Source organism: Comamonas granuli NBRC 101663, assembly GCF_000739995.1.
In the GTDB taxonomy this organism is placed as follows: domain Bacteria; phylum Pseudomonadota; class Gammaproteobacteria; order Burkholderiales; family Burkholderiaceae_C; genus Simplicispira; species Simplicispira granuli.
Map to the genome: position 1 here is coordinate 1 of NZ_BBJX01000014.1, position 110,775 is coordinate 110,775.

106 protein-coding genes, 2 tRNA genes and 1 riboswitch (1 of these 109 only partly in view) are annotated in these 110,775 nt (G+C 67.3%); of the genes, 63 read left to right on the plus strand and 45 right to left on the minus strand.

Annotated features, from left to right (window positions below; all coding sequences use genetic code 11):
• Together CGR01S_RS16865 and CGR01S_RS16760 are read left to right on the plus strand one after the other, a co-directional pair.
• Window positions 1-461: hypothetical protein (locus CGR01S_RS16865; RefSeq protein ID WP_084690712.1), on the plus strand; the 461-nt coding region annotated here is incomplete at its 5' end.
• A 72-nt stretch (window positions 462-533) separates the two neighbouring features.
• A complete protein-coding gene (locus CGR01S_RS16760; RefSeq protein ID WP_156967580.1) occupies window positions 534-1,361 on the plus strand; it encodes a hypothetical protein in 828 nt (275 codons plus the stop codon).
• Between the two features lie 349 nt (window positions 1,362-1,710).
• Here the strand turns inward: CGR01S_RS16760 and cobT are convergent, their stop codons facing one another.
• The 3 genes from cobT to CGR01S_RS13645 form a co-directional block, all read right to left on the minus strand.
• Window positions 1,711-2,772, minus strand: a complete 1,062-nt coding sequence (gene cobT / locus CGR01S_RS13640) for a nicotinate-nucleotide--dimethylbenzimidazole phosphoribosyltransferase (protein WP_042428279.1) — start codon at window positions 2,770-2,772, stop codon at window positions 1,711-1,713.
• 215 nt (window positions 2,773-2,987) lie between these two features.
• Window positions 2,988-3,125, minus strand: a complete 138-nt coding sequence (locus tag CGR01S_RS16765) for a hypothetical protein (protein ID WP_245616811.1) — start codon at window positions 3,123-3,125, stop codon at window positions 2,988-2,990.
• A 46-nt stretch (window positions 3,126-3,171) separates the two neighbouring features.
• A riboswitch (cobalamin riboswitch) is annotated at window positions 3,172-3,362 on the minus strand.
• Between the two features lie 21 nt (window positions 3,363-3,383).
• Entirely contained in the window at window positions 3,384-4,835 is a 1,452-nt protein-coding gene (locus CGR01S_RS13645; protein WP_156967586.1) for a cobyric acid synthase, read from the minus strand.
• Between the two features lie 180 nt (window positions 4,836-5,015).
• Here CGR01S_RS13645 and CGR01S_RS16215 point away from each other — a divergent pair, with 180 nt between their 5' ends.
• From CGR01S_RS16215 to CGR01S_RS13680, 7 genes are all read left to right on the plus strand, one after another.
• Window positions 5,016-6,188, plus strand: coding sequence for a GGDEF domain-containing protein (locus CGR01S_RS16215; protein ID WP_052382566.1), 1,173 nt, complete (start codon window positions 5,016-5,018; stop codon window positions 6,186-6,188).
• A 162-nt stretch (window positions 6,189-6,350) separates the two neighbouring features.
• On the plus strand, window positions 6,351-8,684 hold the full coding sequence (locus CGR01S_RS13655; RefSeq protein WP_042428285.1) for an ATP-binding protein: 2,334 nt from the start codon (window positions 6,351-6,353) through the stop codon (window positions 8,682-8,684).
• A gap of 22 nt (window positions 8,685-8,706) precedes the next feature.
• Window positions 8,707-9,414 carry a methyl-accepting chemotaxis protein gene (locus tag CGR01S_RS13660; protein ID WP_042428558.1) on the plus strand — a complete coding sequence of 236 codons (708 nt, stop codon included), beginning with the start codon at window positions 8,707-8,709 and terminating at the stop codon, window positions 9,412-9,414.
• Window positions 9,411-9,977, plus strand: coding sequence for a hypothetical protein (locus CGR01S_RS13665; protein ID WP_042428288.1), 567 nt, complete (start codon window positions 9,411-9,413; stop codon window positions 9,975-9,977). Before CGR01S_RS13660 ends, CGR01S_RS13665 begins: the two co-directional genes overlap by 4 nt.
• Before the next feature lie 67 nt (window positions 9,978-10,044).
• Window positions 10,045-10,413, plus strand: coding sequence for a response regulator (locus CGR01S_RS13670; protein ID WP_042428291.1), 369 nt, complete (start codon window positions 10,045-10,047; stop codon window positions 10,411-10,413).
• A 120-nt stretch (window positions 10,414-10,533) separates the two neighbouring features.
• Window positions 10,534-10,624 (plus strand) — tRNA-Ser (locus CGR01S_RS13675).
• Window positions 10,625-10,658: 34 nt separating this feature from the next.
• A complete protein-coding gene (locus CGR01S_RS13680; RefSeq protein ID WP_156967581.1) occupies window positions 10,659-12,440 on the plus strand; it encodes a DUF6538 domain-containing protein in 1,782 nt (593 codons plus the stop codon).
• A gap of 1,855 nt (window positions 12,441-14,295) precedes the next feature.
• Here the strand turns inward: CGR01S_RS13680 and CGR01S_RS16525 are convergent.
• From CGR01S_RS16525 to CGR01S_RS16220, 3 genes are all read right to left on the minus strand, one after another.
• Complete coding sequence (locus CGR01S_RS16525) at window positions 14,296-15,093, minus strand: AAA family ATPase (protein ID WP_169742459.1); 798 nt, start codon at window positions 15,091-15,093, stop codon at window positions 14,296-14,298.
• Window positions 15,086-15,337, minus strand: coding sequence for a helix-turn-helix transcriptional regulator (locus tag CGR01S_RS16530; protein WP_245616812.1), 252 nt, complete (start codon window positions 15,335-15,337; stop codon window positions 15,086-15,088). Before CGR01S_RS16530 ends, CGR01S_RS16525 begins: the two co-directional genes overlap by 8 nt.
• A gap of 129 nt (window positions 15,338-15,466) precedes the next feature.
• The gene (locus CGR01S_RS16220) at window positions 15,467-16,051 is read right to left on the minus strand and encodes a helix-turn-helix domain-containing protein (protein WP_217997538.1); all 585 of its coding nucleotides are present in this window, start codon (window positions 16,049-16,051) and stop codon (window positions 15,467-15,469) included.
• Between CGR01S_RS16220 and CGR01S_RS13705 the strand changes: the two genes are divergently transcribed.
• The 3 genes from CGR01S_RS13705 to CGR01S_RS13715 all read left to right on the plus strand — a co-directional run bounded on the left by CGR01S_RS13705 (window position 16,041) and on the right by CGR01S_RS13715 (window position 17,607).
• Window positions 16,041-16,463, plus strand: a complete 423-nt coding sequence (locus CGR01S_RS13705; RefSeq protein ID WP_174435708.1) for a hypothetical protein — start codon at window positions 16,041-16,043, stop codon at window positions 16,461-16,463. The two genes, CGR01S_RS16220 and CGR01S_RS13705, sit on opposite strands and share 11 nt — an antisense overlap.
• A gap of 76 nt (window positions 16,464-16,539) precedes the next feature.
• A complete protein-coding gene (locus CGR01S_RS13710; protein WP_042428303.1) occupies window positions 16,540-17,214 on the plus strand; it encodes a hypothetical protein in 675 nt (224 codons plus the stop codon).
• Between the two features lie 78 nt (window positions 17,215-17,292).
• Window positions 17,293-17,607, plus strand: coding sequence for a single-stranded DNA-binding protein (locus CGR01S_RS13715; protein WP_042428306.1), 315 nt, complete (start codon window positions 17,293-17,295; stop codon window positions 17,605-17,607).
• Between the two features lie 235 nt (window positions 17,608-17,842).
• Here CGR01S_RS13715 and CGR01S_RS13720 read toward each other — a convergent pair whose 3' ends face one another.
• The 4 genes from CGR01S_RS13720 to CGR01S_RS16225 all read right to left on the minus strand — a co-directional run bounded on the left by CGR01S_RS13720 (window position 17,843) and on the right by CGR01S_RS16225 (window position 24,528).
• Entirely contained in the window at window positions 17,843-18,175 is a 333-nt protein-coding gene (locus tag CGR01S_RS13720) for a helix-turn-helix domain-containing protein (protein WP_042428309.1), read from the minus strand.
• 13 nt (window positions 18,176-18,188) lie between these two features.
• Window positions 18,189-19,532 carry a type II toxin-antitoxin system HipA family toxin gene (locus CGR01S_RS13725; protein WP_042428312.1) on the minus strand — a complete coding sequence of 448 codons (1,344 nt, stop codon included), beginning with the start codon at window positions 19,530-19,532 and terminating at the stop codon, window positions 18,189-18,191.
• A gap of 527 nt (window positions 19,533-20,059) precedes the next feature.
• A complete protein-coding gene (locus CGR01S_RS16770; RefSeq protein ID WP_156967583.1) occupies window positions 20,060-20,854 on the minus strand; it encodes a hypothetical protein in 795 nt (264 codons plus the stop codon).
• A gap of 56 nt (window positions 20,855-20,910) precedes the next feature.
• A complete protein-coding gene (locus CGR01S_RS16225; protein ID WP_169742460.1) occupies window positions 20,911-24,528 on the minus strand; it encodes a choice-of-anchor U domain-containing protein in 3,618 nt (1,205 codons plus the stop codon).
• Window positions 24,529-24,744: 216 nt separating this feature from the next.
• Here CGR01S_RS16225 and CGR01S_RS13740 point away from each other — a divergent pair, with 216 nt between their 5' ends.
• From CGR01S_RS13740 to CGR01S_RS13780, 9 genes are all read left to right on the plus strand, one after another.
• Window positions 24,745-25,869, plus strand: coding sequence for a helix-turn-helix transcriptional regulator (locus CGR01S_RS13740; RefSeq protein WP_042428318.1), 1,125 nt, complete (start codon window positions 24,745-24,747; stop codon window positions 25,867-25,869).
• A gap of 282 nt (window positions 25,870-26,151) precedes the next feature.
• On the plus strand, window positions 26,152-27,753 hold the full coding sequence (locus CGR01S_RS13745; RefSeq protein WP_042428572.1) for an ABC transporter substrate-binding protein: 1,602 nt from the start codon (window positions 26,152-26,154) through the stop codon (window positions 27,751-27,753).
• 15 nt (window positions 27,754-27,768) lie between these two features.
• Window positions 27,769-28,746: an ABC transporter permease gene (locus CGR01S_RS13750; RefSeq protein WP_042428321.1), complete on the plus strand. Its 978-nt coding sequence runs from the start codon at window positions 27,769-27,771 to the stop codon at window positions 28,744-28,746.
• Window positions 28,743-29,609: an ABC transporter permease gene (locus CGR01S_RS13755; RefSeq protein ID WP_042428324.1), complete on the plus strand. Its 867-nt coding sequence runs from the start codon at window positions 28,743-28,745 to the stop codon at window positions 29,607-29,609. Before CGR01S_RS13750 ends, CGR01S_RS13755 begins: the two co-directional genes overlap by 4 nt.
• Window positions 29,609-30,613, plus strand: coding sequence for an ABC transporter ATP-binding protein (locus tag CGR01S_RS13760; RefSeq protein WP_042428327.1), 1,005 nt, complete (start codon window positions 29,609-29,611; stop codon window positions 30,611-30,613). The genes CGR01S_RS13755 and CGR01S_RS13760 overlap by 1 nt, the downstream gene beginning before the upstream one ends.
• Window positions 30,610-31,638: an ABC transporter ATP-binding protein gene (locus CGR01S_RS13765; protein ID WP_042428329.1), complete on the plus strand. Its 1,029-nt coding sequence runs from the start codon at window positions 30,610-30,612 to the stop codon at window positions 31,636-31,638. Before CGR01S_RS13760 ends, CGR01S_RS13765 begins: the two co-directional genes overlap by 4 nt.
• Before the next feature lie 3 nt (window positions 31,639-31,641).
• Entirely contained in the window at window positions 31,642-32,853 is a 1,212-nt protein-coding gene (locus CGR01S_RS13770; RefSeq protein ID WP_042428331.1) for an amidohydrolase, read from the plus strand.
• A gap of 45 nt (window positions 32,854-32,898) precedes the next feature.
• Window positions 32,899-34,554, plus strand: coding sequence for an amidohydrolase (locus tag CGR01S_RS13775; protein ID WP_042428336.1), 1,656 nt, complete (start codon window positions 32,899-32,901; stop codon window positions 34,552-34,554).
• 2 nt (window positions 34,555-34,556) lie between these two features.
• Window positions 34,557-35,480 (plus strand): CobW family GTP-binding protein, encoded by a 924-nt coding sequence (locus CGR01S_RS13780; protein WP_042428339.1) that lies wholly within the window; start codon window positions 34,557-34,559, stop codon window positions 35,478-35,480.
• A 56-nt stretch (window positions 35,481-35,536) separates the two neighbouring features.
• Here CGR01S_RS13780 and CGR01S_RS13785 read toward each other — a convergent pair whose 3' ends face one another.
• Window positions 35,537-36,727 (minus strand): YbfB/YjiJ family MFS transporter, encoded by a 1,191-nt coding sequence (locus tag CGR01S_RS13785; RefSeq protein WP_042428341.1) that lies wholly within the window; start codon window positions 36,725-36,727, stop codon window positions 35,537-35,539.
• Window positions 36,724-37,467, minus strand: coding sequence for a GntR family transcriptional regulator (locus CGR01S_RS13790; RefSeq protein WP_042428344.1), 744 nt, complete (start codon window positions 37,465-37,467; stop codon window positions 36,724-36,726). The genes CGR01S_RS13785 and CGR01S_RS13790 overlap by 4 nt, the downstream gene beginning before the upstream one ends.
• A gap of 117 nt (window positions 37,468-37,584) precedes the next feature.
• Between CGR01S_RS13790 and CGR01S_RS13795 the strand changes: the two genes are divergently transcribed.
• The gene (locus CGR01S_RS13795) at window positions 37,585-38,328 is read left to right on the plus strand and encodes an aspartate/glutamate racemase family protein (protein WP_042428347.1); all 744 of its coding nucleotides are present in this window, start codon (window positions 37,585-37,587) and stop codon (window positions 38,326-38,328) included.
• A 138-nt stretch (window positions 38,329-38,466) separates the two neighbouring features.
• Here CGR01S_RS13795 and CGR01S_RS13800 read toward each other — a convergent pair whose 3' ends face one another.
• The gene (locus CGR01S_RS13800; protein WP_042428350.1) at window positions 38,467-39,891 is read right to left on the minus strand and encodes an NAD(P)/FAD-dependent oxidoreductase; all 1,425 of its coding nucleotides are present in this window, start codon (window positions 39,889-39,891) and stop codon (window positions 38,467-38,469) included.
• A gap of 310 nt (window positions 39,892-40,201) precedes the next feature.
• Here CGR01S_RS13800 and CGR01S_RS13805 point away from each other — a divergent pair, with 310 nt between their 5' ends.
• The 4 genes from CGR01S_RS13805 (at window position 40,202) to CGR01S_RS13820 (ending at window position 43,649) form a co-directional block, all read left to right on the plus strand.
• Entirely contained in the window at window positions 40,202-40,600 is a 399-nt protein-coding gene (locus tag CGR01S_RS13805) for a nuclear transport factor 2 family protein (protein ID WP_042428352.1), read from the plus strand.
• A 29-nt stretch (window positions 40,601-40,629) separates the two neighbouring features.
• Window positions 40,630-41,622: a TRAP transporter substrate-binding protein gene (locus CGR01S_RS13810; RefSeq protein ID WP_042428356.1), complete on the plus strand. Its 993-nt coding sequence runs from the start codon at window positions 40,630-40,632 to the stop codon at window positions 41,620-41,622.
• Between the two features lie 120 nt (window positions 41,623-41,742).
• A complete protein-coding gene (locus CGR01S_RS13815; RefSeq protein ID WP_042428360.1) occupies window positions 41,743-42,291 on the plus strand; it encodes a TRAP transporter small permease in 549 nt (182 codons plus the stop codon).
• Between the two features lie 17 nt (window positions 42,292-42,308).
• Window positions 42,309-43,649, plus strand: a complete 1,341-nt coding sequence (locus CGR01S_RS13820; protein WP_042428362.1) for a TRAP transporter large permease — start codon at window positions 42,309-42,311, stop codon at window positions 43,647-43,649.
• On the opposite strand, the gene pdxR is transcribed toward CGR01S_RS13820, so the two are convergent.
• The 5 genes from pdxR to xsc all read right to left on the minus strand — a co-directional run bounded on the left by pdxR (window position 43,643) and on the right by xsc (window position 50,089).
• Window positions 43,643-45,148, minus strand: coding sequence for a MocR-like pyridoxine biosynthesis transcription factor PdxR (pdxR, locus tag CGR01S_RS13825; protein WP_042428365.1), 1,506 nt, complete (start codon window positions 45,146-45,148; stop codon window positions 43,643-43,645). The genes CGR01S_RS13820 and pdxR overlap by 7 nt on opposite strands.
• A gap of 159 nt (window positions 45,149-45,307) precedes the next feature.
• Window positions 45,308-46,081 (minus strand): sulfite exporter TauE/SafE family protein, encoded by a 774-nt coding sequence (locus CGR01S_RS13830; RefSeq protein WP_042428368.1) that lies wholly within the window; start codon window positions 46,079-46,081, stop codon window positions 45,308-45,310.
• 68 nt (window positions 46,082-46,149) lie between these two features.
• The gene (locus tag CGR01S_RS13835; protein ID WP_042428574.1) at window positions 46,150-47,196 is read right to left on the minus strand and encodes a YeiH family protein; all 1,047 of its coding nucleotides are present in this window, start codon (window positions 47,194-47,196) and stop codon (window positions 46,150-46,152) included.
• Window positions 47,197-47,213: 17 nt separating this feature from the next.
• Window positions 47,214-48,200 (minus strand): bifunctional enoyl-CoA hydratase/phosphate acetyltransferase, encoded by a 987-nt coding sequence (locus CGR01S_RS13840; protein ID WP_042428370.1) that lies wholly within the window; start codon window positions 48,198-48,200, stop codon window positions 47,214-47,216.
• A gap of 77 nt (window positions 48,201-48,277) precedes the next feature.
• Window positions 48,278-50,089 carry a sulfoacetaldehyde acetyltransferase gene (gene xsc, locus CGR01S_RS13845; protein ID WP_042428373.1) on the minus strand — a complete coding sequence of 604 codons (1,812 nt, stop codon included), beginning with the start codon at window positions 50,087-50,089 and terminating at the stop codon, window positions 48,278-48,280.
• Between the two features lie 134 nt (window positions 50,090-50,223).
• On the opposite strand from xsc, the gene CGR01S_RS13850 reads away from it, so the two are divergent.
• The 6 genes from CGR01S_RS13850 to CGR01S_RS13875 are packed head-to-tail and all read left to right on the plus strand — an operon-like array spanning window position 50,224 to window position 55,861.
• Window positions 50,224-51,051, plus strand: a complete 828-nt coding sequence (locus CGR01S_RS13850) for an IclR family transcriptional regulator (RefSeq protein WP_042428376.1) — start codon at window positions 50,224-50,226, stop codon at window positions 51,049-51,051.
• The gene (locus tag CGR01S_RS13855) at window positions 51,044-52,033 is read left to right on the plus strand and encodes an AAA family ATPase (protein WP_042428379.1); all 990 of its coding nucleotides are present in this window, start codon (window positions 51,044-51,046) and stop codon (window positions 52,031-52,033) included. The genes CGR01S_RS13850 and CGR01S_RS13855 overlap by 8 nt, the downstream gene beginning before the upstream one ends.
• On the plus strand, window positions 52,023-53,747 hold the full coding sequence (locus CGR01S_RS13860) for a cobaltochelatase CobT-related protein (RefSeq protein ID WP_042428382.1): 1,725 nt from the start codon (window positions 52,023-52,025) through the stop codon (window positions 53,745-53,747). The genes CGR01S_RS13855 and CGR01S_RS13860 overlap by 11 nt, the downstream gene beginning before the upstream one ends.
• Before the next feature lie 3 nt (window positions 53,748-53,750).
• Window positions 53,751-54,839, plus strand: a complete 1,089-nt coding sequence (locus tag CGR01S_RS13865) for an FAD-dependent oxidoreductase (protein WP_042428385.1) — start codon at window positions 53,751-53,753, stop codon at window positions 54,837-54,839.
• Window positions 54,829-55,059, plus strand: coding sequence for a sulfur carrier protein ThiS (gene thiS / locus CGR01S_RS13870; RefSeq protein ID WP_042428390.1), 231 nt, complete (start codon window positions 54,829-54,831; stop codon window positions 55,057-55,059). Before CGR01S_RS13865 ends, thiS begins: the two co-directional genes overlap by 11 nt.
• 4 nt (window positions 55,060-55,063) lie before the next feature.
• Window positions 55,064-55,861 carry a thiazole synthase gene (locus CGR01S_RS13875; RefSeq protein WP_042428393.1) on the plus strand — a complete coding sequence of 266 codons (798 nt, stop codon included), beginning with the start codon at window positions 55,064-55,066 and terminating at the stop codon, window positions 55,859-55,861.
• A gap of 42 nt (window positions 55,862-55,903) precedes the next feature.
• On the opposite strand, the gene CGR01S_RS13880 is transcribed toward CGR01S_RS13875, so the two are convergent.
• The 3 genes from CGR01S_RS13880 to cysM form a co-directional block, all read right to left on the minus strand.
• Entirely contained in the window at window positions 55,904-56,131 is a 228-nt protein-coding gene (locus CGR01S_RS13880) for a sulfurtransferase TusA family protein (protein WP_042428397.1), read from the minus strand.
• A gap of 20 nt (window positions 56,132-56,151) precedes the next feature.
• A complete protein-coding gene (locus tag CGR01S_RS13885) occupies window positions 56,152-56,703 on the minus strand; it encodes an NUDIX domain-containing protein (RefSeq protein ID WP_042428398.1) in 552 nt (183 codons plus the stop codon).
• A 79-nt stretch (window positions 56,704-56,782) separates the two neighbouring features.
• The gene (cysM, locus tag CGR01S_RS13890) at window positions 56,783-57,685 is read right to left on the minus strand and encodes a cysteine synthase CysM (protein WP_042428401.1); all 903 of its coding nucleotides are present in this window, start codon (window positions 57,683-57,685) and stop codon (window positions 56,783-56,785) included.
• 40 nt (window positions 57,686-57,725) lie between these two features.
• On the opposite strand from cysM, the gene CGR01S_RS13895 reads away from it, so the two are divergent.
• Both CGR01S_RS13895 and CGR01S_RS13900 read left to right on the plus strand, forming a co-directional pair.
• A tRNA-Leu gene (locus tag CGR01S_RS13895) sits at window positions 57,726-57,810 on the plus strand.
• A gap of 151 nt (window positions 57,811-57,961) precedes the next feature.
• Window positions 57,962-60,205, plus strand: coding sequence for a heavy metal translocating P-type ATPase (locus CGR01S_RS13900; RefSeq protein ID WP_042428404.1), 2,244 nt, complete (start codon window positions 57,962-57,964; stop codon window positions 60,203-60,205).
• A gap of 134 nt (window positions 60,206-60,339) precedes the next feature.
• Here the strand turns inward: CGR01S_RS13900 and CGR01S_RS13905 are convergent, their stop codons facing one another.
• Together CGR01S_RS13905 and CGR01S_RS13910 are read right to left on the minus strand one after the other, a co-directional pair.
• Window positions 60,340-60,558: a hypothetical protein gene (locus CGR01S_RS13905; protein WP_042428408.1), complete on the minus strand. Its 219-nt coding sequence runs from the start codon at window positions 60,556-60,558 to the stop codon at window positions 60,340-60,342.
• 134 nt (window positions 60,559-60,692) lie between these two features.
• Window positions 60,693-61,637: a LysR family transcriptional regulator gene (locus CGR01S_RS13910; RefSeq protein WP_042428411.1), complete on the minus strand. Its 945-nt coding sequence runs from the start codon at window positions 61,635-61,637 to the stop codon at window positions 60,693-60,695.
• A gap of 190 nt (window positions 61,638-61,827) precedes the next feature.
• Here CGR01S_RS13910 and CGR01S_RS13915 point away from each other — a divergent pair, with 190 nt between their 5' ends.
• The 9 genes from CGR01S_RS13915 to CGR01S_RS16780 all read left to right on the plus strand — a co-directional run bounded on the left by CGR01S_RS13915 (window position 61,828) and on the right by CGR01S_RS16780 (window position 69,294).
• Window positions 61,828-63,024 (plus strand): acyl-CoA dehydrogenase, encoded by a 1,197-nt coding sequence (locus CGR01S_RS13915; protein WP_042428414.1) that lies wholly within the window; start codon window positions 61,828-61,830, stop codon window positions 63,022-63,024.
• Window positions 63,025-63,148: 124 nt separating this feature from the next.
• Window positions 63,149-64,405, plus strand: coding sequence for a CaiB/BaiF CoA transferase family protein (locus CGR01S_RS13920; protein ID WP_042428417.1), 1,257 nt, complete (start codon window positions 63,149-63,151; stop codon window positions 64,403-64,405).
• A 126-nt stretch (window positions 64,406-64,531) separates the two neighbouring features.
• On the plus strand, window positions 64,532-64,960 hold the full coding sequence (locus CGR01S_RS13925; RefSeq protein WP_042428420.1) for a nuclear transport factor 2 family protein: 429 nt from the start codon (window positions 64,532-64,534) through the stop codon (window positions 64,958-64,960).
• An 11-nt stretch (window positions 64,961-64,971) separates the two neighbouring features.
• Entirely contained in the window at window positions 64,972-65,835 is an 864-nt protein-coding gene (locus tag CGR01S_RS13930; protein ID WP_042428422.1) for a LysR family transcriptional regulator, read from the plus strand.
• A 46-nt stretch (window positions 65,836-65,881) separates the two neighbouring features.
• The gene (locus CGR01S_RS13935) at window positions 65,882-66,592 is read left to right on the plus strand and encodes a glutathione S-transferase family protein (protein ID WP_042428577.1); all 711 of its coding nucleotides are present in this window, start codon (window positions 65,882-65,884) and stop codon (window positions 66,590-66,592) included.
• Window positions 66,593-66,620: 28 nt separating this feature from the next.
• The gene (locus CGR01S_RS13940) at window positions 66,621-67,244 is read left to right on the plus strand and encodes a glutathione S-transferase family protein (protein WP_042428425.1); all 624 of its coding nucleotides are present in this window, start codon (window positions 66,621-66,623) and stop codon (window positions 67,242-67,244) included.
• Between the two features lie 133 nt (window positions 67,245-67,377).
• The gene (locus CGR01S_RS13945) at window positions 67,378-68,340 is read left to right on the plus strand and encodes a chemotaxis protein (RefSeq protein ID WP_042428428.1); all 963 of its coding nucleotides are present in this window, start codon (window positions 67,378-67,380) and stop codon (window positions 68,338-68,340) included.
• Between the two features lie 73 nt (window positions 68,341-68,413).
• Window positions 68,414-68,887 (plus strand): YeeE/YedE family protein, encoded by a 474-nt coding sequence (locus CGR01S_RS16775; protein ID WP_042428430.1) that lies wholly within the window; start codon window positions 68,414-68,416, stop codon window positions 68,885-68,887.
• The gene (locus CGR01S_RS16780) at window positions 68,884-69,294 is read left to right on the plus strand and encodes a DUF6691 family protein (protein WP_042428432.1); all 411 of its coding nucleotides are present in this window, start codon (window positions 68,884-68,886) and stop codon (window positions 69,292-69,294) included. The genes CGR01S_RS16775 and CGR01S_RS16780 overlap by 4 nt, the downstream gene beginning before the upstream one ends.
• A 14-nt stretch (window positions 69,295-69,308) precedes the next feature.
• Here the strand turns inward: CGR01S_RS16780 and CGR01S_RS13960 are convergent, their stop codons facing one another.
• The 4 genes from CGR01S_RS13960 to CGR01S_RS16230 form a co-directional block, all read right to left on the minus strand.
• Entirely contained in the window at window positions 69,309-69,623 is a 315-nt protein-coding gene (locus CGR01S_RS13960) for a hypothetical protein (RefSeq protein WP_042428435.1), read from the minus strand.
• 9 nt (window positions 69,624-69,632) lie between these two features.
• Window positions 69,633-69,905, minus strand: coding sequence for a hypothetical protein (locus CGR01S_RS13965; RefSeq protein ID WP_042428438.1), 273 nt, complete (start codon window positions 69,903-69,905; stop codon window positions 69,633-69,635).
• 156 nt (window positions 69,906-70,061) lie between these two features.
• The gene (locus tag CGR01S_RS13970) at window positions 70,062-71,018 is read right to left on the minus strand and encodes a CBASS cGAMP-activated phospholipase (RefSeq protein WP_042428441.1); all 957 of its coding nucleotides are present in this window, start codon (window positions 71,016-71,018) and stop codon (window positions 70,062-70,064) included.
• Window positions 71,019-71,089: 71 nt separating this feature from the next.
• Window positions 71,090-75,019 (minus strand): EAL domain-containing protein, encoded by a 3,930-nt coding sequence (locus CGR01S_RS16230; protein ID WP_052382574.1) that lies wholly within the window; start codon window positions 75,017-75,019, stop codon window positions 71,090-71,092.
• A 136-nt stretch (window positions 75,020-75,155) separates the two neighbouring features.
• Here CGR01S_RS16230 and CGR01S_RS13980 point away from each other — a divergent pair, with 136 nt between their 5' ends.
• Entirely contained in the window at window positions 75,156-76,076 is a 921-nt protein-coding gene (locus CGR01S_RS13980; protein ID WP_042428583.1) for a ketopantoate reductase family protein, read from the plus strand.
• 57 nt (window positions 76,077-76,133) lie between these two features.
• On the opposite strand, the gene CGR01S_RS13985 is transcribed toward CGR01S_RS13980, so the two are convergent.
• From CGR01S_RS13985 to CGR01S_RS14005, 5 genes are all read right to left on the minus strand, one after another.
• Window positions 76,134-78,131 (minus strand): DUF3857 domain-containing protein, encoded by a 1,998-nt coding sequence (locus CGR01S_RS13985; protein WP_042428444.1) that lies wholly within the window; start codon window positions 78,129-78,131, stop codon window positions 76,134-76,136.
• 16 nt (window positions 78,132-78,147) lie between these two features.
• Window positions 78,148-78,780 carry a hypothetical protein gene (locus CGR01S_RS13990; RefSeq protein WP_042428446.1) on the minus strand — a complete coding sequence of 211 codons (633 nt, stop codon included), beginning with the start codon at window positions 78,778-78,780 and terminating at the stop codon, window positions 78,148-78,150.
• A gap of 72 nt (window positions 78,781-78,852) precedes the next feature.
• A complete protein-coding gene (gene rarD, locus CGR01S_RS13995) occupies window positions 78,853-79,743 on the minus strand; it encodes an EamA family transporter RarD (protein WP_042428449.1) in 891 nt (296 codons plus the stop codon).
• A gap of 63 nt (window positions 79,744-79,806) precedes the next feature.
• The gene (locus CGR01S_RS14000; RefSeq protein ID WP_042428452.1) at window positions 79,807-80,736 is read right to left on the minus strand and encodes a DHH family phosphoesterase; all 930 of its coding nucleotides are present in this window, start codon (window positions 80,734-80,736) and stop codon (window positions 79,807-79,809) included.
• Window positions 80,737-80,784: 48 nt separating this feature from the next.
• Entirely contained in the window at window positions 80,785-81,120 is a 336-nt protein-coding gene (locus CGR01S_RS14005) for an ankyrin repeat domain-containing protein (protein WP_042428455.1), read from the minus strand.
• Between the two features lie 87 nt (window positions 81,121-81,207).
• Here CGR01S_RS14005 and CGR01S_RS14010 point away from each other — a divergent pair, with 87 nt between their 5' ends.
• Window positions 81,208-81,996, plus strand: coding sequence for a pseudouridine synthase (locus CGR01S_RS14010; RefSeq protein WP_042428458.1), 789 nt, complete (start codon window positions 81,208-81,210; stop codon window positions 81,994-81,996).
• Between the two features lie 12 nt (window positions 81,997-82,008).
• Here the strand turns inward: CGR01S_RS14010 and ylqF are convergent, their stop codons facing one another.
• From ylqF to CGR01S_RS14030, 4 genes are all read right to left on the minus strand, one after another.
• The gene (gene ylqF / locus CGR01S_RS14015; RefSeq protein ID WP_042428461.1) at window positions 82,009-82,962 is read right to left on the minus strand and encodes a ribosome biogenesis GTPase YlqF; all 954 of its coding nucleotides are present in this window, start codon (window positions 82,960-82,962) and stop codon (window positions 82,009-82,011) included.
• Between the two features lie 63 nt (window positions 82,963-83,025).
• Entirely contained in the window at window positions 83,026-83,958 is a 933-nt protein-coding gene (locus CGR01S_RS14020; RefSeq protein WP_217997539.1) for a prenyltransferase, read from the minus strand.
• Window positions 83,959-83,963: 5 nt separating this feature from the next.
• Complete coding sequence (gene gshA / locus CGR01S_RS14025) at window positions 83,964-85,496, minus strand: glutamate--cysteine ligase (protein WP_042428465.1); 1,533 nt, start codon at window positions 85,494-85,496, stop codon at window positions 83,964-83,966.
• A 120-nt stretch (window positions 85,497-85,616) separates the two neighbouring features.
• Window positions 85,617-86,525, minus strand: coding sequence for an SDR family oxidoreductase (locus CGR01S_RS14030; protein WP_042428467.1), 909 nt, complete (start codon window positions 86,523-86,525; stop codon window positions 85,617-85,619).
• 142 nt (window positions 86,526-86,667) lie between these two features.
• Here CGR01S_RS14030 and CGR01S_RS14035 point away from each other — a divergent pair, with 142 nt between their 5' ends.
• Window positions 86,668-87,552, plus strand: a complete 885-nt coding sequence (locus CGR01S_RS14035) for an NUDIX hydrolase (protein ID WP_042428469.1) — start codon at window positions 86,668-86,670, stop codon at window positions 87,550-87,552.
• 206 nt (window positions 87,553-87,758) lie between these two features.
• On the opposite strand, the gene CGR01S_RS14040 is transcribed toward CGR01S_RS14035, so the two are convergent.
• Window positions 87,759-88,688, minus strand: a complete 930-nt coding sequence (locus tag CGR01S_RS14040) for an aminotransferase class IV (protein WP_042428471.1) — start codon at window positions 88,686-88,688, stop codon at window positions 87,759-87,761.
• 357 nt (window positions 88,689-89,045) lie between these two features.
• On the opposite strand from CGR01S_RS14040, the gene CGR01S_RS14045 reads away from it, so the two are divergent.
• The 10 genes from CGR01S_RS14045 to trhP all read left to right on the plus strand — a co-directional run bounded on the left by CGR01S_RS14045 (window position 89,046) and on the right by trhP (window position 96,897).
• Window positions 89,046-89,348 carry a 2Fe-2S iron-sulfur cluster-binding protein gene (locus CGR01S_RS14045; protein WP_042428474.1) on the plus strand — a complete coding sequence of 101 codons (303 nt, stop codon included), beginning with the start codon at window positions 89,046-89,048 and terminating at the stop codon, window positions 89,346-89,348.
• Between the two features lie 232 nt (window positions 89,349-89,580).
• The gene (gene ribBA, locus CGR01S_RS14050; RefSeq protein ID WP_042428477.1) at window positions 89,581-90,702 is read left to right on the plus strand and encodes a bifunctional 3,4-dihydroxy-2-butanone-4-phosphate synthase/GTP cyclohydrolase II; all 1,122 of its coding nucleotides are present in this window, start codon (window positions 89,581-89,583) and stop codon (window positions 90,700-90,702) included.
• 10 nt (window positions 90,703-90,712) lie between these two features.
• Entirely contained in the window at window positions 90,713-91,177 is a 465-nt protein-coding gene (gene ribH, locus CGR01S_RS14055) for a 6,7-dimethyl-8-ribityllumazine synthase (RefSeq protein ID WP_042428479.1), read from the plus strand.
• On the plus strand, window positions 91,174-91,701 hold the full coding sequence (nusB, locus tag CGR01S_RS14060; protein ID WP_042428482.1) for a transcription antitermination factor NusB: 528 nt from the start codon (window positions 91,174-91,176) through the stop codon (window positions 91,699-91,701). The genes ribH and nusB overlap by 4 nt, the downstream gene beginning before the upstream one ends.
• The gene (locus CGR01S_RS14065; protein WP_042428484.1) at window positions 91,698-92,882 is read left to right on the plus strand and encodes a pyridoxal phosphate-dependent aminotransferase; all 1,185 of its coding nucleotides are present in this window, start codon (window positions 91,698-91,700) and stop codon (window positions 92,880-92,882) included. Before nusB ends, CGR01S_RS14065 begins: the two co-directional genes overlap by 4 nt.
• Window position 92,883: 1 nt before the next feature.
• Window positions 92,884-93,300, plus strand: coding sequence for a tol-pal system-associated acyl-CoA thioesterase (gene ybgC, locus CGR01S_RS14070; protein ID WP_042428487.1), 417 nt, complete (start codon window positions 92,884-92,886; stop codon window positions 93,298-93,300).
• Window positions 93,297-94,001, plus strand: a complete 705-nt coding sequence (tolQ, locus tag CGR01S_RS14075) for a protein TolQ (protein ID WP_042428489.1) — start codon at window positions 93,297-93,299, stop codon at window positions 93,999-94,001. Before ybgC ends, tolQ begins: the two co-directional genes overlap by 4 nt.
• An 18-nt stretch (window positions 94,002-94,019) precedes the next feature.
• Entirely contained in the window at window positions 94,020-94,445 is a 426-nt protein-coding gene (locus CGR01S_RS14080; protein WP_042428491.1) for an ExbD/TolR family protein, read from the plus strand.
• A gap of 19 nt (window positions 94,446-94,464) precedes the next feature.
• Window positions 94,465-95,454: a cell envelope integrity protein TolA gene (gene tolA, locus CGR01S_RS14085; protein ID WP_042428494.1), complete on the plus strand. Its 990-nt coding sequence runs from the start codon at window positions 94,465-94,467 to the stop codon at window positions 95,452-95,454.
• A 78-nt stretch (window positions 95,455-95,532) separates the two neighbouring features.
• Window positions 95,533-96,897 carry a prephenate-dependent tRNA uridine(34) hydroxylase TrhP gene (gene trhP / locus CGR01S_RS14090; RefSeq protein ID WP_042428497.1) on the plus strand — a complete coding sequence of 455 codons (1,365 nt, stop codon included), beginning with the start codon at window positions 95,533-95,535 and terminating at the stop codon, window positions 96,895-96,897.
• Window positions 96,898-97,091: 194 nt separating this feature from the next.
• Here trhP and sorU read toward each other — a convergent pair whose 3' ends face one another.
• The 8 genes from sorU to CGR01S_RS14130 all read right to left on the minus strand — a co-directional run bounded on the left by sorU (window position 97,092) and on the right by CGR01S_RS14130 (window position 105,504).
• On the minus strand, window positions 97,092-97,418 hold the full coding sequence (sorU, locus tag CGR01S_RS14095; RefSeq protein ID WP_042428501.1) for a SorU family sulfite dehydrogenase c-type cytochrome subunit: 327 nt from the start codon (window positions 97,416-97,418) through the stop codon (window positions 97,092-97,094).
• A 97-nt stretch (window positions 97,419-97,515) separates the two neighbouring features.
• Window positions 97,516-98,730 carry a SorT family sulfite dehydrogenase catalytic subunit gene (sorT, locus tag CGR01S_RS14100; RefSeq protein ID WP_042428504.1) on the minus strand — a complete coding sequence of 405 codons (1,215 nt, stop codon included), beginning with the start codon at window positions 98,728-98,730 and terminating at the stop codon, window positions 97,516-97,518.
• Between the two features lie 64 nt (window positions 98,731-98,794).
• Window positions 98,795-99,379: a hypothetical protein gene (locus CGR01S_RS14105; RefSeq protein WP_042428506.1), complete on the minus strand. Its 585-nt coding sequence runs from the start codon at window positions 99,377-99,379 to the stop codon at window positions 98,795-98,797.
• A complete protein-coding gene (locus tag CGR01S_RS14110; RefSeq protein ID WP_042428509.1) occupies window positions 99,376-99,900 on the minus strand; it encodes an RNA polymerase sigma factor in 525 nt (174 codons plus the stop codon). Before CGR01S_RS14110 ends, CGR01S_RS14105 begins: the two co-directional genes overlap by 4 nt.
• Before the next feature lie 243 nt (window positions 99,901-100,143).
• A complete protein-coding gene (gene acnB / locus CGR01S_RS14115; protein ID WP_042428512.1) occupies window positions 100,144-102,735 on the minus strand; it encodes a bifunctional aconitate hydratase 2/2-methylisocitrate dehydratase in 2,592 nt (863 codons plus the stop codon).
• A gap of 67 nt (window positions 102,736-102,802) precedes the next feature.
• Window positions 102,803-103,411: a hypothetical protein gene (locus CGR01S_RS14120; RefSeq protein WP_042428590.1), complete on the minus strand. Its 609-nt coding sequence runs from the start codon at window positions 103,409-103,411 to the stop codon at window positions 102,803-102,805.
• A 35-nt stretch (window positions 103,412-103,446) separates the two neighbouring features.
• Window positions 103,447-104,469, minus strand: coding sequence for an HpcH/HpaI aldolase/citrate lyase family protein (locus tag CGR01S_RS14125; protein WP_042428593.1), 1,023 nt, complete (start codon window positions 104,467-104,469; stop codon window positions 103,447-103,449).
• 48 nt (window positions 104,470-104,517) lie between these two features.
• A complete protein-coding gene (locus tag CGR01S_RS14130) occupies window positions 104,518-105,504 on the minus strand; it encodes a malate dehydrogenase (protein WP_042428515.1) in 987 nt (328 codons plus the stop codon).
• Between the two features lie 184 nt (window positions 105,505-105,688).
• On the opposite strand from CGR01S_RS14130, the gene CGR01S_RS14135 reads away from it, so the two are divergent.
• The 7 genes from CGR01S_RS14135 to gltA all read left to right on the plus strand — a co-directional run.
• Window positions 105,689-106,483 carry a GntR family transcriptional regulator gene (locus tag CGR01S_RS14135; protein ID WP_042428596.1) on the plus strand — a complete coding sequence of 265 codons (795 nt, stop codon included), beginning with the start codon at window positions 105,689-105,691 and terminating at the stop codon, window positions 106,481-106,483.
• A 142-nt stretch (window positions 106,484-106,625) separates the two neighbouring features.
• Complete coding sequence (gene sdhC / locus CGR01S_RS14140) at window positions 106,626-107,060, plus strand: succinate dehydrogenase, cytochrome b556 subunit (RefSeq protein ID WP_042428519.1); 435 nt, start codon at window positions 106,626-106,628, stop codon at window positions 107,058-107,060.
• 28 nt (window positions 107,061-107,088) lie between these two features.
• On the plus strand, window positions 107,089-107,454 hold the full coding sequence (sdhD, locus tag CGR01S_RS14145; protein ID WP_042428523.1) for a succinate dehydrogenase, hydrophobic membrane anchor protein: 366 nt from the start codon (window positions 107,089-107,091) through the stop codon (window positions 107,452-107,454).
• Between the two features lie 49 nt (window positions 107,455-107,503).
• Complete coding sequence (gene sdhA / locus CGR01S_RS14150) at window positions 107,504-109,309, plus strand: succinate dehydrogenase flavoprotein subunit (protein WP_042428524.1); 1,806 nt, start codon at window positions 107,504-107,506, stop codon at window positions 109,307-109,309.
• Between the two features lie 30 nt (window positions 109,310-109,339).
• Window positions 109,340-110,044: a succinate dehydrogenase iron-sulfur subunit gene (locus CGR01S_RS14155; protein WP_042428527.1), complete on the plus strand. Its 705-nt coding sequence runs from the start codon at window positions 109,340-109,342 to the stop codon at window positions 110,042-110,044.
• Between the two features lie 7 nt (window positions 110,045-110,051).
• Window positions 110,052-110,324: an FAD assembly factor SdhE gene (locus CGR01S_RS14160; RefSeq protein WP_042428529.1), complete on the plus strand. Its 273-nt coding sequence runs from the start codon at window positions 110,052-110,054 to the stop codon at window positions 110,322-110,324.
• Between the two features lie 47 nt (window positions 110,325-110,371).
• Window positions 110,372-110,775, plus strand: partial view of a citrate synthase gene (gltA, locus tag CGR01S_RS14165; protein ID WP_042428534.1) — the start only. It continues 889 nt past the right edge of the window; 404 of the gene's 1,293 nt are visible here — the first part of the coding sequence; its start codon is at window positions 110,372-110,374; the stop codon falls past the right edge of the window.

Here is a 110,775-nt window from a genome sequence, read left to right on the forward strand (position 1 = left end):
CATTAGACGAAGCACAGCAGCGCACAGTTGATGCACTACAAACAAGTGCTGCAACAACGTTGGTGAAGACTCTTCAAATGGTGCAGCTACAAAAAGCGATTTCTGCTGTTGGCATGTTCTCGATGTTTGATGCCATCCTTCAGGATCAGCTGCAATGTAAAGACGGATTCAAAGAAGCCGGAAAAATCCTAGAGAACCAAGACGAGATCGAGCTTAAAGAAATTTTTTCCAATCTTCAACTTGCGGTTAATGTGCTAAAACATGGTAAGGGTCGAAGCTATGAAGAATTAGTCGAAAAAGCAGGAGCACTTCCATTCAGAGTCAAACTTCCAGATGAGTATTTTTTCAATGAAGGAGATGTCTCTGAAATATCAACGCTGGTGGAGGTCGATGATGCTTTCGTTGTGCTTTGCGCCGAGATTATTCATAAGGTTTCTGTTGCCGTCCGAATTAGCTCTTAACCCGGCGCTCAAGCCGACCCGTATTCTGCGGGTGGCTTACCTGGTTCGTTAGGCCTCTTTGCAAGGGAGAAAATGACACTCGTAGCAGCTTGGGTTCGACAACACAAAATGGGTGAAGAGTTATATGTAGCAAGTGACTCTCGACTCAACGGTGGCCGTACTTGGGACATTGGTACTAAGGTACTTGACCTCGGTCGGGGGGATGCAGTGATTGCATTTGCAGGAAACACAGCAAATGCATATCCACTGATGCTTCAATTGCAGACTGCGGTCAAGATGCACCCCAAAATCCGCAGCCGCGCTTACGATATAACTCACCTTAAAGGGCATGTTTTGCGCATCTTCAATGCCATGTGGAAGTCCATATCCGATCTGCCCAGAGGTCAGAAGGTGCCAGATCCTGCCGAAAGCAAATTCATTCTCGCCGGGTACTCATGGCAGTACAGCACATTCAAAATTTGGACGGTTTACTTTGACAATCCGACCAATGAATTTAAATTTCGCGAGGCTTCTACACATCGGAAGAAGGCTGGTGGCAACAAATACTTCGCATTCATCGGCGACGACGAAAATCTTGCCAACGAACGCGCTTGCGAAATCCTAAGAGTACGAGGTCGTGTGCGAGCGATCGGAATGGAAATGGAACCTTTCGAGGTTCTCCTTGAATTCATTCGAGACCCGCAAAAGCCGTACATTGGCGGATGTCCTCAAATATACAAAATATACACACATCTAAACACACTGCCATACAACATCTACTGGCCAGACCGTGCCTCGCGCACACTGGCATTCGGTGGTCGAACTTTGCTTCCATATGAGCGAAATGAGTTCTTGGCCATGGATCCCGAAACATTTGAAGTTGAAAAGCCAGAGTGGCCAGATGCTCAACAAGAAGCATAAGTACATATTCTCCTACGCTCCAGAGCGTAACTGGGCGGTAAAGCAGATGCCAACACTGGCCATGGCTTCGCCATTTTCATGGCCAGTTTTGGTGCCCTACGCCTTCGGCTCCGGCGCCGCTTACCTTGGGCGTTGAAAGTCTGCTTCTTGATCCCATCAGCGACAGCTCATGGCCGAAAGCTGCTCCACAACCGACGCCGTTTCGCGCCCACCCAGGCTCAAACACACCGCGCAAATCAACTGCCAAATCACCTTGTAGTGCTTACCCATAAAACGCCAACAGCTATTGATTCCATAGCTGACAGCGCATTCCGGTGCCTCCCACTGGCGACAACGCCAGGGCAGCCCCTCACGCTGCAGTTTGCTCCGACACCCCCGCCGCATCAAAGCTCGCCATCTCGCGCAGGATGGCGCAGGCCGATTGCAAGAGCGGCCAAGCCAGCGCTGCACCGGAGCCTTCGCCCAGGCGCAGGTCGAGTTGAAGCAGCGGCTCGGCCTGCATCTGCGCCAGCATGAGCTGGTGGCCGCGCTCGCCCGAGCGGTGGGCGAACACGCAGCGTTGCAGCACAGGGGGTTGCAGGCGGCTGGCGACGAGCACGGCGGCGCTGGTGATGAAGCCGTCCACCAGGATCACGCGGCGCTCCTGCGCGGCCTGCAGCACGGCGCCGACCATGGTGGCGACCTCGTAGCCGCCTAGCGCGGCCAGGGCATCGAGCGGCGCGGTGGCGGCGGCGTTGGCGTCCAGCGCCTGCTGCAGCACGGCGCGCTTGCGTGCTATGCCTGCGGCGCCCAGCCCGGTGCCCGCGCCGGTGCAATCCTGCAGCGAAAGGCCGCACAGGCGCGCCAACAGGAGCGAGGCCACCGAGGTGTTGGCGATGCCCATTTCGCCCAGCAGCAGCACGTTGCCGGGCAGCTCGCGCACCAGTTCGATGCCATGGTTCAGGGCCTGGGCGCACTGCGCGGCGCTCATGGCCGGGCCTTGGCTGGCGTCCTGCGTGCCGGGGGCCACCTTGCGCAGCAGCAGGCGCGGCTGGCCGGGGGCGGCTTCGCGCGGGGCGATGTCGCGCGCCACGCCGCAGTCCACCACGGTGAGCGCCAGGCCGTGCTGGCGCGCCAGCACGCTGACGGCGGCGCCGCCGGCGAGGAAGTTTTCCACCATCTGCCAGGTCACGTCGCTCGGGAAGGCCGAGACGCCGCGCGCGGCCAGGCCGTGGTCGCCCGCGAAGACGACCATCTGCGGCTGCTCCAGCCGGGGTGATGCCGTGCCCTGGATCTGGCCCAGGCGCAGCGCAAGCTGCTCCAGGCGGCCCAGCGAGCCCAGGGGTTTGGTCTTGTGGTCCAGTTGGTGCTGCAGGGCCTGGGTGAGCTGCGGATCGGCGATGTCGGCAATCAGGGGCAGGTGGGCATTCATGCGTGTTCAACTTTCAATGGGAGGTTTGGCGCGGCCCGCACACAGGGGTCGCGCATTGGCGGGCGGAGCGCGCTTGGCCGGCCTGGCCCGGTGCGGCAGGATCGGGCGAGGGCTTCACGCCCGCACTGGGCGGCAGCCTGGTTACACGAGGTCTTCCAGGGGCAGGCGCGGCAGCCAGCCAGCGGCTTCCAGCTCGGGCGTGGTGTGGAAGGGACTCAAGTGGTCCACGCCCCACCCTTCGACTGCCCGCGCACGTCGCGGCGTGAAAAGATGGCGTGGTCGATGGCGTCGCGCGCTTCTTGCGTGAAGGCGTGCGCGCTGGGCGTGGCTTGCGCCACTGCGCTGGTATTCATGGCAGTCCCCTGTGCGTGAATAGTGGCAGCGCTGCCCGGCCTTGCAGCGCCAAGAATGGCTCAGGCCGGTCTTCTGGCTTGGAGTCGTCTGCCTTGGCACACCTTCCCGGCTGGGCAGCCAGTGGTATTTGTGCGCGGCATCGTCCTTACAGCGTTGGGCACGCGGCGGACTTGCACCGCCTTCCCGATTCTCCCTTTGCCATCATGGCATTGGGCACCTGAGGGGCGGGATGATAGCAGCCGCCCACTGCGCAATGCTTACGCGATGAGCGCGTCCAGCACGCCCGGTGCGAAGTGCTGGGCCACGCCCTCTGCCAAGCCGTCGAACACCGTCTCCAGCGTCGGCGCCTGGGCGCCAAACAGGGCGTGCAGCACGGCGGCGTCCTCGAATAGACCGTGCAGGTACACGCCCAGCACATTGCCCTCCGGGTTCTGCCAGGCGATGCCCGGCATGACCTCGCGCGCCACGTCGCCCTTGGCGGCCATGGCGGGGTGCTGGGCGGTCTGGCCGTGGTGGATTTCGTAGCCGCAGGCAGCCACGCCCGAGAGCGGCGCCCAGGCACCCGCGAGCGACCCGAAGGCTGCGCTGGTGTGCCGCACGGTCTTGGCGGGCTCGAACACGGTGACCAGGGGCAGCAGGCCCAGGCCGGGGCCGTTGCCGTCGATGCCCTCGGGGTCGATCAGCGCCTCGCCCAGCATCTGCAGCCCGCCGCACACGCCCAGCACGGTGCCGCCCCGCCCCGCGTGCGCGGCGATGGACTGGTCCAGCCCCTGCGCGCGCAGCCAGGCCAGGTCGGCGGCAGTGGCCTTGGAGCCGGGCAGCACGATCCAGTCGCTGGGCCGCAGGCCCGCCACGTCGGCCGGGCTGCGCACCCACTGCAGGCGCAGGCCGGGCACGTTCTTGAGCGGCTGGAATTCGTCGAGGTTGCTGATGCGCGGATAGGCCACCACGGCCACCGTGGTGTGCACGGCGCCGGGGGTCAGCGTACGGTCGTCAAAAACACCGTCTTCCTCCGGCAGGCCGTGGTGCCACTGCATGGGGATGGTGGCCACGGTGGGCACGCCGGTGCGCTCCTGCAGGTGCTGCGGCGCGGGCGCGAGCAGGCTGGCGTCGCCCCGGAACTTGTTGAGCACGAAGCCGTGGATCAGCGCGCGCTCGTCCTCGGGCAGCAGGGCCCAGGTGCCGTAGAGGTGGGCGAAGGCGCCGCCCCGGTCGATGTCGGTGACCAGCAGGCAGCGCGCGCCGGCATGGCGCGCCACGCGCATGTTCACGATGTCGCTGGCGTGCAGGTTGGTCTCGGCGGGCGAGCCCGCGCCCTCGATCACCACCACGTCGTTCTCGGCGCGCAGGGCATCGAGCGCGGCGGCGATCTGCGGCCACACGAGCTGGCTGCGGCCGCGCCAGGGCAAGGCGGTCAGCTCGGCGCTCACCTGCCCCAGCAGCACCACCTGGCTGTGCGTGTCGGCCTCGGGCTTGAGCAAGAGCGGGTTCATGCGCACTTCAGGAACAGCGCGCGCGGCCAGGGCCTGGAAGTACTGCGCCGAGCCGATCTCACCCCACTGGCCGCCCTCGCCCTCAACCACGCGGGCGTTGTTGCTCATGTTCTGCGCCTTGAACGGCGCCACCTTCAGGCCCAGGTTGCTGTAGTAGCGGCACAGCGCGGTGGTAAGCCAGCTTTTGCCAGCGCCGCTGGTGGTGCCCAGCACCATGACGCATTGCGCCGCCCCCGGCCGGGTCTTGTGGATCGTGTGGTCTGCCATGGGCGCAACGATACCTGTTGCGCAGAGTCCGCCCGGCGGTGGGGCATTTGCGCGCCCCATGCGCGCAAGCCCGGGGGCGGCAACGCGCACCGGGCCCGGACTGTGAACGGGCTCTTATGATGCAGCGCCATGAACATTCTCCAGACGCTGCGCCGCTGGTCCGAGGAAGACCAGCGCGTGCAGGAAGCCGCCTACCGCCGCAATCTTCATGTGCTGGGCATCACCGCGTGGGGCATGGTGGCCCTGAACCTGCTGCACGTCGCCGTGTTCGCCCTGCTGGACTTCGGCGAGCCCGTGCGCGACGCCTGGGCCCGCCAGATCGCCCAGGCACATGGGGCCATGGCGCTGCTGATGCTGGCACTGGGCTGGTGGTCCCGCAGGCTGCAGGCCCGCACGTCGTCCCGCCCCTGGCAGCACGCACTGCCGGCGTTGACGGCCGTACTCGTTCTGGCATGGGCGGTGGCGCTGACGCTGCTGGACCAGGCGGTCAGCACCAGCATCAATGCCTTCGTCAACGCCGCCGTGGGCATCGCCATCGTGTTCCTGCTGCGCCCGCGGTCGGCACTGGCCATCCTGGTCGTGGCCTGGTGCGCGCTGGCCTGGACCTTGGGCTGGACCACCCAGGACCAGGCCCTGCTGACCACCAACCGCATGAATGCGGCATCGGCCTGCATCCTGGCGGCACTGGTCAGCAGCCTGCTGTGGCGGCGGTACGTCCAGACTGAACTGCTGCAGCGCGCCCTGGCCGACACCAACGAACAACTGGAGCGACAGCAGGTCGAGCTGCAGGCGCTTGCCACCCTGGACCCGCTCACCGGCCTGCTCAACCGCCGGGCCTTCGTGCGCGCAGCGGAGGCGGAACTGGCGCGCGCCCGCCGCCAGGGCAGCCCGCTGTCGCTGCTCATGCTCGATCTGGACCACTTCAAGTCCATCAACGACCACTTCGGCCATCCCAAGGGCGATGAAGTGCTGCGCGAGGTCGCCCGGCTGATGACGCACACCGTGCGCCACACCGACCGGATCGCCCGCTACGGCGGCGAAGAATTCGTCCTGCTGCTGCCCGACACCAGCGAAGCCGACGCGCTGCACCTGGCCGAGAAACTGCGGCAGGCGCTGGCGAACACACGCATCGCCCACCTGGCAACGCCGGTGACGGCCAGCATCGGCCTGGCATGCCTGCCCGCGCACAGCACCATGGACCTGGACACCCTGCTCCAGCATGTGGACTGCGCACTCTACGAGGCCAAGCACCAGGGGCGCAACCGCTGCGTGGCCGCGCCGATGCAGCCCCCCACGCCCTGACCGGCACCTGGGCATGCGGCCGGCCCGGGCGGCCCGCCGCGATGGCTCCGGCCCACCTCGCGTGCACAGGCGCGGGCCAGGCCGCGTCACCGTCATCAAGTTGCAACCAGCGCAACCCACAATTTGTATTCAATTGTGAGTTCCCGCAGGGGGCTGGCCTTCATGACCGTACGACAACGCATCATCTTTCTCATCGCACTCACCTTCGCGGCACTGGGCGGTGTCGGGGGGGTGGCCCTCTACCAGTCGCACCAGGGGGCGCGGGAGGTCAAGGCCGTCACCGAAGGCGTGGTGCCCAGCACCATCCAGTCCGTGGAGCTCATGGGGCAGCTCAAGGACATCCAGATCGCCACACTCGCCATGGTGGCAGCACCGGACAAGGAGGCGGCCCTGGGCCTGCATGGCGAACTCAGCGCCCGCAGGACGGGCCTGCAGCAAGCCCTCGATGCGCAGCAACGGCAGGCCGACAGCCAGGCGCAACGCGGCCTGATCGAAGAGGCGCGCCACAGCCTGGACAACTACTTCGCGGCCATAGACGACACCGTGCGCCTCAAGCTGGCCGGGCAGCAAGAGGCGGCCGAGGCGACCATGGCCGCCACCGTGGACCAGTACCTGCGCGAGCAAGGCCAGATGATCGACGCGGTGCAGGTGGAGAAGCGTCGGAGCAAGGACCAGGCCATCGAGGCGCTCAACCAGAACCTGCGCAACACCAGTGCGACGCTCGCCGCGGTCACCGTGGTGTCGGTGCTGGGCCTCGCGCTGATCGGCTACCTGCTCTACCGGCAGATCATCCAGCCGCTGGGCGACATGGAGCACAAGATGACCGCCATCGCCGCGAGCCAGGACTTCACGCACCGCGTGCCCGTCAAGCGCCAGGACGAGATCGGCCGCTCGATCGTGGCGTTCAACACCATGATCGAGAAGATCCAGCACAGCAGCGCACTCGTGCGGCAGAAAAGCGCCGACATCCAGGCGCTGCTGCACGCCATTCCGCAGGGCATTCTCACGCTGCAGGCGGGGGGCCGCATCCACCCGGAGTTCTCCGAGCACCTGGTGACGCTGCTCGGCACGCGCGACATCGCAGGGCGCCCCGTGGCGCAAGTGATCTTCGCGCACACCGACCTCGGGGCCGACGCCACGGCCCAGGCCCTGGCCGCCATCGATGCCTGCATGGGCGAAGAGGCCATGAACTTCGACTTCAATGCGCATCTGCTCCCGCGCGAAATCGGCCGCCCACAGCCCGACGGTACGCTGTGCATCTGGGAGCTGGGCTGGTCGCCCATCGCCAGCGAGGACGGCACGATAGCGCGGCTCATGCTCTGCATCCGCGATGTGACCGAATTGCGCCAGCTCGCGCGCGCCGCGCAGGCACAGCAGCAGGAGCTGGCGATCATCGGCGAGATCCTGGCGCTGGAGCGTTCCAAGTTCCACGCCTTCGCCGCCAGCGCCGGCGCCTTCATCGCGGCCAACCAGCAGTTGGTGCACACCGCCGACCAGGCGCCCGAGGAGCGCCCGGCGGCCATCGCTGCGCTGTTTCGCAACATGCACACCGTCAAGGGCAATGCGCGCACCTACGGCCTGCTCCAGCTCGCCGACGCGGCGCACGCGGCAGAGCAGCGCTATGACACGCTGCGGCACGACGCCAGCGCTTGGGACTCCGATGCCCTGCTCGCCGACCTGTCCGCCGTGCAGGCCATGCTCGACATCTACCAGAGCGTGGAGACCGTGAAGCTGCGCGACCGCAGCATAGCCGCGGACGAGGCTGGCGCCCCCAGCAGCGCACTGCCCCACCCGCAGGTGCAGGCCCTCGCCCGGCAACTGCACGAGGCCGCCGGCAGCGCGGACCTGCAGGCGCTCCAGGCCATCACGGCACACGCCGCGCGCACGCTGCAGCAGTGGGGCAGCCTGCGGCTGGCACAGGCGCTGGGCGGCACGATCGCCTCGCTGCCCGCACTCGCCGCGGAGCTGGCCAAGGAGCCCCCCGTGGTGCAGGTGAACGATGGCCACATCGCGGTACAGCGCGAGATCGCAGACATGCTGCGCGACGTGTTCACCCACCTGCTACGCAACGCCATGGACCACGGCATCGAGCCCGCCGCGGAGCGCCTGCGCGCCGGCAAGCCGGCCGCCGGGCGCATAGAGATCGACGCTGCCCTGCAAGGCCAGGCCCTGCAACTGCGCATGGCGGACGACGGCCGCGGTCTCGACCTCGGCCGCATCCAGGCACGGGCGATAGAGGCTGGCCTGCTCGCAGCGCACGAGCAGCCCAGCGAGGAAGCCCTGGCGCAGTTCATCTTCGCCCCCGGTTTTTCCACGGCCAGCGCCGTCACGGCAGTGTCGGGGCGCGGCGTCGGCATGGACGCGGTCAAGGCCTTCGTCACCGCCCACGGCGGCGACGTGGCGCTGCGGCTGCACACCGCCACGGCAAGCGCACACCGTGCGTTCGACATCCTGATCCACCTGCCCGCACGCTTTGCGCTGCATGCGCCAGGCTGAAGGGCCGCAGGAGCATCACCCCATGGACATGCTGATCTCGTTCACCAGCGGCGCCCTGGCATGCGCACTGGTATCCGGCTGGTGGCTGGTACGCCTGGCGCGGCGCCGTGCCCCGCAGGCCATCGTCATCGACCACGGCGCCGCCGACCATGACCGCGCGGCGCTGCTGCAGGCGCAGGTCGAGGACCTGCAGCAGCAATTGCGCCACACCCGGCTGGCGCTGGAGCAGACGCAGCAGCGCCTGCCCCAGGAGCTGCAGGCGCTGGAGTACAGCACCCAGGCCCGCACACGGGCGCTGGTCGACGGCGCCCTGACCCACACGAAGACCCTGTCCACCTCACTGGCGGAGCTGCAAGGCATCAGCAAGACCTTCGACCGCTGGCATGCCGACATGAGCCGCCTCGTCGCCCACAACAAGGACATGCACGTAAAGAACGACGAGTTCGCGCGCATCGTCTCGCAGATGATCATCGTGGCCCTCAACGCCTCCATCGAGGCGGCCCGCGCAGGCGCGGCCGGCCAGGGCTTCGCCGTGGTCGCCAACGAAATGCGCTCGCTCTCCGTGCGCGCCGAAGCGCTGTCCAAGCACTACCGGGACAACCTCTACCAAAACGACCTGATCGCCACCACCGTCTTCCAGGACATGCAGGCCGGCGGCAAGATGGTCATCAACGCCGCCATCGGCCTGGAACTGACGAACCAGAAGGTCCGGGCGGCCCTCTGCGCATGAGCCCGCCCCCCGCAATCACGCCCCGCACCCGGGACAGCCTGGACCGCATGATGGTGCTCGGCCTGCGCCATGGCGTCGCAGGCGGCGCGGCCGATGCCACCATCGCCGCCAGTGACCCTCCGGGCCGCAGCGGCTGCACGCACATGGTCGTGCTCTCCATCGCGTCCTACACCTTTCGCATCATCACCGCCCTGCACTTCGGCGCCTGCGCGTCCCTGAAGGCCCACATGGCCAGGCTAAGCCAGCGGCCCCTGCAGGCGATGAGCGATCAGGACTTCCGCGACGCCATTTGCGAAAGCGGCAACATGTGCTGCGGTGCCATCAACCGCGAACTGGGCACGGTCTACAACGGCCTGGGGCTGTCCACCCCCCAGATCCTGGACATCCGCAGCCTGCCGCACCTGCAGGGGCTCGGGGCACAACACCTGCGGCATTTCCGCATCGACCTGGCCCCGGACCTGCGCCTGTATGCCTCGTTGTGCGTACGCGCCTACGAGACCATGGATTTCGACTGGCACGCCGCACAGCAGCCCGAGAGCGCCGGGGAACTGGAGTTCTTCTGACGTTCCGGTCCACGCGCCACCGCCCCTTGCCTTCTGCAAGCCCGCCATCCCACCAGGAGACGCCACCATGGCCAACGTACTCATCGTCGATGACTCCAGCACCGTTCGCAACGAACTCAACGATTTCCTCTCCCGGAACGGTTTCCGGGTCGCCCTCGCCGTGGACGGCCAGGACGGCCTGAGCAAGCTGCGCCAGGATCCAGGCATCCGCCTGGTGGTCTGCGATGTCAACATGCCCCACATGGACGGGCTCACCATGGCCGAGAAAGTCCGCAGCGAGTTGCGCAACACCGCCGTGAACATCGTCATGCTGACGACGGAAAACTCGCCCACGATGAAGGAGCGCGGCAAGGCCGCCGGCATCCGCGGCTGGATCGTCAAGCCGTTCAACGGCCCGGCGGTCCTGAACTCGTTCAAATCCCTGGCGGGCGCGTAATGCAGGCCGTCCAACCCACGGCCCAGTACCACGCCCGCCCGCCGCGTTGGCAGAAATTTGTGCCGATTCCCAATCCGTATGTCCAAGCACCCACATCCTGTGGCTATAATGGCGGGCTTCGGAGAGGTGGATGAGCGGTTTAAGTCGCACGCCTGGAAAGCGTGTGTGGGTTAATAGCCCACCGCGGGTTCGAATCCCGCCCTCTCCGCCAAGATAAAATAAGTCCTTGATTTGCAAGGACTTTCATGAAAATCAACAGGTTACAGCAGCCTAGTCGTACGGAAACGTCATACGGCGAGGTAAAAATGAACCTGTTTGTCCCCCCAGGCGGCAAGACGAAGAATTGGTATGTTCGCGTCTATGTGCCCGCCGACCTTCTTGAGTTCTACCAAGAGGCGGAATTCAAAAAATCAACTCGGACCACTGACCGCGTACTTGCTGAAGCTCGCGCAGCTGCGTTCGTGCTTGAAAAGAGCCGCGAGTTTCTCTCCAAGCGGGACTTGCTGAAGGGGTTCACAAGCGGCCATCCCCAAACCGTCGTGCTCGACGCCTCCCTCATTCAGAAAATCGCGCACATTCGTCTTGCAAGCCTCGTGCGCTTCGACGACGAAGAACGGAGCTCGATGGATGAGCCCGAGCAGTGGGATGAGCATGACGAGCTCATCAAGCTCAGCCTAGACGACCTGAAGAAGCTCATTGCCCGCCGCAAATCGGCCCCCGGTTACGAGCGCTTCGTGAAAACGGTCATCGAATTCGCGCAAGTGATGGGCTACGACATCGACAAACAGGACCCCATGCTGGCGGAATTCATCGACGCCATGGTCAGGGTTGAGAAGCGCGCCTACGAACTGATGGAGCGGCGCAGTCAAGGCGAATTGGCAGACCTGGCTGAAGGTGAGTCCGGCCCCTGGCTTGGCGAACTGCTGCAAGGCTGGGAAAAAGAACACGCGCCAGCGGACCCAAAGACACGCAGCAGCTACACCAGCCGTATCAAGAACTTCATCGAATTTACCGACGATAAGCTCGTGGTAGCCGTGGAGAAGAAGGACGTGTGGGACTGGTTGAACAAGCTCCTGCGCGTGGACAAGCTCGCTGAAAAGACCATCACAGATGGCTACCTGCCAGCTCTGCGCTCCCTATTCGACTATGCCGTTCTGTCGGGTAAATTTGGCATCAAGCAGAGTCCGGCCATGGGCATTCAGGCGCCCAAGCTGGACAAAGTAGAGGCTGCTGCACGGAAGAAACCACGCGCAACCTTCAATTACATCTACATCAACCACATCTTTGCATCCGTCTGGTATAGCGGTCTCACCCAGCCCGTAGGCAAACTGAGGACCGAAACCGTCCTTGCAGGCAACGCCCGATATTGGGTACCGCTCATCGCCTGCTGCCAGGGGCTTCGCGCCGAGGAAGTATGTCAACTCACATTGGTCGATGTTGGTATGCAATCCGGTGTTTTTTCGATTCACATCACCGTCGAGTCCGGCCGTGTGAAAAACGAAGACAGCCAACGTTGGGTGCCTGTTCACAAAGTTCTGCTGGACCTCGGTTTCGCAGAGTATGTCGAGTCCCAGCGCAAAAAGCAGCAAGTGCCTGAAGCGGCGGACATGTTTGTGGAGCTTGGCCCTGGCAGCCGGTATGTTCGTCCCAAGAAGGCTGGCGCCCTCTTCCCCGAACTTCACACCAAATTCGAACGGAAGTCCAACACCCTCTTGCAGCGCTTCAACGACTTCCTGCGCGAAGACCTGGCGTTCGAGAATGGCTACACTTTTCACAGCTTCAGGCACTACTGGGAGGACTCGGTTCGAAAAACCGTGGCTTCCAATTCACTAAGTGGCCACCCCTGGCCGAAGGGCATGGTCGAAAGAATCAGCGGCCGCTCGCAGGCTCACCTCGAAAAAGTCGAAGGTTCATCGGCCGCTTACGGCGGCGAATTGCCCCCGAGTCTGATGAAGCCCTACTTAGACCAAATATCCTTTGCCAAGGTGGTCTGGCCCAAACCGTGGGCTGACTTTCAGCGCACCTAGCTTCTGGCAGTGTTAGGAACCACATCCCTGCCACTAATTTGCCACTAACGTCCAGCAAGTCGGTGGTCACCTCTATCTGACCTTTTGGGTTCGGCTTATGACGCATGATTTGGCCGCCATCCAATACATCGCCATTCGTGAGATGCTGACACGGCCATGACCGGTGTGCTGAGCGCTCGCAGCACTGCGCTCGCGGGTCCTCAAGAGCATGCCCTCAGCCGCAGTCCGTAAGGCTTTTGCCTCTGCGGTTGCGGACATGCGCGTAGGCCGCTGACTGGCAACGTTGGATGACGCCGTGATTCGCTTCGCAGCGTTCACTGTCGCCCGTTGTCGGTACTGCTGAACATTTCCGCTCCTGCGACACGCTTGGGCATGACCCGCACAGTGATTTCAAGCGGTCATGAACACTGGCTGTTCATTTTTGTAATACGATGTGTCCAGCGGTTTCCATTTGTGTGACTGCTCGTGTCGTTCTTTCAAAACCTGACCTTCAAACACACCAGCGATGTGAACTCGTTGGGGTGCCCTTGCTCGGTGGGCAACTGCTGGGCCGGTGTTTCCTTGTTAGTGCTTCGTGCCGCCTTCACGGGCGGCCGACCCGCGGCTGGGTCTGCCTCACTCCGAGGCTTCCAACCCCATTAACCAGGCATGTCGTGCATGACGGCAGGCCACGAAAGAAGGAATCTCAAATGTCAAACATCATTCTGAACACCGAAGGCACCCCCCTGAACCTGACCGCCGAGGGCCCCGCAGGGGGTTTCCAGGCACTGGGGATGGCCGGCAAGAAATTTGCCGTGTTCTCGCTGCTGAACAAGCAGGTGCTTTTGCTGAGCACTTCGGAGCTCAAAGAAATGCCCCTCAAAGCCATGTTCGGCGCGAAGTGGTGCGAACAGCACTACACCGAGTTTCACGAAAAGAAAGAAGAGTTTGTGTTCAACCACAAACGCATGGCCAGCGACATCCTCTCCGCCTGTCAGGCGGCCGGCTCTTACACGGGCTCGACAGAGCGCCGTGCAGGGGTCTGGAAAATGGCAGACGGCAGCCTTGTGGTCAATGGCCATGAGCTGTGGAAGGCGGACGGTACTGTGATGGAGCACGGCATCATCAATGGCCGGGTATACCCAGTCAGCGGTGATGTGGGCTTTGGTCCACAAACCCCGCCCGCCCAAGAGGATGAAGTGGCTCAGGTGTTGGCCAGCTTCAAAGCGCTGCACTGGGTAAACCCTTTAAGCGGCGAGTTGTTGCTGGGCTTTTTTGGCACTGCGATAACGGCGGCGGCCCTGCGCCGTCGCCCGCATGTGTTGATGACCGGCCCTCGTGGCTGTGGCAAGTCCTCCGTGCTTGAACAAGTGCGGTGGCTACTCGGCGACCTTGCGTTCGCGTGTACTGGCCGGCAAACCTTTGCAGGCCTGTTTCAGAGCGTGGGTGGAACCGCCAAAACAGTCATGTGCGATGAGTTCGAAGCCGACCCCAACAGCAAGTCATGCAAGGACATCCTCGAGGTGGCCCGCATGTCGTACAGCTTGGGTGAAGGTGACGAGGGCATCGTGCGCGGCTCCAACACGGGCAACTCGGTCAGCTATCGGTTTTTTTCGCCATTCATCGCTGCGGGCATCAGCCCCGGCAAGATGGAGCCGGCGGATGTGAGCCGCTGGTTGGTGCTGGAGTCGAGTGGGAAACCCAACGGCGCCCGCATGACCGAGGAGCAAGCCCGCGAGTTGGGGCCTAAGCTGGCCCGTCTTTTCATCAATCGCTGGAGTGTGTTCCAGGCATCCGAGGAAATGGTGCGCCAGCGCATCATGAACGTCGGGGGTGACGACCGTCTGGCTGACACCATCGGCACCTTGTTGGCCAGTTACTGGGCATTTGTGTCTGCCACTCCGGCAACGGAGCAGGATGCCGATGCAATGATTGGCAAGTTCAGGTTGATTTCCCAGCGGGAGTCGTCCTTCAATGCGGTGGAGCCGCGGCCTGCGTCTGCAGAGCCACCATAGCCTTGAAGGCTGGCAGCCCGGCTGGTGTGGTGAGCCACCAAGACGGCTGCACCGGTATCGTGCGCAATCTGCTTGAAGACCGACATCAGCGCGGACATCGGGGAGGATTGGTTTTCGTCTGCCAGGTGCAGCTGACGCAGGGGGTCCGCAATCAACAGTCGAACACCTTCACACAAGCGCCCCAGAGCCAGGGCTGTCTCGGACGGTTGCAAATCGTCTGTGAGCAAATTCACCCGCTTTGCTCCAGCAAGGGGAAACATCAACAGGTTGGCCCGCAGCAGGTCACGAAATTCAAGCCAGCTCATGCCTTCGGGCAGGACTTCACGCTGCTTGAGTGAATGCACGATGTGGTGCACCCGCTGCCACAGCACAACCAGGGGCTCCTCTGCAGCCAACAAAACAACTTTTTGGGGGGCGGTGGTCAGGGCGTCACAGGACTTGGGGCCAAAGAGGTGGTCGCGCTGGAGAAGCCCAGTTGCCGACAGGATGGCTATTTCGAGCTCAAGCATCGTCTTGCCCATGCCACCAGGGCCGATGAGCTTGCCCACAATGCCTGCGGGCAAGTCAGGCAGAACATAGTCCAGTTCAGGGGGCGGGTTTGCCAGTATGTACTCGATGTCGACCGGGAGACCAAAGAAGCTGGAAAACGAATCAGACATGACGTACTCCCTGCTCTGCATGACGAGCCAGCCAGGCGTCCACATCGCTGGCACGCCAGCGAAGCAAACGGGTGCCCGGCAACTGCAGCCTGGGCGGCACCGCATCGGGATTGCGGCGAATGTCTTTGCGGATGGTCTCAGGGCTGCGCTCCAGAATGGCCGCGAGCTCGTCGAGGGTGAGAAGTTGGAGGTTTTGCACAGGTGCTTTCGCGTCGGAAAGTGAGAGCACGACTGCGACCGACAACGCCCTTTCGTGCCCGTCATCGGTCGGTAGTGACCATGACGGGACATATAGAGCGAACGGTTTATACGGAGGGAAAAAAAAGAAAGGGCGAGCACAAAGGCTCGCCCGGAATGGTGAATTGGAGTGTCCTCAGGCGACGACGTGGGCCGCCAAATCGTTGCTCTCTGCCATCAGCAGCCTGTGGAGCTTGGCCTCCATCGCTTGCCCTTCATGCCCATCGTGGACGATGGCAGCACGCTGCAGCCAGTGCACGATGTCAGGCAGCTGCCGGGCACCGAAGATGTCCACGCCGGTGATGTCCGCGTACATCATGACCATGGCTCGCTTGGCTGGGACTGGCAGCTTGTGCGCATTGCGCGGCAGGGAGGGCCGAACATTCGGGTCGGACAGCATGCGCTGGAACGCGCGCTCGACCACCATGTCCTCATCCACGGCCGGCCAGGCGAAGTCGCTCAGTGAGATGCTCCCCGATACGAGCTTGACCACGACCGTGGGGACGCCGAGGTAGTTCGCGCAGGAGCGAGCAAATTCATTGCTGATGTGGGAGACCTTGCGGATGCCGTTGCGCAGCTGGTTGATGTAGCCGTAGGTCACCCCCAGAGCAGAGGCCATCTCGTTCAACAACTGACCGCGCAACTGGGCTTCGTCCATCAGCCAGCCCAACAGGGGGCCGCCAGCATCCCTGCGGGCCTTGGTACTGTCGATGGGAGCCAAGACCACCCTTGGACAACCGTTGCGTCGCGTGGTGGTGTTCAGCCGCACCAGTCGCATCCACCTGCGCGTACTGGCCACACTGGACGGTCTGGTCAAGGACAGCGCGGCGGTGGGACTGATGGAAGGCCGGCGTCAGCTCAAGCTGGTCGAGACCGGCTGCTACGAGGTGCATCAGAGCGTGGAGGTCAAGCTGCGCGATGGTCGCAGCCAGCTGCAGGACCGGCTCGCTGGCTACGTCATCGTGCAGGAGCTCCCCAATTGGCTCCCCCGGGTCAGGCTCGACGGTCGTGGTGATTGGTCCATGCGCGGGTGGTTTGATGACAACTACCTGCCCTACCGCAGACCAGCGGCCATGGCGCCGTGGCCGCGACCGAAGTCGCCTTTGTTGCAGCCGCACCGCGGGCACAACTGAAAAAACACACTGCCATGTGCGGCGCTGTCGCCCGGTGCCTATACGTCATGCGGAATCAACCGCATCAAGGACATTCATGCACACGATACACAGCAACATTCTGGACATCCAAAAGACCGGCTACGGCGCGCAATACACCGTGGGGCGGCTCATGTCACCCGACGAAGTTGACGAGGCCTCCGAAGGCTATGACCACCAGACCCGCCAACGCGTCAGAGGTCACTGGTTTCTTTGCGGCGATTGCAGCCAAGAAATGTTTGACGGTATTGCACGGCATGGTGAGGCAGCGCTTCGCTACTCGCTGGGGGTTTCCCAGCGCGGAGACGACATCAAGTTCCTGGTCGTCAACCATCAGCTGGGGAACGCTCAGCACCGCTTCTTGGTGCCGATGTGGGACCCCAGGGTGCCCAACCTGGTGGAAGCCTTGAGCCAAGGACAGACTTCCATCTCATTGGCGCGCAAGGGCGATACGCAGGCCGTGGTCTTGTCCCTCACCGCGGATGCTCCGTATGCCCTGGAGCTGCGAAAGCACCTGGACATGTTTATGCCCGACCCTCAGCGCTTGCAAGCGCTATTGCGAGCGATGCCGGAATGGATGGAGACAGCGGCCGAACCTGAGCAGTTTCCCAACCTGATAGAGGGTCTGGCCATCACCGACGTCAGTGTCTCCATCGTGTTCGACGCCATGCTTCCCAACCTCAGCCAATTGTTGGCAAAAAAACTTGGGGCCAATGGGGCCACCCTGCACTGAAAAACGCCAGCCAGTTGCTACACGTCTGTGAGAAGCATCGAAATCGTTCGCTGCGCTCACAGAATAAGGACACAAGCTATGATGGTCTACGGTAATTTGGCTACTCAACCACTGAAAAAAATCTCAAAATCGACTAATAAGGCTTACTTCGAATTTCGCATTGCGGAGTCGCAGCGCGGACAGGACTCCCAGCCCACCTGGTACACCTGCCGCGTGATGAAAGAGACCATGCCGGAGCTCACCAAAGGCGACTTTGTCAAAGTGACCGGCAAGCTGAAAGCAGATTTCTACCTGTCACGCGAGGGCAAACCCACGGGTACGCTGCTCATCATTGCTTTCGAGGCGGCCAAGATAGCAAAGCCGCAGACTCTTTCTGTCGCCGAAGAAGGGTAACGGCGGTAACGGGGTAACAAAGGTGCTACGACCTCCCCCATGACGCAAGGTAACAACCAGCATCAATGATTTCAGCCCCCACAGCCATGCTCAAGGCGTTGACTTAAAGTGCTGACGTCTGCCAACTCGGCACCTGATTCGCCCTCTGAGCCTTTCCGGTTCAGAGGGCTTTTTCCTACCGAAAATTTCTCCAGTACCTGAGAAGCTTGGCGGTTCGACGGCCTGCGCCCCGACCTCAGGCTTCCTGCGCGGACTCGGGGGCCGACGCGGCACGAAACTCGTCGTCGTGCGACACGCGGACTACGCCGAGCTTGAGTCCGAGCACACCAAAGACCCGGTTCATTGTCTGGACCGTTCCCTCGCTTTTCTCGCGCTCAATGTCTTGCAGCGTGCGAAACGATATTCCGGCCAACTGAGCCAGTTCTGCAGTGGTGAGATGCATCGTCTTCTTCAGATGGCGCACGGCCTGTGCCAGGCTCCATTGCGGATTCGCCAGCACATCGTTGATGGCCTTCTTGCGCAGTTCCAGCTGCTGAGGCAGGGTCAAGATTTCGTATCGCTTGTCCATGTCGGCGTCCAGTTCAGTTCAGCGCGGTCAATCGCTGGGCTTGCGCCTCGATTACGAGCCTGAGGTGAGCGTGCACCGCCGGTTCCAGGCCGAAGTCAGTGCCGTGCGCTGCAATCTTTTTCAGAGGCTCAGCCATCGAGCGCAAGCCTTCAACCAATGCCGGTCGGCACACCTCGCGCAACGCTTTTTTCTGCGCGGACGGCATCCGCTTCTCATCTCTCAGGGTCTGCGCCATCTCACACACCGTGTCGATGACCCTGTTCCAGTCCGGAGCGCCGCTGTCATTGCCCTCCCATCGGATGCGACGGGCGATTCCATCAGGGTGGAGGTACATCGGCGCAAAGTCGTAGAGAGGTGTCAGGCGGATACCGCCACTGAAGTCGCGCTGGACTGCGGTGTTTCGTGCGTGGTTGTCTTTATTCCCCAGAGCCAGGTTGGCCACATCCCGCTTGATGTACTCAAGCACTTCTGCAAGGGGGTGGGTGCATTGCCGCAGCAGCTGCCGGCACACTTCGTCGTGGCTGGGCACCGCATCGAAGCCAGGGTTGCCCGTCAACGTCGCGATACTCTCTTGCCCCAGGCGCAGAACACCCCCGCCCGTCACTTGGCGGTCGAACCGGGGAATGAAAAGCGCTCGCTTGAGCAGTACGAGGTCTGCATGCACGCGAAGCCCCAGCATTCGAGCCAACGCCATATAAGGGGCTTCATGCCGCAGGATGGACGCAAGAGCCTCGTTGCTGCCTCGTCCGAACTTGACGATGTAGTGCTCCCGCGCCCGCGCATCAGGAAGCGTGTGGTCCAGGTACAGCAGCCCATCCTCTGCTCTCGTGAGCAAAATCTTGGGCCACTCGCCCTGTACCCCAGAAGAGCCCGCCACGAACAGGCCGTGCGAAGCCAGGTACTCAGCGAAGTTGTCTCCCCGTTCGGCCACCTCATCGTCCGTGAAGCCCCGTAGCGGACCAGCATTCGCGGCTAGCCAGCTCGCGGCCTCCTTCACGCGCAGGTTTCCTACCGAGTTGCCCGCACCCGCGAGCAGCAGCCGCCAGTCCACGCTTTCCCCTGCCGTTGCAGATAGCCCCAGTCTGCGCAGAAGCTCTTCTCGCCCAAAGCCCTGCGGCAACATATCGATAAGGAAAACGGGCCAGTGCGGATGCTCGAACGCTTGGAGTCCCACTGGGAAGCGACAGGCAAAGGCATGAGCGTCTCGCGCTCCGCCGTGCTCGATGGCCCACTCCACCGAGTAGCCGGTATACGTCTTGCTGCGCCAGCCTTGTGCTTCAGGGCCCAGCAGGCTTACGCTGCCCACGTCGCACCAAGCGCCGTTGGCGAACAGTTGGAGGGTGCAGCTCGCATTCATTTGCACAGAATTTTATCACTATTAAAGCCGAAAGGCTTTCTATATGTGATAGATAACTGTGCAAGTAATCCAGAGTACTGTTGTGGCTTACAACCTACTTCATCAACAACTTAGGCCACCGCCTGGGCCTTCCGGGAAGGCCTTTTTTCTATTGCAGTTGGATTGACCTCTGAGGTTCACTAGGCGCGGTAAACTACCCGGAGCGCCTTCTCGGTCATACGAGAAGTCATACGACGAAGAAGCTGCGTAGTTTTGTAAGTCGTTGATTTTATTGAAAATTCTCTTCGGACTGGACGAATCCCGCCCTCTCCGCCAAACATGAACCCAAGTATATGATTTACTTGGGTTTTTTATTTCCGCAATCCAAGCCCGCACAACTGAGCGCGAGAATATGGAAGCTAGTGAGCTGCCCATCACTCGCCTGGATTTGGACGCGCACGTCGCATGCGTGTTCTTACGGAAAGTCGCTGCTGACAGCTCCAGACCGGCGCATTGCATGTGACGCATGCGTGGAGGACTGAGCTGCGCTACCTTCGCAGCGCTAACAGCAGCGCAGCGTCACCATCTTCCTGTACCAGCGCCAGTGTCATGCCGGAAACTGTGCCATCCATCGCCGGTCGCGGGCTGGCGATGCCCGCGAACTTCCGCGCTAGGTCTTGGCAGGTCTCTATGAGCGTAGTATCGAATAACGTGGCATGGCTGTTCTCTTGCAGCATGCCGCTGTAGGTACAGCCCGTGGTGCTGGAGCCGGAAAGGCGGCCGCTAGCGTCCACACTCCAGTGCAATACGACTGCACCTTCGCCCAACGTTGCGGACCAGGAGCCTCCAATATCCGCAAGGCGTGGCGGCTGATCGAGCGGGTCCACACGTGTAAATGCCAATGTACCTGCCTCAAATGTCATTGAGGCGCTGCCGGTGGTCAGCGCGGCGGTGCCCTGCCAGGCCACCGTCGAGGGCATCTGGCCTTCGCCGAGAACATGGCGCCAGCCCCTGAGTTCCACTTCATGGGCACCTGTCGCCTGCATTTGCAACCGCAGCAGGGCTTGGCCATCCGCTGTGATCGCCCAAACGGCAGCCGTGCCATCGGTCGCGGAAGGTAGCACCAGCAGCGTGTGCGCCGAGGTAGCGCCTGCGGGCGCGGTCCAGCGGCCCTGCAGGCTGGAGGTTTTCAGTGGCGCAGGCGGAGCTTCTTCTGCAGGCGCATCACGCTCTATGGCAGAGCCTCCGCCGCAACCCCACAGACTCCATCCCAACAAAACGGCGACAACCCAGCGAGCGCTGTGGAGGCGGGGAACATCAATGGGCATCGGGTATTGGTGCATGAAAATTGTTCGGACAAGCGGCGGGAGTCGGAGCGGGATCAGACGTTGCGGGCGCATCAGAACCACAGAAGCATGTGCTCTGTATCCGGTGCATAGCCCACCAGGGACAGCGGAAGCCGCCCTGCAGCGCCTTGATGCGTGATCACTCCGTTGAGCTGTCCGTCGGCGTCGAATTCGCCCCCGTCGGTGATCTGGAAATCCAGCCGCAGCCGGTCACCCTCGATCACCATCCGGCCGCCGAACGCGGCGCTGGCAAGGTGGGTCCACACACCGTCATGGTTTTGAGCCCAGTAGCCGTTGACTGGCTGTGCCGCATCCAGATAGAGGCTGAATCGATGAGTCCCTCCCGTCGCATCCATCTGCAGGCTGAAGGCGAGCATCCCGAGTGGCAGTTCCATAAGCCCAGGCAGGCCGGGTGGCGAATCGAGCTGGCGGAGTCCGGTAATCTGCGAGGCAGTGTCGACGGAACGCCCCTCGCCCGCAACCAAAGTCACGTAAGTACGTGGTGCGTCCCCAGGTGCGGAGCCGCCGTATGGCGACTGCGCAAAGGGGGCCGAGGCAACCTCCTTCTGGCGGCTATCGAGAATGCCATCGCCATTGCCGTCGCCCGGCAAGGCAGGGACACCTCCTGGGCCGGGTAGACCCGGCACCCCGCTCTCTTGTGCAGCCGTAATGCCGTCAGCATCGTCCTGGCTGCGGAACGTATAGCGCGCACTGACGGGCGCGGGGCTGCGGCCATCGCTCAGCCGGATTTCAATGGCCGCTTCACCTGGCGAATCTGCCGTGAAGGTCAACCCTGCCAGCAGCTTGTTCATCGCCAGCGCAGGTCCTTGCAGGACCCAGGCGTTTTGGGTCCATATGGCATCAATGCCAGTGGCGGATGCCGACTCCAGACCGCCAATGTGACCATTGACGGGAGTGAGAACAAGGATGAGCGGCTCATGAGGAGCATCGGGATCCACGACCCGCCAATCAGCCAACGCAGCCGCTATTCCTACTTCCACTTCCTGTATTTCACCAGGCAGGTCCAGCAGCAATGGTGCTTGGTTGGGTGGTACAACGGGCGGCTGTTCTTGCGCTGCTTCTACCCGGGCGGTGGTTGCCGACAGCACCTTCTCGGGGTATCCGGCTCCATCGGAGTAGCTCACGCACAGGCTGATTGCAAAGCCCACGTCGTCCTGGGCCAGCGTGTAGGTGTTGGCGGTGGCTCCGGCAATGGCCAAGCCATCGCGCAGCCACTGGTAGTTGAACGCACCCAGGCCGTCGGCATCCGCGAGGGTCGAGGTATCTGCCGTCAAGGTTTGGCCCTGCATGGCTGTGCCGGTGATGACAAGCAAGCCTGTCGGCGGATTGTTCGCTGGCGGTGGCAGGACGGCGCCTGTCGATGCCGAGGCCACCGTTTCCTGGGTACCCCTGCCATCGGAGTAGCTCACGCGCAGGCTGATCGCAAAGCCCACGTCGTCCTGGGCCAGCGTGTAGGTGTTGGCGGTGGCTCCGGCAATGGCCAAGCCATCGCGCAGCCACTGGTAGTTGAACGCACCCAGGCCGTCGGCATCCGCGAGGGTCGAGGTATCCGCCGCCAAGGTTTGGCCCTGCATGGCAGTGCCGGTGATTGTGATGGCACCAGTAGGCGGCTGGTTGGCGGGCGCAATGCTGACCGTGGTCCGGCCTGCGGCAGACAGTGCTCCGCCGCGGCCCTGGGCGTCGGCGGTATTGCCGTCGTTGAATGTCCACTCGATATCGACAGAGACGGGCGGATTGCCGCCGGTGTTGCGGTAGGTCAGCGATTGCAGCGCTTCATTGACGCGGCTCTGCGTGGCGCTGGCATTGAGCGTGAGTGTGAAGCTGCCATGGGCCTGGACATAACTGCCAATGTCCGTGCCGTGCAGCTTGGCCCGGCCGTTGCTCAAGCTCAGGTTGCCGCTGGCGCCGAATTCATCCTCCGCGACGGCCCCCCCCACCCGCGCCAAGGTGATGCTGGCGCCGCTGTAATGGCCTTGGGCGGCCAGCTCTGGATCAAATATGGCGGCATCGGCATCCAGTACCACGGGGGTACCGGTTTGATCGTAGCTGGCGGCGCTGCCGGCCAGCGTGTCCACCGGGGAGGCCGAGGGATTGAAGGTGGCATCCAATGTGCCATTGGGGTTGACGCGAATCAGACTGAATTGGGTCGTTCCGCCGTGGCTGCTGTACCCAGCCACCACAATTTTGCCGTCGGGCTGCAGGACAGCGCTGTAGCCCAGGTCCGCATCGTTGCCCACTCTCGCCAACAATTGGCCAGGAACCGGACCATTGGCGTTGAAACTGGTGTCCGGACTGCCATTGGGATTTAAACGCATCAGGGCGAAATCCAGGCTGTTGCTGCCATTGCGAGCCATCCCCGCCATGACGATCTTGCCGTCGGGCTGGAGAATCAGGCTGTGACTTTCCGCCTCACCGCCGCCAACGTAGAAGTACTGCTTGCCGCCAGCGCCGAAGCTGGCGTCCATGGAGCCATCGGCATTCAGGCGAGCAATGCCGAATTCGCCACCGCTGAGACCAGAGACAACGATTTTTCCATCGGCTTGCACCGCCACATTCCAGGCATCGTCGGACGTGCCGCCAAAGCTCACTTGCTGCTTGCCCGCGCCGTTGAAACTGGAGTCCAGGCTGCCGTCGGGATTCAAGCGGATGATGCCGAAATTCCATATGGCGCCGTTTACGGTTTGGGCAGTGCCCACCATGATGATTTTTCCATCCGGCTGCAGCGTTACTCCCAAGCCCAGATCACGGTAGCTGCCTACGGGCACCACTACGGTGCCGTCGGTGCCGAAGCTGGTGTCCAGCGAGCCATCGGCATTGAGGCGCGCCAGACTGAAGTCATAGTTGCCGTTGCGTACGCTGGTGCCTGCGGCCAGTATTTTTCCGTCAGGCTGAATGGCAACGGCATGACCGCCATCCTCGCCATTGCCGATATTGATGTAATGGGTGCCGGTGCCGTTGAAATCCGTGTCCACCGTCCCGTCAGCGCCGAGCCGCATGAGAAAGTACGTGCCGTCGGATTTGCCGCCGTTCGTATTGCCGATCAACACCATCTTGCCGTCTGGCTGAAGGCCCATGCCATAGATGCCGTTGCTCTTGCCGGCATCGGAGGGCAAGAGCAGTTTTCCATCTGCTGAAAAACTGCTATCCAAGGTGCCATCCGTATTCAGGCGAATCAGGCTAATGTAGTTCTGCGTACCGATATAGCTGTATCCCGCCAGTACGAGCTTGCCGTCGGGCAACAACGCAAGGCTGCGGCCATAATCCATGCTGCCGCTGATCGAAACAATCAGTTTCCCTGTGCCCGTCGGCGGCGCAAAACTGGGAGCCTGGTTGACGGGCTCAGTCACGGAGGTCAAGGCATAGATGCCTGTGCTCGCCTGCATGCTCTGAGGATTGCTGACAGTGAGCTGGATGTAAGCTTGGCCAGTGGCATGAGCGGTGAAGCTGGCCTGCGCCAGCAAGGCATTGATCTGTTCCGCCGTGCCGGTGAGCTCGAAGCTGCCATCGCTTTGGGCCGCCATGCCAGGCACTTGCAAGGTGCCGCCAATAACGCCTGGCACATTAGCGTCGGCGTCCTGCACCTTCAATGTCACAGTCAAAGGGAAACCAGTGACGTCGGACACCGTCAGGTCGGCCAGATCCTTAGCCAAGCCTGTGTGCACCCATTGGGGTTGAGCGGGAATACCGTGGAATACAGGAGGACTGGACATAGTGCGTGAGGAGGATTGCGGGTAGAGCCCCTGTGAACAAAGACCGTCAATCCTCTGGCGGCCGAGGGGTTTTGGGCATACCGCAATTGCGGTATGCGATGCTTCTGCAGACTCAGAAACAGGCCTGTGCCACCATCCACTGAATTGGTTATTCGCATGTCCTTCACCACGTCAGAAGAACGAACCCTTCAGACTATTGCAGGTCGTTTCTATGAAGGCATCCTGGAGCCCGAAGAATGGTTCGGCGCCCTGGATGACTTCCGACGGGCCATGCAGGGGGCGCTGTTCTACAACGTGGTGTTCGACAAGTTCTCTGGGCAGGTAGCGGGCAGTCTGCAAAATGACGACAGCACGGTCGAACAGATGCGCGAATACGAGCGACACCATGTGCACCAAGACGAATGCGTGCCCCTGGTTATGCGCCTGCCCGTAGGGCAGCCGATGTTCGGCTACCAGCACTTCTCACCGCGTGAGCTCTCGCGCAGTTTCATCCACGGCGAATGGTTGCCATCGCTGGGCTACAGGCATACCTTCTGCGTCCCCATCCATGAGTCAGGCTCCACACGGGAGCTGCTCAGCATCGTGCGCCCGGCAGACCATGTCGACTTTGCACAGCCAGAGAACATGCTGGTGCAGCGTCTACTGCCCGACTTGCTGCGTGCCGCCCGGCTGCGCGCCCGTGCCCGCGGCCTGGTGCATCAGGCAGGCTGGAGCGTTGCCGCGCTGGACGCCCTCCCCCAGGCCGTGGTGATACTGGATGCTCAGGCCAGGGTTCATTACCTCAATACGGCGGCCGAACGATTCCTGAAGGACACGCCGGGCCTAAGCCTGCGCCAAAACCGGTTGGGCGCAGAGGATGCCCGCCAGCAACAGGCCCTGCGTGCCGGCATAGCCGGGGCTTGCGGCCTGGATATGCCTTCTCGCGGCACCAGCCTGCAGGTCGGAGGACTGGCGGCGCCAGCAGTGTTCATCCATATCTTGCCGCTTCATGCACAGCACCCACTGACGGGACTGAGCGGACAGCGCCCCCTTGCGCTGCTGCTGTGGGGCGGGCCTCATGCGTTACCGCCAGTGACTCAGATCGGGATGGCCTTAGGACTGACGGAGACTGAGGCGCGCCTCGCGCTGGTGCTGGCCTCGGGCAAGTCGCTCAAGCATTTCGCCCAGGAACAGGGCTGCAGCTGGCATACGGCACGTACCCACGTCAAGAATGCGCTGGCCAAGACGGGCTGCCGCCGCCAGACTGATCTGGTGCTGCTGGTACGCGCGCTGAATGCCTGACGCGTTCAGGAGGGCGAGACACCCGTGGTGCCACGCAGAAAGCTATCAAAACAATAGCTTCCAGCGCTTTCTGCACAAGCGCCAAGGCCGTATTTCACTAATATATCTCCACCCCATCCCGTCCCACGCGCCACGGGTACGGCGGGTGCCTGCTGCTAGCGTGGACATTGGTCCTATCGAATGTCCGCGGGTGGCTCTATGTGTAGAGAGGAACATCTAAGCAGAATTTGCTCCTGATCAATCTTGCGCATCGAAGGTTGGCGCATTTCCAAGGAGACAAAAATGCAAATCCCTCACGGCGCTTCGCGCCGCCGCTTTGCCGTTGCTGCCATGCTCGCCGGTGCCCTCTGCTCCCCCTGGGCGGTGCAGGCACAACAAGAAGCCCCCAAGCGCGGCGGAACCCTGGTTGTCGGCTGGACGCAGACCCCCCGCCACCTCAACGGGGCCGTGCAGTCCGGCGTGGCCACCGCCCTGCCTTCGACGCAGTTGTTCGCCAGTCCGCTGCGCTTCGACGACAAATGGAATCCGCAGCCCTACCTGGCCGAGAAATGGTCCCTGGCAGAAGACGGCAAGTCCCTGACGCTGCACCTGCGCAAGGACGCCGTGTTCCACGACGGCAAGCCCATCACCTCGGCCGACGTCGCCTTCTCGATCATGGCCATCAAGGCCAACCACCCATTCACCACCATGATGGGTCCCGTGGAAAAGGTCGAAACGCCCGACGCCCACACCGCCATCATCCGCATGGCCACGCCGCATCCGGCCATCCTGCTGGCCCTGTCGCCGGCGCTGTGCCCCATCCTGCCCAAACACATTTACGGTGACGGCCAGGACCTGCGCAACCACCCGCGCAACGTGACCGATGTGGTGGGCTCCGGTCCGTTCAAATTCGTCGATTTCAAGCCTGGCCAGCGCATCACGCTGGAGCGCTTCGACAAGTTCTTCCTGCCGGGCAAGCCCTACCTGGACAAGGTCATCATCGACATCACGCCCGACTCGTCCAGCCTGATGCTGGGCTTCGAGCGCGGCAGCATCCAGATGCTGCCCATGGTGTCGATCTCGACCGACCTGCGGCGTCTCTCCACCAACCCGGCGGTCAACCTCTCGCCCAAGGGCTATGAGGCCGTGGGCGCGCTGAACTGGCTGGCATTCAACCTCACGCGCAAGCCCTTCTCGGACGTGCGGGTGCGCCAGGCGATTGCCTCGGTGATCGACAAGAAGTTCGTCACCAAGGCGCTGATGGGAGGCTTTGCCAAGCCGGCCGACGGCCCCATCATCGCCAGCAGCCCGTTCGCGGTCGATGACCTGGTGCGCTACCCCACCGACCTCAAGAAGGCCGGCGAACTGCTGGATGCCGCAGGCTACAAGGTGGGTGCGAACGGCGAGCGCTTCCGCATGACCATCGACTACACGCCGGGCAACGATGACCAGCAGAAGACGGTGGCGGAGTACATCCGTGCGCAGCTCAAGAAGATCGGCGTTGTCGCCGAGACGCGTGCCTCGGCCGACTTCCCGGCCTGGGCCAAGCGCGTGGCCACCAAGGACTTCGACGTCACCATGGACGCCGTGTTCAACTGGGGCGACCCCATCATCGGCGTGCACCGCACCTATCTGTCGACCAACATCAAGCCGACGGTCTGGACCAACACCCAGTCCTACGCCAACCCGAAGGTGGACGAGCTGCTGAACACCGCGGGCACGGTACTCGACCCCGTCAAGCGCAAGGCCTACTACGCGACCTTCCAGAAGATCGTGACGGAAGACCTGCCCATCATCTTCATCAACGAGGTGCCCTACCACACGGCCGCGCAGAAGAAGGTGGTCAATGTGCCCGCGACGATCTGGGGGCCCTTTGCACCGTACGACGAGGTCTCCCTCAAGTAAGCAGGGGCCCAGACCATGCGCGCACTCTCCCACGCGTTCACCCGCCTGTACCAGGGCGCCGCCCTGGTGCTCGCGGTGGTGGTACTCAACTTCGTGCTCCTGCATGCCGCCCCCGGCGATCTGGTGGAAACCATCGCCGGCGCCAGCGGGGGCATGAGCGAGGAACTCAAGGCCGAACTGCGCACGCAGTACGGCCTGGACAAGCCCCTGCACACGCAATTGGGCATCTACCTCAGCAAGGTGGTTCAGGGCGACCTGGGGCACTCGCACTTCTTCAACCTGCCGGTGTCCACCATGATCGGTGAACGGGTGCCCGCCACGCTGCTGCTGGTGGTGACTGCCGTGCTGGCGGCGTTTGTCTTTGGCACCCTGCTCGGCGTGCTCTCGTCGCGCAAGCCCAATGGGCTGTTGTCGCAGTTCATCAACACGGTGTCGCTGGTGGGCTTTGCGGCGCCCGTGTTCTGGACGGGCATCATGCTGGTGCTGCTGTTCTCCTCGGTGCTGCCGCTGTTCCCGGTCTCGGGCATGCGCGACATCGACTCGGCCGGTGCGACCGGGCTGGCCGATGCCCTGAGCGTGCTCCACCACCTGGTGCTGCCGGCCCTGACCCTGGGGCTGATCTACCTGGCGCAGTACAGCCGGCTGGCGCGCGCATCCATGCTCGATGTGCTGGGCTCGGACTACATCCGGACGGCGCGCGCCAAGGGCTTGTCGCAGCGGGTCGTTATGTACAAGCACGCTCTGCGCAACGCCATCCTGCCGGTGATCACCATCCTGGGGCTGCAGTTCGGCAACGTGATGGCAGGCGCCATCCTCGTCGAGACGGTCTTCAACTGGCCGGGCCTGGGACGCCTGGCGTTCGAGTCGGTGCTGCGGCGCGACTTCCCCACCATCCTGGGCGTGCTCTTGTTCTCCTCCATGGTGGTGGTCGTCATGAACCTGCTGACGGACTACTGCTACCGCCTCATCGACCCAAGGATCAAGACATCATGAAACCCGACCAAGTCATTGTGGTGGAGCACCCGTGGCGCGAGGCGGTGCGCATGTTCATGCGCAACCCGTCGGCCATCGGCGGCATGGTCCTGCTCGTGGCCATCCTGGCGCTGTCCCTCATCGGCCCGCTGCTCCTGCCGGTGGACCCGTTCGAAATCACGGCCGCGCCGCTGACGCCGCCATTGAGCCCCGAAGCCTGGCTGGGCACCGACTACCTCGGGCGTGACGTGCTGGCCACGCTGATCCACGGCGGCCGCACGACCCTGCTGGTGGGTGTCGTGGCCGCCTTGCTGTCCGTGAGCATCGGCATCACCCTGGGCGCCCTGGCGGGCTATTACGGCGGCCGCATCGACAGCATTCTGATGCGCGTCACCGAGTTCTTCCAGGTGCTGCCGGCGCTCCTGTTTGCGATGGTGGTGGTGACTCTGTTCTCCCCCAGCCTGCTGACCGTCACGCTGGCCATCGGCGTCGTGAGCTGGACCGGCACGGCCCGCCTCACGCGCGCCGAGTTCCTGAAAGCGCGCGGGCTGGAATACGTGCGCGCCGAGCGTGCCATCGGAGCGCGTGACTCGCGCATCATCTGGAAAGTCATTCTGCCCAACGCCTTCCCTCCCCTGGTGGTGTCGGCCACGCTGGCGGTGGGTGCCGCCATCCTGTTCGAGGCGGGCCTGTCCTTCCTGGGCCTGGGTGACCCGAACCAGATGAGCTGGGGCCTGATGATCGGCTCGAGCCGCCAGTACTTCCTCTCGAGCTGGTGGGCCGTGGCCATTCCCGGTTCGGCCATCTTCATCACCGTACTGGCCGTCAGCCTGATCGGCGACGGCCTGAACGACGCACTCAACCCCAAACTGCGGGAGCGCTGATGACCCAAGACAACTTGCTGCAGGTGCAGAACCTGCAGGTCGAATTCAAGACCCGGCGCGGCACCGCGCTGGTGCTCAATGGCGTCGATTTCGAGGTCAACCGCGGCGAAACGCTGTGTGTGGTCGGCGAATCGGGCTGTGGCAAGAGCATGACGGCATTGGCCCTGCTGGGGCTGATTCCCTCGCCTCCCGGCCGGGTGCGCGACGGCCGCGTGCTCTTCCAGGGCGAGGACCTGCTCAAGGCCAGCGAAGCGCGCATGCGCGAGGTGCGCGGCAACCGCATCTCGATGATCTTCCAGGAGCCCATGACCTCGCTCAACCCGGTCTACACCGTGGGCGACCAGATCGGCGAATCGCTGCGCCTGCATGCCGGCCTGGACGCACGCCAGGCACGCCTGCGCGCCATCGAGATGCTGCGCCAGGTCGGCATCCCGGCGCCGGAGCGGCGCGTCGACGAGTATCCGCACCAGATGTCGGGCGGCATGCGCCAGCGCGTGATGATCGCCATGGCCATCGCCTGCGAGCCGGACATCCTGATCGCCGACGAACCCACCACCGCGCTGGACGTGACCGTCCAGGCCCAGATCTTCGATCTGCTGCGCCAACTGCAGCGGGACAAGGGGACGGCCATCATCATGATCACCCACGACATGGGTGCCGTGGCCGAGATGGCCGACCGGGTGATGGTGATGTATGCAGGCCGGGTGATCGAGCAGGGCAGCACCGAGCAGGTGCTCTCGCGCCCGTCGCACCCCTACACCCGGGGCCTGATCGAATGCCTGCCCGAGCTGGGCAGCAGCCGCCTGGCCGAGCGCGTCGAGCTCACCGAAATCCCCGGTGTGGTTCCCTCGCTCTGGGAGATCGGCCGCGGCTGCGCGTTCCGTGAGCGCTGCCCCCAGGCCCTGGCGCGCTGCGCCCACGACCTGCCCCCCATGTTTGGTACCGATGCCGGCCACACCGCCGCGTGTTGGCTCGAAGCCCCCCCGTTGAGGAAAATCGCATGAACACCGCACCATCCCCCCTGCTGTCGGTCCGCGACCTCCAGGTGCACTTCCCGATCGCCGGCAGCGGCTGGCGCCGCTCGACGGAAGTCGTGAGGGCCGTCGATGGCGTCTCCTTTGACATCGCGCGGGGTACCACCCTGGCCGTGGTGGGCGAGTCCGGTTCGGGCAAGACCACCACGGCGCTGTCGGTCATGCGTCTGGCCCCCATCACCTCCGGGCAGGTTCGCCTGGGGGACACCCAGCTCGACGAAATCGAGGGCGAAGCGCTGCGCGATGCGCGCAAACGGGTACAGATCATTTTCCAGGACCCGTTTTCTTCGCTCAACCCGCGCCAGCGCGTCGGCGAAGCCGTGCGTGCGCCGCTGGACCTGATGAAGGTGGGCACGCCGGAGCAGCGGCGGGCACGCGTCGACGAGTTGTTCGCGCAGGTCGGATTGCGCCCTGAGCAGCAGCACCTGTTTCCCCACCAGTTCTCGGGCGGGCAGCGCCAGCGCATCAACATCGCCCGCGCACTCGCCACCCACCCCGAGCTGGTGGTCTGCGACGAGCCGGTGTCGGCACTGGACGTGGCCATCCGGGCCCAGATTCTCAATCTGCTGGTACGCCTGCAGAAAGAGATGGGGCTGACCTACCTCTTCATCTCGCACGACATGGCGGTGGTGGAGCACATCTGCGACGAAATCGCCGTGATGTATCTGGGCCAGATCGTCGAGCGCGCACCGCGCAAGGCCTTCTTCAGCAATCCGCTGCACCCCTACAGCGCGGCCCTGCTCTCGGCCGTGCCAACGGTCAAGGGCGGGCGCGAGCGGGCCGCGCGGCGGCTGCGCCTGGTCGGCGATCCGCCCAGCCCCATCGCTCCGCCCCCCGGCTGCCGTTTCGCGGGCCGCTGCCCGGCGGCCGAGCCGGAATGCTCGCGCGAGCTGCCGCCGCTGCGCGAGGTGACCCCCGGGCACTGGGTGCGCTGCCGCCGCATCGAGGTGGTGAACGGCCGTGCCCTGCCCCCCCTGCAACAAGAAGCCGCCTGAAACATGCCACAAGAAAGCATTCTGATCCGCGGCGCCCGGCCTTGGGGCCTGGCGCACGACGCCGATGTGCTGATCGACAACGGGCGCATCGCCGCCGTCGGGCCCGGCCTGCAGGCGCCGGGCGCCGGGCGCATCCTGGAGGCCCAGGGTTGCATGGTGCTGCCCGGTTATGTCGATGCCCACGCGCATGTGGACAAGACCCTCTGGGGCCTGCCCTGGCACCCCCACCAGGCCGGCCCCACGCTGATCGACCGCATCGAGAACGAGCAGCGCGTGATGAAGGAACTGCGCATCTCGTCCGAACTGCAGAGCGCGCGCCTGCTGCGCCACATGGTGGCGCGCGGCACCACCCATGTGCGCACGCACATCGATGTCGGCCTGGACATGGGCCTGAGCTACCTGCACGGTGTGCTGGCCATGTACGAGGCCCATCGCGACTACATCGACATGGAAATGGTGGCCTTTCCCCAGACCGGCGTGATGATGCGCCCCGGCACCCTGGACCTGCTGGACCAGGCCGTGCAGGCCGGCGCGCAGGTGCTGGGCGGACTGGACCCGATCGGCGTGGACCAGAACCCCGAAGGCCAGCTCGACGGCCTCTTTGCCATCGCCGAACGCCGGGGTTGCGCCCTCGACATCCACCTGCACGACCGCGGCGAGGTGGGTGCGCGCACACTGGAGATGGTGGCCGATCGCATCCGCGCGCTGGGCATGCGCGGCCGGGTCGCCATCAGCCATGCCTTCTGCCTGGGCGGCCTGGACGAGGCGCGGCTGGAGCAGATGGTGGAGCTGCTGCTGGAGCACGACATCGCCATCATGACGCACGGCCCGGTGGGCGGCATTCCCTTCCCCCCGGTACGCCTGCTGGCCGAACGCGGCGTGCGCCTGTTCACCGGGTCGGACGGCGTGCGCGACTGCTGGAGTCCGCTGAACACCGGCGACATGCTGGAGCGCGCCTTCCTGATCTCGTACCTCAACGGCTTTCGCGATGACCCGGGACTGGAGATCACGCTGCGCATGGCAACCTACGGCGGCGCCCAGCTGATGGGCGTGCAGGACTACGGCCTGACCCCTGGCTGCACCGCCGATCTGGTGGTCGTGCCCGCCAGCTGCGCGGCCGAAGCCGTGGCGGCGCACCCGCTGCCGCGCTATGTCCTCAAGCGCGGGCGCATCGTGGCACAGGATGGCCAGGCCCTGCTGCCGCCGCTCGCCTGACACCGCACCGCCGCCTCCTGCCATTTCCCACCCGTGACGCTTACCATGACAAAAACGACTGTCTACGCCGCCCGCAAGATCATCACCATGAACCCCATGCAGCCGACCGCCACCCATGTGGCTGTGCGCGACGGCCGCATTCTTGCCGTCGGCGACCTCGACCGCATGCGTGCCTGGGGCGATGTCGAGGTGGACACGCGCTTTGCCGACCAGGTGCTCATGCCCGGCCTGGTGGAGGGGCATTGCCACCTGAAGGAAGGCGGCATGTGGACCATGCCCTACCTGGGCTGGTTCGACCGCCGCGACCCCCAGGGCCGTGTATGGCCCGGGCTGCGCTCCATGCAGGCGGTGATCGAGCGGCTGACCGAGCTGGACCGGGAGATGCAGCAGACGGGCTGCGCGGCCGATGAGCCCCTGATCGCCTGGGGCTTCGACCCCATCTATTTCGACAACGAGCGCATGACCGTGCGCCATATCGACCGCGCCTGCGCCACCCGCCCGGTGGTCATCGCCCACGCCAACGGGCATTTGATGAACGTGAACACGGCCATGCTCCAGCTCGCCGGCATCACGCGCGAGACCGAGATCGAGGGCGTGATGAAGTTCGACGACGGCGAGCCCAATGGGGAGCTGCAGGAGCCCGCGGCCATGTTCCCGGTGGTGCGCCGCATCGGCAACGCCGGGCTGCTGGCCCCCATGGACGACGACGGCATGGCGGGCTTTGCCGCCATTGCCCGCATGCAGGGCGTGACCACCGCCACCGACCTGGTCAACCGCCTGGGCGAAGCCGACTGCGCCACGCTGGAGCGTGCCTGTTCCAACCCGGACTACAGCGTGCGCCTGCTGCCGGCCTTCCAGGCCTTCCATGGCACCCATGGTGCGCAGGACGGCGCCAACCACGTGCGCACGCTCATGGCCGGCAACACCGACCGCCTGCGTTACGGCCTGGTCAAGATGATGCTCGATGGCTCCATCCAGGGCTTCTCGGCCCGCTTGCGCTGGCCCGGCTACTTCAATGGCGCGGACAATGGCATCTGGGTCACTGCACCCACGCAGTTCGAGGCCGATTTCGAGACCTACCACCGCGCGGGTCTGACCATTCATACGCACACCAACGGCGACGAAGCAAGCCTGGTAGCCATCGATGCCATCGAACGCGTGCTGGCGCGCTACCCCCGTCCCAACCATCGCCACACCCTGCAGCACGGCCAGATGATCGACGCCGCGCTGTTCCGGCGCATGGCCGGCCTCGGCCTGGGCGTCAACCTGTTCAGCAACCACCTGTGGTACTGGGGCGACCAGCACGCCAGCCTGACGCTGGGACCGGACCGTGCCGAACGCATGAACGCCTGTGCCAGCGCGCTGCGCGCCGGGGTGCCGATGGCCATCCACTCCGATGCCCCCGTCACGCCCCTGGGGCCCTTGTTCACCGCCTGGTGTGCGGTCAACCGTGTCACCCCCTCCGGGCGCATCCTGGGTGCGAGCGAACGCATCAGCGTCGCCGAAGCCCTGCATGCCGTGACCCTGGGCGCCGCCTGGACGCTGAACCTGGACCACGAGATCGGCAGCATCGAATGCGGCAAGAAGGCCGATTTCTGCGTGCTCGACGAGGACCCCCTGTCCGTGGATCCCATGCGGCTCAAAGACATCGGCATCTGGGGCACCGTCTTGTCCGGCAAGCCCTTCGCAGCGCGGCGGTGATCATGGCGGCGCCGCGCATTCCGTTCACCGTGATTGGCGGTTTTCTGGGCGCTGGAAAAACCACCCTGCTCAACCGCCTGTTGCAGAACGCCAGCCCCCGGCGGCTGGCGGTGCTGGTGAACGATTTTGGCTCCATCAACCTCGACGCGGCAGCCATTGCGGCGGTGCATGGCGACACCATCGCGCTCACCAATGGCTGCGTCTGCTGCTCGATTGGCGACGACCTGAGCCGCGCCCTGATCAGGGTGATCGAGGCGCACCCCCCTTTTGACGGGATCATCATCGAGGCCAGCGGCGTATCCGACCCCTGGCGCATTGCCCAGCTGGGCATGGCCGCGCCAGAGCTGCGCCTGGATGCGGTGGTGGTGGTCGCAGACGCCGCCGCGCTGCGGGCGCAGGCGGCCGACCCGCTGCTCGCCGACGGGCTGCGCCAGCAACTGCGGCGCGCCGACTGGGTGCTGCTGAACAAGGCCGAGCTGCTGGATGCGCAAGCCTTGGAGGATCTCCAGTCCTGGGTGTCGCAGCTCAGCGAAGGCCGGCCTTGCGTGGCCGCCTCCTATGGCGCGGTGCCGCAGGACCTGCTCACGGGCACGGCCTGGCCCCCTTTCGAACGGCCCGCCCAGACAGACGGCGCCGGCTTCCTCGCCAGCCAGTTTGAAACCTGGTCGCACCGGCCCGGCGGCAGCTTCCCGTTGGCGGCCTGGCACGCCTGGCTGGCGCAGGTGCCTGCGGGCCTGCTCCGCCTCAAGGGTTGGGTACAGACCAGCGATGGCGGCTGGTACGAGCTCCAGGTGGCCGGCCTGCGCAGCAGTTGGCAGCCCCTGCACAGCGCCCCGGCACCATCGAGCACGCTGGTGGCGATCGGCTTGCGCGGACGCCTGCCCCGCCCCTGGCTGGTGCAGATGCCGGGCGGCCCCGGTCACTGATCTCCCTCCCCTGCCGGCGCTCTGCCGGGGCAGCCAGAGCAGCCCCCGCTCCTTCTTCAGCGCTGCCGGAGCGAGACCAGCGCCGCCAGCGCCAGCATCACCGGGCCCAGCCACAGACCGGCGGTCAACTGCCCCGTGGCATCGGCAACCAGCCCTGCCACGATGGGACCTACGGACTGCCCCAGCGAAAACGCCGCCGTCAGCAAACCCAGGCCGACCGCCAACTGCCGCTCGGGCAACAAGCGCTGGGCCACCAGGCTGATGGCCGCCGGCCCGGCCATGAAGCTGGCACCGAACACACACGCCGAGAGCGCAAGGGCGGGCAGCGCCGAAGACAGCAGAACGGGCATCACGCCCAGGGCCACGCAGACACTGACCAGGGCAAAGCCCCGTCCCACGCGCAGGCGGGCCAGGCCATGGCCCCACGCAGGAATGGCCAGCAGCGAGGCCAGTCCCAGCCCGCAGAAGAACAAGGACGTGGCCACACTGCCATGCCCTTGCTGGCGCAGCAGCGCGATGACAAAGGTGGTGTAGCCCACGTAGCCTGCACCAAAGAGGCTGTTGGCCGCCAGGCTCGGCCAGAGCCGGCCGAGCACCGAAGGGCCCGGCTGGGTCGGTGCGGCGGGCGCGGCGGCAGGGCGCAGGCGCCGCGCCGCTGCCGCGCTCACCATGGCGGCCAGCACGGAAGCCGCGCCCATGAGCAGCCAGGCGGTCTGCCAGCCTGCGGCACTGGTATCGAGCCACTGCGGCAGCAGGCTGCCGGCCAGCACCATGCCCATGCCGGAGCCGGCGAAATACACGGTGAGGGCGCCGGCAGGCTTGTGCGGCATGGCGCGCGTGGCCAGGCTGGTACCGAGCACAAAGGCGACTGCGGTACTGATGCCCCCGGCAAAGCGCACCAGCATGAACACATGCCAGCCCTGGAACAGCCCGCTGAGCAGCAAGGCTGCCGCGCTCAGCCACATGCCCAGGATGAAGCTGCGGACTGCACCCCAGCGGCGCGCCAACGGGGCCGCGGCGACGGCGCCGATCAGATAGCCCACGCCGTTGGCGGTATTCAGGGCGCCCGCCTGGGACAGGCTCCAGCCCAGGTTCACCTGCATGGCCGGCAGCAGCAGCGCATAGGCAAAGCGCGAAAAACCCAAGGCGACCAGCGGTGCCAGGGCCAGGGCCAGGACCTGGGGCAGGCCCTGCCAGTGCAGGTTGCGCCCCCCGTCGACAGCGGCACGGGTGGAGAAGGCACTCATTGTTGGGCTCCGAACAATTGCAATAGATCGACATCGACGCTGGGGGGATCCCGCCGCAGCTTGCGCTCGGCGCTCTGCAGGTGCTCGTCCATCAACTGGCAGGCGCGCTCGGTCTCCCCGGCAGCGATGGCATCGAGGATGGCGCCATGCTCCTCAAAGGAGCATGCGCTGCGGCCCGGCGCGTCGTACAGCGCTTTCATCAGCGTGGTCCGGGCGACCAGTGCGTTCATGATCTCCTGCAACTCATCGTTTCCCAGCGCGCGCGCGGCTGCCAGGTGGTACTCGCCCGAGAGCCTGATCCAGCGCGACCGATCGCCCTGGTGGTAAGCCTGGGCCTCGTCCTGCACCAGGCGGCGCAAGCCCGCGATATCGCCGGGCTTGGCACAGGCGCACAGGCGGCGCACCAAACCGCCCTCGACGAGGCGGCGCACCTCGAACACCTCGCGCATCTCGACCGGGCTGGGCTGGGCCACCGATGCGCCCCGGTTGTGCTGCAGCTCCACCACTTTTTCGTTGGCCAGGCGCACCAGCACCCGCCGCAGCAGCGAACGGTTGACGCCGAAGGCTTCGCACAGCGGCGTCTCTACCAGCCGCGTTCCGGGTGGTAGCTTTTGTGACAAAACAGCCTCCACAATGGCATCACGCACCCGGATTTCGTCCGCCAGCTCCTGCGAAGGAGCCGCATCATCCGGGGCTGCCTGAGGGGCAATGGAAGGGGTGTTCTGTTTGGGTCGTGCCATGGAATGCTCTCCTAACAGGCGGCATGGTGCCACGGAATTGTTGACCCATGCGGCGCTCGTCTATATTATGGCAAAGCAATCTATTTTTGTCACAATAAATCAATTGATTCACACAATATGAAGATCCAAATCATCAACCCCAACGCCTCGCTCGCCATGACCGAAGAAATCGGCCACGCTGCGCGCCGGGTGGCCGCCCAGGGAACGCACATCATGCTGACCGGCACGGCCAGCGGCCCGGCCAGCATAGAAAGCGCTTTCGACGAAGCCCTGGCATTGCCCGGACTCATGCAGGCCGTAGAACAGGGCCGCCGGGAAGGCGTGCACGCCCATGTCGTCGCGTGCTTCGGAGACCCGGGCCTGCAGGCCGCGCGCGAGGTGGCCGATGCGCCGGTGCTGGGGATTGCGCAGGCTGCCATGCATGCCGCCTGCCTGCTGGCGCCGCGCTTTTCCGTCATCACCACACTGCAGCGCACCGTCTCCACGGCGGAGCGCCTGGCGCGCCTTTATGGCTTCGAATACCAATGCCGCCGCGTGCACGCCACCGGCCTGCCCGTGCTGGCCCTGGAGGCAGCCGCTACGGACGACCGGGTATTTGCCCAGGTGCGCGCCTGCGCCGAACGCGCGATCGAGGAGGACGGCTGCGGAGCACTGGTGCTGGGCTGTGCCGGCATGGCACCGCTGTGCGCGCGCCTGTCCGGCGTCCTGGGCGTGCCCGTGATCGATGGCGTGAGTGTGGCAGTGAAGCTGGCCGAGGCGCTGAGCGGTGCAGGTCTGTCCGCCAGCAAGCGCGGCGACGGCGCGCGGCCCGAGGCCAAGCCCGTGACCGGGATCATGAGCGCCTTTGCCTTGAGCGATTGAGGCGCGGGTGCTGCGGCCCTGCGCGGGGCCGCAGCGATTGAGTGGCCGCGGCCGTCGGCGCGACGCGCCGGGCGGGCCCAGGCCCTGTGGGCCGCCACCCCGCAGTGCAAGGCTGCAAGCAGGGATGGCGCCGCCCGATCAAAGGGTTTCGTCGCGCAGGTAGTACCAGTGGTAGAGAAAGCGCTGGCCAAACCGGCGGAACGGTGCAAAGGCGCGCGAGCGCACCAGATTGAACACGTTCGGATATTCCAGTTCGGAGTTGTAGATGGGCAGTTCGAACGCCGGCAGGTTTTTGCCGGCGATGCGCTGCGCCATGCGGCGTCCGGCGTGGGCCGAGAAGGACACGCCGTTGCCGCCATAGCCGACTGCGTAGAACACCGATTCATCCGCATTGGGCTGCACGATGCGCGGCATCATGTCGTGGCTCACGTCCACCCAGCCCCACCACGAGTAGTCGATCTGGATGCCCTTGAGCGCCGGGAATTTGCGGTGCAGGCCGTCGATGAGCTTGGCCATGTGCACCGGGTTGGGTGCATCGGCTCCGGTGATGGAGCTACGGCTGCCGATCTGGACCCGGTTGTCGGGCAGCTTGCGGTAGTAAAAGCGCAGCGTGCGGGTATCGGTGATGACTTCGGTGGTCTTGAAGTTGGTCGCCGCCAGCTCCTGTTCCGTCAGCGGGCGCGTGACCAGCGAGTTGGACAGAATGGGCATGATCTTGGAATCCAGGCTCCGGTGCATGCCATTGCTGGTATAGCCACCGGTGGCAAAACCCACGGCACGCGCCTTGACCGTGCCTCCCGGAGTCTTCAGGTAATGCACACCGTTGCGCGTCTCCATGCCGATCACGGGGCTGGCCGGGTGCACTTTCACCCCCAGTTCCCGGGCCTTGCGCAGATAGCCGAAGGCCAGTTTCAGCGGATGCACGCCGATGCCGTCGGGCTCGTGCAGCGCGCCGAAGCTCTCGGCGTCGTTGACATACTCGTCGCGCACCTCGTCCGGGGTGAGCATGCGGGTGTTGTAACCGAAGACCTCGCGCATGACCTTGGACTCGTTGTGCAGGAAGGCCATCTTCTTCTCGCGGTGCGCGATGTACAGATGCCCGCCCGGCTGGGGCTCGCACTCGGGAAATTCGGCCACCAGGCTCTTGAAGGTGTCGAAGCCCTCGCGAATCTCGGCGTCGAGCTTCAGTGCGGTTTCCTTGCCCCAGCGCGCGATCCACTGCGAGCGATAGAGGCGGCCGCTGGCGTTCTGGCCTTGCCCGCCGTTGCGGCTGGTGCAGCCCCAGACGGCCTGGTTGGCTTCAAGCACCGTGGCGCGGATGCCATGCTCGCGCGCCAGAAACAGCGCCGTCGCCAGGCCCGTGAATCCCGAGCCCACGATCACCACATCGGCATCGACGTCGCCCGTGATCGGGCCATCGTCTTCCGGCGGCTCGCCGGCCGTTCCCACCCAGTAGGTGGGAGCGTAGTTGGCCCCATGGCCGGGCGATTTCGCCACCAATGGGTCGTACTGCGGATCGTAGGGGCTGCGCATGGAGGCGCGTGGTTGGGCGTGGGCTTTCATGCCGGTCTCCGGGTAGTTCAAATGGGCCTTTTTTGCGGCTGGGTGATGCATGCACTTCGGCACACCCAAAGGAATGCCGAGGAGTACGGCGAGGTTATCCAGGGCCATCGCCACATCGTTAGCGCCACTGCGCGGGTTTTGATAGAGCCAGCAAGCCGCTGCCTGTGTCTGGACCTATCGAATGCACTTTGCTGGTTCTACGAGCCCACGAAGTGCGTAACTACCATTCGTTCGACCATCACACCAATGGCGGCTTCGCCATCGCGACGGCGAAGCAGAGATTGACCGGAAGCGAATCAAAGGAGACGAAATGACTGAAAGAAGCGACAGCGTGAGCGTGCAGTTCCTCATGGACTTCGGCGCCGCCTGGAACCGCCACGACATCGAGGCCCTGATGTCGTTCATGGCCGACGACTGCGAGTTTCACGCCGTGGCCGGCCCGGACCTCATGGGCCGAAGCTACATCGGCCGTGAAGCCGTGCGCGAGGGCTTTCAACTCGCCTGGCAGACCTTCCCCGACGCCGCCTGGCTCGACGGCGTGCACTTCGTGCACGGCGACCGCGGGGTTTCCGAGACCACGTTCAAGGGCACCAAGCTCGACGGCTCGCGGGTCGAGGCCCGCATGGTCGATGTGTTCACTTTCCGGGACGGAAAAATCGCGGTCAAGAACGCCTACAGAAAAGACCGCCCCCCGATCAGCGCACGCTGACAACTGGATCAATTCAAAGGAGACAAGACATGACTTTCAAGAAAACCATGGTGATGCACCTGGTGGGCGCAGCCTCTCTGCTTGCCACCGGTGCCTGGGCAACGACGTTCAAGGTGGCCGTTGGCGACGCCCAGGGCGGAACCCAGTGGGAGCTGGCGACCAAGTTCAAGCAGTCCTTCGAACAGAAGACCGGCGGCAAGCACAAGCTCGACCTCTTTCCCAACGGCCAGTTGGGCAGCGAGGAAGACACCATCAACAATGCCGCCATGGGCACGCTGGACTTTTCCATTCTGGCGATCAACAACGTCACCCCTTTCTCGCCCACGGTCGGCGTGCTGACACTGCCCTACGTCATTCAGAGCGCCGAGGACGCCAAGAAGCTCACCTTGGGTGAGGTCGGCAAGGATCTGACGGCCAGCACCCTGCGCGATGCCAACGTGCGCATCGTCGGCTGGGCCTACTCGGGCTTTCGCGTGCTGACCAACTCCAAGAAGCCCGTGAAAACCGTGGCCGACCTGCAAGGCCTCAAGATCCGCGTGCCCAAGAACGAGATCATGATCGCCAGCTACCAGGCCTGGGGCATCAATCCCACGCCGATGTCCTGGGGCGAGACCTTCACCGCCCTGCAGCAGCGCGTGGTCGATGGCCAGGACAACCCGTACATCACCATCTCGGCGATGAAGTTCAACGAGGTGCAGAAGTACATTACCAACATCCGCTACGTGTTCTCGCTGGAACCCTTGATCGTGAGCGAGTCGGTGTTCAAGAAGCAGCCGGCCGACGTGCAGAAGGCCATCCTCGAAGCAGGCGCCGAAGCCTCCGAGCACAGCTACCGCTGGCTGCTGGAGACCGAAGACAAGATCAAGAAAGACCTGACCGCCAAGGGCATGCAGATCACGGATGCGGCCGATGGCGAGAAAGAGTTCATCAGCAAGGCCACGGCCACGGTGTGGCCGAAGTTCTACAACAGCATCGGCGGGAAAGACAAGCTCGACAAGGTGCTGAAGGCGCTGGGTCGCTGAGACGGGCCTGGACAGGACGGCGGCGCCATGGGGCGGCCGTCCTGCCGGTCAGTGTTAGCGTTGCGCAATTGCATGCCCCCAACCCGCGGGGCAGGCCCTGTTTTTCCCTGAGAGAACGCCATGTCCAGCCCTCGTTCCTTCCTCAAGTGGCTCAACCATCTGGAGACCATGCTGTGCGAGCTCCTGCTCGCCGCATTCGTCCTGCTGTTGTTCGCCCAGATCGTCGCCCGCCAACTGTTCCAGTACTCCATCGCCTGGAGTGAGGAGCTGTCCACCTACATGTTCGTGTGGTTCGCCTACCTGGGCGCCGTGGTGGCGGCCAAGATGTCGGCCCACAACCGCGTCACCTTCCATTTCCAGTTCATGCCCAAAGCCATGGCCAAGGCCATGCTCGTGCTGGCCGATCTGCTGTGGGTGGCCTTCAACAGCTATTTCGTCTACCTGAGCTACGACTTCGTCTTCCACCGCATGAACCTGTTCTGGAAGTCCCAGACCCTGGGCGTGCCGATGAAGTACCTGTACATGATCCTGCCGGTTGCGTTCACGCTCATGTCGATCCGCATTCTCTACAACGTGTATCTCACGGTGTTCAAGGGCGTGGAGCTGATCGACCCCGAGGCAGCGGAAATCGAAAAACTCAAACAACTAGCGGCACGGGGCAATGCCTGACGGCTGAGGAGACAAACATGGAAAACTATGTAGTCGAACTGCTGTTCGGCGGATTCTTCCTGTTCCTGATCATGGGTGCGCCGATTTCCGTGGCGCTCGGCGGCGCCGCCATGGGGGCCTACCTGGCCCTGGACAAGGACCCCATCACGCTGGTACAGATTGCGTTCACGTCGGTGGGCAGCTTCCCGCTGATGGCCCTGCCCGCCTTCGTGCTGGCTGGGGCCCTGATGGAGGCCGCAGGCATCTCGCGGCGTCTGGTGGACATTGCCGAGGCGCTGGCCGGTCCGATCACCGGCGGCCTGGGCGCCGCCACGGTGCTGGCCTGCCTGTTCTTTGGCGCCATTTCGGGCTCCGGGCCCGCCACCACCGCCGCCGTGGGCATGCTGATGATTCCGGCCATGGTCAGACGCCGCTACGACCGTGCCTACGCGTCGGCCGTGACGGCCGCCTCCGGCGGGCTGGGCATCATCATTCCGCCGTCCATTCCCATGGTGATCTTCGGTATTTCGGCGCTGGGCATGGCGCCGCCGCCGGAGGCCATCGAGAAGTTCGGCCAGTTCGACTCGCTGTCCATTCCCAAGCTGTTCATGGCAGGCTTCATCCCCGGCCTGGTGATGGCCACGGGCCTGCTGGTGATGAACTACGTGATCTCGCGCAAGAAGGGCTACCGGGGCCTGACCGACACCTGGTCGGGCGGCGACATCGGCACGGCGCTGCGCAAGGGCATCTGGGCCTTGTTCGCGCCGGTGATCATCCTGGGCGGCATCTACACCGGGATGTTCACGCCCACCGAGTCGGCGATCGTGGCAATCTTCTATACCCTGTTCGTGGGCATCTTCGTACACCATGAACTGCGGTTCAAGGCCTGCCTCAACGCACTGCGCACCACGACCTGGATCACCGGCCGCGTGCTGCTGATCCTGTTCACGGCCACGGCCTTCGGGCGCCTGCTGGTCGAGACGCGCATCCCGGCCCTGGTGGCCAGTTCCATGCTGGGCATGACGGACAACATCTATGTGGTCTGGACCCTGATCATCCTGTTCCTGCTCTTCGTGGGCATGTTCATGGAGACCCTGGCCGCCATCATGATCCTGGTGCCTGTGCTGCTGCCGGTGATGTACACCATGGGGGCAGACCCGACGCACGTGGGCATCGTGGTCATCTGCGCGCTGTCGATCGGCTTTCAGACCCCGCCCCTGGGCGAGAACCTGTTCGTCGCCTCGGGCATTGGCGGCGAGTCGGTCGAACGCATCGTGGTGCGCGTGCTGCCCTTCGTGCTGGTCTCCACGCTGACCGTGTTCATGATCGCCTTCTTCCCACAGCTCTCGCTGTGGCTGCCCAAGCTGCTGGGCTACTGAGTCCGTGAACGCATGCCATGCAATACATCGGCAAGGATGGCAATGCCTTGCTCGATGGCATGGCTGGGGATGGACTGGTAGCCCAGCCGGATGTAGTTGGCCGGCGGTGTCTGGGCCACGAAGAACACATCGCCCGGCTCGATGAGCACCCCCCGCTCAGCGGCCTGGCGGGCCAGTTCGCCGGCGCGCACGCCATCCGGAATGCGCACCCACAGAGACCCTCCCCCGCTCACCGGCACAGGGGTGCACTCGGGCAGGTGCTTGGCAAGTGCCGCCCACAGGAGATGGTGGCGTTCCTTCTGGGCCTGCGCCAGCCGGCGGAGCTGGGCGTCGTTGTGCCCCAGCGAGATGAAGAGCGCCAAAGTCCGCTGGATGAACGTGGACGGGTGGCGCAGCATCAGGCGGCGCAGTGCACGCAGGTGCTCGATGAGTTCCGGCGCGGCCACGATATAGCCTACGCGCAGCCCCGGCGCCAGACTCTTGGACAGGCTGCCGATGTAGATCACGCGGTCGCTGCGGTCCAGGCTCTTGAGCGCGGGGATGGGATCGCCCTCGAAGCTGTTCTCGCTCTCGAAGTCGTCTTCGATGATGACGAAGTCGTGCTGCTGCGCCTGCTCCAGCAAGGCCTCGCGGCGCTCGCGCGGCATGGTCACGCCCGTGGGGCACTGGTGGCTGGGGGTCGTGTAGACGTAGTCCATGGACCGCAGGCTCTCGCTCAGGGGGAGGCCGTGCTCGTCCACGGGCAGCGCGATGATCTGGGAAGTCCGGCTGTTGAAAATATTGCGCGCATCGGGGTAGCCCGGGTCTTCCACGGCCACGTGCGTACCTTCGCGCATGAGCAGGTCGGCCACCATGTAGAGCGCATGCTGGGCGCCGACGGTGATGATCAATTCGTCGCTGGACGCCCAGACACCGCGGCGCGGCAGGATCTTGGTCTGGATCTGCTGGATCAGGGACTCATCGTCGCGGGTGATCTGGTCGGGCGCCCACTCGCGGATGTCGAGCACGCTCAGGGCTTTCATGCAGCATTCGCGCCAGGCGGCGGTGGGGAACAAGTCCTTGTCGAACTGCCCGTAGAGGAACGGATAGGGGTAGGACTGCCAGTCCGGTGGCTTGACGATGCTGCGGTACGCATTGGGCTGCAGGCACAGCCGCCGCGACCAGTCTGTCTTGCTCTGCGGCGCAGCCTCGGTGCGCGGGCTGGCAGAGGGCACCAGCCCGCGCCGGAAATCGGGATTGACGAAGTGGCCCTTGCGCTGCAGGCTGACCAGGAAAGCCTCCTCGGAGAGCTGCTGGTAGGCCAGCACCACGGTGATGCGCCCGACCTGGAGCTGTTCAGCCAGCTCGCGGCTGGAGGGCACGGGCTCACCCGGCGGCAGCACGCCGCCGTGGATGGCATCGACCATCATGGCGCAGATCTGGCCTTGCAGGCTCAGGCCATCGCGCCGGGAACGCCGGAACAGTTCGTTCCACATGGCGCCAGTGAGTTTTTGGGACATCCGGGTTCAGTATCAGTCAGAAGAGAAGGCACGCCAGCATAAGCCCGTCGTCCCCGCACTGTTCGACGGGTGCCTGCGAAGCAAAGTTCCATGGTGTGTTCAAGTATTGAACACTACCACCCGCCACCCAACCGGGAAACCTCCAGGGCAGCCGGTGCTTCAGGAGCGCGCGAGGTAGTTGGAGTAGACCAGGCCGGTGCCAGCAAGAACCAGCAGCGCTGCCGCCACCCGGGTCGTGGTCCGCGGTGACAGGCCCAGAGGATAGCGCTGCTGGATGCGGTGCACCAGCAGCACCACAGGGAAGGACAGCGCGATGTACAGCAGCGAGCGCCAGGTGAAGCTGCCCGTGGCTGCAATAAAGGCCAGGCGCACCACCTGCCCAATGGAAAACACCAGGAAAAGGCACTGGTGTATCACCCGCTGCGGCAGGGGCTGGCGGTAGAACAGGTAGACCAGGGGCGGGCCGGCGGTGGAGAACAGCCCCCCCATGAGGCCGGACAGCAGGCCCGTGACCCGGAACACCCAGGGTGGGGACATCTGGCGCCAGGGAACCGGCTGGACCACCATGGACAGCGCCGTCAGCAGGATGAAGCCACCCAGCACGTACTTGAGCACATACAGCGCCTGGCCGCTGAGCCAGATCAGCAGGGCCGCCCCTCCCATCACCCCGACGATGCTGGGCAGGATGGCGGGCCGCACGGGGTGCCACTCCCGGCCCAGCGGATGCGCACGGAAGTAGGCGGCCGTCTGCACCAGGGTGATGACGCTGATGGCGTTGGTCGCCTCATCCAGCGGCACCAGATCGAACGTACCGATCAGCCCGATGAACAGCAGCGAGAAGGCAAAACCGGTCAGCGCCTGCACGTAGGTGGCCAGTGCCATGCACACGGTCACGTACCACCAGGTCAGCAAGGAGACACCAAAAAACGACATGGTCAGTCACCAGGAGGCCGTGAAAAGGCGCGCGCCGGGGCCCGTCCCCGGCGCACGGTGCACAGGCATCAAAGCCCGTACAGATGGCGCAACTCGATGGCGGCGAGCACGAACAGCGCCATCCAGAGGGTTTCGACGAGCAGCAGCATGAAAGGCCGCCAGCCCGCGTTCGCCAACTGTGCAAAGGAGGTCTTCATGCCCAGCGCGGCGATCGCCAGTACCAGGCAGCCACGCGAGACGTCACTGAGATAGTGCTGCGTCGCCAGCGGCATCCAGCCCATGGAATTGACCAGCACCAGCGCCACGAAGACCCACAGGAACCAGGGCACCAGGGGCTGCTTCTTCGCCTCGTGGCCGTCGGCCGCTGCTTCGCGCTGGCGCTTGAACACCGTGGACACCACCACCACCACCACGGCCAGCATGGACACGCGGAACAGCTTGACGATGGTGGCATAGTCGCCCGTCGCCTGGTCAATGGTGTAGCCCGCGCCGACCACCTGCGCCACGTCGTGGATGGTGCCGCCGATGAACAGGCCCGCCAGCTCGGGCGGCAGGTGCAGCAGCTTGGCGATCAGCGGGTACAGCACCATGGCAACGGTGGAGAGCACGGTCACGGTCACGACCACCATCAGGGTGAAGCGGTCGCTGTGCTTGTCACGTGGCAGCACGGCCGAGATGGCCAGCGCCGCAGAGGCGCCGCAAATGGCCACCGAACCGCCGGAGAGCACCCCCTGCGGCCGCGTCATGCCCAGGCGCCGGCCCAGCCAGGCGCCGCACAGCAGCGTGGTGACCACGGCAGCGATGACGATGAGCGCGGTGGTCCAGCCCAGGCCTGCGATCTGCGAGGCCGTGATGCGCGCCCCCAGCAGGCCCACGCCCAGCCGCAGGATGCCGCGGGCGCAAAATTCGATGCCCGGCTTGGTCTTGGCCTCCTGGCTCAGGAAATGGAAGGCCACGCCAAAGAACAGTGCATACAGCAGTTGCGGCCCGCCGTGCAGCGTGGACACAAAGGTGGCCGCCAGCGCCACCACCCCGGCCAGGGCGGTGCCGGGCAGCAGATTGAGGACGGGCTCCAGCCGGTAGCCCGGAGCCAGCCAGGGGTTGGACCGTTTCATGGCCGGAGGCGTGCTTTTCATGAGCCGCTCCCGGTTCCCGCCTGCGCATGGCTGCGCAGCACGGCCAGTGCGCAAGAGGCGATGCGGCTGGCCACGGAGTCAGAGCGGCTGGTCAGGATGACGGGCACCTTCATGCCCAGCACCAGCCCCGCGCATTCCGCATTGGCCATGTAGACGAGCTGCTTGTAGACCATGTTGCCTGCTTCCAGGTTGGGCACCAGCAGGATGTCGGGCTCGCCGGCGACGCTGGAGACGATGCCCTTGTTGCGCGCCGACTCCACGGAAATGGCGTTGTCATAGGCCAGCGGGCCATCGAAGACGCCGCCCTGGATCTGCCCGCGGTCGGCCATCTTGCACAGCGCGGCAGCGTCGATGGTGCCCGGGATGGCGGGGTTGACCGTCTCCACCGCCGACAGCACCGCCACGCGCGGGCGGCCGATGCCGATCGCCTGGGCCAGCTCGATGGCGTTCTGCGCGATGTCCCGCTTGTCCATCAGCGTGGGCACGATGTTGACCACGCAGTCGGTGATCAGCAGCGGGCGGTTGAAGCCCGGCACGTCCAGCACGAAGACATGGCTGGCACGGCGCTCGCCGCGCAGCGCGGCCTCCTTGGCCACGGCGGCACCCAGGAGCTCGTCGGTGTGCAGGCTGCCCTTCATCAGGGCGGCAGCCTGGCCGTCGCGGCACAGGGCGGCGGCCTGCGCGGCCGCAGCGCGCGGCGCATCCGGCGTGTCGTGGATGCGCAGTTCCGCCGCGTCCACCCCGGCTTGCTGCGCCGCCGCCAGGATGCGCGCGCGCGGGCCGACGAAGACCGGGGCGATGAGACCGGCCTGTGCTGCCTCGCAGGCCGATTGCACGGACGTGGCGTCGCAGGGGTAGGCCACGGCCACCGGCAGGGGGCCCAGCGCGCGTGCGCGGGCCAGGAGGTTGTTCAGGTGGGGGCGTGGCGTGTTGCCGGTCCAGGCGTCCGTAGTGCCGGCGTCGATGAGTTCTGCGTGGGCCATGGGGATTCTCGATGCGTGGGGAGGGCATGCGCCCCGCGCGCCTCAGGCACGCGGGGCGTGGGCTCAGGACGTGAACGTCAGACGTAGTCCTTGTACTTTTCCAGGAAGCGCACCGGCTTGCTCAGCGCATCGCGGCGGAACGGATCGCCCAGTTCGCGCGTGCACATGATTTCGATCACGCAGGTCTTGCGCTCGTTCATCTGCATGTCGATGGCCTTCTTCAGGGCCGGGCCCACGTCTTCCAGGTGGTCCACCACGATGGCCTCCGCCCCCATGGCCTTGGCGATACCGGCGAAGCTCTCGCTCTCCAGTTCGCCGGCCACGAAGCGGCGGTTGTAGAAGTCCACCTGGTTCTTCTTCTCCGCGCCCCATTGGCGGTTGTGGAACACCACCGCGGTCACGGGGATGTCGTGGCGCACGGCGGTCATGATCTCCACCATGCTCATGCCCCAGGCACCGTCGCCGGCGTAGGCGATGGCCGGACGGTCGGGCGCGGCGCACTTGGCACCGATGATGGTGGGCAGGGCATAGCCGCAGTTGCCGAAGCTCATGGGTGCGAAGAAGCTGCGCGGTTCATCGAAACGCAGGTAGCTGTTGGCCACCGAGTTGATGTTGCCGATGTCCGTGGACACCATCACGCGCGGGGGCATGGCCTTCTCCAGCTCGCGCAGCACCTGCCGCGGATGCAGGTAGGTACCGCCGGTGGGCGTGCGCTCGCCCTTGGCTTCTTCGATCATGTCCAGGCTGAACGGGTCGCGCTCGTGCGTCCACTCGTCCAGTTCCTTTTCCCAGGCGTCCTTCTCGGCCTTGATGGTCGTCGCGCGCTCGGCCTTGGTGGCGTCGCAGGCCAGGGCCTTGCCTTCCAGGCGGGCGGTCAGCGCCTTGGCCACGGCCTTGGCGTCGCCATGGATGCCCACGGAGATCTTCTTCACCAGACCCAGGTTGGTGTGGTCGGCTTCGACCTGGATGATCTTGGCATTCTTGGGCCAGTAATCCATGCCGTGCTGGGGCAAGGTGCCGAAGGGGCCCATGCGCGAGCCCAGAGCGATCACCACGTCGGCCTGGGCGATCAGCTTCATCGCCGCCTTGGAGCCCTGGTAGCCCAGCGGGCCGGCCCACAGGGGGTGCTTGGCAGGGAAGGCGTCGTTGCGCAGGTAACCCGTCACCACCGGGGCGCCCAGGCGCTCGGCCAGCAGCTTGCACTCCTCCACGGCATCACCCATGACCACGCCGCCACCGGCCAGGATCACAGGAAACTTGGCGCTGGCCAGCAGCTCGGCAGCGGCATTCAGGCTGTTCTCGCCGCCCGCACCGCGCTCCACGCGCATGGGCTTGGGGATCTCGCACTGGATTTCGCCGTAGAAATAGTCGCGCGGGATGTTGAGCTGGGTCGGGCCCATCTCGGACATGGCGCGGTCGAAGCAGCGGCCGGTGAACTCGGCCATGCGCTTGGGGTTGCACACATGGCCCTGGTACTTGGTGAACTCCTGGAACATCGGCAGTTGGTTGGCCTCCTGGAAGCCGCCCAGGCCCATGCCCATGGTGCCCGTCTCGGGCGTGATGATCACCACGGGGCTGTGGGCCCAGTAGGCAGCCGCAATCGCCGTCACGCAGTTGCTGATGCCCGGGCCGTTCTGGCCGATGGTCACGCCGTGGCGGCCGGAGACACGCGCATAGCCGTCGGCCATGTGCGCAGCACCCTGCTCGTGCACCACGGGAATCAGGCGGATGCCAGCCGGGGCGAAGATGTCCATGGCATCCATGAAGGCCGAGCCCATGATGCCGAACATCTCGGTCACGCCGTTGGCGACCAGGGTTTCCACAAAGGCCTCCGAGGGCGTCATCTTCTGGACGCCTTCGACCACCGTACGATTTGCGGGTGCAGTCATTGCTATCTCCTTGGAAAATGGAACGATTTGTTCCGTAAAAAAGAATTTATTGAGCGAAGTCTAGGCATGCTTTGCCCTCGTGTCAAGAAAATTACTTTTTCCGGAACAAATTGACTCGAAAAAAGAAACTTCATATGATTGGAACCGCCATGAAAGACGCCACGAACAAAGTCACCCCCCGGCTGGACGGCGACACGCCCAACCTGCGGCTGTTCGCCTTGCTGGAGGTGATTGCGCAACAGGACGCCCCTTTCACCCTGCAGGCCATGGTGGAAGAGACGGGCCTGCCCAAGCCCACGCTGCACCGCATGCTTCAGCAGCTCGAGGGCGCGGGCATCCTGCAGCGCGACGGCAATGGCCGCCACTACGGCACCGGCCAGCGGCTGATGCGCCTGGCCGAGAGCGTGCTGTTGAACAACACCACCTACGGGGCGCGGCACGCGGTGCTGCGCAAGCTGGTGGAGGAAGTGGGCGAGAGCTGCAACATCACCGCCTTCTCCAGCGGCGAGGTGCTGTACCTGGACCGGGTGGAAACCGCCGCGCCCCTGCGCTTTTATCTGCACCCCGGATCGCGCGTGCCCGCGCACTGCTCGGCCACGGGCAAGCTGTTCCTCAGCCAGATGACGCCCTCGCAGCGCCGGCGCCTGCTGGCGGCCGTGCCGCTGGAAAAGTTCACCCACAACACGCACACCAGCTACGAGAGCCTGGAGCAGGAGCTCGAACAGGTGCGCAGCCTGGGCTATGCCTTCGACAACGAGGAATTCCTGCCCGGACTGCTGTGCCTGGGGGTGCTGGTGCCCGCGGCGCAAGGCCACTCCAACATGGGCCTGGCCGTACAGGCCCCCGTGATGCGCTTCACGCGCGAGAAGGCCCTGGCCATGCTCCCGACCCTGCGCCAGGCCGCCGAGGCCATGGCGCGCATCAACGACGAAGTTCCCCCTGGGGTACCTGACGATGACTGACCTCACACTTCTGCAACCCACCCAGCGCGTGAGCGTGCGCGAGGTGTTCGGTATCGACATCGACATGACCGTGCCGGCCTTTGCCGGGCAGAACGAGCATGTGCCCGAGCTGGACCGCGCCTACCGCTTCAACCCCCAGGCCACGCTGGCCATCCTGGCGGGCTTCGCGCACAACCGGCGCGTGGTGCTCCAGGGCCTGCACGGCACGGGCAAGTCCACCCACATCGAGCAGGTGGCCGCGCGCCTGAACTGGCCCTGCGTGCGCGTGAACCTGGACGGTCACATCAGCCGCCTCGACCTGGTGGGCAAGGACGCCATCGTGCTGCGCGAGGGCCAGCAGATCACCGAGTTCCAGGAAGGCATCCTGCCCTGGGCCCTGCAACGCCCCATGGCCATGGTTTTCGACGAATACGATGCCGGGCGCCCGGATGTGATGTTCGTCATCCAGCGCGTGCTCGAGCGGGAAGGCAGCTTCACGCTGCTGGACCAGAAGCGCGTGATCCAGCCGCACCCCTATTTCCGCCTGTTTGCCACCATGAATACGCTGGGACAGGGCAACCTCAGCGGCCTGTACCACGGCACCCAGTTGCTCAACCATGCCCAGCTCGACCGCTGGAACCTGGTGACCTCGCTGGACTACCTGCCGCCCGCGGAGGAAGCCGCCATCGTCCTGGCGCGCGTGCCGGCGCTGGACACCGAGCACGGGCGCCAGCAGGTGCGCGCCATGGTGGCCCTGGCCGGCCTCACGCGCAAAGGCTTTGCCGTGGGTGACCTCTCGCTGCTGATGTCGCCGCGCACCGTGATCACCTGGGCCGAGAACACCGAGATCTTCCGCAACCTGGATGTGGCCTTCCACCTGTCGTTCCTGAACAAGTGCGAACCGGCCGAGCGCGGCATCGTGGCCGAATACTTCCAGCGCTGCTTCGACGCCGAGCTGCAAGCCTGGGCCGAGCCGGGCATGGCCTTGCACCATGCCCTCTGAACCGGCCGCAGCGCTCACCCGGACCGAGGCCCTGTGCGGGGCCCTGGTGCGCGCGCTCACCGGCGACGCCACGCTGCAGTGGAGCGGCCAGACCCTGTACCAGGGCACCGAGGTGGTGCCGCTGCGCGCCGCGCACCAGAGCGACGCCTCCCCCGCCCTGCCCGACCAGCGGGCCCTGCTCGACGGTGCCGCGCTGCGCCTGCGCTGGAGCGATGCGGCGCTGCACGCCCAGCACGCACCGGCCGAACCCGTGGAGCGGCTGGTGTACGAGCTGCTGGAGCAGTTGCGCACCGAAAGCCTGGCACCGCCGGACTGGCCGGGGGTGCAGCACAACCTGAGCGCGCGCTTTCTGCGCTGGTGCCATGCGTTCACCGAGTCCGGGCTGACCGAAACCAGCCTGGGCATCCTGCTGTTCACGGTGGCGCTCACCGCCTGGACGCGGTTGACCGGCAACGAGGTGCCCGAGACCCTGTCCGACCTGGTGGAGGCCACGCGCGCCAACATCGTGGCCGATATCGGCGGCCTGCTCGCGGCGCTGCGCCGCCACCGCGCGGACCAGGCCGCCTTCATTCCCCCAGCCCTGGCCCTGAGCCAGTGGGTCGGGCAGGCGGTGCGCGCCGCCCAGGCCGAAGTGCCCAATGGATCGGCCAGCGCCCGGCGGCGCAATGGTTTCGCCCTGCGTCTGCATTTCGACGCGCCGCAGCCGCCGCCCCCGCCCGTGGCCACCAGCGGCGCGAGCCGCAGCTGGGACGCCACTGCGCAGCAGTACCGCGTATTCACCCGCGCCTACGACCGCGAGGTGGACGCGGCCGCCCTGGTGCGCGCCGCCCAGCTGGCCGAATTCCGCGCCCAGATGGACCAGGAAGTGATCGAGGCGGGCTTCAATGTGCCGCGCCTGGCGCGCCACCTGCACCGCGCCCTGGCCGTGCCGCGCCGCGACGGCTGGCGCTTCAGCCAGGAGGAAGGCCTGATCGACGGCAGCCGCCTGGCCCAGTTGGTGAGCGACCCGCAGGACAAGGCCATCTTCAAGGACGAGCTGCAGCGCCCCGCCATGGAGTGCGCCGTGGCCCTGCTGCTCGATTGCTCGGGCTCCATGAAGGCGCACGCCCCGTCCGTCTCCCTGCTGGTGGACGTGCTGGGCCGCGCCCTGGACATGGCGGGCGTGGCGGTGGAGGTGCTGGGCTTCTCGACCGGGGCCTGGAACGGCGGCCGCGCCCGCCGGGACTGGCAACGCGCCGGCCGCCCCGAGTTTCCCGGGCGGCTCAACGAGCGCCTGCACCTGGTGTTCAAGGCCGGCACGCAAGCCTGGCGGCGCGGGCGCTACGGCATTGCGGCACTGCGCCGCCCGGACCTGTTTCGCGAGGGCATGGACGGCGAGGCCGTGGAATGGGCATGCCAGCGCCTGCTCAAGCTGCCCGCGCAGCGGCGCATCCTGATGGTGGTGTCCGACGGCTGCCCCATGGACACCGCCACCCACCAATGCAACGACGAGCACTACCTCGATCAGCACCTGCGGCAGGTGGTGGCCGCGCACGAGCGCAGCGCCGACGTCGAGATCTGCGGCCTGGGCGTGGGCCTGGATCTGGGCGTGTTCTACCGCCGGCGCTTGGCCATCGAACTGGATACGCCGTTGGATGACGCCCGCCTGCACGACGTGGCAGCCCTGCTGATGCAGGGCCGCCGGGCGGCCGGCACGCCATCTCGGAGAGGATGAACCATGGCATGTATCGGAATTGCCGGCGCCGGCCTGCTGGGCCGCCTGCTCGCCTGGCACCTGGGCCGCGAGCACGCGGTGACCGTGTTCGACCCCGCCAGCGGGCCGCAGGCGCGCAGCGACGGCCAGGGCGCGGCAGCCTTCACTGCCGCCGGCATGCTCAGCCCGCTGGCCGAGCTGGACAACAGCGGCCCGGCCATTGCCGCCCTGGGCTGGCGCTCCATGGGCCTGTGGCAGGAGATCACGCGCGCGCTGGCGCAGCCCGGCACGGCAGCGGGCGAACTGCTGCGCATGCGGGGCAGCCTGCTGGTGGCCCACGGCAGCGACCTGGGCGCAGCGCAGCGCGTGCTGGCGCGGCTGGCACAGGCGCCCAGCCTGGCCGGCGTGAGCCGCGAGCCGCAGCCGCTGGACCGCGCTGCGCTCGCTGCCCTGGAGCCGGCACTGGACGCGCGCCTGCACGCCTGGCTGCTGCCCGGCGAAGGCCAGATCCTGCCGCTGCAGGTACTGCCCGCGCTGTGCGCCGCCGCAGGGCCGGTGCGCTGGCGCTGGGGCTGCACGGTGGCCGCGGTACGCCCGGGCCGAATCGAACTGGACGACGGCAGCGCGCAGCACTTTGACCTGGCCATCGACGTGCGCGGCACGGGCGCGCGGCCCGACCTGCCGGTGCGCGGCGTGCGCGGCGAGGTGCTATGGCTGCACGCGCCCGGCGTGACCCTGCAGCGCCCGGTGCGGCTGCTGCACCCACGCCACCGCGTCTACATCGTGCCGCGCCCGTGCGGACACATCGTCATCGGCGCCAGCGAGATCGAGAGCGAAGACCGCTCGCCCGTGAGCCTGCGCAGCGCCGTCGAACTCATGGCCGCCGCGCACAGCGTGCTGCCCGAACTCGCCGAGGCGCGCATCGCCCACCTCGAGACCAATCTGCGCCCGGCCCTGCCGGACAACGAACCGCGCATAGACCACGCCACCGGCCTGCTGCGCATCAACGGCCTGTACCGCCACGGCTGGCTGCTGGCGCCCGCGCTGGTGCAGGACGCCCTCGCACAGGCCGGCCTGGCCGCCCCCGCATCGGAGATCACCCATGCCTACTGACACCCTGCCTCCCACAGCGGCGCAGTTGCGCTTGAACGGATGCATCCTGCCCTGTCCGCCGGGCCTGACACTGCAGGCGCTGCTGCAGGCAAAAGGCATCGACGCCCTGGAGGTGGCGACCGCCGTCAACGGCCAGTTCGTGCCGCGCGCGCTGCGCGCCGAACGGACCCTGCAGGCCGGCGATGCCGTGCTGACCTTCCAGGCCATCGTCGGAGGCTGAGGCCATGACCCCCACACCCTGGGCGCCCTATGGCGTCACGCTGCACAGCCGCTTCCTGCTCGGCACCGCCGGCTACCCGTCGCCGCAGGTACTGGCCGAGGGCATTGCCGCCAGCGGCGCGCAGGTGGTGACCGTGGGCCTCAAGCGCACCCTGTCCGCGGGCGGCGACAACGGCTTCATCGAGATCATCCGCACCGCCATGCGCGAGCGCGGCGCGCAACTGCTGCCCAACACGGCCGGCTGCCGCAGCGCGCGCGAAGCCATCACGCTGGCGCACATGGCGCGCGAGCTCTACGGCACGCACTGGATCAAGCTGGAGGTGGTGGGCGACGAGCACACCCTGCAGCCCGACCCCTGGGGCACGGTGGAGGCGGCCGCGCAGCTCATCCGCGACGGCTTTGCCGTCTTCCCCTATTGCACCGATGACCTGGTGACCTGCCAGCGGCTGCTGGACGCAGGCTGCCAGGTGCTCATGCCCTGGGGTGCGCCCATAGGCTCGGGCCAGGGCCTGCTCAACCCCTTTGCGCTGCGCACGCTGCGCGCGCGCCTGCCCGGCGTGCTGCTGGTGGTGGACGCGGGCATAGGCGCCCCCAGCCATGCCGCCCAGGCCATGGAGCTGGGCATGGATGCCGTGCTGCTCAACTCCGCCGTGAGCCAGGCCGTGGAGCCGGTGCGCATGGCGCGCGCCTTCGGCCTGGCGATAGAGGCCGGGCGCACGGCTTTCGAGGCCGGCGTGATGGCGCCGCAGGACATGGCGGTGGCCTCGACGCCGGTCAGCGGCCACCCCTTTCTCATCGATTGAACGCCCGGGCGGCGGCGCTGCCACGGCCCGGGCCCGCCGGCGTCAGCGCCGGCGCAGGATGTGGATGTACTGCTCGCCCACGGTCTGCTGCTCCAGGAGCTCGTTGCCCGTCTGCTTGGCGAAGGCCTGGAAGTCGCGCAGCGAGCCGCTGTCGGTCGCCACGACCTTGAGCAGCTGGCCGCTGTCCATGTCGGCCAGGGCCTTCTTGGCCTTGAGGATGGGCAAGGGGCAGTTGAGCCCGCTGGTGTCGATTTCCTTGTGTATCTGCATGGTTCTCTATCCTTGGGCGGTTATTCCAGGCCCCGGCGGCGTTCGGCGTTTTCCTCGGCGGTGAAGAACACCGGCTCGTGCCCGCGCGTGCGCAGCCAGTCGGCCAGCGCATAGCCCGTGCCGGCGGGCCAGCAGCGCAGGTCGGGCAGGTCGTACAGGCGGTAGTCCACGAGTTCGGCCGACAGTCGCACCTCGCCACGGGCCTGCACGTGGTAGGCGATGATGATCTGGTTCATGCGCAGGAACTCGTAGGCCCCCACGAGCGTGCAGGCGTGCACGTCAAGGTTGGTCTCCTCCTTCACCTCGCGCACGATGCCCTGCTCGGGCGACTCGCCCGCCTCCATGAAGCCCGTGATCAGCGCATACATCTTGCCCGGCCAGGCCGCGTTGCGCGCCAGCAGCACCTTGCCGTCCACCTCCACGATGGCGGCCAGCACCGGCGTGGGGTTGTTCCAGTGCGTCCAGCCGCAGTCGGGGCAGCGCAGGCGCTCCTTGGGGCCGCCGTCTTCCATCTGCACGATGGGCGCCAGCGGGGCAGCGCAGTGGGTGCAATAGCGGGTGTGGTACTGCATTGCTCTATTTTTGGTAGCTGTTTGCGCTTATTTTACGGGCGCTGCAGGCATTTTTGGCATATATTCCGGGCACAGGCCCTCACACCGGGAAAACGCCCGTGGACAGATAGCGGTCGCCCCGGTCGCAGACCACGAAGACGATGCAGGCCCCCTGCTCGCGCTGAGCGATCTGCTGCGCCACCCAGCAGGCGCCAGCGGCCGAGATGCCGGCGAAGATGCCCTCCTCGCGCGCCAGGCGCAGGCACATGTCCTCGGCGTCGCCCTGGCTCACGAGCACCAGTTCATCGACCGCCTTGGGGTCGTAGATCGCGGGCAGGTATTCCTCGGGCCACTTGCGGATGCCGGGGATGCGCGAGCCCTCCTGCGGCTGGGCGCCGACCACGACCACGCCGGGATTCTTCTCCTTGAGATAGCGCGAGACACCGGTGATGGTGCCCGTAGTGCCCATAGCGCTGACGAAGTGCGTGATGCGCCCGCCCGTCTGCTCCCAGATCTCGGGGCCGGTGGTCTCGTAGTGGATGCGCGGGTTGTCGGGATTGGCGAACTGGTCGAGCACCTTGCCCTCGCCGCGCTTTTGCATGGCCATGGCCAGGTCGCGCGCGTGCTCCATGCCGCCGCTGCGCGGCGTGAGCACGAGCTCGGCGCCAAAGGCCTTCATGGTCTGCGCACGCTCGATGGACAGGTCCTCGGGCATGACCAGCACCATGCGGTAGCCGCGGATGGCTGCGGCCATGGCCAGGGCGATGCCGGTGTTGCCCGAGGTGGCCTCGATCAGCGTGTCGCCGGGCCGGATCTCGCCGCGCTCCTCGGCACGGCGGATCATGGAGAGTGCGGGGCGGTCCTTGACGGAGCCGGCGGGGTTGTTGCCTTCGAGCTTGCCCAGGATGACGTTGCCGCGCTCGGCATTCTCCCGGGCGCCAATGCGCTGCAACGCGACCAGCGGCGTGCGGCCGATCGCGTCTTCAATGGTCGGGTAATTCATGCACCCTACTGTGCCATAATTTGCGACTTCGCTGATTCCCGCCCGGGTGGTGAAATTGGTAGACGCAGGGGACTCAAAATCCCCCGCCGCAAGGCGTGCCGGTTCGATTCCGGCCCCGGGCACCAGAGACAGGCCGCGCCGTCGTTTGACGCTGCGGCCTTTTTCGTGGGCTTGCGCGCCCCGGCAATCCTGCCCGCGCTGACCCCAAGGCCTGGGGCTTGACCTTGAACACGCTTCAAGGTTTCCAATGCGTGCAAGGAGTTTGAAAACACCGCCATGCACGCAAGACCCCACGACCACCCCCCAGAGCGCCGCGGCGCAGGCGCGCCCTGTGGCGCCTGCCCGCCCGCGCAGGCCAGCGCCCCCACCCCCCTGCCCGGCGCGTTCCGGCGCTTTCGCATCGCCAACATGGACTGCGCCAGCGAGGAGTCCGAGATCCGCCATGCGCTGCAAGGAGTGCACGGCATCCGTGCCCTGCGCTTCCAACTGGCGCAGCGCATCCTGGGCATCAACGCGGCCGGCGAAGACCACCTGCACGCGGCGCTGGCAGCCATCCGCCGGGCCGGGTTCCAGCCCGAGCCCCTGGCAGACAGCGCGCCCGCGGAACATGCAGCCGCCGCGCCGCAGGCCCACGCTGGCCCAGGCCACGGCGGCGCCATGCACGGCCTGGGCCGCATGGCCGCCGCCCTGGCGCTGGCCGTGGTGGCAGAGCTGATGGGGTTTTTCGCCCCCGAGACCCTGCCCTGGCGCGCCGCCGGCATGGCCGTGGCCGGGCTGGCCATTGCGCTGGCGGGCGGGGGCGTGTACCGCAAGGGGCTGGCAGCGCTGCGCGCCGGCCGCCTGAACATCAACGCCCTGATGACGGTGGCCGTGACCGGGGCGTTCGCCATAGGCCAATGGCCCGAGGCCGCCATGGTGATGGCGCTCTACGCCCTGGCCGAAGCCATTGAGGCGCGCGCCGTGCAGCGTGCGCGCCACGCCATCGAGGGTCTGCTGGCGCTCGCCCCCGAGCAGGCGCTGCAGCGCATGCCCGACGGCACCTGGCGCAGCGTGCCGGTGGCCGAGGTGGGCCTGGGCGCGCTGGTGCGCGTGCAGCCCGGCGAGCGCGTGCCGCTGGACGGCGTGGTGCGCAGCGGCCACACCAGCATCGACCAGGCGCCCGTGACGGGCGAGAGCATTCCCGTGGACAAGGGGCCGGGCGATGCGGTGTTCGCGGGCACGATCAATGCCACGGGCCGCTTCGAGCTGGAGGTGACGGCGCTGGCCGCGCAGTCCACGCTGGCGCGCATCATCCATGCGGTGGAAGAGGCGCAGGCCACGCGCGCGCCCACGCAGGGGCTGGTGGACCGGCTTGCCGCCATCTACACCCCGGCCGTGTTCGCCCTGGCGCTGGCCGTGGCGCTGCTCGGCCCGGTGCTGCTGGACTGGTCGGCCCTGCAGGCGGTCTACCGCGCGCTGGTGCTGCTGGTCATCGCCTGCCCTTGCGCGCTGGTGATCTCCACCCCCGTGACCATCGTCAGCGCTCTGGCGGCAGCGGCACGGCGCGGCATGCTGATCAAGGGCGGCGTGTTTCTGGAGCAGGCGCGCCTGCTGCGCGTCGTGGCGCTGGACAAGACGGGCACCGTGACCGAGGGCCGTCCGCGCCTGGTCGCCTGGTCGGTGGTGCCTGCAGGGCGCGATGCGGCCGCCATCGAACACATGGCGGCGGCGCTGGCCGCGCATTCCGACCACCCGGTCGCGCGCGCGATCGCCGCCGGCCTGCAGCCCAACGCCGTCGATGCCCGGCACCTCACGGCGCTGGCCGGGCGCGGCGTGCAGGCCGAGGTGGACGGCGTGGCCTATGTGCTGGGCAACCACCGCCTGATCGAGGAGCGCGGCCAGTGCAGCCCGGAGCTCGAAGCGCAGCTCCAGGCCCACGAGCAGGCCGGCCGCACGGTGACGCTGCTGGCCTCGCCCACCGAAGTGCTGGCGCTGTTTGCCGTGGCCGACACCATCAAGCCCGCCGCGCGCGCGGCCGTGGCGCAATTGCACGCGCTGGGCATCACGTCCGTGCTGCTGTCCGGCGACAACCAGGCCACGGCCAGCGCCATCGCCCGCGAGGCGGGCATCGCCACCGCCCAGGGCCATCTGCTGCCCGAGGACAAGCTCCACGCCATCACCGCGCTGCAGCGGGTGCATGGCCCCACCGCCATGGTGGGCGACGGCATCAACGACGCGCCGGCGCTGGCCCGTGCCGACATCGGCATTGCCATGGGCGCGGCGGGCACGGACACGGCCATGGAGGCGGCCGACGTGGTGATCATGAACGACGATCTGCACCGCATCGGCGAGCTGGTGCGCCTGTCGCGCGCGGCGCACGCCGTGCTGTGGCAGAACATCGTGCTGGCGCTGGGCATCAAGGCCGCCTTTCTGCTGCTGGCGGTGCTGGGCCAGGCGACCATGTGGATGGCCGTGTTCGCCGACATGGGCGCCAGCCTGCTGGTGGTGTTCAACGGGCTGCGGCTGCTGCGCCGCGCCTGAGGGTTTCATCCACACGCGCACTGGAAAAGGCTGTGGACAAGCCGTGCCCACCACGTGCAGGGCAGCGCCAAGTGCGCGCCAGCACAAGACCTTTGCTGCGCTGCCGAAAAATGAGGCAGCGCGCCCGCCTTGCCTCAGTTGTTCTGCCGCTGGATCAACTGGCGCCCCGCAGCCGTGATGGTCAGCGCGCCCGAGGCATCCTTGGCGATGTAGCCGCGCTCGTACAGGCGGCCGGACATGTGCTCCTTGAGCGCATGGGGCAGGTCGATGACCTGGCCCATCTCCAGTTGCTTGAGCGTGGCGATCTCGTCCACGGTGGGATCGAAATGCGGGGCATGGTAGTGCGTGCTCATGGTCAGGGCTCCCTTGGCACCTGCAGTGCCAGACACAAACGCCGGTGCCAGATTACCCCGGCGGCCCCGCCAGTGCAAGCGCACGCGCCCGCACCGGCCGGACGCGGGTCAGACCCGGCCCGCGGGCCCGAAGTTCACGCCCCGGCCCGGGGCGCTGCGCCCGCGGCCACCTCGCCCAGCCACTGGGCAAACGTGGCCAGCATGGGCGAGGTGCTCTGCGCCGGGCTCACGAGGTAGTACGCGCGCTCGCCGCGCAGGGGCTGGGCGCAGGCGACGACGAGCTCGCCCTGCGCCAGCTCGGCCTCGATGAGCAGCGGCGGGATCAGCGCCACCCCCAGCCCGTGCGCCGCCGCCACGGCGAGCATGGAAAAAAGCTCGTAGCGCGGCCCCTCGAGCGCGCGCGGCGCCGCCACGCCCAGGGCATCGAACCACTGGCGCCAGGCCTGGGGCCGCGTGCTCTGCTGCAGCAGCGGCAGGCTGGCGATGCGCTCGGGCGCCACCGGCTGGTGGGCGCGCCCGCGCCCGCGCGGGGCGGCCTCCTCCAGCAGGCGCGGGCTGCAGACGGGCAGCACGTCCTCGTGCAGCAGCCGCTGGGCCTGGGTGCCGGGCCAGTTGGCCACCTGCTCGCGCGTGCCGGCGTACAGCGCGGCGTCGAAAGGTGTGTCGGCAAACAGGAAGGGGCGCGTCTGCGTGTCGATGTGCACCACGATGTCGGGGTGGCGGCGCGCGAACTGCGGCAGGCGCGGGATGAGCCAGCGCGTGGCAAACGTGGGCACCGCCGCCAGGCACAGCGACCCGCCCTGGCCCTGGTGGGCCATCACGTCCAGCGTGTCGCGCTCGAGCCCCTGCAGCCAGCGTGCCACCTGGCGGCCGTAGTGCGCGCCCGCGGGCGTGAGCTCCACGCCGTGGCGCGTGCGCCGGAACAGGGCCACGCCGAGCTGCTCTTCCAGCGCAATGATCTGGCGCGAGACGGCGCTTTGCGTCAGCGCCAGCTCCTGCGCCGCGCGCGTGTAGCTCTCGTGCCGCGCGGCGGCTTCAAAGCAGGCCAGCGCCTGGGTGGAGGGGATGTGGCGTCGCATGGGCGGGCGGCTTTCTTCGCGCAGAGAGGAGCTTCAAGTATTCCATATATTTGCAAAACGCATTTCTGCATGAGAACTCATCGTTTGCACCGCTCAATGTCGGGGCCTACGATGGCAGCCGTTCGCGCATGGCATGCATTGAATGCATTCCACGCCCTCTCTTCAACGACCCACCGCACCGGAGACCGCCATGGCCCACGCCGCTTTCCAATGGAATGACCCCTTTCTGCTCGACCAGCAACTCACCGAGGACGAGCGCGCCATCCGCGACGCGGCCGCGGCCTACTGCCAGGACAAGCTGGCCCCGCGCGTGCTGGAGCAGTTCCGCCACGAGAAGACCGACACGGCCATCTTCCGCGAGATGGGCGCACTGGGCCTGCTGGGCCCCACCATCCCCGAGCAGTACGGCGGCCCGGGCCTGAACTACGTGGCCTACGGCCTGATCGCGCGCGAGATCGAGCGCGTGGACTCGGGCTACCGCTCCATGGCCAGCGTGCAGAGCTCGCTGGTGATGGTACCCATCCATGAATTCGGCACCGAGGCGCAGAAGCAGAAGTACCTGCCCAAGCTCGCCAGCGGCGAGTGGATCGGCTGCTTCGGCCTGACCGAGCCCGACCACGGCTCCGACCCCGGCAGCATGGCCACGCGCGCCTACAAGGTCGATGGCGGCTACCGGCTCAAGGGCAGCAAGATGTGGATCACCAACAGCCCCATCGCCGACGTGTTCGTCGTCTGGGCCAAGGAGGTCTCCGCCGGCGGCGCGGTCGGCCCCATCCGCGGCTTCATTCTGGACAAGGGCATGAAGGGCCTCACCGCCCCCGCCATCCACGGCAAGGTGGGCCTGCGCGCCAGCATCACGGGCGAGATCGTCATGGACGACGTGTTCGTGCCCGAGGAGAACGCCTTCCCCGACATCCAGGGCCTCAAGGGCCCCTTCACCTGCCTCAACAGCGCGCGCTACGGCATCGCCTGGGGCGCTTTGGGCGCCGCCGAGTTCTGCTGGCACACCGCGCGCCAGTACACGCTGGACCGCAAGCAGTTCGGCCGCCCGCTCGCCGCCAACCAGCTCATCCAGAAGAAGCTGGCCGACATGCAGACCGAGATCGCCATCGGCCTGCAGGCCTGCCTGCAGTTCGGCCGCATGAAGGATGCCGGCACCGCCAGCGTGGAGGGCACCTCCATCATCAAGCGCAACAGCTGCGGCAAGGCGCTGGACATCGCCCGCGTGGCGCGCGACATGATGGGCGGCAATGGCATCAGCGACGAGTTCGGCGTGGCGCGCCACCTGGTGAACCTCGAGGTGGTGAACACCTACGAGGGCACGCACGACGTGCACGCGCTCATCCTGGGCCGCGCGCAGACGGGCATTGCAGCGTTTGCCAACTGAGACGCGCTCCTGAAACAGGAGCTGTTCGCGCCGCATGTGAGTCATTTCAATATGAAAACCCATTGAAACAGCCACACAGTAAGCGCGAGCAGCTATTCAAAGCATAGCAATCCACCCTTTCGACATGACCGCATCCCCCACCCCAGGCGCCCTGGCCGGCATCCGGGTTCTCGACCTCTCGCGCGTGCTCGCCGGCCCCTGGTGCACGCAGATCCTGGCCGACCTGGGGGCCGACGTGGTCAAGGTCGAGCGCCCCGGCGCGGGCGACGACACGCGCCACTGGGGCCCGCCCTTCCTGAAGGACGCCGAGGGCCGCGACACCCCCCAGGCGAGCTATTTCACGGCCTGCAACCGCAACAAGCGCTCGGTCACCATCGACATGGCCACGCCCGAGGGGCAGCAGCTCATCCGCCAGATGGCGCAGCAGGCCGACGTGCTGGTGGAGAACTTCAAGGTCGGTGGCCTGGCGCGCTACGGGTTGGACTACGCCAGCCTGCGCGAGGTCAACCCGCGCCTGATCTACTGCTCCGTCACCGGCTTCGGCCAGGACGGGCCCTACGCCGAGCGCGCCGGCTACGACCTGATGATCCAGGCCATGACGGGCATGATGAGCATCACCGGCCGCGCCGACGGCGAGCCCGGCGGCGGCCCGCTGCGCGTGGGCGTGGCCGTGGTGGACGTCTTCACCGGCCTGTACGCCAGCAACGCCATCCTGGCCGCGCTGCACGCACGCGACAACGCGGCCACGGGCACGGGCCTGGGCCAGCACATCGACATGGCCCTGCTCGACGTGGGCATGGCCGTGCTCGCCAACCAGGCCGCCGGTTTTCTGGCCACGGGTCAGGCACCCGGCCGCCAGGGCAACACGCACCCCAGCCTGGCGCCCTACCAGGACTTTCCCACGCAGGACGGCAGCATGCTGCTGGCCATAGGCAACGATGGGCAGTTCCAGCGCTTTTGCGCCGCCGCGGGCCAGCCGCAGTGGGCCGCGGACGCGCGCTTTGCCACCAACACCCTGCGCGTGCAGCACCGCGCGGTGCTGATCCCGGCCATGGAGCAGGTCACGCGCACGCGCACCACCGCCGACTGGATCGCCCTGCTCGAAGACAAGGCCGTGCCCTGCGGCCCCATCAACACCATCGCCCAGGCCTTCGACGACCCCCAGGTGCGCGCCCGCGGCCTGCGCATGGACCTGCCGCGCCAGGCGGGCGACGGCGTGGCGCAGGTGGCCACCGTGGCCAGCCCGCTGCGCCTCTCGGCCACCCCGCCCGTGCTGCGCCACGCACCGCCCGCGCTGGGCCAGCACACGGCCGAGGTGCTGCGCGAGCTGGGGCTGGACGCCGAGCGCATCGCCCAGTTGCAGGCGCAGGGCGTGGTGTGATGAAGGCCCGCCGGGCGGGCGGCGCGGCGTTGGCCATCAACAATTTGTTGTTATATTGGAATAATAAAATAATTTACTGATGGCAAGCCACTCCCTAGAGTCGCGGCTTTTCACAGGAGCCTTGCCATGACCCACCCCGCCCCCGCCCTCCACCCCATCGACCACGTGCTGTCCGCCTTTGCCCAGGGCGACGTGCCGCGGCTGCTCGCGCTCATCGCCGACGACGTGGATTTCCGCATCGACCACTACCGCGACGCCGTCGACGTTGCCTGGCAGCAGGCGCAGGGCAAGGCCGGCGTGCTGGCGGTGCTGCAGCGCCTGGCGGCCGAGATTTTTCCGCAGGGCACGCAGATCCTGCGCACGCACAGCCAGGCGCTGGGCGGCGGCTGGGTGCTCACGCAGTTCCACCAGCGCTTTCACTACGGCGTGCTGCAGCGCGCCGTGGAGAGCCAGACCTGGATCGTGAGCCATTCGCGGGACGGCCTGCTGGACTACTTCCGCGAGACCGTGGCCACCATCACCCCCCTCGCCGCCGAGCCCGCGGGCGCGGCCTGAAAGCTCCCGCCATGCTGTTCGACCTGCGCGCCCTGGGCTACTTCGTCGCCGCCTTCGAGGAGCGGTCCGTCACGGCGGCAGCGCGCCGCTGCTTCGTGGCCCAGCCCTCGATCAGCATGGCCATCAAGGGGCTGGAGGAAGCCCTGGGCACGGTGCTGTTCGAGCGCAGCCGCAGCGGCCTGGCGCCCACGCCCGCAGGCGAGCGCCTGTACCCGCGCGCCTGCAGCCTGCTGGCCCAGTCCACGGCCATGGTGCGCGATTTCCGCGACAGCCCGCGCACCACCCTGGGCCTGTACTTGCAGGACGACGTGCTGGTGCAGACCGCGGCCCCGCTGCTCGCGCAGATCGACCAGCACCTGCCCGGCGCCGTCCTGCGGATCACGGCCTCGCTGGACGAGGCGCAACTGGGCCTGGTCGCCGAGGGCTGCCAGCGCGCCGGCGACGCCTTCGTGCCGCTGTGGCGCGAGCCCTATGTGATGCTCGTCCCCGAATCGCACCCGCTGCGCTTTCGCAAAGGCTTTGCCCTGGACGACCTGCAGGGTATGCCCTTGATCGAGCGGCCCTATTGCCCGCAACAGCAGTCGTTCGCACGGCTGCTGGCCGAGCGCGGCGTGGTGCCGGACGTGCGCGCCAGCGCGGCCCGCGAGGAGCTCCTGCTGCACATGGTGGAGCTGGGGCTGGGCCTGGCCATCGTTCCGGCCTCGCACGCGCAGCATGCGCGCCGCGCGGTGGTGCGCCCGCTGGAGGCGGGCACCGTCAGCTTCGAGCGCCATCTGGGCCTGGCCTGCGCTGCGCACGACGGCCCCACCCGCGCCATGCTGGAGCCGCTGGCCGCGGGCCTGCGGGCACGGCAGCCGCAGGCCCAGGCCGCCTGAACCCGGGCGACAGCAGGCCTGCGCCGCGCTGCGCATAATGGCCCGCATGATCGACCTCTACACCGCCGCCACGCCCAACGGGCACAAGGTCTCCATCGCGCTGGAGGAACTGGGCCTGCCCTACGAGATGCATGTGCTGGACCTCGCGCGCGGGGTGCAGAAGGAACCCTGGTTCCTGGCCCTCAACCCCAACGGACGCATTCCCGCCATCGTGGACCGTGACGCCGAGGACTTCGCGGTGTTCGAGTCCGGCGCCATCCTGCTGTACCTGGCCGAGAAGACCGGGCGCCTCCTGCCCCAGGACGCCAAGGGCCGCTCGCGCGTGGTGCAGTGGCTCATGTTCCAGATGGGCGGCATCGGCCCCATGATGGGCCAGGCCAACGTGTTCTTCCGCTACTTCCCCGAGAAGATCCAGCCCGCCATCGACCGCTACCAGGGCGAATGCAAGCGCCTGTTCCGCGTGCTCGACACCCACCTGCAGCAGCACGAATACCTGGCGGGCGACTATTCCATCGCCGACATCGCCCACTGGGCCTGGGTGCGCACGCACCGCTGGTCGGGCGTGCCGATCGACGACCTGCCCCACCTGCAGCGCTGGGTGGAGGCCATCCGTGCACGCCCTGCCGTGCAACAAGGCATCCTCATGCCGCCCTCGATGCGTGAAAACGGCCCTGACCGGGAAGAAAAGGAACGCCAGTTCGCCGAGGAAGCGCGCAAGATGGTGAAGATGGGCCAGTCGCGCCAGTCCGGCGTCTGAACACCGCAAGCACCACGGAGACCCGACCATGCAGCTCTACACCGCCCCGCGCGCCCCCAACCCGCGCCGCGTGACCATGTTCATGGCCGAGAAAGGCATCAGCGGCGTGACGCTGGTGCCCATCGACCTCAATGCGCAGGAGCACAAGGCCGCGGCCTTCCGCGCCAAAAGCCCGCTGGCCACGGTGCCGGCGCTGGAGCTCGATGACGGGCGCATGCTCACCGAGACGCGCGCCATCTGCACCTACCTCGAAGGGCTGCACCCCGAGCCCAACCTCATGGGCCAGGACTTTGAGGAGCGCGCCTTCATCGAGATGGCCGACCGGCGCGTGGAGTGGTACCTGCTGGCGCGCATCGGGCACTGCATACGCCACACCCACCCCGGTCTGGCCGTGCTGGAGCAACCGCAATTTCCGCAGTACGGCGAAAGCGAGGGCCGCAAGATGCGCGAGACCGCCCGCTGGCTGGACGCCACGCTGGCGCAGCAGCCCTTCGTGGCGGGCGCACGCCTGACCATTGCCGACATCACCGCGTTCTGCGCGCTGGAGTTCGCGCGCGGCCTCATGAAGTTCCAGCCCGGCGCCGAGGACATGCCCCACCTGCAGGCCTGGCGCGACCGCATGGCCGAACGGCCCAGCGCGCGGGCCTTCTGACCCGAGCCCCGGCAGCCACAGCGGCCGCCTGGCGCGCCGCTCTACGGGTATTGCCTGAACGAATGCCAAACCCAAGGCATGATTTCGCTTCTAGAATTTGAACCGGCGCATCCCGTGCCATCCAGAGAACCCCATGAAGTCCGTGCAAAAAGACATCGACGAGCGCACCAACCTTACCGGCTCCAATAAGTTCGAGTTGCTGCTGTTTCGCCTCGGGGCGGACGAAGCGCTGGGCCAGTCGGAGCTGTTCGGCATCAACGTGTTCAAGATCCGCGAGATCGTGGCCATGCCCGCCATCACGCCCATCGTGGGCGCCACGGCGCACTCGCTGGGGGTGGTGAACCTGCGCGGCCAGGTGATCCCGGTGCTCGACCTGCCCTCCATCGTGGGCTGCAAGCCCAAGACCGGGCTCAACATCATGCTCGTGACCGAGTTTGCGCGCACCACGCAGGCCTTTGCCGTGGAGTCGGTCGAGGACATCGTGCGCCTGGACTGGAACCAGGTCATCTCGGCCGAATCCAGCGGCGCGGGGCACAACCTCGTCACCAGCATCGCGCGCCTGGACGGCAACACCGACGGCACGCGCCTGGCCCAGGTGCTGGACGTGGAAGCCATTCTGCAAATGGTCGCGCCGGCGGACGAGAAGCACCAGGTCGATCCGCAGAAGGTGGGCGCCAAACTCCAGCTCAAGCCCGGCACCATCATCCTCGCGGCCGACGACTCCTTCGTCGCGCGCTCGCTGATCGAGCAGGAGCTCAAGGTGCTGCAAGCCCCGTTCGAGATGGTCAAGTCAGGCAAGGAGGCCTGGGACCGCCTGATCGCCCTGGCCCATGCCGCCGAGGCCGAGGGTAAGACCATCCTGGACAAGGTGAGCCTGGTGCTCACCGACCTGGAAATGCCCGAGATGGACGGCTTCACGCTCACGCGCAACATCAAGCAGGACGCGCGCCTCTCGGCCCTGCCCGTGGTCATCCACTCCTCGCTTTCGGGCTCGGCCAACGAGGACCATGTGCGCAGCGTGGGCGCCAACGGCTACGTGGCCAAGTTCGAGGCCGAGGAGCTGGCCACCACGATCCGCCAGGTCCTGCCGCGCTGACGGCTGCACCGTCCCGCCTCTGGCCTCCCCCGCGCTCCCGCTGCTGCGGGAGCACATTGCGCACGGCACTGCCATGGACTCCCTTCTCGCCCTCTTTCCCCACGGCTGGCAGCACTACCTGCTCGGCGGCCTGCTCATCGGCACGGGCGTGGCCCTGCTGTTCGTGCTCACCGGCCTCATTGGCGGCATGAGCACGGTGTTTTCGTCCACCTGGTCCTACCTGGTGCAGCGCCCTTTCTTCCAGCAGGAGCGCTTCACCGGCAGCCGCGCCTGGCGCCTGGTCTATGCCCTGGGCCTGGTGCTGGGCGCCCTGGCCTGGACGTTGTGGTTTGCCGGCGCCCCGGCAGCCCCCACCAGCCTGCCGGTCTGGCAACTGCTGCTGGGGGGCTTTCTCGTCGGCTATGGGGCGCGGCTGGGCAATGGCTGCACCTCGGGGCACGGCATCTGCGGGCTGGGCTCGCTGCAGTGGCCGTCGCTGCTGGCGGTGCTCACCTTCATGGCCACGGCGTTCGCCACGGCCAACCTCATGGCCTGGGTGCTGGCATGAGCGCGGGCCGCTTTGTCGCCGTGCTGCTGTGCGGCGCCCTGTTCGGCTTCGGCCTGGCGCTCTCGACCATGGTGCGGCCCGAGATCGTGCTGGGCTTTCTGCGCTTTCAGGACTATGGGCTGATGCTGGTGATGGGCGGTGCCGTGGCGGTCACGCTCGTCGCCTACCGCTGGGCGCCGCGCCTGCTCACGCGCCCGGTGCTGGGCGGCAGCTTTCACACCCACCCCAGCGCCTGGAACCGCGACACCGCCCTGGGTGCAGCGCTGTTCGGCGTGGGCTGGGGCCTGTGCGGGGTGTGCCCGGGGCCGGCCATCGCCAACCTGGGCACGGGCAACTGGACGCTGCTGTGGGCGCTGGGCGGCATGGCCCTGGGCGCCCTGGCACAGGGCTGGCGCCGCCAGCCGTGACGCTGTAGGGGCGCTCAGGCCAGAGTGTCCACGGCACTGCCGGGCTGGCGCGCCGTGGATGCAGCGAACAGACTGGGCCGCAAGCGCGCTTCGAGTGCCGTCAGCGCGCTGCGTGCGCCGTCCGAGCGGCGATCGGCGGCACCGGCCTCGCGGGCCAGGCCGTCGGCCCGTGCTTGTTCCTGGTCTGCGCGGCGCTGCGCCTGGTCCGCACGGCGCTCCAGCGCCTGCGCCTGACGCTGCGCCTGATCGGCGGCGCGCCGCGCGGCCTCGAGCTGCGGCGGCGTGCGCAGTGCCGAGGCGCTGACCGCCAGGGGTTGCAGCATGGCCATGCCCTCCCCTTACTCCGACAGGTAAGCGCGGCGCACCTGGGCGTTGAGCTGCGCCATGGCTTCGGTGCCCGCCTGTTCCTGCTCGCGCGCGTCTGCGGCCTGCGGTGCGCGTGCCAGGGCCTGGGCGCGCGCACTCAGAGTGACGGTGGTCGCGCTGCTGTCGGGCTCGTTGCCGGCGTCGCTGTCTTCCTCTGCGCCGCGGCGATAGGCCGCTGCGGCGGACGACGATGGCGGGGCCGCCACGCGCTGGGCCTCCTGCGGATTGCGTGCTATGGCTTCCATGGCTTGCCTCTCATGCACTGGGGGGACAGGGCGCATGGTCCCGCAATCGGCTGCAAAAGTAAAGCCTGGCCCGCGGCACGCGCAGCCGCGGCTTGCCGTTAGCTATCTTTTTTGTAGCTCTTTGCGCTTGTTTCGTCGGACCTCAAGGCCAAGAACTCACAAAAACTGCTTCAGGCGCTGCGGGTCGAGCTGGGCAATGGTCTCGCGCCCCAGGGCGGTGAGCGTGAGCGCGGCGGCGCGCGTGGCGATGTCAATGCCCAGGCCCGCCTGCGCGGGCCAGCGGGCATCCAGGCGCAGGTAGCGGTCCTGCAGGCGGTCTTCCATGGTGGCCACCACATGCTGCTGCTGCACGGCGATCATGGTGAGGATGAGCCGCCCGTCGGTGAGCCAGCCGACGGCGCCGGCGTCCGCCTCGAGGTGCTCGGCGGGGCGGTAGCCCATGGTGGCCGTGCCGATGGAGAGCATGCGCACGCGCGCCGGCTTGGTGCCCATGAAGAGCTCGGCCTCGTGCAGCGCGACCTGGTCGGGCGCAACGGCGAACAGGCCGCCGTCGGCGTACAGCGTCTTGCCGATCTGCACGCTGGGGAAGAAGGCCGGCGCCGCGCTCGTGGCCATGGCCACGTCGACGGCACTGATGTCCTCGTCGCCCAGGGAGGCGTCGGCGTGCGGCGTCTTGAACACCTTGGTGACGCTGCGCGAGACATCGACCGCGGGAATGACCACGGCGTGCAGCGCGTCGCCCAGGGTGCGCGCGCCCAGGTGGCGCATGAGCTCGCCGCGCAGGGTCTCGCCCGTGTACTTGGGGCCCAGCACCGAGCGCGTGAGGTCTATCAGCCGGGTGACGGTGCCCCCGGGCAGGCGGCGTGCGGAGAAGATGTCCTCGCCCTTCTCGACGAAGAGCTTGACGATCTGCGCCATGGGCACCTCGTAGGCCAGCGCCAGCGCCAGCAGGCCGCCCACCGAGGTGCCTGCGATCAGGTCGAAGCGCCGCCCCAGGGGCTCGCCCACGCGCTCCTCCAGGTGCGCCAGCACCACGGCGGCATACAGCCCCAGGTAGCCGCCGCCGCTCAGGGACAGGATACGGAATTCAGAGGATGGGTTCTTGCTTGGCATGGGTCACGGGAGCAATCGGCGGCAAGGGCAGGCCGGGGCGCGCGGCCCCGGAAGGTGTGCAGGCATCCCTCTCAGCGCACTGCATAGTCGCTGAGCCACTGGGCCAGGGCGTCGGCCGGCATGGGCCGGGCGAAATGGTAGCCCTGGGCCTCGTGGCATTGGTACAGGTGCAGGAAGTTGGCCAGCTCCGCCGTCTCCACGCCCTCGGCGATGACCTTGAGCTTGAGGCTGCGCGCCATGCTGATGATGGCGCGCACGATGGCGGCGTCGTCCGGGTCACTCACGATGTCGCGCACGAAGGACTGGTCGATCTTGAGCTTGTCCACAGCAAAGCGCTTGAGGTAGGCCAGGCTGGAATAGCCGGTGCCGAAGTCGTCGATGGACAGGCACACGCCCAGGGCCTTGAAGCGGCGCAGCTTCTCGAGCACCTCTTCGGCGTCCTCGATGAGCAGCGACTCGGTCAGCTCCAGCTCCAGCCGCGCGGGCTCCAGCCCCGACTGCGTGAGCGCCTGCGTGACGCTGTGCAGCAGGTCGCCGCGGCGGAACTGCACGGCCGAGAGGTTCACGGCCATGGTGAGCTCGGGCAGGCCCTGCTGCTGCCAGCGCACGGCCTGGGCGCAGGCCTCCTGCAGGATCCAGTCGCCGATGGGCACGATGAGGCCGCTTTCCTCGGCGGTGGCGATGAAGCGCCCGGGCGGCAGCAATTCGTCGGGGCTGCGCTGCCAGCGCACCAGGGCCTCGACGCCCACCACGCGGCCGCTGGCCAGGTCGATCTGCGGCTGGTAGTGCAGCACGAACTGCCGCTGGTCCAGCGCCCAGTGCAGGGCCGTGCGCAGCTTGAGCTGCTCCAGCGCCTCGGCGTTCATGGTCGAGGTGTAGAAGCGCCAGGTGTTGCGCCCGGCCGCCTTGGCCTGGTACATGGCGGTGTCGGCGCGCTGCAGCAGGGCGTCGAAATCGCGGCCGTCGTCGGGCCACACGGCCACGCCCATGGACAGGCTGGCCGCGAGCTCGTGGCCCTCGATGTGGAAAGGCTCGGCCAGCGCCTGCACGACCTGCGTGGCCATGCGGTTGATGGCCTCCATGTCCTTCACCCCGGTCAGGGCGATGAAGAACTCGTCGCCGCCCTGGCGGCTGATGGTGTCGGCGTCGCGCACGCTGGCGCGCAGGCGCTGCGCCACCTGCTGCAGCATCTGGTCGCCCACGGGGTGGCCCAGCGTGTCGTTGATGGTCTTGAAGTGGTCCAGGTCGAGGTAGAGCAGCGCCACCTTGGTGCCCAGGTGCTCCGACCAGGCCATGGCCAGCTCGAAGCGGTCGCGAAACAGCACGCGGTTGGGCAGGCCGGTCAGGGGGTCGTGGTGCGCCAGGAAATCGATGCGCGCCTCGGCCTCCTTGCGCTCGGTGACGTCCTGGATGAAGGCCAGCACCAGCGGCTCGTTCTCGCTGTCCACCAGCCCCGCCGAGAGGCTCACATGGCGCAGCTCGCCGCTCTTGCAGCGCCACTGGGTCTCGTAGTTGAGCGCCGTGCCGTGCAGGCGCAGTTCCTCCAGCCAGGCCTCGCGCGCCGCCAGGTCGGCCCACAGGCCGATCTCCAGCGTGGTGTGGCCGATCAGGTCCTGCCGCTCCCAGCCGAAGAACTCGGTGTACTTGGTGTTGACTTCGAGGAACAGGCCGTCCGCGGCGCGCGCGATCGAGGCCGCCAGCGGGCTGGCGCTGAAAGCGACCTGGAAGCGCTGCTCCGTCTGGCGCAGCTCGGTGATGTCCTGCATGGAGCCGGAGACGGCCAAAGCGCGGCCCGCGCTGTCGCGCTGCACCTCGCCCGTGGCCCGGCCCACGCGGACCTGGCCGTCCGTGCGGCGAAAGCCGAATTCCGCCTGGTAGAGCGCGTCGCGCGGCCCCGTGCCCAGCGCAGCCTGCACCTGCGTGCCGACGCGCGCGCGGTCCTTGGGCTCCACATGCTGGAGAAACAGCTCGTAGGTCGGCTGCACCTGCCCGGGCGCGTAGCCGAAGCAGGCGAAGGTCTCGTCGCTCCAGTGCAGCACGCCGGTGTCCACCCACCACTCCCAGTGCCCCACATGCGCCAGGCGCGCGACCTGCTCCATGCGGCGGCGCTGCTGCTGGGGGGCGGTCACGTCGCGCAGCAGCTCGATCTTGCTGACGCTGCCGTCGGCATTGGGCAGCGGCATGTCCAGCAGCTCGTAGGTCGTGCCGTTGGGCATGGTCCAGTCCCAGCGCACGGTGTGGCCCGCATAGACCTCGGCGTTCTTGCACCAGGTGCAGGGCGCCGCGCTGCCATGGAAGTACTCGTGGCACTTGCGCCCCTGCACTGGGCCGTAGATCTTCTGCAGGGCGGGGTTGAGGTATTCGATCTCGTAGCGCGGGTTGGCGATGTAGACGCCGTCGGTCAGCGCGTCCGTGATGGCCTGCAGGTGGGCGCGGTCGCTCGCCAGTTGCGCGGCGAGTTCCTGGGTGCGCTTGACTTCGCTGATGTCGGTCCAGGTGAGCACCACGCCGTTGCCGCCGCCCTTGCCTTCGTCACGGTAGGGCACGATGCGCTGGAACACCCAACGCCCGTCGGGCAGGCGCAGCTCGGTCTCGCGGCGCGCGCCGGTTTCCGCGCAGCGCTGCAGTTCGGCAAGAAAGGGCTGCTGCGGGCCGAGCCGGTAGTGGATATCGGCCACCGGCCGGCCGATGTCGCTCGCGCGCAGCGCCAGGTAGTCTTCGACGCCGGGGCTGATGCGGCGCAGGCACAGCCGCTCGTCCAGGAACACGGTGCCGATGTCCGTGCTGTCGAGCAGGTGGTCGTAGTCGCGCGTGAGCGCGGCCAGCTCGTCGTTCTTCGCCTGCAGCTCGCGGTTGAGGGTGTAGAGGTCTTCGTTGACCGACTTGAGTTCCTCGTTGGCGCTTTGCAGCTCCTCGTTGGAGGCGGTGAGTTCCTCGTTGCCCAGGTCCAGGCGCTCGTAGCTGGCGTGCAGTTCGAGCACCATTTCCTGCAGGCGCTCGCGCGTGGCCTGCAGCTCGGCCTGCAGCAGGTGCGCGGGCGGATCGGAGGGGTCCGACAGGCCGTCTTCGAGCCCCGCGGGCACGGACTTCACCGCGGGGCCGGGCGGGTCGATCACTCGCGCCAGGGCCACGCCCTGCTTGCGAAACAGCTTGCTCGTGCGATCCAGGGGGGAGAAGGCGGGAGCGTCCAGCGCCTCCACCGTCTCGCTCGCGCCGAGCATCAGCACGCCGTGCGGCTTGAGCGCGAAATGCAGTTGCGACAAGGCCTTGGCCTGCGCCTCGGGCTGCAGGTAGATCAGCAGGTTGCGGCACACGGCCAGGTCCACGTGCGTGAACGGCGGATCGCACAGCAGGTTGTGGCGCGCAAACACCACGTGGCGGCGCAGCGAGGCGTCCACGCGCATGCGCCCGCGCCCGTCGCGCACCCAGTAGCGCCCGCGCAGGGCCTCGGGCACCACGGCCAGGGCCTGCGCGTCGTACTCGCCATACGAAGCCGCCGCCAGCGCGGCCGCGCCCAGGTCGGTGGCAAAGACCTTCACGTTGCCGTGAAAACCCATGCGCCCCGCCGCCTCCAGGGCCAGCATGGCCAGGGTGTAGGCCTCTTCGCCGGTGGCGCAGCCCGCCGACCAGATGCGCAGCTCCTCGCCCGCGGGGCGGCCGCGCAGCAGGTCGGTGAACACCACGTCGGCCAGGTGCGCGAACATCAGGGGGTCGCGGAAGAACTCGGTCACATGGACCAGCAGGTCGGCGCACAGGGCCTGGCGCTCGGCCTCGTCGGCGTCCAGGCGCTGCAGGTACTGGCCCGGAACATCGGCCTGCACCTGGCCCATGCGGTGGCGCACCCTGCGCGCCAGGGTGGAGTGTTTGTAGCCGGAAAAATCGACCCCGCTGCGCCGGCGCAGCACATCCACCATGGCAGGCAGCTCCGCCAGGGGTTCGTCCAGTGCGGTATCAGCGCTCCAGGGGCCGAGATCGTCCGGATCGGTCGCGGAGTTCTCCATGGAAGGCGATTATGGCAACGCTGCGGGCCTGTCCCGGCCTTGCTGCGTCAGGGTTTTTACGCGGTTCCTGCCCTACACTGGGCCGCTTGTCAGGCATTGCCGCGGTGCACGGGCGCCGGGGCCGGAGGTGGAGGTCATGAAATTCGCAGTGATGGGTGCCGGTGCCGTGGGCTGCTACTACGGCGGCATGCTGGCGCGCGCCGGGCACGAGGTGGTGCTGGTGGGGCGCCCCGCGCACGTGCAGGCCGTGCGCGCGCAGGGCCTGCTGCTGGACACCCGCCAGGGGCAGGAGCGCGTGCACCTGCAGGCCGACACGGACGCCAGCGCCGTGCGCGGCGCCCAGTGCGTGCTGTTTTGCGTCAAGTCCACCGACACCGAGAGCGCCGGCCGCGCCATGGCGCCGCACCTGGCAGACGATGCCGTGGTGCTGAGCCTGCAGAACGGCGTGGACAATGCCGAGCGCCTGCAGGCCGTGCTGGGGCGCACCGTGCTGCCCGCCGTGGTGTACGTGGCCACCAGCATGGCCGGCCCGGGGCATGTGCGCCACCATGGCCGCGGCGACCTGGTGCTGCCGCCCTCCCCGGCCAGCAGCGGCCTGGCCCACCTGATGGCGGCGGCCGGCATCCCCGTGCAGATCTCGGACAACGTGGCCGGTGCGCTGTGGGCCAAGCTGCTGCTCAACTGCGTGTACAACCCGCTGTCGGCCCTCACCGGCCTGCCCTATGGCGCCATCGTGGACAGCCCGGGCCTGGACGTGCCGCGCATGATGGACGACATCGTGCAGGAGTGCCTGGCCGTGGCGCAGGCCTGCGGCGTCACGCTGCCCGAGGGCGCGGCCCAGGCCGTGCTGCCGCTGGCGGCAAGCATGCCCACGCAGATCTCCTCCACCGCCCAGGACCTGGCGCGCGGCCGGCCGACGGAGATCGACCACCTGAACGGCTTCATCGTGCGCCAGGGCCAGGCCCGGGGCGTGCCCACGCCGGTCAACCGCATGCTGCACACCCTGGTGCGCCTGCGCGAGCAGTACCGCAGCGCGGACGGCGCCGCACCTACCTGAGAGCAAAGCACTCTTTTTTTGATAGCTGCCAGCGCTTGATGGATAAGCGCTGGAGCCCTATTTCTTTGCTTTTTTCTTACCCGATTTGCTGGCCTTGACCGCATGGCGGGCCTTGCCCGCCGGGCGCGGCGCCGCCAGGGCCGCGGGCGCGCGGGCGTGGGCCGGCCCCAGGGCCGCGGGCAGGCGGTAGTAGATCGGGCCCTGCAGGCTTTGCGCGATGGGCTGGGCCTGGGCCACCCAGGCCTGCAGGGCGGCAGGCTCGCACACGCCCTGGGGCGTGTCGTCGCGCAGAATGCGCTGCACGCGCAGGCCCTGGGCCGTGCGCTCGTAGTGGCCGCTGTAGCGCAGCGGCTGGCTGCGCACCTGGAAGTCCGGCGGCAGGCGGGTGAAGGCCACGCCGGGCGCCAGTTCGATGTCGTAGGTCTCCTCGCTGTGGTAGCCGTAGCAGCGCACGCGGCGCTGCGGCTGCGGGAAGCTGGCCACCGCCAGGCGCACGACCGACAGCGGCAGGTCCACCACGGGGGCGAGCACGAAGGCGCCCTGCGTGCCCGCCTGCAGGTAGTTGTCGATCTCGAAGGACAGGGCCAGGGCGTAGCGCTCGGCCAGCAGCGGGGTGTCGGCGGGTTCGCCCGCCTCCAGCGTGCCGCGCCCGCGGTAGCCCGAGCGCGCCAGCCACTGGTGCGCGAAGTCGCGCTGCGCCGCTGCGTCGAGGCGGCGCAGGTAGTCGCGCATGCGCGCCGCCTGCACGCCCTGGAACTCCACCTCCATGCGGCCGCGCGCACTGCCGTCGGCCGCCACGCGCAGGCGCGTATGCACGGCCTGGCCGTTGGCGCCGGCCGCTCCGGCCGGGATGCGCCGCAGCGCCGGCTCGGCCTCGCCATGCACCACGTTCTTGCCGTAGGCGTGGGCCGGCAGGTGGCCGAAGGGGATCAGCGCGGCGGAGGCGTCGAGGTAGAGCTGCCAGTCGGGCAGGTAGTTGATCACGTGGTCCAGGCTGGAGAGCACGGGCGTGGCGGGCAGGTCGTAGACCTCGCCCGCGTTCAGCAGCACCTGCTCGCTGCGGATGCCCACGGCCGCCAGCAGTGCCTGCAGCAGCGTGGCCTGGTCCTTGCAATCGCCCGCGCCGCGCGCCAGCACGGCATCCGGCGCCTGCGGCACCATGGCCCCCAGGCCCAGGCAGGCGCCGCCCGCCGGGGCGATGTGCGTGGACACCCATTCGTACAGCAGGCGCGCGCGCTCGCGGGCGTCGTCCGCGCCGCCCGCGACCTCCTGCGCCAGCGCCCGCACGCGCGCCGTGGGCTCGGCCAGGGGCCGGGCGCGGGCGCCATAGGCGCGCGCCAGGGCGCCATGGCTGGCGAAGCTGCTGGCGAGCAGCACGGGGGTTTCCTCCATGCGCCACAGGCCCTCGTCGGCGGCGCTCCAGGGGCGCGCTGCGGGGTTGCGGTACTCCCATTGGCGCTCCACGCTCCCGCCCTGCGTGCTCGCGGGCAGTTCCTGCAGGCCATGGGCCTCGAAGCGCAGGTCCAGGCCCTGGGGCGCGCGCACGGTGATGCGGCTGTCGCGGTGCACGCTGAAGGGCGAGAAGCCATGCGCCAGCGAGAACGCCCCCGGCAGCACGGCCTCCCGGTCGGCGATGCGAAAGCGCACGGCCACGGTGTCGCCCACAGCCACATCGGCAAAGCGCACCAGGGTGCGCGTGCGCGCCGGGTCGCCCTCGTCCGGCGCGCTCTGGAAGCTCGCGGGGGGCACGTCGATGCGCCGCCCGTCCGGCTTCAGGGTGTAGGCCTCCAGCAGGCTGCCCTGCTGCAGGCCGGTGAGAAAGCTGAAGTCATAGGCCGCGGCCTCGGGCAGGGCCTGGGGCTGCAGGATCTTCTGGTGCAGCTCCTTGGTCACCGTGGCGCGCCCGTCGCGCTCCACGTCGTAGCGCACGTGCCAGCGCTCGAGCACCGTGGGCTCGGTCGCCAGCGCCAGGCCGGCCGGCAGCAGGGCGCAGCCCAGGGCGGCGCGCCAGCACAGGCGGCCGAGGGAGAAGGACAGCGGCAGACGCCTGGACATGCTCGGCACCCGCGGCCTACTGGCGCCGCATCCAGACGACAAAGCCGACGAAGAAAAGCCCCAGCAGCAGCGGCACCCACGACAGCAGCGGATGGCTCATGCTGACATTGCCCATGCCCGACCAGATCTCGACCTGCACGCCCGCCAGGCCGAGGTTGGCCGTGGAGCCCGCGTCGATGCGCAGCACCGCCTCGCGGTCCTGCTTCATGCTCACGGGGATGGACACGCCCGTCAGCTCCACGGCCTGGCCGGCGTGCGCGCCTGGCTGCGCCATGGCAGGCAGCAGGAGCTTGTGCACGGTGCCGTCCAGCGCCCAGCCCGCACGCAGGTGCAGGGCGGCTTCGCCGTCGGCGGGCGCGGTGCCGCTGGCCTTGATGACCACGGTGTAGGGGCTGCCCTCGGTGCTCAGGGCCAGGGTGGGCCCGCGCCAGACCGGCTCGCTCTGCGCCGGCGCGGACTGGGCGTCGGCAACGGCGGGCGCCTGCTGCAGGCGCGCCACGGCCTCGGCCGGCAGGTCGATGGTCTGCAGCAGGCGCTGGCCCCACTGGCCCTGCGCGGGCTGGGCGAGCGCGGGCAGCGCCACCAGGCCCAGCAGCAGCCAGGCCCAGCGCCGCAGGGCAGCGCGCATCCAGGTCATGGTCGGCGTCATACAGGCTTTCTTTGATGCTACGTTTTCAATAGCTGGTCGCGCTGATGGACAGAGCGCCAGGGTCGGATTTCGCTATTCTTTCACACGCCGCCACTCGCGCCGCAGGCGCAGGCCGCCGTCGAGCACGAGCAGGCCCACGGCAGCGAACACCAGCGCGTACAGCGGCTCCTGGCCCGGTGCCAGGCTCTCGCCCAGCAGCAGGGCCACGCCCACCAGCAGTACCGGCTCCACGTAGGACAGCAGGCCGAACAGGCCCAGGGGCAACAGCCGGCTGGCCGCCATGTACAGCGCCAGCGCCACGGAGCTGACCACGCCCACCAGCGGCACCAGTGCCCAGAGCGGCGGATGGGCCAGCACCACGGGCAGCGTGGAGGGCGCGCGCAGCACGAACCACAGGGCCACGGGGACAAGCAGGGCCAGGTCCAGCCAGTGCCCGGCGAGCTGCTGCGTGCCGAGCCGGCGGCGCAGGGCAAAGTACACCGGGTAGCCGAGGGCGACCAGCGCCGTCTCCCACGACACGCCGCCCGCGCGCAGCAGTTCCCAGCCCACGCCGAGCGCCGCCAGGGCCGTGGCGGCGCGGTGCGCAGGCGAGAGCTGCTCGCGGTAGAGCACGCGCCCGGTCAGCACCAGCGTGAGCGGCAGCAGGAAGTAGCCCAGCGAGACGGGCAGCGCCCGCCCATGCAACGGCGCCCACATGAAGAGCCAGAGCTGCACCCCGAACAGGGCGCTGCTGAGCACCAGCCCCAGCGCCAGCACGGGCCGCGCGCGCACGCGCTGCAGCAGGGCGCGCAGGTGCGCGCCCTCGCCGCGCCAGAACAGCAGCGCCGTGGTGAACGGCAGCGAGCACAGCACGCGCCAGCCGAAAATGTCTTCCCCGCCCAGCGGCGCCAGGCGCGGCGACAGGTCGTAGAGGGCCGCGAACAGGAAGGATGCGAAAACCGAGGCGGCAATGCCTTTGAACACAGCGGGACAGCCTTTCAGACAGGACGCCGGGCGCCCGGCAGGGGCGCCCGGCCGGCAAACGCTTTACGAAGCGCGGGGCTGGGCCTCGAAAGCGCCGCTGAGCAGCTCGGGCAGGCGGCTGGCCGGCATGCGAAAGCCGCAGGCCTGCGCGTGGCCGCCGCCGCCCATGCTCTCGGCCAGGGGCGAGCAGTCGTAGCCGCGCTGCGAGCGCAGGCCCACCTTGATCAGTCCCTTGGCATTGACCGTCCACAGCAGCGCAAAGCTGCCGCTCCGGTGCGAGAGCATCTCGCCCAGCAGGCTGTGGAAGGCGCTGGGGGCGTTGAGCATCAGGCCGGGTACGCCATTGAAGGTAAGGGGCTGGGCCGCCTCGGCCATGTCGGCGGCGAGCTGGCGGAACTTCTCGTCCATGGCCTGACCGCGGGCGATGAACGCCGCCTGCTGCGGCGCATCGAACGCCAACACCTGCTGCCAGCGCTCGAAGCTCTGGGGCTCCATGTCCAGCGCGGCCAGGTAAGCCGCGCTTTCCGGGTAGCGCCAGGTCCACAGGTCGCGGTCCTCCACGTAGCGCACCAGGTCGGGCAGCGGCGCCTGCGGGTGGAAGAACTCCCAGGCCAGGCGCGCGCCGGACTTGTGCAGGTCGAAATGCACCACGCCGCAGCGGCAGGCAAAGCCCGTGAGGCGCTCGGCAGCGCTCTTGTGGTGGTCCAGCAGCACCAGCTTGGCGGCCTGCGCCTCGATGGCACGCAGGAGCTCGGGGGAAAAGGAAAAGTCCAGTACATACACCGCCCGCCCCTGCAGGGGGGGCAGGTCGGCCAGGCTTTGCACGTCGCCATGGTCCAGGCCCAGGCATTGCACGCGCGCGCCATAGAACAGCCAGGCCGCCAGCGCGGCCGCAAAGCCGTCGGGGCAGCCCTTGCCGTGGAACAGCACCAGGGGGTCGGGGTCATGGCGGTCGGGCGCCACCAACAGCCGCAGGGGAAGAATCGTCGTCATGCAGGCGATTGTCGCCTGCCCGCACGCCGGCGCCTGGCCTGCGCGGGCCTACAGGCCCAGCCAGCGCCGCCACCAGGAGGGCGCAGCCTCGCGGGCGCCGCGCTGCGCGAGCTGCTGCGCCAACTGCGCGCGGCCATGCCGGCGCGCGGCCTGCAGCGGGGTGAGCCCGTCGAACTCCGAGCGCAGGTGCGGGCTGGCCCCGTGCTCCAGCAGGAACTGCGCCACCGCATCGTGGCCCTGGACCAGGCTGGCGACCAGCGGGGTGCACATCACCTCCGGATGCTGGTAGTCCGGATCGACGCCCGAGAGGATGTGGTGGCGCACGCGCGGCAGATCGCCCGCCAGCGCGGCCGCATACATGTCTTTCCAGTCGCCTGCGGACATCGGATACCCCGGTGGTTGTGCACGTGGGCACGCATCATAGGGCTTGTATAGTTGCCCGGCCACGCCCTGCACCCAGCCGCACCGACCATGACCGCCCTCCCCATCCTCTGGCGCGACGAGCATCTGGTCGCCATCTACAAGCCCCCCGGCTGGCTGGTGCACCGCACGGGGCTGGACGCGGGGGAAACCCGCTTCGTGGTGCAGACGCTGCGCGACCAACTGGGCTGCCATGTCTACCCCGTGCACCGGCTCGACAAGGGCACCTGCGGCGTGCTGGCGCTGGCCCTGCACCCGCAGGCGGCGCGCCGCCTGAGCGAAGCCTTCGAGCAGCAGCGCGTGGCCAAGCGCTACCTGGCCGCGGTGCGCGGCTGGGCACCGGCCCGCGCCGAGGTCGATCACGCCCTGCGCCCCGACGACGCGCCCCCCGATGCGCCCGCGCAGGCCGCACGCACCCGCTTCACCTGCCTGGCGCGGCTGGAACTGCCGCTGGAGAGCGACCCGCGCTTTGCCAGCACGCGCGCCAGCCTGGTGCTGGCCGAGCCCGCCACGGGGCGGCGCCACCAGATCCGCCGCCACCTCAAGCACCTGGCCCACCCCATCCTCGGCGACGCCACGCACGGCAAGGGCCCGCTCAACCGCTGGTGGGCCGGACAACTGGGCCTGCAGCGCCTGTGGCTGCATGCCTGGAGCCTGCAACTGCCCCACCCCTGCAGCGGCGCGCCGCTGCAGGTGCACAGCGGCCTGGCCCTGGCGCCGGCCGCAGCTGGCGCGCCGCCCGGCCCGGCGGGCCTGGAGGACTGGCACGCCCTGCTGCACGCCCTGCCCTGGCAATGGGCGGGGCCTGAATCCTTCCCGGGCGCCGGCGCGCCACCGTGAGTGCAGGGGGCCTCAGCCGCGGGGCGGGCCGCGCCGCGCACCCTTGCGCTGGCGTTCCAGCTCCAGCTTGCGCGCCTTGCGCTCGGCCTCCTGCGCCTGGCCCGCGGCCAGCCAGGCCTCGAACTCCTGCGGCGTCTCCAGGGTGATGCGGCCCAGCGCGGCACTGCGAAAGTCGGTCAGCACCAGCTCGGCCGCCTTCTGCACGTTGACGCGCCCGCCGCTCATCACCGCGCCACGCTTGCGCCCTATGGCATCGAGCAGTTCGTGGTCGGGCAGGGCCGCCAGCGCAGCGGGCTCCAGGCCCAGGCGGTAGCGCGCCTCCAGCAGCGGCGCATAGGCCGCCTGCAGGCGGCGCAGCAGCTCCAGCGCCACGAGCTCCTCGTCGTAGGCATTGCGCCCCATGGCGCCGCTGGCGGCCAGGTGGTAGCCACTCTCGGGCACGATGATCTTGGGCCACAGCATGCCGGGCGTGTCCCAGAGGTAGAAGTCGTCCTCGAGCACAATGCGCTGTTCCTGCTTGGTGATGCCGGCCTCGTCACCCGTCTTGGCCTCACGCTTCTTGCTCAGGGTGTTGATCAGGGTGGACTTGCCCACATTGGGCACGCCCACGATGAGCACGCGCATGGGGCGCGACATGCCCACGCGCTGCGGCGCCAGCGCGCGGCAGCCCTGGATGAGCTTGCGCGCCGGAGCGCTGTCGGAGGCGTCGAGCGCCAGCGCCTGCGTGCCCGGACGCGCGCTGTACCAGGCCAGCCACAGCGCCGTGCGCTCGGGGTCGGCCACGTCCTGCTTGTTGAGCACCTTGAGCGTGGGCTTGTGGCCCGTGAGCTCGGCCAGCAGGGGGTTGCCGCTCGAGCCCGGCAGCCGGGCGTCGAGCAGTTCGATGACCACGTCGATGTTCTTGACGCGCTCGGCAATGGCCTTGCGCGTCAGGTGCATATGGCCGGGAAACCACTGGATGGACATGGGAGCTTTCGTTTCGTGCATTCAACCGGTAGGAAGCGGCCTGCACCGCCCGCCAGACCGGACTCAAAGGCGGCACAGTCCGGCCGCCAGCGCCAGCCCGTGCACCACCGCAGCGGCAATGCCCAGCGCCAGCGCGGGCCGCAGACGCTGCACATTGTCGCGGTAACGCCAAAGCCCCGCGGCGCCGAGCAGGGACAGGGGCAGCGCGCCCAGGGCCCACAGCGCCCCGGCGGGCAGCACGCCGGCCGCCACCCACAGCGCCAGCCCGGCGTGCGCCGTCAGGGCCAGGGCCAGGCACAGCAGCGCGGCCCGCCGCGTGCCCAGGCGCACGACCAGGGTGCGCTTGCCCACCTGGGCATCGGAGGCGGCATCCGGAAAGCCGTTGCCGATGAGGATGTTGGCCACCAGCAGGGCGTAGCCCGTCGCAGCGGCCACGGCCGGCAGGGCGGCGTGCCCGCGCTGCACATAGTCCGTCCCCACCACCACCAGGCCCCAGGCCAGCCCCACGGCCACCTCGCCCCAGCCGCGCGCCATCAGCGCCAGCGGCGGCATGGAATACGCCCAGCCCAGGGCCAGGCCGGCCAGGCCTATCCACCACAGCGCCGGCCCGGCGTGCCAGGCCAGCACGGCCCCCGCCGCCACGACCACGGCCAGCAGCACCAGCGCCACGCGGTGCATGTCGAGCGCCCGCACCACTCCCGATTGCACCAGGCGCGAACCGCCCGTGAACGGAAAAAGCCCTTGCCCATTGGCGGCATCGGCGCCATTGAGCGCGTCGGCATGGTCGTTGAGCATATTGGCCGCGGCGTGCAGCAGCAGGGCCAGCAGCACCGTCACCAGGGCCCGCGGCACGGACGAGAACGCCCCGGCCGCGCAGGCCGAGGCCAGGCCCAGCACGCAGCCCACGAGCGTGGCCACCAGAAAGCCCGGCCGCGCCATGCGCAGCAGCAGTGCCACGGACCAGCGCGGGCGCACCGACACGGCGGAAGGCGGCAAGGCGCTCAGACCAGCAGGCCCTCGGGCGAGACGTAGCGCTGGCGCCATTCTTCGAACGGCAGGCTGTCGGCCGCCTCGATGGCTTTCTGCGCCTCGATCGACTGGCGCGCCAGGGCCTCGTAGCGCGCCTGTTGCGCAGCCTGCCAGGGCAGGGCCAGCAGGTGGTCGCGCGCCTGCTGCGACTGCTGCGTGGTGAAGGAAGAAAAGCTGTGCCCGTGCTCCGCCTGCATGCGCTCGAGCACGCGCGCCGACGGCGTGTCCTCGGGGCGCGCGAGCAGGCCCTGCGCCTGCTGCAGGGCGGCGCGGTAGTCGGAGCCGCCGCTGCTGGCGTCCAGCGCGGCTGCCAGCGGAGCGCACTGCGCGAGGATCTCGGCGGCCCAGGCGCTCAGCGGCACGCTCTGGCCCTGGCGCTGCAGGCACAGGCCGCTTTCGCGCCCGCGCCCGGCGGTAAGCAACTGGTTGGCACGCAGCTCGGCGATCTCGGCCGGGGTGTCGGGCGGGCTGTCCGACAGCAGGCAGTGCAGCAGGAACACGTCGAGCAGGCGCATGGTGGACGCGGTGATGCCCACGGGCACGAAGGGGTCGAGGTCCATGAGCCGCACCTCCACGTACTCCACGCCGCGCTCGCGCAGCGCGTGCAGTGGGCGCTCGCCGCTTTGGACCGTGCGCTTGGGGCGGATGGTGCCGTAGAACTCGTTCTCGATCTGCAGCAGGCTGGTGGCCAGTTGGTTGTAGTCGCCCCCCGGGTTGCGGATGCCCACGGTCTCGTAGGCCGGGTACGGGCGCGTGAGCGCCTCGTGCAGCGAATTGGCGTAGCCCTGCAGCCCGTTGTAGCTCACCGACAGCGAGGACTGCGCCTCGCTCTGGTAGCCCAGGCGCCCCATGCGCAGCGAAGTGGCATGCGGCAGGTACAGGGCCTTGCCGCCGGGCAGGGGCTGCAGATGGTGCGCGCGCCCCTCGACGAAGCAGGGGCACAGCGCGGGCGAGGCGCCAAACAGGTACAGCAGTACGAAGGCGTGGCGGCGGAAGTTGCGGATCAGGCCGAAATACTCGTCGCTGGTCACGCCCGGCAGCGACCAGTTGTAGTGGATGCCCGAGATGGTCTGCATGCGCCGCCCGTAGCGGTGGCCCAGGCCCATGCGGTAAATGCTCTTGGCGCGCCCGATGTTCGAGCTGCCGTAGCGACCCAGCGGAATGGTCTCGTCCGTGGGCAGGTTGCACGGCATGCTGGAGACCCAGAGCATCTCGCCGCCCTGGACCTGGAGCACGCGGTAGACGTACTGGTGGATCTCGGTCAGCTCGTCCAGGCAGGCCTGCACCCCGGTGTGCGCGCCGGTGATGAGCTCGATCTGCGATTCGCTGTAATCCGTGGTGATGCAAGGGTGCGTGAGCGCCGAGCCCAGGGCCGCCGGGTGCGGCGTCAGGGCCAGGGCCTCGCCCGTGGGCAGCACACGCAGGCCCTCTTTCTCTATGCCGCGGCGCATGCCCGCCAGGCGGTTGGCGTCCAGGCGGGCGATGCGTTCCTGCAAGATGTTCATGGTGCTTGCCATTTTGTTTTTTGCGGCCCGGAACTTAGCACGCCCGGAGCAGGCCTGCATTGCGCCGGGTCATGCCGGGCCGCGGGGCGCGGCCGGGCCGAGCAGCACCGCCCGCAGGCCTCAGGCGCCCGCCGCCATGGCCTTTTCCACCTCGATCGCACCCTGCGCCGCACCGCTGGCGGGCACCTGCTCGCCGGTGCGGTCGGTCACCTCGGCCAGGCGGGCCGCAAGCTGCTCGGGCACATCGGCGCCCAGGCCCAGGTGGATGCCCTGGGTGAGCGTGATGTGCGCGGCCTCGAAGCTGCCGCCGCCCGCGCACAGGATGGTGCGCGTGGGCGCGCTCTCGTGGGCCAGCACCAGCATGGCGGGCACCACGGCCTCGGGCTGCAGCGCGTCCAGCAGCTGCTGCGGGAACAGCGACTCGGTCATGCGCGTGGCCGCCGTAGGGGCCAGGGCGTTGGCGTGGATGCCGTACTTGGCCCCTTCGATGGCCAGCGTCTGCATCAGGCCCACCTGGGCGAGCTTGGCCGCGCCGTAGTTGGCCTGGCCGAAGTTGCCGTACAGGCCGGTGGAGGACGTGGTCATGACGATGCGTCCGTAGTTCTGCGCCACCATGTGCGGCCACACGGCCTTGCAGCAATACGCCGCCCCCATGAGGTGCACCTGCACCACGAGTGCGAAGTCCGCCATGTCCATCTTGGCGAAGGACTTGTCGCGCAGGATGCCGGCGTTGTTCACCAGGATGTCCACGCGCCCCCAGGCATCCACGGCCTGCTGCACCATGGCCTGCACGGCGGCGAAGTCGGTCACCGAGGCGCCATTGGCCAGCGCCTCGCCGCCCGCGGCGCGGATCTCGTCGACCACGGCCTGCGCGGCCGTGACCGAGCCGCCGCTGCCGTCCACCGCGCCGCCCAGGTCATTGACCAGCACTTTGGCGCCGCGCCGCGCCAGCGCCAGCGCATGCTGGCGCCCCAGGCCGCCGCCCGCGCCCGTCACGATGGCCACGCGGCCCTTGAAATCCAGTTCCATGGTGCATCCACTCCTTGTGTATTCGACGAAAAGGAAAACGGGTCGCGCACGGGACTGCCCGGCGCGACAGCGCGCGCCACTTTACGCTACAAACCCGGCTGCCACAGTACCGTGCGCGACTTCCTCCACCGTCAGCTCCGCCATGCAGCCCATTGCCCCCACCCAGATCGAAACCCCGCGCGACTCCGCCACCGTGGTGCTGCTGCGCGACAGCCCCGAAGGCCTGCAGACCCTGCTGCTGCGCCGGCATGCGCAGATGGCGAACATGGCCGGCGTCTATGTGTTCCCGGGCGGCAAGCTCGACGCCGAGGACAGCGATCCGGCCAGCGCCGCCCTGCTCGACCGCAGCCCCGCGGACCTGCACGCCGGCCTGGGCGAGCCCGGCATCGCCCCGGCGACGGCCGCCGGCCTGCACGTGGCGGCGCTGCGCGAGGCGCTGGAGGAATGCGGCCTGCTGCTGGCCGAGGCGGCCGCGCCCCAGGCGCGCCTGGACGCACCGCACGCACGCGCCCTGCTGCACGCGGGCCAGCCCTTTGCGCAGGTGCTTGCCGGCCTGGGCCTGCGCCTGGCCACGCGCCAACTGGCGCCCTGGTCGCGCTGGATCACGCCGCTGGCGCCCGCCATGGGCACGCGGCGCTTCGACACGCGCTTTTTCGTCGCCGAGGCGCCCGCAGGCCAGACGGCCCTGCACGACAACGAGGAAACCACCGAAAGCGTCTGGCTGGCGCCGCGCGCCGCGCTGGAGCAGTACCGCGACGGGGCCATCGACCTGGCACCGCCGCAGATCATGAGCCTGGCGCAACTGGCGCGCCACGCCAGCGTGCACAGCGTGCTGGCGGCCGCACGCCGCCAGAGCCCGCCCACCATCCTGCCCGAGGCTTTCGTGGACGCGGGCGCGCGCACCATCTGCTACCCGGGCGACCCCCTGCACTCGGTGCGCGAACGCGCCCTGCCCGGCCCCACGCGGCTGCGCCAGCAGGGGCGGCGGTTTCTGCCCGAGGAAGGCTTCGAGGCGCTGTTCGCATAAGAGCCTGTTCACAATCTTTTCATAGTGCCCGTTGCCCCGCAAAAGTGGCAGGTGCAAGGCAGCAAAAAGCCGCACTCGTCGTTGCGCACCTTGCCCAGGCCGCCAGCATGGCCTGCGGCGCGCGCCTAGATTGCGGCTTTTTGCTGCCTTGCGGGCACTATGAAAAGATTGTGAACAGGCTCTAAGCGCCCCGCGGCCGGCCGCGCTCAGGCCGGCGCTGGTGCGTACTGCACCGGGCGGCTGTAGCGCGGGTCGCGGTGCCAGTCCCAGTAGGTCTGCACGAGCTGGCGCGTGACGGGCCCCACCGCGCCATCGCCCACGGGCTGGCCATCGACGCGCGTGACGGGCAGCACGCCGCCGCCCGAGGTGGAGAGAAACACCTCGCGTGCGCCGCGCAGCTCGGCGGCCGGCAGGGCACGCACCTGCAGCGGCAGGCCCGCCGCCTGCGCCATCTCGAGCACCGTGCGCCGCGTGATGCCCTCGAGCACCCCCTCGGCGGGCGTGACCAGCACGCCCTCGGCGTTCACGCAGAACACGTTGAAGCCCGGTCCCTCGACCACATGGCCCGCGCCGTCCGAGAGCACCACGGTATCGCCGCCCGCATCGAGCGCGCCGAGCAGGCCCATGGTCAGGTCGTTCCAGTGGTAGTTCTTGGCGCGCGGGTCCACGCTGTGCGCGGGAATGCGCTGCACGCTGCTGACCACCAGGTTGAGCCCGCGTGCGCGCTGCTCGGCGTTGGCAATCCAGACAAAGGGCACGGCAAAAGCGTAGAACTGGTTGACCGCCTGGCGCGGGTCGCGCGAGCCCCAGGGCGGCTGGCCGCGCGTGACGATCATCTCCACATACGAGTCGCGCAGGCCCGACAGGCGCACGCAATGCTCCAGCACCGCCGTGATCTGCTCTGCCGTGCGCCCCGGGTCGAGGCGAAAGCGCGCGCAGCTCGCGAGAAAGCGCTCCAGGTGCGCATCGAGCCGGAAGAAGGCGCCCTGCCACACCGTGACCACGTCGTAGGTCGCGTCCGAGCGCAGAAAGCCCCAGTCGGTGATGGGGATGGCGGCCTCGCCGATGGGAACGTACTGGCCGCGCACATAGGCGGCGCCCTGGGAGAAGTCGGGGGTGGGGGTGGTGTGTGGCATGCAGCCATTGTGGCGCGCCGCGCCGCCTCTGCGGCATACCCGAGCGACACCCTGCGGAACTATCAAAACAATAGCTGCTTGCGCTTGATCAGCAAGCGCCAGGGGCCTATTTGATGCATAAGGATGAACCAGGGCCGCGGGTTATCCCTGCCCGCACTGGACAATCGTGTGGACAACTCGGGACAAGCGCTGTATGACAACGCCAAGTCCTTGATTTGCAAGCACAAGGCTTGCGCTGCTGCATTTTTGTGCACGCCCGTGCGTGCGCCCGGCTTGCCCCCCAGCCGCACCAGGATGCCGGTTTTTCGCTAGCATGCCGCGCTTTCCCCTGCACGCGGCCCGCCGCCGCAATCCCCCATGAGCACGAGTCCGTCGCCCGGCATTCCGTTCTTCACCCTGCGCACCGAGCCCGACGGCCAGCAGTGCGACGCCTGGCCCGAGCACACCCTGCTCGACTCCATGGAACAGGGCGGCATCGCCTGGCCCAGCTCCTGCCGCAGCGGCAACTGCCGCACCTGCATCGCACAACTGGCCCAGGGCCAGGTGCGCTACCGCATGGAGTGGCCCGGCCTCACCCCCGAGGAGCACGCCAGCGGCTGCGTGCTGCCCTGCGTGGCCTACCCCACGTCCGACCTGGTGCTGGAAGTGCCGTCCATCTGAAACGGCGGCCGCACGCCCTGTGGCCCGGATCGGCGCCGCGGCAGCGGGGGTGAACTAAAATCCCCTCTTTCGGGCCGTGCCGCATCCAGCGCGTGCGCCCCCCGTGCGGCAGCGCCGCATCGCTCGTTCTTTGGCAAGGCCTGCGGGGCGGTCCGGCCCGCCTGGCAGCACCGGGGAACCCGCGTTGCGCTCGGCCACCCGGTGCGCCCCTCCCCCAGACGAAAGCTTGCGCATGAACACCACCCCCACCCCCGCGCCGATCTCGCCGGTGCAAGACATCGTTGCCGAGCTGCGCGCCGGGCGCATGGTCATCCTCGTGGACGAGGAAGACCGCGAGAACGAGGGCGACCTGGTCCTGGCCGCCGACCATGTGACGCCCGAGGCCATCAACTTCATGGCGCGCTTCGGCCGCGGGCTGATCTGCCTGACGCTCACGCGCGAGCGCTGCGAATTCCTCAAGCTCCCGCCCATGGCGGCGCGCAACGGCACCGTGTACAGCACGGCCTTCACCGTCTCCATCGAGGCGGCCGAGGGCGTGACCACCGGCATCTCCGCCGCCGACCGCGCGCGCACCGTGCAGGTGGCCGTGGCCAAGGCAAGTCAGCCGAGCGACCTGGTGCAGCCCGGCCACATCTTCCCGCTGCAGGCCGTCGATGGCGGCGTGCTCATGCGCGCGGGCCACACCGAGGCCGGCTGCGACCTCGCTGCCATGGCCGGCTGCAGCCCCGCTGCCGTGATCTGCGAGATCATGAAGGACGACGGCACCATGGCGCGCCTGCCCGACCTGCAGCTCTTTGCCGCGGAGCACGGCATCAAGATCGGCACCATTGCCGCCCTCATCGAATACCGCAGCCGCACCGAGTCCCTGGTCGAGAAGGTGGGCCAGCGCCCGCTGCGCACGGCCTTTGGCGACTTCACCGCCCACGCCTTCCGCGACAAGCCCAGCGGTGCCGTGCACCTGGCGCTGGTGCAGGGCCAGTGGGGCGCCGACGAGGTCGTGCCCGTGCGCGTGCACGAGCCGCTGTCGGTGTTCGACGTGCTGGAGGTGCACCGCTCCATGCACTCCTGGAGCCTGGACACCAGCCTGGCCTACATCGCCCAGCAGGGGCGCGGCGTGGCCGTGCTGCTCAACTGCGGCGAGTCGGGCGCGCAACTGCTGGAGCAGTTCGAAGGCAAGGCCCGCGCCGCCCAGGCGCCCGAGCGTGGCCGCATGGACCTGCGCACCTACGGCGTGGGCGCGCAGATCCTGCGCGAAGTGGGCGTTGCCAAGATGCAGCTCATGGGCCAGCCGCGCCGCCTGCCCAGCATGGCGGGCTACGGGCTCGAGATCACCGGATACATCCCCAAGGAATAAGGAACACCCCATGTTTGGCGCAGAAAAAGGAACGGGCGACCGGCTCGACGGCAAGAAGCTGCACATCGGCGTCGTGCAGGCGCGCTTCAACGAAAGCATCACCAACGCCCTGTGGGAGGCCTGCCGCACCGCCCTGCTGGACCTGGGCGTGCAGGACAAGCACATCCGCCACGTCCTCGTGCCCGGCGCCCTGGAAGTGCCCGTGGCGCTGCAGGCCCTGGCCGAGCAGGATGAATACGACGCCCTGATCGCGCTGGGCTGCATCATCCGCGGCGAGACCTACCACTTCGAGCTCGTGGCCAACGAGTCGGGTGCCGGCGTCTCGCGCGTGGCGCTGGACTACCACCTGCCCGTGGCCAACGCCATCCTGACGACGGAAAACCTGGAACAGGCCATTGCGCGCCAGACCGAGAAGGGGCGTGACGCCGCCCACGTCGCCGTGGAAATGGCCAACCTGCTGGACGCGCTGTCATGAGCACCACCCCGCCTCCCGCACAGCCCCGCGTCCCGGGCCGCACGCGCACGGGCGCGCGCAAGGCGTCGAGCAAGCCGGGGCGCACGCGCGCACGCGAGTTTGCGCTGCAGGGGCTGTACCAGCACCTGGTCGGGCGCAACGAGGCCGCGGCCATCGACCTGTTCACGCGCGACCTCTCGGGCTTTCACAAGGCCGACACCGCACACTACGACGCCCTGCTGCACGGCTGCATCGCCAGCGCCGCCGACCTGGACGGCCTGATCGCCCCGCTGCTGGACCGCCCGCTGGCCGAGATCTCGCCCATCGAGCACGCCGTCATGTGGATAGGCGCCTACGAATTCCAGCACTGCCTGGACGTGCCCTGGCGCGTGGTGCTCAACGAGTGCATCGAACTGGCCAAGGAGTTTGGCGGCACCGATGGGCACAAGTACGTCAACGGGGTGCTCGGCGGCCTGGCGCCGCGCCTGCGCGCCGCCGAAGTAGCCGCAGACGCCCAGGACACGGGCAGGAAGCCCGCACCATGAAGCTCTCCACGCGCGCCCAGCGCATCGAACCCTTTTACGTGATGGAAGTGGCCAAGGCCGCGCAGGCCCTGGCACGCGAGGTGGCCGGCACGCGCGCGCCCATGATCTTCCTCAACATCGGCGAGCCCGACTTCACCGCGCCGCCGCTCGTGCAGGAGGCCGCCGAGCGCGCCATCCGCGCAGGCCATACGCAGTACACCAATGCCCTGGGCCTGGAGGCCCTGCGCGAGCGCATCAGCGCCTGGTACCAGCAGCGCTTTGGCGTGCAGGTGCCGGCGCGGCGCATCGTCGTGACGGCCGGGGCCTCGGCTGCGCTGCAGCTGGCCTGCCTGGCCCTGATCGACGCGGGCGACGAAATCCTCATGCCCGACCCCAGTTACCCCTGCAACCGGCACTTCGTGAGTGCGGCCGAGGGGCGCGCGGTGCTCATCCCCACCACCGCCGAGGAGCGCTTCCAGCTCAGCGGCGAGAAGGTGCGCGCGGCCTGGAACGAGCACACCCGCGGCGTGCTGCTGGCCTCGCCCTCCAACCCCACGGGCACCTCGATCGCGCCCGAGGAGCTCGCGCGCATCCATGCCGTGGTGCAGGAGCGCGGCGGCATCACGCTCATCGACGAGATCTACCTGGGCCTGTCCTACGAAGAGCATTTCGGCCACACGGCCCTGGCCATCGACGACCACATCATCAGCATCAACAGCTTCAGCAAGTACTTCAACATGACGGGCTGGCGCCTGGGCTGGATGGTGGTGCCGGAAAGCCTAGTGCCCGTGGTCGAGCGCCTGGCGCAAAACCTGTTCATCTGCGCCAGCACCGTCGCGCAGCACGCCGCCCTGGCCTGCTTCGAGCCCGAGAGCATTGCCGAATACGAACGCCGGCGCGCCGAGTTCAAGGCGCGGCGCGACTACTTCATCCCCGAACTGCAGCGCCTGGGCCTGGCCGTGCCGGTGATGCCCGACGGCGCCTTCTACGCCTGGGCCGACTGCAGCGCCGCCTGCGAACGCCTGGGCGTGAGCGGGAGCTGGGACTTCGCCTTCGAGCTCATGCGCCGGGCCCACCTGGCCATCACCCCCGGGCGCGACTTCGGCACCCACGACCCAGCACGCTACGTGCGCTTCTCCACGGCCAACTCCATGGCACAGTTGCAAGAGTCGGTGGCGCGGCTGCAAACCATACTGGGCTGAGATGGCATTCGAGCTGCCCATCCGCATCTACTGGGAGGACACCGATGCCGGCGGCATCGTGTTCTACGCCAACTACCTCAAGTTCTTCGAGCGCGCGCGCACCGAATGGCTGCGCTCCCACGGACTGTCGCAGCAGGCACTGCGGGAACAAACGGGCGGCATCTTTGTCGTAACCGAGGCACGCCTGCGCTACCTGCAGCCGGCACGCCTGGACGATCTCTTGCTTGTCACTGCCTGCCTGACCGAAAAGGGCCGCGCTTCCATGACCATCGCGCAGCAGGCGCTACGGCGCCCGGAGCACATGCCCTCTGCCGCCCCCACCCTGCTGAGCGAAGCGACGGTACGCATAGGCTTCGTCGATGCCGCCACCCTGCGCCCGGCGCGCATTCCCAACGACCTTCTGGAACTGCTTTCATGAATGACTCCAACCTGTCCATCCTGAACCTGGTGCTGCACGCCAGCTGGGTGGTACAGCTCGTCATGCTGCTGCTGCTGTGCGTCTCGGTCGCCAGTTGGGCCGCCATCTTCCGCAAGCTGTTCGCCTTGAAGCGCGTGAAGACGCTCAACGACGAATTCGAGCGTGACTTCTGGTCCGGCACCAGCCTCAACGACCTGTACGCCAGCGCCGTGCAGAACGCCAAGAACGCCGGACCCATGGAGCGCATCTTCGCCAGCGGCATGCGCGAATACCAGAAGCTGCGCGAGCGCCGCATTGCCGACCCCGGCACCTTGCTCGACGGCGCGCGCCGCGCCATGCGTGCGAGCTTCCAGCGCGAGATGGACGTGGTCGAATCCCAGCTCTCCTTCCTCGGCTCGGTGGCCTCGGTCAGCCCCTACGTGGGCCTGTTCGGCACGGTGTGGGGCATCATGCACGCCTTCACGGGCTTTGCCGGCATGGAGCAGGTCACGCTGGCCACCGTGGCCCCGGGCATCGCCGAGGCCCTGGTGGCCACGGCCATCGGCCTGTTCGCGGCCATTCCCGCGGTGGTCGCCTACAACCGCTTTGCGCGCGACATCGACCGCGTGGCCATCCACCAGGAGACCTTCATCGAGGAGTTCTCCAACATCCTGCAGCGCAACCTGGGTGCCCACCCGGTGGCCACGCCCTCGGGGCACTGACGCACAAGGAAGCCGCGCATGCCCACCATGGCCCCCCGCGGCGCCGGACGGCGCCGCTCGATGAACGAGATCAACATGGTGCCCTTCATCGACGTGATGCTGGTGCTGCTCATCATCTTCATGGTGACGGCGCCCATGCTCACGCCCGGGGCCATCGATGTACCCAGCGTGGGCAAAAGCAGGAACCAGCCCAAGAGCTTCGCCACGGTGGTCGTCACCAAGGACGGCTCGCTGCGCTGGAAGACGCGCGACGCCGAGCGCAGCATGAACACGCGCGAGATCGGCGCGGCGGCACTGCAGTGGCAGCAGGCCCAACCGGGCGAGTCGGCCGTCATCATCGCCGCGGACAAGTCCGTGAGCTACGAAGCCGTGGTCAAGGCCATGGACGCGCTGCAAAGGGCCGGCGTGCAGCGCGTGGGCCTGTCCGTCAAGCAGGGCGGCTGAGCGCCGCCCACCCCGCCGCATGCACGCCCACGACGACCGCGACCAACTGGCCCCGCCCCACGCACCGGCGCGCGTGCGCGCCATCGTGCTGGCCGTGCTCGTGCATGCGCTGCTCATTGCCGCCCTGACCTGGGGCGTGAACTGGAAGACGGCCACCGACCAGCCCGCCGTGCAGGCCGAGCTCTGGGCCGCCGTGCCGCAGCAGGCCGCGCCGCGCGCCGAACCCGAGCCGCAGCCCGAGCCCACCCCCACGCCGCCGCCGCCGCCCCCGCAGCCCGTGCCCGCTCCCCCCCCACCGCCGCCGCCACCGCGCCAGGCCGAGCCCGACACGCGCGAGGCCGACCTGGCCATCGAGCGCGAGAAAAAGCGCATCGAGAAGGAAAAGAAAGAGAAGGAGCGCGCGCAGCAGTTGGAGCGCGACAAGCGCGAACGCGAACGCAAGGAAGAAGAGCGCCGCGCCCAGGAAAAGGAACGCCTGCAGAAGGAAAAGGAACGCCTGCAGAAGGAAAAGGAAAAGCAGCGCGAGAAGGAACGCCTGGAAAAGCTGGAAAAGCAGAAACAGCAGGCCGAAGACAAGAAGCGCCAGGAAGCCGAGGAAAAGCGCAAGCAGGAAGCCATCGACAAGGCCAACGCCAAGGCCGCCGAGGAGCGGCGCCAGGAGGCCCTGCGCCGCATGCAGGGCCTGGCCGGCGCCACCGGCGGCGCCAATGCCACAGGCACGGCCCAGCGCGACGCCGGCCCTTCGGGCAGCTACGGTGGCCGGGTGGCCGCCAAGGTCAAGCCCAATATCGTCTACCCCGACGCCGTGGCGGGCAACCCGCGCGCCGAGGTGGAGGTGCGCGCCGCACCCGACGGCACCATCACCGGCGTGCGCCTGACGCAATCGAGCGGCAACAAGGCCTGGGACGACGCCGTGCTGCGCGCCCTGCAGAAGACCGAAACCCTGCCGCGCGACGTGGACGGTCGCGTGCCCTCCTCGCTGGTCATCGGCTTTAGGCCCAAGGACTGAGAGGCCGACCCTTTCACCGCTGGGTGCTCCCGTGCCGCCGCGCACACGGCCCGGGGCCCTGGCAGACAATCACACACCATGACCCTCAAAAGCCCCGAACTGCTGCTGCCCGCCGGCTCACTGGAGAAAATGCGCGCCGCCTACGACTTCGGCGCCGACGCCGTATACGCCGGCCAGCCACGCTACTCCCTGCGCGCGCGCAACAACGAGTTCCGCCTGGAGCAGATCGCCCAGGGCATCAACGAGGCGCATGCGCGTGGCAAGAAGTTCTTCGTCACCAGCAACCTCATTGCGCACAACGACAAGGTGCGCACCTACCTGCGCGACATCGAGCCCGTGATCGCCTGCCAGCCCGACGCCTTCATCATGGCCGACCCCGGCCTGATCATGATGGTCAAGGAAAAGTGGCCCGAGACCGAAATCCACCTCTCGGTGCAGGCCAACACCACCAACTACGCCACGGTGAAGTTCTGGCAAAAGGCGGGCGTGTCGCGCATCATCCTCTCGCGCGAGCTGAGCCTGGACGAGATCGAGAAAATCCGCCAGGAATGCCCCGACATGGAGCTGGAGGTGTTCGTGCACGGCGCGCTGTGCATCGCCTACTCAGGCCGCTGCCTGCTCTCGGGCTACTTCAACCGACGCGACCCCAACCAGGGCACCTGCACCAACGCCTGCCGCTGGAACTACGCCACGCACGAGGCCGATGTGGACCCGAACACCGGCGAGGCCATGGCCGCACGCATGGAGGGCGGCTTCAACTTCAACCAGGCCCAGGAGGAAGGCAACACCGCCTTTGCCTCGTGCGGCGGCGGCGCGCGCCACCCGCTGGCCGACAAGGTCTATCTGCTGGAAGAGAAGGAACGCCCCGGCCAGCTCATGCCCATCATGGAAGACGAGCACGGCACCTACATCATGAACAGCAAGGACCTGCGCGCCGTCGAGCATGTGCAGCGCCTGGTGCAGATCGGCGTCGATTCGCTCAAGATCGAGGGGCGCACCAAGAGCCAGTACTACGTCTCGCGCACGGCGCAGATCTACCGCCGCGCCATCGACGACGCCGTGGCCGGCCGCCCGTTCAACCCCGAGCTCATCACCGAGCTCGAAGGCCTGTCCAACCGCGGCTACACGCCGGGCTTTCTGGAGCGGCGCCCGGCGAACGACTACCAGAACTACGAAACCGGCAGCTCCGAGGCGCGGCGCAGCCAGTTCGTGGGCGAGGTCAAGGCGGTGCAGGACGGCTGGGCCGAGGTGGAAACCAAGAACCGCTTCGACGTGGGCGACCGGCTGGAGATCATCCACCCCCAGGGCAACCGCGTGGTGCGGCTGGAGCGCATGCGGGGCCTGGACGGCGCCGAACTGCAATTCGCCTCGGGCAGCCCGCTGCGCGTGCGCATTCCGCTGGGCGGCCCGGCCGAGGGTGCGCTGATCGCCAAATTGCTCTAGTTTTTGTAGCTGCTTGCGCTTGCCAGATCAGGGCAAACTCAAGAAAACACTGAATAAATCTCAGAACGCAGGGGCACAGGCGGTGGCACAGGTCGGCGCCCGGCATGCGAGCCTGCGCGCCCTTGCACCCCCTGCCATGCAATAGGGCGGCCAAGCCGCCCTCCGTCCATGCCCGGTACGGCGCATGCCGCCGCTCAGGGCTGTCGGCTGGCGCGGCTCACATACAAAGCGATGGCGGCGATCTCGGCATCGCTGAGCCCCGCCCTGAACGAGGGCATGGAACCGATGCCGTCGCGCAGGGCACGGGTCACGCGCGCGGCGTCGGGCTGCAGCTCGTCGAACACCGGGCCGATGGCGCCTTCGGCGCCGGCGTCCTTGAGCGTGTGGCACAGGGCGCAAGCCGGCGTGGTCGTGGTGAACAGCTTCTTGCCCAGGGCCATCTGTGCGGCTTCGTCGGCCTGGGCGGGAACGGCCAGTGCGGCGGCGGCCAGAGCAGCGGTCTGGAGCAGGGTCTTCATCATGGAAAGGTCTCGTAAAAAAGGGACGTGAAAGCGCCAAGCCTGCGGGCGCATCCCGCAGGCTTGGTGGTGAAAAATCAGGACAGGACGGAGGCCGGGCTCAGGCCACGGTCACGGTCACGGCATGGTCGGCCCAACTGGTGTTGTTGTAGCCGCTCTGGTTCTCGCCGCGCGTCTCGGGCTGCACATTGCCCTGCGCGTCGGTGGCGCGGCTGGCCAGCACATGCGTGCCCTTGGGCAACTGGGCCTGCAGCACGAACTGGCGCCAGGCGTACTTGCCCATGTCCGGGCCCACGAGGCGCGCGGCCTTCCAGGTCTTGCCGCCGTCGATGGAGACCTCCACGCCCTTGACGGCGTGCATGCCGCCGAAGGCCACGCCGTGGATCTGCACCGCGCCGGCGGCCTGGGGGCCATCCTCGGGCAGGGGGCTGTTGATCCAGGACTTGACACTCATCTCCTGCACCGAAGGCTGGCTCGGGTCGCCCTTGCTGCCGGGCGGCGAGATGCGGTAGCCGTGCGACATGATCTTGGCGTCGCTCTCCTGCGCCGTGAAGGCCAACTGCTTGATGTACTTGATGTTGTTCACGCCGGTGTAGCCCGGCACGATCAGGCGCAGCGGGCCGCCGTGGGCCAGCGGGATAGGCTCGCCGTTCATCTCCCAGGCCAGCAGCGCGTCCTGCAGGGCCTCGGCAGGCACCGAGCGCTCGACGATCACGCTCTTGGGGTCGATACCGGGCGGCAGCACCTCGCCGCCCGTGCCGGTCATGTACTTCATGCCGTCGGCCACGCCGCCCAGGGCCTTGACCACGTCGCGCACGGGCACGCCGCTCCAGACCACGCAGCCCGCGGCGCCCACGGTCCAGGGCGTGCCGCTGGGCTTGCTCGGGAATAAGCCGCGCCCGTTGCCCGAGCATTGCAGCACCATGGTCACGGTCTCCAGGCCCAGGGTCTTGAGCTCGCGCACGCTGATGCGGCGCGGCTGCTTGACGCCCTCGATCTGCACTTCCCAGGCGTCGCGGTCGGCGACGATGGACTCGGGCGGCGAAGGCAGGTTGTTGCGCACGTACAGCTGGTCGGTGGGCGTGATCACGCTGGTGCCGAAGGCGCTGCGCTTGGTCTCGATGGTCGTGGAGCTGTGCACGATGACGGCATCGGCCTTCTTCCAGCCGGCGTAGCCGGGCAGGGGCTTGGCGGCCGGCGCGGCGGCCTGGGCCAGGGCGCTCTGGTGGAAGCTGGCCAGGCCGGCGGCGGCCAGGGCGCTGGCGCTGCCCGTGAGCAGGCGGCGGCGCGGCAGTGAATGGGGCGTGGTAGGCATGGGTGTCTCCTTGGTGGGCTTGTCAAAGGTTGAGGGAAAGTGTTGCTGGCGCGCTGCCAGCGGTTCAGCGCGGCGTCTCGCTGCCGACCAGAGCCTTGCTGGCCACGGCCAGGGCCTGCTTCTTCTGCGCCACGAGCACCAGCGGGCGGCCCTCGCGCGAGTGCACCACCTGCCAGTACATATTGGCCCACCAGCCGTGGTTGTCAGCCAGAGACAGGGGCTGCTCGAAGGCCAGCACGGTGACGATGCCGCCCTTCTCGAAGAAGGTGGTCAGGTGGTAGGCCTTGGTGCCGTCAATGTCGCAGGGGCGCATCAGCTGGGTGTAGCCCGGCAGGACCTTGCCGGGCTCCAGGTCCAGGTGGTGCGCGATCTCGGCCTCGGGCATGAAGCTGCCGCGCAGCGTGCGCTCGTAGTATTCGTGCTCGATCGCAGCGCGCACGATCTCGGGCGGGCGCATGGCGAACACCGCCGAGGCCGCCGAGCCGCTGACCAGCAGCGCGGCCAGCACGCGGCGCACGCCGCGCCGCGCATGCCAGGGCGTGTGGCGCAGCAAATGGGCCGGCGGCTCGCCAGGCTCGAAGGCCAGGGCCAATTCGGCGCGGGCACGCAGATCGAATGCCGTTTCCTGCGGGGTATCTTGGGGCGTCATTTCTGGGCTTTTCGCATGGGAATCACGCTGGCGGTGGCCGTTGGCGCGGGGCTGAGCGCCGCCTTGAGGGCCTCGCGCGCGCGCGCCAGGCGCGACAGCACCGTGCCGGGAGCGATATCCAGCGCCTCGGCCATCTGGGCCGTGGGCATGTCGTCGAAGTAGTACAGCACCAGCACTTCGCGGTGGATGGGCGCGATGCGGCCCAGGGCCTTGACCACGTCAAGCTGGTCGTCGAGTGCCGAAGGCGGGGCCACCGTGTCCGGAGCCTGCTCGGTATAGACCAGGGGCTGGTCAGGGACCAGATGGCGCAGCGCATGGCGGCGCATGATCTGGAACAGCCAGGCGCGCGCCAGGCGGGCATCGCGCAACTGGTTGCGGTAGCGCCAGGCGCTGGTGAAGCAGTCCTGCACCACGTCCTCGGCCAGCGCGCGCGAGCCCGTCAAGGCCCAGGCGCTGCGCAGCAGAAAACGGTAATGCTCGCGCACCCATTGGTTGTAGCGCGACTCGGCGGTTGGGATCATGTGGCTTAAGAGCATGGCCCCGCATCTTCCATTCCATGGCGCATCCTAGTGAAAACCCTAGGTATTGCGCCAAGGACTGGTGGGCGCGTGTCGCAGCGGTGCGGTATGGGCGCCGCGCTGGTGCGCTACAGAAACAACCCGCAATGCTCGGCGCTGCGGCAGCGTTCTCCTGCGGTATTGCGCCGCACGCAACAAAAACGGCCCCGAGGGGCCGTTCTTGTTCGTTCACCGAGCAGGTGCCACTCAGGCCGTGACGCCCTTGGCCACTTCGGCGTATTCCTCGATCTGGTCGAAGTTCATGTAGCGGTACACGCTGGCGGCATCCTTGTTGATGATGCCCATGGCCTCGTGGTACTCGGCCACCGTCGGGATCTTGCCCAGCTTGGAGCAGATGGCGGTCAGCTCGGCGCTGCCCAGGAACACGTTGGTGTTCTTGCCCAGGCGGTTGGGGAAGTTGCGCGTGGAGGTGGACATGACCGTGGCGCCCTCGTGCACCTGCGCCTGGTTGCCCATGCACAGCGAGCAGCCCGGCATTTCGGTGCGTGCACCGGCGTTGCCGAAGGCGGCGTAGTGGCCTTCCTTCATCAGTTCGCTCTGGTCCATCTTGGTGGGCGGAGCGACCCACAGCTTGACGGGGATGTCACGCTGGGTGCCCAGCAGCTTGGCGGCGGCGCGGAAGTGGCCGATGTTGGTCATGCACGAGCCGATGAAGGCCTCGTCGATCTTGGTGCCGGCCACTTCGGACAGGAACTTGGCGTCGTCGGGGTCGTTCGGGCAGCAGACGATGGGTTCCTTGATGTCGGCCAGGTCGATCTCGATCACGGCGGCGTATTCGGCGTCCTTGTCGGCTTCGAGCAGCTCGGGCTTGGCCAGCCAGGCTTCGACCTTCTCGATGCGGCGCTGCAGGGTCTTGGCGTCCTGATAGCCGTCGGCAATCATGTTCTTCATCAGCACGATGTTGGAGCGCAGGTACTCCTTGATCGGCTCGGGGTTGAGCTTGATCGTGCAGCCGGCGGCGGAGCGCTCGGCCGAGGCGTCGGACAGCTCGAACGCCTGCTCCACCTTCAGGTCGGGCAGACCTTCGATTTCCAGCACGCGGCCCGAGAAGATGTTCTTCTTGCCGGCCTTGGCCACGGTCAGCAGGCCCTGCTTGATGGCGTACAGGGGGATGGCATGCACCAGGTCACGCAGCGTGACGCCGGGCTGCATCTGGCCCTTGAAGCGCACCAGCACCGACTCGGGCATGTCCAGCGGCATCACGCCGGTGGCGGCGCCGAAGGCCACCAGGCCGGAGCCCGCGGGGAAGGAGATGCCGATGGGGAAGCGGGTGTGCGAGTCGCCGCCGGTGCCCACGGTGTCGGGCAGCAGCAGGCGGTTCAGCCAGGAGTGGATCACGCCGTCACCGGGGCGCAGGGCCACGCCGCCGCGGTTGGAGATGAAGGCGGGCAGCTCGCGGTGCATCTTGGCATCCACGGGCTTGGGATAGGCGGCGGTGTGGCAGAAGGACTGCATCACCAGGTCGGCGGAAAAGCCCAGGCAGGCCAGGTCCTTCAGCTCGTCGCGGGTCATGGGGCCGGTGGTGTCTTGCGAACCCACGGTGGTCATGCGCGGCTCGCAGTAGGTGCCCGGACGCACGCCCTGGCCTTCGGGCAGGCCGCAGGCACGGCCGACCATCTTCTGCGCCAGGGTGAAGCCCTTGCCGCTGTCCTTGGGTGCCTGGGGCAGGCGGAACACGGTGGATGCGCTCAAGCCCAGGAATTCGCGGGCCTTGGCGGTGAGGCTGCGGCCGATGATCAGGTTGATGCGGCCGCCGGCGCGCACTTCGTCCAGCAGCACCTGGCTCTTGAGCGCGAACTCGGCCACGGTCTCGCCGTTCTTCACGATCTTGCCGTCGTAGGGCAGCACGTCGATCACGTCACCCATTTCCAGCTTGGACACATCGACTTCGATGGGCAGAGAGCCGGAGTCTTCCTGCGTGTTGAAGAAGATGGGGGCAATCTTGCCGCCCAGGGTCACGCCGCCGAAACGCTTGTTCGGAACAAACGGGATGTCCTGGCCAGTGGCCCAGATCACGGAGTTGGTGGCGGACTTGCGGCTGGAGCCGGTGCCGACCACGTCACCCACGTAGGCCACGAGGTGGCCCTTCTTCTTGAGGTCTTCGATGAACTGGATGGGGCCGCGCTTGCCGTCTTCCTCGGGCTTGAAGGCAGCGTCCGGGCGCGTGTTCTTCAGCATCGCCAGGTAGTGCAGCGGAATGTCCGGGCGGCTCCAGGCGTCGGGCGCGGGCGACAGGTCGTCGGTATTGGTCTCACCGGGCACCTTGAACACCGTCACGGTGATCTTCTTCTCGACCTCGGGACGGCTGGTGAACCATTCGGCGTCGGCCCACGACTTCATCACTTCCTGGGCCTTGGCGTTGCCCGCCTTGGCCTTGGCGGCGACGTCGTTGAAGAAGTCGAACATCAGCAGCGTCTTCTTCAGCGCCTCGGCGGCCACGCCCGCCACGTCGGCGTCGTCGAGCAGCTCGATCAGCGGGTGCACGTTGTAGCCGCCCACCATGGTGCCCAGCAGCTCGGTGGCCTTGGCCTTGGAGATCAGGCCGACCGTGAGGTCCCCGTGCGCCACGGCCGCCAGGAAGCTGGCCTTGACCTTGGCGGCATCGTCCACACCCGGGGGCACGCGGTGCGTCAGCAGGTCGAGCAGGAACTGCTCCTCGCCTGCGGGCGGGTTCTTGATCAGCTCGATCAGCTCGGCCACCTGCTTGGCATCCAGGGGCAGCGGGGGGATGCCCAGGGCGGCGCGCTCGGCGGCGTGGTCACGGTAGGCTTTCAACATGTTTTGCTTTCTCCGGTTGGGTCGTGGTTGTATCGGGGAACCTCAGCGGCCCGCCCCGCGCGCCCGCTCACTTGGGCGGTGGTGCGTCGAGCAGGTTCTGGGGCGGGGCCTTTTTCTGGGCCTCGGCCACCGCCACCTGTTCGGGGCCTTTGCACTCATCGGCCAGGCGCTGGCCGCGCTTCTGGTCCATGAGCATGGATTTGTTGGCAATCTGCAGCCACACGGCGCCCGCCTTGTGGTCTTCGAGGCGCACGGCGCCGGTGCTGGTGGTCACGGGCGCCATATGGAACTTGAAGCCCTTGCCTTCGAGGTGGAAGTGGCCGGGCTCCTGGGCATCGGCCGCCACGCGCACCGAGGCGCCGAGCTCACAGGCCATCTCACCCACGTACACGCGCTTGGCGATGTCGAGCTCCTCGGGGCCAAGGCTCGCGCGAGCGGTCGCCGCACCAGTGGCCGCGGCGGCCGTAGCAGCCGCAGCCGTCGCCTGGGCCGGCGTGCGGCGGGCTGTGGGCGCGGCTTTGGCCACGACGGTCTTGTTCGCGGCCTGGGGCGTGGCGCCCTTGGCCGCCTTGGACTTCACCGCGGCCTTGGGTGCGGTCTTGGCGGGGGCGTTTTCCGCCAGCGCCAAGCCGGGCAGGAGGGCGAGCACGGCAGCGGTGGCAAGCAGGGGTTTGATCATGGCAGTCTCCTGGGTGGTCTTCAATGCCTGGATCATACAAACCAGTGCTGCACCGCGTCCGGCAATGACCGTCCCGTGCGCTGGGCACGTTCGAGCACCTGCCAGTAGTACCGGTAGCTGGCACGGTCGTGCAGCACGCCTTCGACGCTGATGGGCGCCCATTGCGCCTGGCAGGCCGCGGCGACGATGCGGGCCGCCTGGAGCACCGCATCCCCGCTTGGCGAGAACGCCTCCAGGATGGGACGGATCTGCCCCGGATGGATGCTCCACATGCGCGTATAGCCCAGCTCATCGGCAGCACGACGCGCCGCCGCCTGCAGGGCCTGCGGGTTACCGAACTCGGTGACCACGCAATGCGAGGGCACCTTGCCATGGGCATGGCAGGCCGAGGCGATCTCCAGCTTGGCGCGCAGCACCAGAGGGTGGGTGAACTGCCCGTGCACGCCCATGGCAGCATCGGGAATCGCCCCCCCATGGGCCGAGACGAAATCCATGAGCCCGAAGCTCAGGCTTTGCACCCGGGGATGGGCGGCGATGTCGAACGCGCGGTGGACTGCGGCCGGCGACTCGATCAGCGCGTGCAGGGGCAGGTGGGTGGCGCCTGCGGCATCCAGCGCCCGGACGGCGTGCTCGATAGCGTGCACCGACTCCACCTTGGGCAGCATGAGGTGGCACAGGCGCTGGCCTGCCCGGCCGGCGATGGTGGCCACGTCCTGGGCGAAGGCCGGATGCTCCACCGGGTGCACGCGGGCCGCCACGCGCGCCCCAGGCGCCGCCTCGTGCAGGGCCAGGTCGGCAACCAGGGCGGCGTGCTCGGCTTCGGCGCCCACGGGGGCGCCGTCCTCACAGTCCAGCGTCACGTCGAACACGCAGGCGCCGAACTCCTGCATCATCTCGGCCTGCAGTTGCAGGCTCTTGCGCATGCGCGCGGGCGCGCCGCTGTAGTGGTCACAGACCGGCAGCAGGCCTGCGGTCGCCTGGGCACCCAGCAGGACATCGCGCGGATGGAGGATGGCCCCCGCGCTTGTCGCTGCGTGTACGGCGCTGCCCCCCATGGGGGCCTGCGCACCTCGGGGCGTCCCGGCGTCGCTCATGGCGGCTGCTTACAGCAGGTGCTTGACGCCGTCCTTCTCGCCTTCGAGCTCGGCCAGGGTCTTGTTGATGCACTCTTGGCTGAAGGCGTCGATCGGCAGGCCTTCGACGATCTTGTACTCGCCGCCCTCGCAGGTGACGGGGTAGCCGAACATGACTTCCTTGGGAATGCCGTATTCGCCGTTGGACGGGATGCCCATGGTGACCCACTTGCCGTTGGTGCCCAGGGCCCAGTCACGCATGTGGTCGATGGCGGCGTTGGCGGCCGAGGCGGCCGACGACAGGCCGCGGGCAGCGATGATGGCGGCGCCGCGCTTGCCCACGGTAGGCAGGAACACGTTGGCGTTCCAGTCGTGGTCGTTGATGGTGTCCTTGACGGACTTGCCGTTCACGGTGGCAAAACGGTAGTCGGCGTACATGGTGGGCGAGTGGTTGCCCCACACGGCCAGCTTCTCGATGTCGCCCACGGCGCAGCCGATCTTGGCGGCGATCTGCGAGGCGGCGCGGTTATGGTCCAGGCGCAGCATGGCGGTGAAGTTCTTGGCCGGCAGGTCGGGGGCCGACTTCATGGCGATGTAGGCATTGGTGTTGGCGGGGTTGCCGACCACCAGCACCTTGACGTTGCGCGAAGCCACGGCGTTCAGGGCCTTGCCCTGGGCGGTGAAGATCTGGGCATTGGCGGCCAGCAGGTCGGCGCGCTCCATGCCGGGGCCGCGGGGACGGGCGCCGACCAGCAGGGCGTAGTCCGTGTCTTTGAAGGCGGTCATGGGGTCGCTGTGGGCCTCGATGCCGGCCAGCAGCGGGAAGGCGCAGTCTTCCAGTTCCATGATCACGCCCTTGAGCGCGTTCTGGGCTTTCTCGTCCGGGATCTCGAGCAATTGCAGGATGACGGGTTGGTCCTTGCCCAGCATTTCGCCCGAGGCGATGCGGAACAGAAGGGCGTAGCCAATTTGACCTGCGGCGCCGGTGACGGCCACGCGGACGGGCTTTTTGCTCATGGTGGGAACTCCAGAAAGTGAGGAAACAGGTGAAGAGAGAGCGGAGAGCGGTGGCCACCTGCGCCTGTTACCAGCAGCATGCGCGCGCCGCAAACAGGGGAGGATTGTAGCTTTGCTGGCTGCTGCGCGTCAATTTGTCTTATGTCTTATATAAGATATGATCGACCCCGTAGAGCACACGACCATGTCCTCCCTGTCCCCACCCCCCGCCGACCCCACGCCCGCGCCGCAGCCGCCCCAGGCCGGCATGGGCGCGCCGGCCTTCAGCCCGCTGTACCAGCAGATCAAGGGCCTGATCCTGCAAAGCCTGCAGGCGGGCGAGTGGAAACCGGGCGAGGCCATCCCCAGCGAGATGGAGCTGGCCGCGCGCTTTCGCGTGAGCCAGGGCACGGTGCGCAAGGCCATCGACGAGCTGGCGGCCGAGAACCTGGTGACGCGCCGCCAGGGCAAGGGCACCTTCGTGGCCACGCACGCCGAGCGCCATGTGCAGTACCGCTTCCTCAAGCTCATGCCCGACACCGGCGACGCCAGCATCGAGGGGCCGGCACAGCGCCACATCATCGAATGCAAGCGCGTGCGCGCCAGCGCCGACGTGGCGCGCGCCCTGGGGCTGCGCAGCGGCGACGCCGTGGTCCAGGTGCGCCGCATCCTGCTGTTCGCCGGTGTCCCTACCATCCTGGAGGACATCTGGCTGCCGGGCCAGGCCTTCAAGGGCCTGACGGCAGCCCAGATGGCGAACTACCCCGGGCCGACCTATGCCATGTTCGAGCTGGATTTCGGCGTGCGCATGGTGCGCGCGCAAGAGCGCATCCGCGCCGTGCTGCCCACCCCCGAGCAGGCGGACCTGCTGCGCGTGCCGCCCACCATGCCGCTGCTGAGCGTGGAGCGTGTGGCCTACACGTACAACGATGTTCCGATGGAGTTACGGCGCGGCATCTACCGCACGGACACCCACCATTACCACAACGATTTGAACTGACATCCAGCTTGCATCTGGCCCCGATGTGGAAAAAAACACAAAATGCGGTCTGCATCAAACCCTGCATGCTGCATTGCAATAGAATTTTGTGTCCTTGCGTGCACAGAATTACAAGGCAGTTACACCCACGAAAGCTCTAGCCATGACCGACGTCGCCAAAAAAAGACCTGAATTCCGCAACATCAACATCTTCTCCGACGTCCGGACCTACCGCCTGCCCCTGGCGGGGGTCGTCTCCATCCTGCACCGTGTGAGCGGCATGCTGCTGTTCCTGTTGCTGCCTTTCATCATCTGGCTGTTCGACAAGTCGGTGTCGTCCGAGATCTCGTTCGGCAAGTTCAGCGCCGCCTTCACGGCGGGGCTGTGGATCTTCCCGGCCTGGTTCGTCAAGCTCGTCGTGCTGGCGCTCATCTGGGCCTACCTGCACCACCTGTTCGCCGGTGCGCGCCACCTCTGGCTGGACGTGGATCACCACGCCATCACCAAGGAGACCGGCCGCCGCTCGGCCGTCGTGGTGCTGGTGGCCAGCGTCGGCCTGACCCTGGTCCTCGGCGCCAAGCTGTTCGGCCTGTACTGATTTTTCCAAGACACAAGGAGCGATTTCCATGGCTGATACCTACGGCTACAAGCGCACGGTGGTCGGCGCCCACTACGGCTGGCGCGACTTTCTGGTGCAACGCATCACTGCCCTGCTGATGGGGGTGTTCACCCTGCTGGTGCTGGTGCAGTTGCTGCTCGTCAAGGGCCCCATAGGCTACGACGCCTGGGCGGGCATTTTTGCGCCCCAGTGGATGAAGGCCCTGACCTTTTCCGTCATCGTGGCGCTGGCCTGGCATGCGTGGATCGGCATTTGCAGCATCTGGTACGACTACGCCAAGCCGGCAGGCCTGCGCCTCGTGCTCCAGGCGCTGGCAGCCGTCTGGCTGGTGAGTTGTGGTGGCTGGGCCGTGCAGGTGCTCTGGCGCCTGTGATCGACCATCCTTCTCCATTCCGAACGAAACGTACTCCCTCCCCACGACCATGAGTTACACCCAAAAAGACATTGCCGTTCGCAAATTCGACGTCGTCATCGTCGGGGCCGGCGGCTCCGGCATGCGCGCCTCGCTCGAACTCTCGCGCGCCGGCCTGAACGTGGCCTGCCTCTCCAAGGTCTTCCCCACCCGCTCGCACACCGTGGCCGCGCAGGGCGGCGTGTCCGCCTCGCTGGGCAACATGTCCGAAGACAACTGGCACTATCACTTCTACGACACCATCAAGGGCTCGGACTGGCTCGGCGACCAGGACGCCATCGAGTTCATGTGCCGCGAGGCGCCCAACGTGGTGATCGAGCTGGAACACTTCGGCATGCCGTTCGACCGCAACCCCGACGGCACCATCTACCAGCGCCCCTTCGGCGGCCACACCGCCAACTATGGCGAAAAGCCCGTGCAGCGCGCCTGCGCCGCCGCCGACCGCACCGGCCATGCCATGCTGCACACGCTGTACCAGCAGAACGTCAAGTCCAAGACCAACTTCTTCGTCGAGTGGATGGCGCTGGACCTGATCCGCAACACGCGCGGCGACGTGGTGGGCGTGACCGCCATTGAGCTCGAGACCGGCGACCTGTACGAGCTGCACGCCAAGGCCGTGCTGCTGGCCACCGGCGGTGCGGGCCGCATCTTCGCGGCCTCGACCAATGCCTTCATCAATACCGGTGACGGCCTGGGCATGGCCGCGCGCGCAGGCATTCCGCTACAGGACATGGAGTTCTGGCAGTTCCACCCCACCGGCGTGGCCGGCGCGGGCGTGCTGCTGACCGAAGGCTGCCGCGGCGAAGGCGCCATCCTGCTCAACAGCAACGGCGAGCGCTTCATGGAGCGCTACGCGCCCACTCTGAAGGACCTGGCGCCGCGCGACTTCGTCTCGCGCTCCATGGACCAGGAAATCAAGGAAGGCCGCGGCTGCGGTCCGAACAAGGACTACATCCTGATGAAGCTGGACCACCTGGGCGCCGACACCATCAGGAAGCGCCTGCCCTCGGTGGAAGAGATCGGCCACAACTTCGCCAACGTGGACATCACCAAGGAGCCCATCCCCGTGGTGCCCACCATCCACTACCAGATGGGCGGCATCCCGACCAACATCAACGGCCAGGTCGTGGTGTGGGACGGCGAGAAGAACAACGTGGTCAACGGCCTCTACGCCGTGGGCGAATGCTCCTGCGTGTCGGTGCATGGCGCCAACCGCCTGGGCACGAACTCGCTGCTGGACCTGCTGGTGTTCGGCAAGTCGGCGGGCAAGCACATCGTGCAGTTCGTCTCCGGCTATGGCGACTTCCAGACCGTGCCGGCCGACGGCGCCGACCGCACCCTGGCGCGCCTGAACCAGCTCGACGGCTCCAAGGACGGCATCTACGCCCAGGATCTGGCCAACGACATCCGCCAGACCATGCAGCAGCATGCGGGCGTGTTCCGCACGCAAAAGACCATGGACGAAGGCGTGGAGAAGATCAACGCCATCCGCGAGCGCGTCGCTTCGATCGCGCTCAAGGACAAGTCCAAGGTCTGGAACACGGCGCGCATGGAAGCCCTGGAAGTGGACAACCTCATCGAGGCGGCGCAGGCCACGATGACCTCGGCCGCCGCCCGCCACGAGTGCCGCGGCGCCCATACCGTGTACGACTACGAGCACCCGGCCGACCACCCGGAGTGCCCGCTGGGCCGCAACGACAAGGAATGGATGAAGCACACGCTGTGGGACAGCGAGACCAACAGCCTGCGCTACAAGCCCGTGAACCTCAAGCCGCTGACGGTGGACAGCATCCCCCCGAAGGTCCGCACGTTCTAACCCCGCAGCCGCCCACGAAAGAACACTCCCATGAAACGCACTTTCAAGATCTACCGCTACGACCCGGACAAGGACGCCAAGCCCTACATGCAGACCGTGGAGCTAGAGCTCGACGGCCACGAGCGCATGCTGCTGGACGCGCTGGTCAAGCTCAAGGCGGTGGACCCTTCGCTGTCGTTCCGCCGCTCCTGCCGCGAAGGCGTGTGCGGCTCGGACGCCATGAACATCAACGGCAAGAACGGCCTGGCCTGCCTGACGAACATGAACAGCCTGCAGGGCGACGTGGTCCTCAAGCCCCTGCCCGGCCTGCCGGTGATCCGCGACCTGATCGTGGACATGACGCAGTTCTTCCAGCAGTACCACTCGATCAAGCCCTACCTCGTGAACGACGAGCCGGTGTCGCCCTCCAAGGAGCGCCTGCAGTCGCCCGAGGAGCGTGAGGAGCTCAACGGCCTGTACGAGTGCATTCTGTGCGCAAGCTGCTCCACCGCCTGCCCCAGCTTCTGGTGGAATCCCGACAAGTTCGTCGGCCCGGCCGGCCTGCTGCAGGCCTACCGCTTCATTGCCGACAGCCGCGACCAGGCCACGGGCGAGCGCCTCGACAACCTCGAGGATCCCTACCGCCTGTTCCGCTGCCACACCATCATGAACTGCGTGGACGTGTGCCCCAAGGGGCTCAAGCCCGCTGCCGCCATCAGCAAGATCAAGGAGCTGATGGTGCGCCGCGCCATCTGAGCCTGCCATGACCGCAGAAGCCCTGCTCGACGAACGCGAAGTGGCCGTGCTGCGCTGGCGCTGCCGCCGTGGCCTCGTGGAGAACGACCTGTTCATCGAGCGCTTCTTCCAGGCCCACGGCGCGCACCTGAGCGCCGCCCAGGCACGCGGCCTCACGGCCCTGATGGACTTGCCCGACAACGACCTGCTCGACCTGCTGCTGCGGCGCAAGGAGCCCTCCGGCGACCTGGCCACCGGCGAAGTGCAGGCCGTGCTGGAACAAATGCGCGCCCGCGCCTGAGCCCCCTTCCCGTCCCCTTACCGCCCACTATTTCCAAGGAAACTGAAATGAAACTGGCAGACAACAAAGCGACGCTATCGTTCAGCAACGGCAGCCCGAGCGTGGAGCTTCCCGTGTACCAGGGCAGCATCGGCCCGGACGTGATCGATATCCGCAAGCTGTATGCCCAGACCGGCATGTTCACCTACGACCCGGGCTTCCTGTCCACGGCGTCGTGCCAATCGGCCATCACCTACATCGACGGCGACAAGGGCGAGCTGCTGTACCGCGGCTACCCCATCGAGCAGCTCGCCACGAAGTGCGACTACCTCGACACCTGCTACCTGCTGCTCAACGGCGAACTGCCCAACGAGTCCCAGCGCGACGACTTCCACAAGCTGGTGCTCAAGCACACCATGGTGCACGAGCAGATGCAGTTCTTCCTGCGCGGTTTCCGGCGCGACGCCCACCC

What these genes read in the sequence shown, in the direction of transcription:
- CGR01S_RS16760 (WP_156967580.1), top strand. Translation starts at nt 534, where the DNA reads ATGACACTCGTAGCAGCTTGGGTTCGACAACACAAAATGGGTGAAGAG.
- cobT (WP_042428279.1), bottom strand. Translation starts at nt 2,772, where the DNA reads ATGAATGCCCACCTGCCCCTGATTGCCGACATCGCCGATCCGCAGCTC.
- CGR01S_RS16765 (WP_245616811.1), bottom strand. Translation starts at nt 3,125, where the DNA reads ATGAATACCAGCGCAGTGGCGCAAGCCACGCCCAGCGCGCACGCCTTC.
- CGR01S_RS13645 (WP_156967586.1), bottom strand. Translation starts at nt 4,835, where the DNA reads ATGGTGCTGGGCACCACCAGCGGCGCTGGCAAAAGCTGGCTTACCACC.
- CGR01S_RS16215 (WP_052382566.1), top strand. Translation starts at nt 5,016, where the DNA reads ATGAACATTCTCCAGACGCTGCGCCGCTGGTCCGAGGAAGACCAGCGC.
- CGR01S_RS13655 (WP_042428285.1), top strand. Translation starts at nt 6,351, where the DNA reads ATGACCGTACGACAACGCATCATCTTTCTCATCGCACTCACCTTCGCG.
- CGR01S_RS13660 (WP_042428558.1), top strand. Translation starts at nt 8,707, where the DNA reads ATGGACATGCTGATCTCGTTCACCAGCGGCGCCCTGGCATGCGCACTG.
- CGR01S_RS13665 (WP_042428288.1), top strand. Translation starts at nt 9,411, where the DNA reads ATGAGCCCGCCCCCCGCAATCACGCCCCGCACCCGGGACAGCCTGGAC.
- CGR01S_RS13670 (WP_042428291.1), top strand. Translation starts at nt 10,045, where the DNA reads ATGGCCAACGTACTCATCGTCGATGACTCCAGCACCGTTCGCAACGAA.
- CGR01S_RS13680 (WP_156967581.1), top strand. Translation starts at nt 10,659, where the DNA reads ATGAAAATCAACAGGTTACAGCAGCCTAGTCGTACGGAAACGTCATAC.
- CGR01S_RS16525 (WP_169742459.1), bottom strand. Translation starts at nt 15,093, where the DNA reads ATGTCTGATTCGTTTTCCAGCTTCTTTGGTCTCCCGGTCGACATCGAG.
- CGR01S_RS13705 (WP_174435708.1), top strand. Translation starts at nt 16,041, where the DNA reads ATGGGAGCCAAGACCACCCTTGGACAACCGTTGCGTCGCGTGGTGGTG.
- CGR01S_RS13710 (WP_042428303.1), top strand. Translation starts at nt 16,540, where the DNA reads ATGCACACGATACACAGCAACATTCTGGACATCCAAAAGACCGGCTAC.
- CGR01S_RS13715 (WP_042428306.1), top strand. Translation starts at nt 17,293, where the DNA reads ATGATGGTCTACGGTAATTTGGCTACTCAACCACTGAAAAAAATCTCA.
- CGR01S_RS13720 (WP_042428309.1), bottom strand. Translation starts at nt 18,175, where the DNA reads ATGGACAAGCGATACGAAATCTTGACCCTGCCTCAGCAGCTGGAACTG.
- CGR01S_RS13725 (WP_042428312.1), bottom strand. Translation starts at nt 19,532, where the DNA reads ATGAATGCGAGCTGCACCCTCCAACTGTTCGCCAACGGCGCTTGGTGC.
- CGR01S_RS16770 (WP_156967583.1), bottom strand. Translation starts at nt 20,854, where the DNA reads ATGCACCAATACCCGATGCCCATTGATGTTCCCCGCCTCCACAGCGCT.
- CGR01S_RS13740 (WP_042428318.1), top strand. Translation starts at nt 24,745, where the DNA reads ATGTCCTTCACCACGTCAGAAGAACGAACCCTTCAGACTATTGCAGGT.
- CGR01S_RS13745 (WP_042428572.1), top strand. Translation starts at nt 26,152, where the DNA reads ATGCAAATCCCTCACGGCGCTTCGCGCCGCCGCTTTGCCGTTGCTGCC.
- CGR01S_RS13750 (WP_042428321.1), top strand. Translation starts at nt 27,769, where the DNA reads ATGCGCGCACTCTCCCACGCGTTCACCCGCCTGTACCAGGGCGCCGCC.
- CGR01S_RS13755 (WP_042428324.1), top strand. Translation starts at nt 28,743, where the DNA reads ATGAAACCCGACCAAGTCATTGTGGTGGAGCACCCGTGGCGCGAGGCG.
- CGR01S_RS13760 (WP_042428327.1), top strand. Translation starts at nt 29,609, where the DNA reads ATGACCCAAGACAACTTGCTGCAGGTGCAGAACCTGCAGGTCGAATTC.
- CGR01S_RS13765 (WP_042428329.1), top strand. Translation starts at nt 30,610, where the DNA reads ATGAACACCGCACCATCCCCCCTGCTGTCGGTCCGCGACCTCCAGGTG.
- CGR01S_RS13770 (WP_042428331.1), top strand. Translation starts at nt 31,642, where the DNA reads ATGCCACAAGAAAGCATTCTGATCCGCGGCGCCCGGCCTTGGGGCCTG.
- CGR01S_RS13775 (WP_042428336.1), top strand. Translation starts at nt 32,899, where the DNA reads ATGACAAAAACGACTGTCTACGCCGCCCGCAAGATCATCACCATGAAC.
- CGR01S_RS13780 (WP_042428339.1), top strand. Translation starts at nt 34,557, where the DNA reads ATGGCGGCGCCGCGCATTCCGTTCACCGTGATTGGCGGTTTTCTGGGC.
- CGR01S_RS13785 (WP_042428341.1), bottom strand. Translation starts at nt 36,727, where the DNA reads ATGAGTGCCTTCTCCACCCGTGCCGCTGTCGACGGGGGGCGCAACCTG.
- CGR01S_RS13790 (WP_042428344.1), bottom strand. Translation starts at nt 37,467, where the DNA reads ATGGCACGACCCAAACAGAACACCCCTTCCATTGCCCCTCAGGCAGCC.
- CGR01S_RS13795 (WP_042428347.1), top strand. Translation starts at nt 37,585, where the DNA reads ATGAAGATCCAAATCATCAACCCCAACGCCTCGCTCGCCATGACCGAA.
- CGR01S_RS13800 (WP_042428350.1), bottom strand. Translation starts at nt 39,891, where the DNA reads ATGAAAGCCCACGCCCAACCACGCGCCTCCATGCGCAGCCCCTACGAT.
- CGR01S_RS13805 (WP_042428352.1), top strand. Translation starts at nt 40,202, where the DNA reads ATGACTGAAAGAAGCGACAGCGTGAGCGTGCAGTTCCTCATGGACTTC.
- CGR01S_RS13810 (WP_042428356.1), top strand. Translation starts at nt 40,630, where the DNA reads ATGACTTTCAAGAAAACCATGGTGATGCACCTGGTGGGCGCAGCCTCT.
- CGR01S_RS13815 (WP_042428360.1), top strand. Translation starts at nt 41,743, where the DNA reads ATGTCCAGCCCTCGTTCCTTCCTCAAGTGGCTCAACCATCTGGAGACC.
- CGR01S_RS13820 (WP_042428362.1), top strand. Translation starts at nt 42,309, where the DNA reads ATGGAAAACTATGTAGTCGAACTGCTGTTCGGCGGATTCTTCCTGTTC.
- pdxR (WP_042428365.1), bottom strand. Translation starts at nt 45,148, where the DNA reads ATGTCCCAAAAACTCACTGGCGCCATGTGGAACGAACTGTTCCGGCGT.
- CGR01S_RS13830 (WP_042428368.1), bottom strand. Translation starts at nt 46,081, where the DNA reads ATGTCGTTTTTTGGTGTCTCCTTGCTGACCTGGTGGTACGTGACCGTG.
- CGR01S_RS13835 (WP_042428574.1), bottom strand. Translation starts at nt 47,196, where the DNA reads ATGAAACGGTCCAACCCCTGGCTGGCTCCGGGCTACCGGCTGGAGCCC.
- CGR01S_RS13840 (WP_042428370.1), bottom strand. Translation starts at nt 48,200, where the DNA reads ATGGCCCACGCAGAACTCATCGACGCCGGCACTACGGACGCCTGGACC.
- xsc (WP_042428373.1), bottom strand. Translation starts at nt 50,089, where the DNA reads ATGACTGCACCCGCAAATCGTACGGTGGTCGAAGGCGTCCAGAAGATG.
- CGR01S_RS13850 (WP_042428376.1), top strand. Translation starts at nt 50,224, where the DNA reads ATGATTGGAACCGCCATGAAAGACGCCACGAACAAAGTCACCCCCCGG.
- CGR01S_RS13855 (WP_042428379.1), top strand. Translation starts at nt 51,044, where the DNA reads ATGACTGACCTCACACTTCTGCAACCCACCCAGCGCGTGAGCGTGCGC.
- CGR01S_RS13860 (WP_042428382.1), top strand. Translation starts at nt 52,023, where the DNA reads ATGCCCTCTGAACCGGCCGCAGCGCTCACCCGGACCGAGGCCCTGTGC.
- CGR01S_RS13865 (WP_042428385.1), top strand. Translation starts at nt 53,751, where the DNA reads ATGGCATGTATCGGAATTGCCGGCGCCGGCCTGCTGGGCCGCCTGCTC.
- thiS (WP_042428390.1), top strand. Translation starts at nt 54,829, where the DNA reads ATGCCTACTGACACCCTGCCTCCCACAGCGGCGCAGTTGCGCTTGAAC.
- CGR01S_RS13875 (WP_042428393.1), top strand. Translation starts at nt 55,064, where the DNA reads ATGACCCCCACACCCTGGGCGCCCTATGGCGTCACGCTGCACAGCCGC.
- CGR01S_RS13880 (WP_042428397.1), bottom strand. Translation starts at nt 56,131, where the DNA reads ATGCAGATACACAAGGAAATCGACACCAGCGGGCTCAACTGCCCCTTG.
- CGR01S_RS13885 (WP_042428398.1), bottom strand. Translation starts at nt 56,703, where the DNA reads ATGCAGTACCACACCCGCTATTGCACCCACTGCGCTGCCCCGCTGGCG.
- cysM (WP_042428401.1), bottom strand. Translation starts at nt 57,685, where the DNA reads ATGAATTACCCGACCATTGAAGACGCGATCGGCCGCACGCCGCTGGTC.
- CGR01S_RS13900 (WP_042428404.1), top strand. Translation starts at nt 57,962, where the DNA reads ATGCACGCAAGACCCCACGACCACCCCCCAGAGCGCCGCGGCGCAGGC.
- CGR01S_RS13905 (WP_042428408.1), bottom strand. Translation starts at nt 60,558, where the DNA reads ATGAGCACGCACTACCATGCCCCGCATTTCGATCCCACCGTGGACGAG.
- CGR01S_RS13910 (WP_042428411.1), bottom strand. Translation starts at nt 61,637, where the DNA reads ATGCGACGCCACATCCCCTCCACCCAGGCGCTGGCCTGCTTTGAAGCC.
- CGR01S_RS13915 (WP_042428414.1), top strand. Translation starts at nt 61,828, where the DNA reads ATGGCCCACGCCGCTTTCCAATGGAATGACCCCTTTCTGCTCGACCAG.
- CGR01S_RS13920 (WP_042428417.1), top strand. Translation starts at nt 63,149, where the DNA reads ATGACCGCATCCCCCACCCCAGGCGCCCTGGCCGGCATCCGGGTTCTC.
- CGR01S_RS13925 (WP_042428420.1), top strand. Translation starts at nt 64,532, where the DNA reads ATGACCCACCCCGCCCCCGCCCTCCACCCCATCGACCACGTGCTGTCC.
- CGR01S_RS13930 (WP_042428422.1), top strand. Translation starts at nt 64,972, where the DNA reads ATGCTGTTCGACCTGCGCGCCCTGGGCTACTTCGTCGCCGCCTTCGAG.
- CGR01S_RS13935 (WP_042428577.1), top strand. Translation starts at nt 65,882, where the DNA reads ATGATCGACCTCTACACCGCCGCCACGCCCAACGGGCACAAGGTCTCC.
- CGR01S_RS13940 (WP_042428425.1), top strand. Translation starts at nt 66,621, where the DNA reads ATGCAGCTCTACACCGCCCCGCGCGCCCCCAACCCGCGCCGCGTGACC.
- CGR01S_RS13945 (WP_042428428.1), top strand. Translation starts at nt 67,378, where the DNA reads ATGAAGTCCGTGCAAAAAGACATCGACGAGCGCACCAACCTTACCGGC.
- CGR01S_RS16775 (WP_042428430.1), top strand. Translation starts at nt 68,414, where the DNA reads ATGGACTCCCTTCTCGCCCTCTTTCCCCACGGCTGGCAGCACTACCTG.
- CGR01S_RS16780 (WP_042428432.1), top strand. Translation starts at nt 68,884, where the DNA reads ATGAGCGCGGGCCGCTTTGTCGCCGTGCTGCTGTGCGGCGCCCTGTTC.
- CGR01S_RS13960 (WP_042428435.1), bottom strand. Translation starts at nt 69,623, where the DNA reads ATGGCCATGCTGCAACCCCTGGCGGTCAGCGCCTCGGCACTGCGCACG.
- CGR01S_RS13965 (WP_042428438.1), bottom strand. Translation starts at nt 69,905, where the DNA reads ATGGAAGCCATAGCACGCAATCCGCAGGAGGCCCAGCGCGTGGCGGCC.
- CGR01S_RS13970 (WP_042428441.1), bottom strand. Translation starts at nt 71,018, where the DNA reads ATGCCAAGCAAGAACCCATCCTCTGAATTCCGTATCCTGTCCCTGAGC.
- CGR01S_RS16230 (WP_052382574.1), bottom strand. Translation starts at nt 75,019, where the DNA reads ATGGAGAACTCCGCGACCGATCCGGACGATCTCGGCCCCTGGAGCGCT.
- CGR01S_RS13980 (WP_042428583.1), top strand. Translation starts at nt 75,156, where the DNA reads ATGAAATTCGCAGTGATGGGTGCCGGTGCCGTGGGCTGCTACTACGGC.
- CGR01S_RS13985 (WP_042428444.1), bottom strand. Translation starts at nt 78,131, where the DNA reads ATGTCCAGGCGTCTGCCGCTGTCCTTCTCCCTCGGCCGCCTGTGCTGG.
- CGR01S_RS13990 (WP_042428446.1), bottom strand. Translation starts at nt 78,780, where the DNA reads ATGACGCCGACCATGACCTGGATGCGCGCTGCCCTGCGGCGCTGGGCC.
- CGR01S_RS14000 (WP_042428452.1), bottom strand. Translation starts at nt 80,736, where the DNA reads ATGACGACGATTCTTCCCCTGCGGCTGTTGGTGGCGCCCGACCGCCAT.
- CGR01S_RS14005 (WP_042428455.1), bottom strand. Translation starts at nt 81,120, where the DNA reads ATGTCCGCAGGCGACTGGAAAGACATGTATGCGGCCGCGCTGGCGGGC.
- CGR01S_RS14010 (WP_042428458.1), top strand. Translation starts at nt 81,208, where the DNA reads ATGACCGCCCTCCCCATCCTCTGGCGCGACGAGCATCTGGTCGCCATC.
- ylqF (WP_042428461.1), bottom strand. Translation starts at nt 82,962, where the DNA reads ATGTCCATCCAGTGGTTTCCCGGCCATATGCACCTGACGCGCAAGGCC.
- gshA (WP_042428465.1), bottom strand. Translation starts at nt 85,496, where the DNA reads ATGAACATCTTGCAGGAACGCATCGCCCGCCTGGACGCCAACCGCCTG.
- CGR01S_RS14030 (WP_042428467.1), bottom strand. Translation starts at nt 86,525, where the DNA reads ATGGAACTGGATTTCAAGGGCCGCGTGGCCATCGTGACGGGCGCGGGC.
- CGR01S_RS14035 (WP_042428469.1), top strand. Translation starts at nt 86,668, where the DNA reads ATGCAGCCCATTGCCCCCACCCAGATCGAAACCCCGCGCGACTCCGCC.
- CGR01S_RS14040 (WP_042428471.1), bottom strand. Translation starts at nt 88,688, where the DNA reads ATGCCACACACCACCCCCACCCCCGACTTCTCCCAGGGCGCCGCCTAT.
- CGR01S_RS14045 (WP_042428474.1), top strand. Translation starts at nt 89,046, where the DNA reads ATGAGCACGAGTCCGTCGCCCGGCATTCCGTTCTTCACCCTGCGCACC.
- ribBA (WP_042428477.1), top strand. Translation starts at nt 89,581, where the DNA reads ATGAACACCACCCCCACCCCCGCGCCGATCTCGCCGGTGCAAGACATC.
- ribH (WP_042428479.1), top strand. Translation starts at nt 90,713, where the DNA reads ATGTTTGGCGCAGAAAAAGGAACGGGCGACCGGCTCGACGGCAAGAAG.
- nusB (WP_042428482.1), top strand. Translation starts at nt 91,174, where the DNA reads ATGAGCACCACCCCGCCTCCCGCACAGCCCCGCGTCCCGGGCCGCACG.
- CGR01S_RS14065 (WP_042428484.1), top strand. Translation starts at nt 91,698, where the DNA reads ATGAAGCTCTCCACGCGCGCCCAGCGCATCGAACCCTTTTACGTGATG.
- ybgC (WP_042428487.1), top strand. Translation starts at nt 92,884, where the DNA reads ATGGCATTCGAGCTGCCCATCCGCATCTACTGGGAGGACACCGATGCC.
- tolQ (WP_042428489.1), top strand. Translation starts at nt 93,297, where the DNA reads ATGAATGACTCCAACCTGTCCATCCTGAACCTGGTGCTGCACGCCAGC.
- CGR01S_RS14080 (WP_042428491.1), top strand. Translation starts at nt 94,020, where the DNA reads ATGCCCACCATGGCCCCCCGCGGCGCCGGACGGCGCCGCTCGATGAAC.
- tolA (WP_042428494.1), top strand. Translation starts at nt 94,465, where the DNA reads ATGCACGCCCACGACGACCGCGACCAACTGGCCCCGCCCCACGCACCG.
- trhP (WP_042428497.1), top strand. Translation starts at nt 95,533, where the DNA reads ATGACCCTCAAAAGCCCCGAACTGCTGCTGCCCGCCGGCTCACTGGAG.
- sorU (WP_042428501.1), bottom strand. Translation starts at nt 97,418, where the DNA reads ATGATGAAGACCCTGCTCCAGACCGCTGCTCTGGCCGCCGCCGCACTG.
- sorT (WP_042428504.1), bottom strand. Translation starts at nt 98,730, where the DNA reads ATGCCTACCACGCCCCATTCACTGCCGCGCCGCCGCCTGCTCACGGGC.
- CGR01S_RS14105 (WP_042428506.1), bottom strand. Translation starts at nt 99,379, where the DNA reads ATGACGCCCCAAGATACCCCGCAGGAAACGGCATTCGATCTGCGTGCC.
- CGR01S_RS14110 (WP_042428509.1), bottom strand. Translation starts at nt 99,900, where the DNA reads ATGATCCCAACCGCCGAGTCGCGCTACAACCAATGGGTGCGCGAGCAT.
- acnB (WP_042428512.1), bottom strand. Translation starts at nt 102,735, where the DNA reads ATGTTGAAAGCCTACCGTGACCACGCCGCCGAGCGCGCCGCCCTGGGC.
- CGR01S_RS14125 (WP_042428593.1), bottom strand. Translation starts at nt 104,469, where the DNA reads ATGGGGGGCAGCGCCGTACACGCAGCGACAAGCGCGGGGGCCATCCTC.
- CGR01S_RS14130 (WP_042428515.1), bottom strand. Translation starts at nt 105,504, where the DNA reads ATGAGCAAAAAGCCCGTCCGCGTGGCCGTCACCGGCGCCGCAGGTCAA.
- CGR01S_RS14135 (WP_042428596.1), top strand. Translation starts at nt 105,689, where the DNA reads ATGTCCTCCCTGTCCCCACCCCCCGCCGACCCCACGCCCGCGCCGCAG.
- sdhC (WP_042428519.1), top strand. Translation starts at nt 106,626, where the DNA reads ATGACCGACGTCGCCAAAAAAAGACCTGAATTCCGCAACATCAACATC.
- sdhD (WP_042428523.1), top strand. Translation starts at nt 107,089, where the DNA reads ATGGCTGATACCTACGGCTACAAGCGCACGGTGGTCGGCGCCCACTAC.
- sdhA (WP_042428524.1), top strand. Translation starts at nt 107,504, where the DNA reads ATGAGTTACACCCAAAAAGACATTGCCGTTCGCAAATTCGACGTCGTC.
- CGR01S_RS14155 (WP_042428527.1), top strand. Translation starts at nt 109,340, where the DNA reads ATGAAACGCACTTTCAAGATCTACCGCTACGACCCGGACAAGGACGCC.
- CGR01S_RS14160 (WP_042428529.1), top strand. Translation starts at nt 110,052, where the DNA reads ATGACCGCAGAAGCCCTGCTCGACGAACGCGAAGTGGCCGTGCTGCGC.